Source organism: Paenibacillus ihbetae (assembly GCF_002741055.1).
Taxonomy (GTDB): domain Bacteria; phylum Bacillota; class Bacilli; order Paenibacillales; family Paenibacillaceae; genus Paenibacillus_AQ; species Paenibacillus_AQ ihbetae.
Genome location: NZ_CP016809.1, coordinates 57,672 through 173,014, shown reverse-complemented (window position 1 = coordinate 173,014; position 115,343 = coordinate 57,672). Strand labels below are relative to the sequence as shown.

Annotated in this window: 104 protein-coding genes and 1 pseudogene (2 of these 105 cut by a window edge); 78 read left to right on the top strand and 27 right to left on the bottom strand. The window is 51.6% G+C overall.

All coding sequences use genetic code 11. The features are described from left to right. A protein-coding gene (locus BBD41_RS00750) for a phytanoyl-CoA dioxygenase family protein (RefSeq protein WP_077566135.1) crosses the window boundary here: on the bottom strand, positions 1–156 show its 5' portion. It extends 648 nt beyond the left edge of the window; only the first 156 of its 804 coding nucleotides appear in the window; it begins with the start codon at positions 154–156; its stop codon lies off the left edge, out of view. A gap of 178 nt (positions 157–334) precedes the next feature. On the opposite strand from BBD41_RS00750, the gene BBD41_RS00745 reads away from it, so the two are divergent. The 13 genes from BBD41_RS00745 to BBD41_RS00685 all read left to right on the top strand — a co-directional run bounded on the left by BBD41_RS00745 (position 335) and on the right by BBD41_RS00685 (position 15,226). Next, entirely contained in the window at positions 335–1,135 is an 801-nt protein-coding gene (locus BBD41_RS00745; RefSeq protein WP_099476384.1) for a helix-turn-helix domain-containing protein, read from the top strand. A gap of 107 nt (positions 1,136–1,242) precedes the next feature. Next, on the top strand, positions 1,243–3,750 hold the full coding sequence (locus BBD41_RS00740) for a WG repeat-containing protein (protein WP_099476383.1): 2,508 nt from the start codon (positions 1,243–1,245) through the stop codon (positions 3,748–3,750). A gap of 462 nt (positions 3,751–4,212) precedes the next feature. Continuing rightward, complete coding sequence (locus BBD41_RS00735) at positions 4,213–5,172, top strand: AAA family ATPase (protein WP_099476382.1); 960 nt, start codon at positions 4,213–4,215, stop codon at positions 5,170–5,172. A 10-nt stretch (positions 5,173–5,182) separates the two neighbouring features. Further along, positions 5,183–5,815, top strand: coding sequence for an RNA ligase family protein (locus BBD41_RS00730; RefSeq protein WP_099476381.1), 633 nt, complete (start codon positions 5,183–5,185; stop codon positions 5,813–5,815). Between the two features lie 474 nt (positions 5,816–6,289). Next, a complete protein-coding gene (locus BBD41_RS00725; RefSeq protein WP_077566141.1) occupies positions 6,290–7,351 on the top strand; it encodes a suppressor of fused domain protein in 1,062 nt (353 codons plus the stop codon). A 27-nt stretch (positions 7,352–7,378) separates the two neighbouring features. Then, positions 7,379–8,233: a metallophosphoesterase family protein gene (locus tag BBD41_RS00720; protein ID WP_077566143.1), complete on the top strand. Its 855-nt coding sequence runs from the start codon at positions 7,379–7,381 to the stop codon at positions 8,231–8,233. A gap of 89 nt (positions 8,234–8,322) precedes the next feature. Next, positions 8,323–8,772, top strand: a complete 450-nt coding sequence (locus BBD41_RS00715; RefSeq protein WP_077566145.1) for an alpha/beta fold hydrolase — start codon at positions 8,323–8,325, stop codon at positions 8,770–8,772. Positions 8,773–8,991: 219 nt separating this feature from the next. Beyond that, positions 8,992–9,906: a helix-turn-helix transcriptional regulator gene (locus BBD41_RS00710; protein WP_099476380.1), complete on the top strand. Its 915-nt coding sequence runs from the start codon at positions 8,992–8,994 to the stop codon at positions 9,904–9,906. Then, positions 9,903–10,730: an NAD(P)H-binding protein gene (locus tag BBD41_RS00705; RefSeq protein WP_077566149.1), complete on the top strand. Its 828-nt coding sequence runs from the start codon at positions 9,903–9,905 to the stop codon at positions 10,728–10,730. The genes BBD41_RS00710 and BBD41_RS00705 overlap by 4 nt, the downstream gene beginning before the upstream one ends. 19 nt (positions 10,731–10,749) lie before the next feature. After that, entirely contained in the window at positions 10,750–11,700 is a 951-nt protein-coding gene (locus BBD41_RS00700; protein ID WP_077566150.1) for an ATP-binding cassette domain-containing protein, read from the top strand. Next, on the top strand, positions 11,697–12,509 hold the full coding sequence (locus tag BBD41_RS00695; protein WP_077566152.1) for an ABC transporter permease: 813 nt from the start codon (positions 11,697–11,699) through the stop codon (positions 12,507–12,509). Before BBD41_RS00700 ends, BBD41_RS00695 begins: the two co-directional genes overlap by 4 nt. Before the next feature lie 233 nt (positions 12,510–12,742). Then, on the top strand, positions 12,743–13,414 hold the full coding sequence (locus BBD41_RS00690) for an HAD family hydrolase (RefSeq protein WP_237086984.1): 672 nt from the start codon (positions 12,743–12,745) through the stop codon (positions 13,412–13,414). A 228-nt stretch (positions 13,415–13,642) separates the two neighbouring features. Further along, complete coding sequence (locus BBD41_RS00685) at positions 13,643–15,226, top strand: bifunctional metallophosphatase/5'-nucleotidase (RefSeq protein WP_099476378.1); 1,584 nt, start codon at positions 13,643–13,645, stop codon at positions 15,224–15,226. Between the two features lie 147 nt (positions 15,227–15,373). Here the strand turns inward: BBD41_RS00685 and phnE (BBD41_RS00680) are convergent, their stop codons facing one another. The 4 genes from phnE (BBD41_RS00680) to BBD41_RS00665 all read right to left on the bottom strand — a co-directional run bounded on the left by phnE (BBD41_RS00680) (position 15,374) and on the right by BBD41_RS00665 (position 19,014). Continuing rightward, a complete protein-coding gene (gene phnE, locus BBD41_RS00680; protein ID WP_099476377.1) occupies positions 15,374–16,180 on the bottom strand; it encodes a phosphonate ABC transporter, permease protein PhnE in 807 nt (268 codons plus the stop codon). Positions 16,181–16,193: 13 nt separating this feature from the next. Continuing rightward, a complete protein-coding gene (phnE, locus tag BBD41_RS00675) occupies positions 16,194–17,009 on the bottom strand; it encodes a phosphonate ABC transporter, permease protein PhnE (RefSeq protein WP_077566157.1) in 816 nt (271 codons plus the stop codon). Between the two features lie 4 nt (positions 17,010–17,013). After that, positions 17,014–17,784, bottom strand: coding sequence for a phosphonate ABC transporter ATP-binding protein (gene phnC, locus BBD41_RS00670; RefSeq protein ID WP_099476376.1), 771 nt, complete (start codon positions 17,782–17,784; stop codon positions 17,014–17,016). A 120-nt stretch (positions 17,785–17,904) separates the two neighbouring features. Beyond that, positions 17,905–19,014 carry a phosphate/phosphite/phosphonate ABC transporter substrate-binding protein gene (locus tag BBD41_RS00665; RefSeq protein ID WP_099476375.1) on the bottom strand — a complete coding sequence of 370 codons (1,110 nt, stop codon included), beginning with the start codon at positions 19,012–19,014 and terminating at the stop codon, positions 17,905–17,907. Positions 19,015–19,308: 294 nt separating this feature from the next. Here BBD41_RS00665 and BBD41_RS00660 point away from each other — a divergent pair, with 294 nt between their 5' ends. The 20 genes from BBD41_RS00660 to BBD41_RS00565 all read left to right on the top strand — a co-directional run bounded on the left by BBD41_RS00660 (position 19,309) and on the right by BBD41_RS00565 (position 41,484). Next, positions 19,309–21,156, top strand: a complete 1,848-nt coding sequence (locus tag BBD41_RS00660; RefSeq protein WP_099476374.1) for an AraC family transcriptional regulator — start codon at positions 19,309–19,311, stop codon at positions 21,154–21,156. A 164-nt stretch (positions 21,157–21,320) separates the two neighbouring features. Next, positions 21,321–22,172, top strand: coding sequence for an IucA/IucC family C-terminal-domain containing protein (locus tag BBD41_RS00655; RefSeq protein WP_099476373.1), 852 nt, complete (start codon positions 21,321–21,323; stop codon positions 22,170–22,172). Positions 22,173–22,313: 141 nt separating this feature from the next. Next, on the top strand, positions 22,314–23,345 hold the full coding sequence (locus BBD41_RS00650; RefSeq protein ID WP_189636012.1) for an ABC transporter substrate-binding protein: 1,032 nt from the start codon (positions 22,314–22,316) through the stop codon (positions 23,343–23,345). A gap of 145 nt (positions 23,346–23,490) precedes the next feature. Further along, positions 23,491–24,516 carry a FecCD family ABC transporter permease gene (locus BBD41_RS00645; protein ID WP_099476372.1) on the top strand — a complete coding sequence of 342 codons (1,026 nt, stop codon included), beginning with the start codon at positions 23,491–23,493 and terminating at the stop codon, positions 24,514–24,516. Further along, on the top strand, positions 24,513–25,556 hold the full coding sequence (locus BBD41_RS00640; RefSeq protein ID WP_099476371.1) for a FecCD family ABC transporter permease: 1,044 nt from the start codon (positions 24,513–24,515) through the stop codon (positions 25,554–25,556). Before BBD41_RS00645 ends, BBD41_RS00640 begins: the two co-directional genes overlap by 4 nt. A 174-nt stretch (positions 25,557–25,730) precedes the next feature. Further along, positions 25,731–26,222: a NisI/SpaI family lantibiotic immunity lipoprotein gene (locus BBD41_RS00635; RefSeq protein ID WP_099476370.1), complete on the top strand. Its 492-nt coding sequence runs from the start codon at positions 25,731–25,733 to the stop codon at positions 26,220–26,222. A gap of 42 nt (positions 26,223–26,264) precedes the next feature. Then, positions 26,265–26,993 (top strand): lantibiotic protection ABC transporter ATP-binding protein, encoded by a 729-nt coding sequence (locus tag BBD41_RS00630; RefSeq protein WP_077566169.1) that lies wholly within the window; start codon positions 26,265–26,267, stop codon positions 26,991–26,993. Next, positions 26,990–27,736 (top strand): lantibiotic immunity ABC transporter MutE/EpiE family permease subunit, encoded by a 747-nt coding sequence (locus BBD41_RS00625; RefSeq protein ID WP_099476369.1) that lies wholly within the window; start codon positions 26,990–26,992, stop codon positions 27,734–27,736. Before BBD41_RS00630 ends, BBD41_RS00625 begins: the two co-directional genes overlap by 4 nt. Positions 27,737–27,742: 6 nt before the next feature. Then, on the top strand, positions 27,743–28,510 hold the full coding sequence (locus BBD41_RS00620) for a lantibiotic immunity ABC transporter MutG family permease subunit (protein WP_099476368.1): 768 nt from the start codon (positions 27,743–27,745) through the stop codon (positions 28,508–28,510). A 29-nt stretch (positions 28,511–28,539) separates the two neighbouring features. Then, positions 28,540–29,208 (top strand): response regulator transcription factor, encoded by a 669-nt coding sequence (locus BBD41_RS00615; protein ID WP_099476367.1) that lies wholly within the window; start codon positions 28,540–28,542, stop codon positions 29,206–29,208. Further along, on the top strand, positions 29,193–30,569 hold the full coding sequence (locus BBD41_RS00610) for a sensor histidine kinase (protein WP_099476366.1): 1,377 nt from the start codon (positions 29,193–29,195) through the stop codon (positions 30,567–30,569). Before BBD41_RS00615 ends, BBD41_RS00610 begins: the two co-directional genes overlap by 16 nt. Before the next feature lie 211 nt (positions 30,570–30,780). Then, on the top strand, positions 30,781–31,686 hold the full coding sequence (locus tag BBD41_RS00605) for an NAD(P)-dependent oxidoreductase (protein ID WP_099476365.1): 906 nt from the start codon (positions 30,781–30,783) through the stop codon (positions 31,684–31,686). A gap of 74 nt (positions 31,687–31,760) precedes the next feature. After that, positions 31,761–32,678, top strand: coding sequence for an NAD(P)-dependent oxidoreductase (locus BBD41_RS00600; protein ID WP_099476364.1), 918 nt, complete (start codon positions 31,761–31,763; stop codon positions 32,676–32,678). Positions 32,679–33,339: 661 nt separating this feature from the next. Further along, positions 33,340–34,029 (top strand): CPBP family intramembrane glutamic endopeptidase, encoded by a 690-nt coding sequence (locus BBD41_RS00595; RefSeq protein WP_237086983.1) that lies wholly within the window; start codon positions 33,340–33,342, stop codon positions 34,027–34,029. A 431-nt stretch (positions 34,030–34,460) separates the two neighbouring features. Next, positions 34,461–35,825, top strand: a complete 1,365-nt coding sequence (locus tag BBD41_RS00590; protein ID WP_099476362.1) for a cytochrome ubiquinol oxidase subunit I — start codon at positions 34,461–34,463, stop codon at positions 35,823–35,825. Next, positions 35,822–36,838: a cytochrome d ubiquinol oxidase subunit II gene (locus BBD41_RS00585; protein WP_099476361.1), complete on the top strand. Its 1,017-nt coding sequence runs from the start codon at positions 35,822–35,824 to the stop codon at positions 36,836–36,838. The genes BBD41_RS00590 and BBD41_RS00585 overlap by 4 nt, the downstream gene beginning before the upstream one ends. A 66-nt stretch (positions 36,839–36,904) precedes the next feature. Next, positions 36,905–38,725: a thiol reductant ABC exporter subunit CydD gene (gene cydD / locus BBD41_RS00580; protein ID WP_099476360.1), complete on the top strand. Its 1,821-nt coding sequence runs from the start codon at positions 36,905–36,907 to the stop codon at positions 38,723–38,725. Then, a complete protein-coding gene (gene cydC / locus BBD41_RS00575) occupies positions 38,722–40,443 on the top strand; it encodes a thiol reductant ABC exporter subunit CydC (protein ID WP_077566185.1) in 1,722 nt (573 codons plus the stop codon). Before cydD ends, cydC begins: the two co-directional genes overlap by 4 nt. A 248-nt stretch (positions 40,444–40,691) precedes the next feature. Then, positions 40,692–41,015, top strand: a complete 324-nt coding sequence (locus BBD41_RS00570) for a c-type cytochrome (protein WP_077566186.1) — start codon at positions 40,692–40,694, stop codon at positions 41,013–41,015. Between the two features lie 22 nt (positions 41,016–41,037). Beyond that, positions 41,038–41,484 (top strand): disulfide oxidoreductase, encoded by a 447-nt coding sequence (locus BBD41_RS00565; RefSeq protein ID WP_099476359.1) that lies wholly within the window; start codon positions 41,038–41,040, stop codon positions 41,482–41,484. Between the two features lie 103 nt (positions 41,485–41,587). Here the strand turns inward: BBD41_RS00565 and BBD41_RS00560 are convergent, their stop codons facing one another. After that, complete coding sequence (locus BBD41_RS00560) at positions 41,588–42,220, bottom strand: SCO family protein (protein WP_099476358.1); 633 nt, start codon at positions 42,218–42,220, stop codon at positions 41,588–41,590. Between the two features lie 239 nt (positions 42,221–42,459). On the opposite strand from BBD41_RS00560, the gene BBD41_RS00555 reads away from it, so the two are divergent. The 9 genes from BBD41_RS00555 (at position 42,460) to BBD41_RS00515 (ending at position 49,489) form a co-directional block, all read left to right on the top strand. Further along, positions 42,460–42,831, top strand: coding sequence for a hypothetical protein (locus BBD41_RS00555; protein WP_099476357.1), 372 nt, complete (start codon positions 42,460–42,462; stop codon positions 42,829–42,831). A 95-nt stretch (positions 42,832–42,926) separates the two neighbouring features. Next, complete coding sequence (locus tag BBD41_RS00550) at positions 42,927–44,156, top strand: right-handed parallel beta-helix repeat-containing protein (protein ID WP_237086982.1); 1,230 nt, start codon at positions 42,927–42,929, stop codon at positions 44,154–44,156. Further along, positions 44,153–44,758 carry a nitrous oxide reductase accessory protein NosL gene (locus BBD41_RS00545; RefSeq protein WP_099476355.1) on the top strand — a complete coding sequence of 202 codons (606 nt, stop codon included), beginning with the start codon at positions 44,153–44,155 and terminating at the stop codon, positions 44,756–44,758. The genes BBD41_RS00550 and BBD41_RS00545 overlap by 4 nt, the downstream gene beginning before the upstream one ends. After that, positions 44,755–45,576, top strand: a complete 822-nt coding sequence (locus BBD41_RS00540; RefSeq protein ID WP_099476354.1) for an ABC transporter permease — start codon at positions 44,755–44,757, stop codon at positions 45,574–45,576. The genes BBD41_RS00545 and BBD41_RS00540 overlap by 4 nt, the downstream gene beginning before the upstream one ends. After that, the gene (ccmA, locus tag BBD41_RS00535) at positions 45,569–46,303 is read left to right on the top strand and encodes a heme ABC exporter ATP-binding protein CcmA (RefSeq protein WP_077566199.1); all 735 of its coding nucleotides are present in this window, start codon (positions 45,569–45,571) and stop codon (positions 46,301–46,303) included. The genes BBD41_RS00540 and ccmA overlap by 8 nt, the downstream gene beginning before the upstream one ends. 149 nt (positions 46,304–46,452) lie before the next feature. Beyond that, positions 46,453–46,971 carry a redoxin domain-containing protein gene (locus tag BBD41_RS00530; RefSeq protein ID WP_099476353.1) on the top strand — a complete coding sequence of 173 codons (519 nt, stop codon included), beginning with the start codon at positions 46,453–46,455 and terminating at the stop codon, positions 46,969–46,971. Between the two features lie 63 nt (positions 46,972–47,034). Further along, positions 47,035–47,865, top strand: coding sequence for a sensor histidine kinase (locus BBD41_RS00525; RefSeq protein WP_077566203.1), 831 nt, complete (start codon positions 47,035–47,037; stop codon positions 47,863–47,865). 1 nt (position 47,866) lies between these two features. After that, positions 47,867–48,514, top strand: coding sequence for a response regulator (locus BBD41_RS00520; protein WP_077566205.1), 648 nt, complete (start codon positions 47,867–47,869; stop codon positions 48,512–48,514). Between the two features lie 336 nt (positions 48,515–48,850). Then, positions 48,851–49,489 (top strand): sulfite exporter TauE/SafE family protein, encoded by a 639-nt coding sequence (locus tag BBD41_RS00515; RefSeq protein ID WP_418304264.1) that lies wholly within the window; start codon positions 48,851–48,853, stop codon positions 49,487–49,489. Positions 49,490–49,505: 16 nt separating this feature from the next. Here BBD41_RS00515 and BBD41_RS00510 read toward each other — a convergent pair whose 3' ends face one another. Then, positions 49,506–49,910 (bottom strand): FixH family protein, encoded by a 405-nt coding sequence (locus BBD41_RS00510; protein WP_077566207.1) that lies wholly within the window; start codon positions 49,908–49,910, stop codon positions 49,506–49,508. 237 nt (positions 49,911–50,147) lie between these two features. On the opposite strand from BBD41_RS00510, the gene BBD41_RS30165 reads away from it, so the two are divergent. The 9 genes from BBD41_RS30165 (at position 50,148) to BBD41_RS00470 (ending at position 58,239) form a co-directional block, all read left to right on the top strand. Continuing rightward, entirely contained in the window at positions 50,148–50,252 is a 105-nt protein-coding gene (locus BBD41_RS30165) for a DUF6254 family protein (protein WP_222119631.1), read from the top strand. 1 nt (position 50,253) lies between these two features. Next, on the top strand, positions 50,254–50,574 hold the full coding sequence (locus BBD41_RS00505; protein WP_099476351.1) for a hypothetical protein: 321 nt from the start codon (positions 50,254–50,256) through the stop codon (positions 50,572–50,574). 58 nt (positions 50,575–50,632) lie between these two features. After that, on the top strand, positions 50,633–51,673 hold the full coding sequence (locus BBD41_RS00500) for a nucleotidyltransferase family protein (protein WP_099476350.1): 1,041 nt from the start codon (positions 50,633–50,635) through the stop codon (positions 51,671–51,673). After that, a complete protein-coding gene (locus BBD41_RS00495) occupies positions 51,670–52,830 on the top strand; it encodes a glycosyltransferase family 4 protein (RefSeq protein ID WP_099476349.1) in 1,161 nt (386 codons plus the stop codon). The genes BBD41_RS00500 and BBD41_RS00495 overlap by 4 nt, the downstream gene beginning before the upstream one ends. Then, positions 52,805–53,869 carry a glycosyl transferase gene (locus BBD41_RS00490; RefSeq protein WP_077566215.1) on the top strand — a complete coding sequence of 355 codons (1,065 nt, stop codon included), beginning with the start codon at positions 52,805–52,807 and terminating at the stop codon, positions 53,867–53,869. The genes BBD41_RS00495 and BBD41_RS00490 overlap by 26 nt, the downstream gene beginning before the upstream one ends. Positions 53,870–53,897: 28 nt before the next feature. Beyond that, on the top strand, positions 53,898–55,349 hold the full coding sequence (locus BBD41_RS00485) for a phosphomannomutase/phosphoglucomutase (protein ID WP_099476348.1): 1,452 nt from the start codon (positions 53,898–53,900) through the stop codon (positions 55,347–55,349). 299 nt (positions 55,350–55,648) lie between these two features. Beyond that, complete coding sequence (locus BBD41_RS00480; RefSeq protein ID WP_099476347.1) at positions 55,649–56,710, top strand: AraC family transcriptional regulator; 1,062 nt, start codon at positions 55,649–55,651, stop codon at positions 56,708–56,710. Positions 56,711–56,791: 81 nt separating this feature from the next. Further along, the gene (locus BBD41_RS00475) at positions 56,792–57,586 is read left to right on the top strand and encodes an SDR family NAD(P)-dependent oxidoreductase (protein ID WP_099476346.1); all 795 of its coding nucleotides are present in this window, start codon (positions 56,792–56,794) and stop codon (positions 57,584–57,586) included. Positions 57,587–57,891: 305 nt separating this feature from the next. Then, a complete protein-coding gene (locus tag BBD41_RS00470; protein WP_077566221.1) occupies positions 57,892–58,239 on the top strand; it encodes a hypothetical protein in 348 nt (115 codons plus the stop codon). A 45-nt stretch (positions 58,240–58,284) separates the two neighbouring features. On the opposite strand, the gene BBD41_RS00465 is transcribed toward BBD41_RS00470, so the two are convergent. From BBD41_RS00465 to BBD41_RS00450, 4 genes are all read right to left on the bottom strand, one after another. Beyond that, a complete protein-coding gene (locus tag BBD41_RS00465) occupies positions 58,285–59,376 on the bottom strand; it encodes a hypothetical protein (protein WP_099476345.1) in 1,092 nt (363 codons plus the stop codon). A gap of 81 nt (positions 59,377–59,457) precedes the next feature. Beyond that, positions 59,458–60,525 carry a sensor histidine kinase gene (locus BBD41_RS00460; RefSeq protein ID WP_099476344.1) on the bottom strand — a complete coding sequence of 356 codons (1,068 nt, stop codon included), beginning with the start codon at positions 60,523–60,525 and terminating at the stop codon, positions 59,458–59,460. A 4-nt stretch (positions 60,526–60,529) separates the two neighbouring features. After that, entirely contained in the window at positions 60,530–61,240 is a 711-nt protein-coding gene (locus tag BBD41_RS00455; RefSeq protein ID WP_099476343.1) for a response regulator transcription factor, read from the bottom strand. A gap of 114 nt (positions 61,241–61,354) precedes the next feature. Next, positions 61,355–61,741: a hypothetical protein gene (locus BBD41_RS00450; RefSeq protein WP_077566223.1), complete on the bottom strand. Its 387-nt coding sequence runs from the start codon at positions 61,739–61,741 to the stop codon at positions 61,355–61,357. A 248-nt stretch (positions 61,742–61,989) separates the two neighbouring features. On the opposite strand from BBD41_RS00450, the gene BBD41_RS00445 reads away from it, so the two are divergent. The 3 genes from BBD41_RS00445 (at position 61,990) to BBD41_RS00435 (ending at position 63,953) form a co-directional block, all read left to right on the top strand. Further along, the gene (locus BBD41_RS00445) at positions 61,990–62,475 is read left to right on the top strand and encodes a MarR family winged helix-turn-helix transcriptional regulator (protein WP_223260451.1); all 486 of its coding nucleotides are present in this window, start codon (positions 61,990–61,992) and stop codon (positions 62,473–62,475) included. Between the two features lie 65 nt (positions 62,476–62,540). Further along, a complete protein-coding gene (locus tag BBD41_RS00440; RefSeq protein ID WP_099476342.1) occupies positions 62,541–63,731 on the top strand; it encodes an ArsA family ATPase in 1,191 nt (396 codons plus the stop codon). A 33-nt stretch (positions 63,732–63,764) separates the two neighbouring features. Further along, positions 63,765–63,953: a hypothetical protein gene (locus BBD41_RS00435; RefSeq protein WP_077566227.1), complete on the top strand. Its 189-nt coding sequence runs from the start codon at positions 63,765–63,767 to the stop codon at positions 63,951–63,953. Positions 63,954–64,033: 80 nt separating this feature from the next. Here BBD41_RS00435 and BBD41_RS00430 read toward each other — a convergent pair whose 3' ends face one another. Beyond that, on the bottom strand, positions 64,034–64,957 hold the full coding sequence (locus BBD41_RS00430; protein ID WP_335582729.1) for an NADP-dependent oxidoreductase: 924 nt from the start codon (positions 64,955–64,957) through the stop codon (positions 64,034–64,036). Between the two features lie 194 nt (positions 64,958–65,151). Here BBD41_RS00430 and BBD41_RS00425 point away from each other — a divergent pair, with 194 nt between their 5' ends. Beyond that, positions 65,152–65,979 carry a GNAT family N-acetyltransferase gene (locus tag BBD41_RS00425; RefSeq protein WP_077566230.1) on the top strand — a complete coding sequence of 276 codons (828 nt, stop codon included), beginning with the start codon at positions 65,152–65,154 and terminating at the stop codon, positions 65,977–65,979. A 132-nt stretch (positions 65,980–66,111) separates the two neighbouring features. On the opposite strand, the gene ilvN is transcribed toward BBD41_RS00425, so the two are convergent. Together ilvN and ilvB are read right to left on the bottom strand one after the other, a co-directional pair. Further along, positions 66,112–66,588 (bottom strand): acetolactate synthase small subunit, encoded by a 477-nt coding sequence (ilvN, locus tag BBD41_RS00420; RefSeq protein ID WP_099476341.1) that lies wholly within the window; start codon positions 66,586–66,588, stop codon positions 66,112–66,114. Continuing rightward, positions 66,581–68,326: a biosynthetic-type acetolactate synthase large subunit gene (gene ilvB / locus BBD41_RS00415; RefSeq protein ID WP_099476340.1), complete on the bottom strand. Its 1,746-nt coding sequence runs from the start codon at positions 68,324–68,326 to the stop codon at positions 66,581–66,583. Before ilvB ends, ilvN begins: the two co-directional genes overlap by 8 nt. 115 nt (positions 68,327–68,441) lie before the next feature. On the opposite strand from ilvB, the gene BBD41_RS29700 reads away from it, so the two are divergent. After that, the gene (locus BBD41_RS29700; RefSeq protein ID WP_157929246.1) at positions 68,442–70,505 is read left to right on the top strand and encodes a LuxR C-terminal-related transcriptional regulator; all 2,064 of its coding nucleotides are present in this window, start codon (positions 68,442–68,444) and stop codon (positions 70,503–70,505) included. A 225-nt stretch (positions 70,506–70,730) separates the two neighbouring features. Here BBD41_RS29700 and BBD41_RS00405 read toward each other — a convergent pair whose 3' ends face one another. Beyond that, positions 70,731–71,921 (bottom strand): ROK family protein, encoded by a 1,191-nt coding sequence (locus BBD41_RS00405; protein WP_099476339.1) that lies wholly within the window; start codon positions 71,919–71,921, stop codon positions 70,731–70,733. A 259-nt stretch (positions 71,922–72,180) separates the two neighbouring features. Between BBD41_RS00405 and BBD41_RS00400 the strand changes: the two genes are divergently transcribed. Both BBD41_RS00400 and BBD41_RS00395 read left to right on the top strand, forming a co-directional pair. Continuing rightward, positions 72,181–72,816, top strand: a complete 636-nt coding sequence (locus BBD41_RS00400; protein WP_167392950.1) for a chromate transporter — start codon at positions 72,181–72,183, stop codon at positions 72,814–72,816. A gap of 12 nt (positions 72,817–72,828) precedes the next feature. Further along, positions 72,829–73,362 carry a chromate transporter gene (locus tag BBD41_RS00395; protein ID WP_099476338.1) on the top strand — a complete coding sequence of 178 codons (534 nt, stop codon included), beginning with the start codon at positions 72,829–72,831 and terminating at the stop codon, positions 73,360–73,362. 146 nt (positions 73,363–73,508) lie between these two features. Here the strand turns inward: BBD41_RS00395 and BBD41_RS00390 are convergent, their stop codons facing one another. Then, positions 73,509–75,047, bottom strand: coding sequence for a sulfatase family protein (locus BBD41_RS00390; protein ID WP_099476337.1), 1,539 nt, complete (start codon positions 75,045–75,047; stop codon positions 73,509–73,511). Between the two features lie 126 nt (positions 75,048–75,173). Between BBD41_RS00390 and BBD41_RS00385 the strand changes: the two genes are divergently transcribed. Continuing rightward, positions 75,174–76,034 (top strand): AraC family transcriptional regulator, encoded by an 861-nt coding sequence (locus BBD41_RS00385; protein ID WP_335582728.1) that lies wholly within the window; start codon positions 75,174–75,176, stop codon positions 76,032–76,034. Between the two features lie 379 nt (positions 76,035–76,413). On the opposite strand, the gene BBD41_RS00380 is transcribed toward BBD41_RS00385, so the two are convergent. Beyond that, positions 76,414–78,459, bottom strand: coding sequence for an RICIN domain-containing protein (locus BBD41_RS00380; RefSeq protein WP_099476336.1), 2,046 nt, complete (start codon positions 78,457–78,459; stop codon positions 76,414–76,416). A gap of 126 nt (positions 78,460–78,585) precedes the next feature. Here BBD41_RS00380 and BBD41_RS00375 point away from each other — a divergent pair, with 126 nt between their 5' ends. The 6 genes and pseudogenes from BBD41_RS00375 (at position 78,586) to BBD41_RS00355 (ending at position 84,050) form a co-directional block, all read left to right on the top strand. After that, positions 78,586–79,653 (top strand): GntR family transcriptional regulator, encoded by a 1,068-nt coding sequence (locus BBD41_RS00375; protein ID WP_077566240.1) that lies wholly within the window; start codon positions 78,586–78,588, stop codon positions 79,651–79,653. Between the two features lie 201 nt (positions 79,654–79,854). Next, a pseudogene (locus BBD41_RS00370) lies at positions 79,855–80,412 on the top strand (GNAT family N-acetyltransferase). Between the two features lie 103 nt (positions 80,413–80,515). Further along, positions 80,516–80,749 carry an NUDIX hydrolase gene (locus BBD41_RS30445; RefSeq protein ID WP_250645311.1) on the top strand — a complete coding sequence of 78 codons (234 nt, stop codon included), beginning with the start codon at positions 80,516–80,518 and terminating at the stop codon, positions 80,747–80,749. Further along, the gene (locus BBD41_RS00365) at positions 80,676–81,026 is read left to right on the top strand and encodes an NUDIX hydrolase (protein WP_250645310.1); all 351 of its coding nucleotides are present in this window, start codon (positions 80,676–80,678) and stop codon (positions 81,024–81,026) included. The genes BBD41_RS30445 and BBD41_RS00365 overlap by 74 nt, the downstream gene beginning before the upstream one ends. A 72-nt stretch (positions 81,027–81,098) precedes the next feature. After that, positions 81,099–82,910: a DUF3658 domain-containing protein gene (locus tag BBD41_RS00360; RefSeq protein WP_077566244.1), complete on the top strand. Its 1,812-nt coding sequence runs from the start codon at positions 81,099–81,101 to the stop codon at positions 82,908–82,910. Between the two features lie 66 nt (positions 82,911–82,976). Continuing rightward, positions 82,977–84,050: an acyl-CoA dehydrogenase family protein gene (locus BBD41_RS00355; protein WP_099476335.1), complete on the top strand. Its 1,074-nt coding sequence runs from the start codon at positions 82,977–82,979 to the stop codon at positions 84,048–84,050. 198 nt (positions 84,051–84,248) lie between these two features. On the opposite strand, the gene BBD41_RS00350 is transcribed toward BBD41_RS00355, so the two are convergent. Genes BBD41_RS00350 through BBD41_RS00340 form a run of 3 tightly spaced genes read right to left on the bottom strand, consistent with a single transcriptional unit; the run spans position 84,249 to position 87,971 of the window. After that, entirely contained in the window at positions 84,249–85,361 is a 1,113-nt protein-coding gene (locus tag BBD41_RS00350; RefSeq protein WP_223260452.1) for a Ger(x)C family spore germination protein, read from the bottom strand. A 3-nt stretch (positions 85,362–85,364) separates the two neighbouring features. Further along, complete coding sequence (locus BBD41_RS00345; RefSeq protein WP_237086981.1) at positions 85,365–86,444, bottom strand: GerAB/ArcD/ProY family transporter; 1,080 nt, start codon at positions 86,442–86,444, stop codon at positions 85,365–85,367. A 3-nt stretch (positions 86,445–86,447) separates the two neighbouring features. Next, on the bottom strand, positions 86,448–87,971 hold the full coding sequence (locus BBD41_RS00340; protein ID WP_099476334.1) for a spore germination protein: 1,524 nt from the start codon (positions 87,969–87,971) through the stop codon (positions 86,448–86,450). A 178-nt stretch (positions 87,972–88,149) separates the two neighbouring features. On the opposite strand from BBD41_RS00340, the gene BBD41_RS00335 reads away from it, so the two are divergent. The 3 genes from BBD41_RS00335 (at position 88,150) to BBD41_RS00325 (ending at position 91,746) form a co-directional block, all read left to right on the top strand. After that, the gene (locus BBD41_RS00335; RefSeq protein WP_237086980.1) at positions 88,150–88,926 is read left to right on the top strand and encodes a DUF3889 domain-containing protein; all 777 of its coding nucleotides are present in this window, start codon (positions 88,150–88,152) and stop codon (positions 88,924–88,926) included. Between the two features lie 180 nt (positions 88,927–89,106). Continuing rightward, positions 89,107–90,672, top strand: coding sequence for an ATP-binding protein (locus tag BBD41_RS00330; protein ID WP_099476333.1), 1,566 nt, complete (start codon positions 89,107–89,109; stop codon positions 90,670–90,672). 141 nt (positions 90,673–90,813) lie between these two features. After that, a complete protein-coding gene (locus BBD41_RS00325; RefSeq protein ID WP_099476332.1) occupies positions 90,814–91,746 on the top strand; it encodes a VanW family protein in 933 nt (310 codons plus the stop codon). On the opposite strand, the gene BBD41_RS00320 is transcribed toward BBD41_RS00325, so the two are convergent. The 3 genes from BBD41_RS00320 to BBD41_RS00310 form a co-directional block, all read right to left on the bottom strand. Beyond that, entirely contained in the window at positions 91,743–92,603 is an 861-nt protein-coding gene (locus BBD41_RS00320) for a cytochrome c oxidase assembly protein (RefSeq protein WP_099476331.1), read from the bottom strand. The two genes, BBD41_RS00325 and BBD41_RS00320, sit on opposite strands and share 4 nt — an antisense overlap. Next, the gene (locus tag BBD41_RS00315; RefSeq protein WP_099476330.1) at positions 92,600–93,100 is read right to left on the bottom strand and encodes a DUF2243 domain-containing protein; all 501 of its coding nucleotides are present in this window, start codon (positions 93,098–93,100) and stop codon (positions 92,600–92,602) included. The genes BBD41_RS00320 and BBD41_RS00315 overlap by 4 nt, the downstream gene beginning before the upstream one ends. Before the next feature lie 91 nt (positions 93,101–93,191). Then, positions 93,192–94,187 carry a quinone oxidoreductase family protein gene (locus tag BBD41_RS00310; protein ID WP_099476329.1) on the bottom strand — a complete coding sequence of 332 codons (996 nt, stop codon included), beginning with the start codon at positions 94,185–94,187 and terminating at the stop codon, positions 93,192–93,194. Positions 94,188–94,543: 356 nt separating this feature from the next. On the opposite strand from BBD41_RS00310, the gene BBD41_RS00305 reads away from it, so the two are divergent. The 7 genes from BBD41_RS00305 (at position 94,544) to BBD41_RS00275 (ending at position 103,171) form a co-directional block, all read left to right on the top strand. Continuing rightward, a complete protein-coding gene (locus tag BBD41_RS00305) occupies positions 94,544–96,874 on the top strand; it encodes a helix-turn-helix domain-containing protein (protein WP_099476328.1) in 2,331 nt (776 codons plus the stop codon). A 138-nt stretch (positions 96,875–97,012) separates the two neighbouring features. Further along, positions 97,013–97,924: an ABC transporter permease gene (locus tag BBD41_RS00300; protein ID WP_223260455.1), complete on the top strand. Its 912-nt coding sequence runs from the start codon at positions 97,013–97,015 to the stop codon at positions 97,922–97,924. 14 nt (positions 97,925–97,938) lie between these two features. Beyond that, on the top strand, positions 97,939–98,835 hold the full coding sequence (locus BBD41_RS00295) for a carbohydrate ABC transporter permease (protein WP_077566260.1): 897 nt from the start codon (positions 97,939–97,941) through the stop codon (positions 98,833–98,835). Positions 98,836–98,866: 31 nt separating this feature from the next. Beyond that, positions 98,867–100,534 (top strand): ABC transporter substrate-binding protein, encoded by a 1,668-nt coding sequence (locus BBD41_RS00290; RefSeq protein ID WP_099476327.1) that lies wholly within the window; start codon positions 98,867–98,869, stop codon positions 100,532–100,534. 13 nt (positions 100,535–100,547) lie between these two features. Further along, positions 100,548–101,420, top strand: a complete 873-nt coding sequence (locus BBD41_RS00285) for a sugar phosphate isomerase/epimerase family protein (protein WP_099476326.1) — start codon at positions 100,548–100,550, stop codon at positions 101,418–101,420. Between the two features lie 249 nt (positions 101,421–101,669). Then, positions 101,670–102,152 carry an RrF2 family transcriptional regulator gene (locus BBD41_RS00280; protein ID WP_077566266.1) on the top strand — a complete coding sequence of 161 codons (483 nt, stop codon included), beginning with the start codon at positions 101,670–101,672 and terminating at the stop codon, positions 102,150–102,152. A 23-nt stretch (positions 102,153–102,175) separates the two neighbouring features. Beyond that, the gene (locus tag BBD41_RS00275) at positions 102,176–103,171 is read left to right on the top strand and encodes an MsnO8 family LLM class oxidoreductase (protein WP_099476325.1); all 996 of its coding nucleotides are present in this window, start codon (positions 102,176–102,178) and stop codon (positions 103,169–103,171) included. A 274-nt stretch (positions 103,172–103,445) separates the two neighbouring features. Here BBD41_RS00275 and BBD41_RS00270 read toward each other — a convergent pair whose 3' ends face one another. The 4 genes from BBD41_RS00270 to BBD41_RS00255 form a co-directional block, all read right to left on the bottom strand. After that, positions 103,446–104,600, bottom strand: coding sequence for a Ger(x)C family spore germination protein (locus tag BBD41_RS00270; RefSeq protein ID WP_099476324.1), 1,155 nt, complete (start codon positions 104,598–104,600; stop codon positions 103,446–103,448). Position 104,601: 1 nt separating this feature from the next. Next, entirely contained in the window at positions 104,602–106,119 is a 1,518-nt protein-coding gene (locus tag BBD41_RS00265; RefSeq protein WP_418304263.1) for a spore germination protein, read from the bottom strand. A gap of 4 nt (positions 106,120–106,123) precedes the next feature. Further along, complete coding sequence (locus BBD41_RS00260) at positions 106,124–107,230, bottom strand: GerAB/ArcD/ProY family transporter (protein ID WP_099476323.1); 1,107 nt, start codon at positions 107,228–107,230, stop codon at positions 106,124–106,126. Positions 107,231–107,892: 662 nt separating this feature from the next. Then, on the bottom strand, positions 107,893–109,947 hold the full coding sequence (locus BBD41_RS00255) for a GxGYxYP domain-containing protein (RefSeq protein ID WP_099476322.1): 2,055 nt from the start codon (positions 109,945–109,947) through the stop codon (positions 107,893–107,895). Positions 109,948–110,263: 316 nt separating this feature from the next. On the opposite strand from BBD41_RS00255, the gene BBD41_RS00250 reads away from it, so the two are divergent. From BBD41_RS00250 to BBD41_RS00240, 3 genes are all read left to right on the top strand, one after another. Further along, positions 110,264–111,412 (top strand): GntR family transcriptional regulator, encoded by a 1,149-nt coding sequence (locus tag BBD41_RS00250; protein WP_099476321.1) that lies wholly within the window; start codon positions 110,264–110,266, stop codon positions 111,410–111,412. 292 nt (positions 111,413–111,704) lie between these two features. Beyond that, complete coding sequence (locus BBD41_RS00245) at positions 111,705–113,927, top strand: hypothetical protein (protein WP_099480375.1); 2,223 nt, start codon at positions 111,705–111,707, stop codon at positions 113,925–113,927. A 30-nt stretch (positions 113,928–113,957) separates the two neighbouring features. After that, on the top strand, positions 113,958–115,343 hold the 5' end (the start) of the coding sequence (locus BBD41_RS00240; RefSeq protein WP_099476320.1) for an alpha-mannosidase. The gene runs 1,713 nt beyond the window's last position; 1,386 of the gene's 3,099 nt are visible here — the first part of the coding sequence; the start codon lies at positions 113,958–113,960; the stop codon falls past the right edge of the window.

Sequence of the window (115,343 nt, the reverse complement as noted above, 5' to 3'; positions counted from 1 at the left end):
GAAAAAACCCGGGATCGTTGTTTGTCCGATCTCATCGAAAGTCATGCGGATCTCCTCAACCTCCTCCGGATGAAAAACCTCTTTTACAATCAGATAACCTTCGGTTTCAAATTGCTTCATTTGCTCTGTGGACAACGCTTTGAACACCTGCGACATATCAAATGCTCCTCTCCGTGATGAATTATCTACAGTTTAATGGAAGGGGGCGAAGCCTTGAAGTCGCATTCATGCTCATAACTGGCTGGATTCTGCTATGCTGCTGGACATAATGGGCAGAACCCCTTATTTTAACAGGAGAAGGAGTCAAGGGATATGATTATAGGAGGAAAGCGCATTGGTTGATAACCTTAAGCAGCATGGAGCCCAAGACAGAGGCGTATTGATCGGACATTTTCGGGAGAACGAAAACTACGCGATGACGCGCCCTAACGGAATCGATGACTGGCTGATCTTTTACACGATCGAAGGAGGCGGATATTTGCGAACCCCCGCGGGTGAGAAAACCTGCGGTCCAGGTGATGTCGCAGTCATACGGAGAGGGGTGCCCCACACGTACGGGACGATCGCGGGCGGGGTATGGCATTTCATGTGGGCGCACTTTCAGCGGCTGCCGGAAACTACGCTGATGCCCGACGACGAAGCATGGGTTTGCAAAATGCCGAACGGGACCATACAGCGACGCGTGCTGCGGATATTCCGGACGCTGCTGCATGATTTCCGCGATCGCGGGAAGCTGTGGCAGGAGCTGTGCGAGAATCAGCTGAGCAGCTTGCTCCTGCTTGTCGCCGAGCAGCTTGCAGACCGACATGACCCTAGGGTTAGCCAGGTGCTGCGCATTCTATCCGTGCGGATGCAGGAGCCTCTGACCATCGATGAGCTCGCAGCTGCGGTGAGGCTCTCGGCTTCTAGACTTTCTCACTTGTTCAAAGCAGAGACCGGACAGACGATCCTGGAAACGTTGAATGGCATGCGTCTTGAGCAAGCTGCGCTGCTCATGACCCACGCCGGCCGCACGGCAAGTGAGGCCGCAGTCGATGTTGGCTTTCAGAGTTACAATCATTTTGCCGCACTGTTCCGCAAACGTTACGGCGTCGGCCCGGCGAACTTCCGCAGAAAAGGAACGGCTGCAAACTAAGAAAGAACTGGGACATGCTCACTTCTCCCTTGCTCCATGAGGGCATATTTGACCATCGTCAGCATACGATTAGGCGAGACTGCTTCTGAGCAAGGGAGGATACCCAAATGACCGTTAACGATCAGCAGCTGGCGCAAATCGCTAAAGCCTATCTGCCCCACGGTGCTGAGCTTGTCACCATTGGTAAGCCCATGGATCATGCGGCAGTTATCGCTGCCGACATCACGGGAGATCGGATTCCCGAAATAGCCGGTGTATACCGACTGAATGATGAGCTTTATCTGTTTGTGCTAAATGACCGCAATGGCAGCTATGAGGTCATTGCCAATATCATGGGACAGGGATATGCGGTCACTTTATTAGGTGCGGTTCCTGTGATGGCTCCCGGCAAGAACCAAATTATCGTTGGTTGGCAGGTTGGGTCCATCTGGTCCAAATTGTCAATTTACGACTGGACATCGGAGGGACTTAAGGATATCGCACCTCCTGAAATGAGTTACAGCTATATCGATGTGTTGGATATCCCGGGGGTTTCGGGACCGGATGGCCAAGCTGAAATTGTGTTATGGATACACGATACGGGCGAAGCCTATCGAGTCGAAGTCGTCAGGTGGAGCCAAGGGAGGTTTGTGACCGCGCCGGATGTTTACCCTCGTTACTTTCCTGTCGTCGTAAAATACTACGAGAGGCTGACGCAAAAACATCCGGATTATTCCTTCTATTGGTATTACCTGGCGGATGCGCAATACCGGGCTGGAATGCCGGAGGCGGCTCTGGCGTCGGTTCGCATGGCACTCCGTTTCCGGGAGCCTTACCCTGCACGCGAAACGCTGTTAGAGCTTGAGAGCCGGATCAAGCGAATGCTGGCCAGCAGGTGGGAGCCCCGGCAGCCGGTCGGATTATTTCCGGCTTCCGTAAAGACCACGAATAGAACCAAGTGGGGATATATTGATCGCAGCGGAAAATTAATCATACAACCAAAGTATGAAGATGCACAGGATTTTCAGGATAATGGCCTTGCCATTGTAGGGATGCGCGGCAATTATGGTCTTATTGACAGATCTGAACGTTATGTAGTAGCGCCCATATATCAGTCCATCAGTCCGTTCTCGGAGCATCAGGCGATTGTGATCGATCATCAGGGATTTAAAATGATTGACGAACATGGAAATGTGCTGACGCGACGAGCATATCCGTACATTTCGGCACTTAAGGAAGGCAGGGCGGTTTATTATGTAACCGATCAGGGCAGCGGTAATGGAGCGGCCAGCCGATACGGATATCTTGATGCAGAAGGCCGGGAGGTGATTCCTGCCCAATTCGAGGAAGCGAATGATTTTGCCGATGGGAAAGCCGTTGTGAAGATAAAAAACAACCATTACGCTCTCATAGATTCCCATGGCCGGCGATTGGCCGACTATCCATTTGCCTATGTCGGACCGCTTGGCGATGGGCTGTTGGCTTTTCAGCAGGATCCAAACGGTAAATATGGTTACATCAACGAGCAGGGGAATATCGTTATATCGCCGACGTACACCTCGGCATTTCCGTTTCATCAAGGCAGAGCGATCGTGAACACGGCGGAGGATTACAGGTGGAAGTACGGGGTCATTGATTCACAAGGTAAATGGATCATCCAGCCGGAGTATAACGATATTCGGGATATGAATGAAGAACGGTTTGCGCTTGGGCGTGCAGTTGATCCCGACCAGCCATATATTGGCTCGATCTATGCCATTGCCGATTGGGGAGGGAAGAGACTTACTGAATTTATGTATCGTGATGTCTCCGACTACCAGCACGGCTTGGCTTCGGTTTATGACGGGAAGCAGACGTATTTCATTGACCGTACAGGACATCCCGCCCCAGGATATCCCCGAGTGGACGGCAGCGGTTCGCTCACGCTGGAACCCGGAGGGCTAATTAAAGCATTGGTCGATCAGCGCTTGTCTTACCTTGACCGGTCAGGCCACGTCATATGGAGGCAAAACACGGTTATTCCGCTGAACCCGCCCTATCAGGTCATCGAAGAGAAGTATAAACCCAATCCGGATTACTTAGTTTATTATCCACAGCTCGCGGGAATGAGGGATCAAGCAGCTCAGCAAACGTTGAATGCGAAGCTTAGGGAAATGTCGCAGGTCAAATCTATTCCTCCGAACCAACAGCTGGATTACTCGTATACGGGTGATTTTGACGTTATTTTCTACAAGCAGCAGCTCCTTGAACTGGAGCTCACCGGATATAACTATCCCTTTGGTGCCGCGCATGGCATGCCTACCAAAGTGTATGCCGTGATCAATCTTGACAAGGGGACGATGTATGAATTGAAGGATTTGTTTAAGCCGGGCAGTGATTATGTGAAGGAGCTCAGCCGTATCGTCGGCAAGCAGATTCAAGAGGATCCGCACTATTCGTATGTATTTCCGGATAGCTATAAGGGAATCTCTGCCAATCAGCCCTTTTACGTAACCGAGGACGCGCTGCATCTGGTGTTTGCCCCCTATGAGATCGCTCCTTATGCTGCTGGTTTTCCGACATTCACAATTCCATTCACTCAGATCATGAACATCCTAAATACCGAGGGGGAGTTCTGGAAGGCATTTCATTCATAGGACTTTATGCTCATATATCAATTGGGTGCGCCGTGTTAAGTGCATTTTCCAGATGGAGGATTGGAGGAGGGATTGTTAGAGTCCAGTCATAAAAACACAAGGGATTCCCCTCAGGCGCTGACTTGCCCGATCGACCCATTCCTTCTCCGCTCATGCGTATGTAGGACCACCCGCCATTCTGAATACTTTGTACCTACCGCTTCCTTGCTTTTCCAGTGTATCATGTAAAGATGGTCATAATGCTGCGGCGATAACGATAAGTTAATGAAAAGCTGCATCCTTGCAGAAAGAAAAGACACGTAGATTTTGCGGAATAGCAAGTCCCATACTCTTGTTCAATCGGCGAATGAATGTGTTTATCCTTTCGTTCGCCGATTTTTTTTGTTTTCATTGGGTTGTCTGTTTATTGAGCGGAGACGGTTGATTTACTGTCATTTAGCGCACGGAAAGGAGGTGATGAAGATGAACACCATTCATATGCTGGCCGGCATTCCCGGCAGCGGTAAGAGCGAATACGCAAAAGAGTGCTGCAAACGGGAAAGAGCCGTGCTTGTGGCGACGGATGCCATCCGGGAAAGATTGTTCGGGAGCGAGTCGCGTCAGAAAAACACCTACCGGATTTTTGATGAAGCTTTTGCCGAGATTGAGCAGGCGCTGGGGTCGGGAAGAAACGTCGTATTTGATGCGACCAATGTTGCCCGCGACCGAAGGATACAATTCCTGAAGCGGTTTAGCTCGTTTCCGGTGGAATGCCATGTCTGTATCACGCCCTACGAATTGGCCAGAGAACGGGTACAGGCGAGAAAGCGTAAAATCGAGGAAAAGGTGCTTGAGAAATATGCCAAAAACTTCGAGTTTCCCTTGCTTGCCGAAGGCTTCAATAAGCTGCATATCGTCCATACGCCGGCAGATGCCGGTATAGAGCGGGCCGCACTAGAGCGGCTTCTTGAACGGAACCCGGGTCATGACGAGCTGTTCGCTTACCTGCGGCGCTCTCCATATTTTAGCGTGATGCTGGGATATGACCAGGAAAATCCCCATCATTCCAAAACGCTGTCCGAGCATACGCATGCCGTTTTGGAGTATGTCCATACGTTTTACGAAGGGGAGCATCTGTTCGAAATGCAGCTGGCAGCCTTGTTTCATGATACTGGCAAGCCGCTGTGCAAGGTATGGAAGCCGAACCGGGGGTATTACTCCTACTTTGGACATGAGCATGTATCGGCCATTATCGTCTGCCATGTTTTGAAGGAACTGGGGTATGGCGATGATTTTATTTTGCATGTAGTGAACATGGTGAGCTTCCATATGGAGATTCTGCACGGCGGTGATGCCGGTGCTTCCAAGATCTATCATTTGCTTGGCGACCGGATGCTGGCAGAGCTGTATTTCTTCGCGGAAGCGGACACGTTTGCCAAATAGAGGTGATGAGATGAATAAAGTGAAATATCCGAAAACGATGCACTTGCCCTGGTCCAGAAGCTATACGGACGATGATAAAATTTTGCGAAACACGGACCATTTTGCAGGACAAGAGGTTGTGATTACCGAGAAAATGGATGGAGAGAACACAACGATGTACTCGAACTTCATTCACGCCAGGTCGCTCGACAGTAAAGATCACTCTTCCCGGCACTATGTGAAGACGCTGCACGGAGGAATCCGGTATATGATTCCGGAAGGGTACCGGCTTTGCGGAGAGAATGTATATGCCAAGCATTCGCTGCTGTATACCTCCTTGCCCGGCTATTTCATGCTGTTCTCGGTCTGGAACGACCGCAATATCTGCCTGTCTTGGGATGAAACTGAGGCGTGGGCGGAGAAATTAGGAATTCCGCTTGTTCCGGTTCTGTACCGCGGGGTGTGGAGCGAAGAAGCTGCAAAGCAGTGCTACACGAAGCAGTCCCGTTGCGGCGGAGAGCAGGAGGGGTACGTTGTGCGGCTCGCCTCCGAATTTCCTTATGAGGACTTTAAGCGCTCGGTCGCCAAGTTTGTCCGGAAAAATCATGTGCAAACCGACGAGCACTGGCTCAGTAAACCGGTTGAACCCAATGGCTTGGCCTAGGGTGTAAACGAAAGAGCTTAAGCTCGAATACAGCAAAAAAACACAAACGGTGAGGAGGGGTTATCATGTAATTCGCCCGGAAGTCCCTAAGATCATTGGATCATGCATCAACATAATTATTACCGACATACATAAAAATTGGGGTTATTGCCTCTTTTCCACGATTACCGGATGAAAGCTCTGGGCTCCATTTCCTTATGTCATATAGAGCCTTAGAACGTATTACATACTACATAACTTTAACAATTGCGGTATATATGCAGGTGGCATCCTTGAGTTCTGGCATCGTGATTTACGATACGGAGAAAATAACCGCGCCCAAGTCATTCAAGCTCGAGTTGTCTTTTTTTGAGGCAATCGACGTCAGTGTGACCTTTGCCGCGTATTATAGACTTTCAAGCAAAGGTGATCAACGAAAGCTGCCTTTGCCCGCATTGGGGCTAATACGAAATAAACAAAGTTGGAGGGAACAAGATGAACGAAGAAGCAGTTACAACCGGTTGGGATGCAATTGAAGAGCAAATGAAAAAGCTATATGGGGCCCAGGAGCCTAAGCATTACGGTACGGTTCTACCTTACATGCTTGGGGGCAAGGACCCGCTGGACGGTCTGAGTGCCTATAAAGCGGAGAAGCCGCTGCCGCATTGGCATATCGTGACGTTCGGATTCTCCGAGCTGTATGAGAAGGAATCGGAAAATACGGAGTACAGCGGTTATGGATTTGAACTTACGTTTCGAGTGGCGCGCACGGAAGATGAGGAGGAGCCGCCAATGTGGGCGCTGAACCTGCTCCAGAACATGGGACGCTATGTTTTTGGCAGCGGGAACGTTTTCGCTTCCGGCGATTATTTGGACGCAAATGGTCCGATTTGTTTAGGGGCTGATACGCAGTTAACCGCGCTCGCCTTCGTAGAAGATCCCGAGCTCCCTGGTGTCGGCACGCCCAATGGAAAAGTTGAATTTCTGCAAATGGTCGGGATTACGGAGGATGAGCTGGAGGCGATGAAAACATGGAGCACTTCGGGCGTATTGGAAGCCAGCCAAGCGGACCTTCCCGGCTATATCACCGATTTGTCCCGAGATTCGCTCCTGCGGATTCCTGCGATAGCGGAGACCGTCCAGAACGGCATGGAGCGGGACGGTTCGAATACCGGTTTCTTATTTGTGGATCAATTGGCTTGGGAGCCCGGCAGAAACCGTCTATTTAGCAAGACGCCGGCCGTGCTCACCTTGGGGGCAAAGCAGGCAGGAACGGTCGGCAAGCTGCTTCGCGGCCGGCTGCTGAAAGGGAAGGACTTGATGTTGGCAAGCCAAGATTTAAGGGTTGTATTGGAGCCTGGGGCGGAAACCGGATACGAAGCGGGGGAGCAAGGCGTTCTACTCAGGCTGGATGAGGCGACCGCGGACGAGCTTTCGCGAAAATTGCTGCCGAAGGAAGATAGAATCGAGTTGGCGGGTTATCAAGGATTTACCATTCAAGTCGTTAAAACTCATATCAAGGACCAAGACGGCAATGTTGTATCCACCATTGGGTAAAGCGTGCAATCAGGAGTTGAGGTTGTAATGAAATCACGTCGCAAAGGGGAAGCCCGGCTGAAAGTAGTCAGCATCGCGGAGGAACCGGTCGAGCAGCTGCCTTATACGGCAGCCGCTCCGGGGAGCAGGGGGGTCAACTATGAATATCTACCGATATACTTCGGAGAGATGGTTGGGCTTCCGGATGAAGTAGACGCACTAATCCTGGCTTCCGATCTGCAAGGCGCAGCAGGGCATGGAGCCATTGATGGAGAGCAGCGAGTGAGGCAGATTGGGGAGGAGCTTCCTGAATTTCTGGCCTTACTGCTCGATAGCTATGGTGCCCGGTTTGATCCGGAACGTGTCGTCGTGCTCTTGTGCGGTGATCTGTACGGAGACCCGGCTCATAGAGGTTCAAGCGGCGATCCGCTTCCCGTGTGGGAAGCCTTCCGCTCGCATTTCGGCACCGTGCTGGGCGTAGCGGGAAATCACGATATGGTTACGTCCGCAGGGAAAGCGAGGCTTGAGGCCGCCCCGGGCGTTGATTTTTATGACGAGCCTAGAATGACGCTGCACAGCGGGCTGAATATTGCCGGACTGGGCGGGATAACAGGAAGAGCGGACAAGCCGAATCGGATGCCGGAGGAAGATTATTTGCGTGCTCTGCAAAAACTGCTGCGGCGCAATCCAGATGTGCTCATGCTGCATCAAGGTCCAGATGTGCCTGCATGTGGGCTTCCCGGCCATGCCGGGATCCGGCGAGAGCTTATCGCCGGGCCTCCGTTGCTTGTTTGCTGCGGACACGTTCATTGGGACCGGCCATTGGCGGAGCTGGACAACGGCACGCAGGTGATCAATGCCGATGGGAGAGTGCTGGTGTTTGCCGCTGCAGGGGTGGATTAAACCGAAAATGCTGGTACTCAAGCGGTTCTCGAGATTTATCCACGCGCAAAGCTGCAAGCCTGTATGAAAGTATTGGCGATGCTGAAAAAATGGCAGCCTGTATCGACATCGCCAACGGAGGTCAATCGCCGCCGGAAATCTTGGATGCTTTTATTGAGCTAGGTCAGGGACTGGGAGATTTAAGAATGAAGGTTTATACTCCGAACGTTGGCAGCAACTACACCAAGATGACATATTCGGAACGTGAGCTGGAGGAGTTTGGAAGAAGAACGAATCTTCATGTTTCAAAAATTTTCGCGGAAGGGTGCATTTTCGATTCATTACTTCCTAAACTTAAAGAACTGACAATGCCTGTACTTTTGATCAAAGGCCGGCATGACCCCATTATTTGCGAAGAGCAGACGTATTCATTCGTAAATGACGTTAGAACAGGGCAATTGAAGGTATATGAAGAAAGTGGTCATATGCCTCATTTTGAGGAACCGGAAAGATTTGCGACGGACGTGATCCATTTCGTACTAGAACACAATCATAGCTAGTTATATACCGCAGCGGCAGTCTTAAGGAAATGACTGCCGCTGTTCAACTTTTACCTGCGGTACTCGTTTGTTAGAGAGGAAGAACTGTTCAATGGGTGCCGCTTGAAGTGAAAATAATTTCTGCCGATTTAATCCTGACAACCATGTTGTCAGAATTCGCCATGTAGGATTGAAGGCAGATGATCCGATAGAGATTCATCGACAGAGGAGAGGATACCCGTGAGACTGGAGCGTTTGCTTGGAATGACGCTTGAGCTGATGGCCAAAAAAAGAGTGACCGCAACGGAATTAGCAGCCAAGTTTGAAGTATCGGTGCGCACGGTCTATCGTGATGTCGAGTTAATTAATATGGCTGGTATTCCGGTTGCATCGTTCACCGGCGCAGACGGCGGATTCGAGCTGATGGACGGCTATTTTCTGACACGGCAGCATTTCTCAGTCGACGACTTGTCAGTCATCTACACGCTTTTGAAGGCGATGGAAGGTTCGATGGGAGGCGCTGTTGCGCCCGCGATGCGGAAGCTGGTCAGCCTGCACCCGGGACTGGCAAGCGAAGGCAGCCGTGAGGCAGTCATTTTGAGCATGAGCGCGGCGGAAAGCGAACGTGATAGGATTCGGCGGCTGTTTCAGGCCATACGGCAATCGCGCATCGTTCGGCTGGCGTACACGAGCGCATCCGGCACACCGTCCGAGCGCAGTGTGGAGCCGGGAAATTTGCTCTGGGAGAAAGGTGTCTGGTACCTGGAGGGGTACTGCAGGTCACGCCGTGGGAAACGGTATTTTCGCATCTCGCGGATTACGGAACTCGAGGTAATGGAGGAAACGTTTATACCGCAGCCCCTGCTAGATGAGCCGGAACAGGAAGAAGTGCAAGGAATTCAGGCGCATCTTCGTTTCGACCTGTCGGTACGTACTCGCGTACTGGAGCAATTCCCGGGGGAATGCACATATCAGGGCGATTGCGTTGAAGTTCGCACGACCTTTTATAAAAAAGAGTATGCATTATCGGTCATCACGAGCTACGGGACGAACGTTGAAATTATATCGCCGGACGACCTTCAGCGCGACGTCATCGCGCATATCGAAGCCATTCGCCAACATTACGCGAAACCACGAGGAGGAGATCGGAAATGACAATTCTGGTAACTGGAGCAACAGGTACGGTTGGGCAGCATGTGACGGATCTGCTGTTGAAGCAAGGCGCTTCCGTGCGCGCATTAACGAGAAATGCGGAGCGGGCGAGAAAGAAATTGCCGGACGGCGTGCAGATCGCCGAAGGCGATTTGATGAAGCCGGATACGCTGAAGGATGCATTGCTAGGGGTAGACGCAATGTTCCTGATCACTTCAAGTGACGAACCGAACGCGGATCTGAATACGAACCCGGGAGTGATTGGGGTTGCTAATGAAGCAGGCGTTAAACGCATAGTCGTTCTGGTAGGCTATGAAGAGGGGCCGGTCGAGGCAGCGCTTAGAACAAGCGGCATGCACTGGACGCTGGTGAAGCCTGCAGAATTTATGGCCAATGCCTTGGTGGATTGGCGCGATACGATCCGTTCGGAAGGCGTTGTACGGGAATTCTATGGAGACGCTTTGAGCGCGCGGGTACACGAAGGGGACATCGCAGAGGTTGCAGTCCTGGCCCTGCTGGAGGATGAACATCATGGGCGCAGTTATGCGTTGACCGGACCCGAAGCGCTTACACGCAAGGAGGCCGTACGGACCATCGCTGCAGCGATTGGCAAGGAAATCCCGTTCGTCGAACTGACAGAGGAAGATGCAAGGCAGCAGTGGCGGCAGCAGGGGTATGACGAGGAGAGCGTCGAATTTTTCGTGCAGATTGCGAAAAATCCGCCGGAGGCAGGATATACGGTGCTGCCGTCTGTCCAGCAGGTGCTCGGGCGGCCGGCGCGTACGTTCGCCGATTGGGCAGACGAGCATAAACGGGAGTTTCTATAATAGATTGGAGGAAGGGCCCATGACGTACGCCATTGAAGCGAAAGGCTTGCGCAAATCCTTCCGGGGGCATGAGGCTGTGCGCGGGGTGGATTTGGCGATTCGGCACGGAGAGCTGTTCGCGCTTCTTGGGCCAAACGGAGCAGGGAAGACAACAACGCTGCACCTGTTAACCACCCTGCTGCGTCCGGATGGGGGAACCGCGTACATCTGCGGCAGCGATGTTGTCGCCGAAGCAGCCGATGTACGCAGGCGAATCAGCGTAACCGGCCAATATGCGGCGCTGGATGAATCGCTGACCGGCCGGCAAAACTTGAGGCTGTTCGCCGGGCTCCACGGCTATTCGCATAAAGAAGCCGGCGCGCTGGCATGTGAGCTGCTGGAAGCATTCGGGCTGGGGGATGCAGGCGATCGAACCGTCGGAACCTACTCCGGCGGCATGCGCCGGCGCCTGGACCTTGCCGCCGGCATTCTCTCGCAGCCCGAGGTGATGTTCCTCGACGAGCCAACCACCGGACTCGATCCGCAGAGCCGGCGCGAGCTGTGGGAGGCGGTTCGCCGGCTGGTGAAGACGGGGACAACCGTGCTGTTAACGACGCAGTATCTGGAAGAGGCAGACCAGTTGGCCGATCGGATCGGCTTCATCGCAGACGGAAGGGTAATCGCAACCGGCACGCCGAAGCAGCTCAAAGCATCGACCGGCGGCAAAACACTGACGATCCGCATATCGGCAGAAACCGATCCGGATGGGGTCTGTCGCCTGTTATCTAACGAACATGGACTTAGTGCCCATACGGGTGAAGACGGGGTAATCGTTAAAACGGCCATTCGGGAAGCTTCGCTGGCACACGCTGCGATCGGTACGCTTATGGAACACCAGACGGCGATCGAGGATTTCGCCTTGAGTGATCCAAGCCTTGACGACGTATTCTTCGCTTTGGCCGCCACACCCGGAAAGGAGGCGACGCAATGAGCTCCATGTTAGCAACCCGTGCGCGAAAGCCTGGCCAGAGCCCTGGCGGCTTGAGAGCGACAGGTCTGTTCATGCGGCGAACGCTGTATCACATACGTAATAACAGCTTCGGGCTTGCCGTTGAAGCCGTGCTGTCGCCAATCATCATGCTGCTTATTTTCACCTTCCTGTTCGGCGGAGCGATTGCCGGCTCCGTCCGGGGCTATATTCAGTATGTGCTGCCGGGCATCCTGGTGCTGACGGTGGTACCCATGACAGTGTACAGCGGAACAACGATATGCACGGATATCGCCAAAGGCGTCTACCACAGGTTTCGCACGATGCCGTTCTGGCAGCCTGCCGCCATTGTCGGCTCGATCATCGCCGATAGCTTGCGTTATGCAGCGGCACTTCTCGTTGTCTTGGCAATGGGGTTGGCGCTCGGATTTCGTCCGGAGGTTGGTATCGGGGGCACTTTGGCAGCAGCATTTTATGTCCTCTTCTTCGCCCTGGGCGTCAGTTGGGTATTTGCGTTCATCGGCAATGTGGCCAAGCGCCCGGAGACCGTGTCGGGGACAAGCATGATGATGGTGTACCCGCTCCTATTTGCCAGCAACGTGCTTGTCGACACTTCCACCATGCCGCGTCTTTTGCAGGTGGCAATCGACGTGAATCCGATCAGCATTGCCGTTACCCTCACGCGAGGACTGCTGGACGGAACGGTGGATGCCGCTCAACTGGCGGCTGGCATCGGTGTTGTGCTGCTGTTGATCGCGATTTTCTCTCCGTTGACGATAAGCGCTTACCTGAGGAGGCAGATACGAGGGTAGAGGCTACAAAAAATATCAAAGAAAAAAACAAGAGCATGCCCATCCAAAAAGGCAAAGTCATGAATATCAAGGCTATCATCGTTTCCATTCATAAGGCCAGCCAGAATCTTCTGGTTGGCTTTATTTAGGTCGTTACCGCCTCTAACCCGGCCGGACCTTGGATCGAGCCGGCCAGCTACATATTTTTTATAGCGATGAACGTAGTGGTTTCCAATATGTGGTATGCTAAGCGTATGTTGAACATTATCGATACGGTTATTTTCGACCTTGACCAAACCCTGCTCAATAAGACCCAGTCACTAGTCAATTTTTCCATTTATCAATATGAGCAATATTCTTTGGACGAATTCATTCCGGATATGAACGAATTCACCCTAAAATTTTCGGAGCTTAACCTTATGATTATGCCGAAAGAAGAAGTGTACCGAAGGTTAGTCGAGTTCTTCAAGATTGACGGGAATTTATATCATGAGCTGCTTGCTGATCTAAACCAAAATTTCCATCATTATAGTGTTGGATATCCTGGGCTGCATGAGATGCTCCATTCGTTAAAGGAGGATGGGTATAAGCTGGGAATCGTCACGAACGGCCGAGATTTTTATCAACGAAACAAAATATCAGCTTTAGGCATTCGCGATTATTTCACCGGCATTGTTACTTCCGGTTCTGTGAATATCAAGAAGCCTGATCATGCCATCTTTCAAATGGCTCTGAAGCATTTGAATTCCATCGGAAGGCGTACCGTATTTGTTGGCGACAGCATCCAGGCAGATATCATCCCTGCCAAGGAGCTTGGAATGTATACGATCCTTAAAGCAAAGGAGGTTTCGTCGGAGCTGCCCGATGCCATTTGCGATGAATTAATTGAAATTCCGAGCATCATTAAATCGCTAGAATCAAACTAACCTATATGGAAAAAGATGAATGGTTCCTGGAAAATGATCCGTTGGTATGAGGAGAAGGGAAAAGCGATGCTCACCGAATAGCACTTTTAGTGCGGAGCCTCCGTCGGTAAATGAGATCATTTTCATTTTTACCCCCTTATCATGTTGTTTTATATATCCATAATACTCCACCCGTATAATAGAAAGACTGTAATGTCTGAAAGATAAGACGATAGGAGGACACGCGGAGTGGAGTCGAAAGAAAAAGTAGTCGTAACGATATTGGAAACCAGCGATATTCATGGCCATATTTATCCGACGGACTATCGGGGGCCCGGGGACAAGCCCATTGGGCTCGCCAAGCTGGCTGAGATCATTCACAGAGAACGGCTGGAAGCCCCGCAACTTATACTGCTGGACAACGGGGACCTTCTTCAAGGTACGCCGTTTATGTATCATTACGCCAAGTACGACAGAACCGGCATGCACCCCGCGGCAAGCGCGCTGAACGCACTCCAGTACGATGCGGCGGTGATCGGCAATCATGAGTTCAATTACGGGCAGGAGCTGTTGAATCAAGCGATCGAGGACGCTGCCTGTCCCTATCTGTGCGCGAATATTATGAACGAACAAGGCGGTCGTCCGGCATTCGGGCAGCCTTACCGGATTTTTGAGATGAAGGAGGGGATTCGGGTAGCGGTGCTCGGCGTCACGACCCATTATATTCCCCACTGGGAAGAGCCTAAGCACATTTCCGGCTTAATGTTTGAGGATGCCCTGGAGTCCGCCCAGCGGTGGATCAACCATATTCGAGACAGCGAGCGTCCCGACGCGGTTATCATATGCTACCATGGCGGTTTCGAGCGGGATCCTGCTACCGGAGCCCCTACTGAGCCGCTGACGGGGGAAAATCAGGGCTACGCGATGTGCATGCATCTCCAAGGCCTAGAAGTGCTGCTGACCGGGCATCAGCACCGGATGCTCGCCGGGGAGCTGAACGGCGTTCTATTCGCTCAGCCCGGTTTCGCCGGACAGGCGATCGCCAAGGTTCAACTGACGTTCGAGCGGGAGCAGGAGGGGGGATGGTCGATCGGCGGCAAAAGCGTGCGGCTGCTGCATGCGGAGCAAGCCGAGGCGGATCGTGTCATGCTTGCCATGTTTGCCGAGCAAGAACGGAAAACGCAGGCCTGGCTGGATCAGCCGATCGGCAGGGCCGAGGGCGATCTGTCCATCATGGACCCCTTCAAGGCAAGACTCGGGGATCACGCGTTCACGGAGTTCGTCAATCGGGTGCAAATGGAGGTTACGGGAGCAAGTATATCCTGCGCCGCGATCTTTACGAATGAAGCCCGGGGCTTCGCTGGGGAAATTACCATGCGGGATGTGGTGTCCAACTATATCTATCCCAATACGTTGAAAGTGATCCTGCTGACCGGAAGGGATATCCGGGACGCGCTGGAGCAGAACGCCCGTTATTTTACCCTGGACGAGATGGGGCAATTACAGGTGTCAGAGAGCTATCTGGAGCCGAAGCCCCAGCATTTCAACTACGACATGTGGGAGGGGATTGACTATGAGCTTGACATTTCAAGACCCGAAGGCAAACGGGTTATTAAGCTGCAGCGGGACGGACGTCCCTTGGATCTCGACGCCACGTTCGAAGTGGTGATGAACAGCTATCGGGCGGGAGGCGGCGGAAACTTCCGGATGTTGATGAACAAGCCTGTCGTCAGGGAGATTCCGACGGACATGACGGAGATTTTGGCCGATTATATTTTGAAGCACCAGGTCATCCATGCCGTCTGCGATCATAACTGGAAGGTCGTCTACTAAATAGATTCGCACAAAACAAAACCAACCATCGTATGACAGTATGACATCCTATGAAAAAATCCTCCCATCCTATGCTGCATCAGGGTCGGAGGATTTTGCGTTTCCGGATGACCGGAGTGTTATGCTAGGACCGCCAGATGAGCTTTGTTATCCTTGGACCAGCTTGGATCGAAGCTTGTTCGAGAACCATTCGATAACAAGGATAAGGATGACCAAGCCGATTAAGATGGAGCCGACCTGATTCCACTTATAGCTGTTCATAGCGAAGATCAGCGGCGCTCCGATCCCGCCGGCTCCAACGAGTCCAAGAATTGAAGCCTCGCGCATGTTCATGTCGAACCGATAAATGGTAACGGACAGGAACAGCGAGAACAACTGCGGAATAATTCCATAGCGGATTTTCTCAAAGGTGGTACAGCCGATGGATGTCATCGACTCCAGGACTTTCTTGTCCAGCTCCTCGATCGCATCCACGTAAAGCTTGGACAGCATACCGATCGAGGTCAGCCCGATCGTGAGCACCCCGGCAAACGGTCCCGGACCTGATACCCGGATGAACATCAGCCCATAGACGAGGGCAGGGATCGTTCGGATCAGAATAAGCAGCATTCTTGTAAGCCAAGCGATCGGCTTCGGCACGATATTGGAGGCAGCCAAAAAGGCAAGCGGAACAGACAGCACGGCACCCACCAGCGTACCCAGAAATGCAATGGCCGTCGTTTGAACGAGCAGGTAAAGCACACTCTGCTTCGAGACGCTGAACAGCAGGTCCAAATCCGGATGGACAATGCCTTTCAATATGTTAAGGGCGATTGCCAGTCCGCTTTGATTCACGTCTTTAAAGCTTACCGCGCTTAATGACCAGGCGAACAAAATCAGAACGATTGCCGCCACGGTCAGCAAATAGCGATGATTGCGGGGGGAAGCAAGCAGCTGCTTCTCAATTGTCGTCATAGCATGGATCTCCTCAAGTTAACTTTTTTCGAAAATGCTCGCTGATCGTTTCAATCACGTATACGGTGACCACCAGCGACAAAATGATCATACCTACGCGCGGATAGTCGCGCCATCCGAGATTTTCGTTGATCAAGAGTCCGATTCCGCCTGCCCCTACATAACCGAGAATGGCTGCATAGCGCACGTTCCCCTCGAAGCAAAACAAAGTGGTGGACAGATAGCGCGGGAGCACTTCCGGAAAAATAGCATAGCGAAAGGCTTGAACACGGGTCATGCCAATCGACTCCATGGCTTCGAAGGAGCCCATGTCGACGTTTTCGATCTGCTCGTACAGCAGCTTCCCGACGTACGATAGGGTAAAGAGCAGGATGGCCACCAGGCCCGCCGTCGGTCCCAATCCGAAAACGAAGGTGGCAATCAGCGCCGTCACCAGCGTCGGCAATGTTCGGAGCAGGCTAAGCATAACTTTAAAAATAGTCACGACCGCTTTGTTGCGAATGACGTTGGACGAAGCAAGCAGGGCGAACGGTAGAGCCAGAAGGGCGCCGATCATCGACCCAAGCACGGACATCTGCAGCGTATCCAGCAAGGCTCCCCACAGCTGTGGCGTATAACTCCATTTGGGGGGGATCATCTCGCCTAGAATGATAAAAAACTGACGGATCCTCGAGAACAGAACATGCAGGCTGAACCCCGTCAAATTGACGGATAACGCGGTTGCGGCTGCGAGCGTGAGCAAGATAAGGGGAAGCCGCGATCTTTTTTCCAGGACGATTTTACCGTTTGGCAGAACCATTTTTTTGGGAGGAAACCATTTATCAAACATGCGCCTATTTCGCCTCCGCCAAATATCGAGTTTCATTGGACTTGCTGCCGTAAATGTTATCGAGGATTTCCTTGGTCACCTGATCGGCTGCCCCGTCGAAGACGATTTCGCCTTCGCGGACTCCGATGATGCGATCGGCATACTCCAGCGCGATCTCCACATGATGAATGTTCATGATCACAGAAATCTTCATGGTCTGATTGATGGTTTTGAAATCGTCCATAACCAATTTCGACGTTACCGGGTCCAGTGAAGCAATCGGCTCGTCCGCCAACAGGATATCCGGATTCTGGGCGAGTGTTCGCGCCAGCGCTACACGCTGCTGCTGCCCGCCCGAGAGCTGGTCTACTCGCACGTATGCTTTATCCAGAATGCCGACTTTATCGAGAGCCTCCAATGCTTTGAGCTTATGTTCCTTGGTAAATACACCGGTCAGCTTGCGCCACATCGGAAGGTCAGGCACGAAGGAAACCAGAACATTCTTGATGACGCTCATTCGAGTGACCAAATTGAAGGACTGGAAGATCATCCCGATCCGTCTTCGGAAGCGGCGAATTTGTTTTCCTTTCAATTTGGACACATCGACATGATTCACGTAAAGCTGGCCGCTGGTAATATCGTGCATGCGATTAATGCAGCGGATCAGCGTCGACTTGCCTGCACCGGATAAACCGATTACGGCCACAAACTCTCCTTGTTCGATCTTCAGATTAATATTTTTGAGCGCATTCGTGCCGTTGTGATACGTCTTGTTTACATGGTTAAACTCAATCATGGCTAAACCCCAATCCTCGCATATTCAGCTGCTGAACAGAAAAAAAGGAGAACATCGGTTAAAGGCTTGATGCTCTCACATTTAACAAAAGATAAGTCGTTGACGATGATGCGGCGTTTATTATTTTTTCAAGTTTTTAATAATCTCCTGCGCTTTGCGCTCGCCGTCGTAATCGGATGGCTGGGCTTCCTTGTAGCCTTCGTGGCTGTATACCGCGATTACGTTCTTCCCCTCCTCCGTCTGGGCGATGGCGATAAAGGCTTCTTGAAGCGCGGCCTTCAGCTCGTCGTTCATGGTTGGGCTGTTCTTGCTGACGCTAATGGTGTCATTGTAAATTCCTTGAGTGACCCCGATAATATTCGTTTCGTCCCAAATCGATTGTTTACGGCCGAATTCATTTGTCCATTGCTCTTCATAGTCGCGTCTTGCGTCCGCGAATGCAACGATAATGTCGACTTGTCCGGCCGCCAATCGGGCGAAGGAGCTGCCGTAAGAGTCGGATGTTACGATATGGGAAAGGTCGGTAATGCTTTTGTTATAGTTGTCTTGCATCCACAGCGTAGGGTAAATGTATCCCGCGGAGGAAGAGGTGGACATCACAGCCCAGTTCGCATCGTTCAACTCTTCCCATGTCAGTTTTTCTCCGTTGTTGATTTTGGCAGCCAATGCTTGACCTTTATCGGATGGACCTGCAATGAACAGAGCTCGATAATACGTTGCCTGATCGCTTGTCGGCTGGGTCGGCTTATTATCGTTCCAGTCCTTGGCCTGGTCGGAGTCATTGGATAATCCGGCCCGGGTGGCGGTCAAAATGACTTCGGCTCCGTCATCGTACAGAGCATATGTGCCGCCAGGTATAAAACCGACATCTGTTGTACCGGCGGTCAGTGCTTCGCCGACGGCTTCATAGGTGGTTCCTACATCAATGCTGACTTTTCCGACATTAAATCCCTCGGATGCCAGCTGGCTCTTCAGCAATTCCTTGAGCGGATCCGTTGCCGTAACGATTTGATCCGGGTCCTTGGACGGGACGAAGCTGATTTTCAGCTCTTCGATTGTCTGAGCCGCTGTGCCCGAACCGCCTGAATCGTCTGTGGATTCGGAAGTCGAAGTCGGCGATGATGGGGCATCAGGCGTTGAATTGCCCGAGCCGGAGCTGGAGCCGCAGCCGACAAGCAGCGCGATAACCAAAGCGAATACGGATACGAGCGTCATTTTTTTCTTCAACATAAGTCCCCCTGATTATAATAGTGAATTCGAAGGCACGGGCTTGCCTGGGCCTTGAAAGCCAAACCCATTGTATAACCGCTTTATTATCGATGGATTAACCTAGTGTTAAAACAGTTATAAATATGCAGGATTTTCCATAATGTCATAATATATATTATGTAAACCAATAAACTCGATTCCCAACACTTATCCAATATCATCCATGGGTAACGGCTGAATATAATTGATAATCATTCTCAATAAATCTATAATAGGATCAAATCCAATTTATGAGCTCGGGAGGATCAAACCAGCATGTCGATAAGGGATCAAATACTGCTCTGGAATAGTGCTTCCTTACATATTACCGATATCCGCCGGAGGCGTTTACTGCCGCACGAGCAGCTTGAATATGGTGCGCCCTCTAATTTGTTCCTTATCTTGGTCAACGGGAACGCCCGGCTTGAGACGGAAGAATCTAACTTTCATTCGCAGGACGCGCCGGTCATCCATGTAGGCAAGGGAGGGCGTTTGCGCATCGGATCTGCCACGTCAGGCTTCGAATTTCTGATCATCCTTTACAAAGCGAAGTTTCCACAGCAGCTTCCCGGGGAGATCAGTCAGCCACTGCATGCGATCAAGCAATTTTATTCCTCTTATTGCGTTCCGGCTGGAATGGAAGCGTCATACCGCAGCATGGCAAACGAGATGGATAATTTGTGGGGGCAGGACCATCCGATGTATCGACTGGAAGTGAAGCGGCAGTTTTACGCTTTCGTCCAGTTATTGCTATCGGAAATGGAGCGGCGGGAGGAAGCAGGGGGAGGGCCTGAGGAAGGGATCGTAACAGCGGCTGTCCGCCATATGCAAGCCCATTATCGTGAACCCTGGACATTATCATCTTTAGCCGGGCGGCTCGGGACGAGCACCCGCCAGCTGCAAAGAGGATTCAAAGCCCGGTTCGGCCACAGCCCGTTGGAACACTTGATCGGAATCCGTATGGAGCAGGCGAAGATACTGCTGGAAAAGAGCGAATATCCAATCTCAAAAATCGCTGAAGCGATTGGGTATGCCGACAGCTATTATTTCAGTCGATTATTCAAAAAATACAACGGCATGTCGCCAACAACTTACAGGCAGTGCCGGATGCAAAACGGTCTGGAAAGAAGCACGGCGTGTCGGATTTCTCCATCTCAGCCGTCGCATTCGATCATTGTCCCTTTCAGCGAGAATGGTTATCATCATAAAGAGAGCGCTACACAGGCGTTTCGTGCTTTGATGGCGCTGACCTTGATGTGCACCGCCGGTATCGCTCATGCGGAAGGGAAAATAAACGTTCCCCATGTGCGGGGCATGCTTGTACTTGAGGAAAAGCCCCAGCGGATTGCCGTGCTCGACTATCAATATGTCGACCAGTTGCTGGCGCTTGGAATACGGCCCGTAGGCAGCGTTACCTGTAAAGTGACGGCAGCCGGCCTTCCGCCAGAGCTTGCTGCTCCCTTAAGCGGAATGGTCCGTTTAGGCACCAAAGAGATGCCCGATTTGCAGGCACTGAAGGAGCTCAAGCCGGACGTTATTCTTTGCACCGCCTTCCAAGACTTTTGCTATGAAGAGCTTTCGGCCATCGCGCCGACCATCATGCTGGATCGCAACGAAGACTGGCGGCAGACATTGCTGCGGCTTGGTATACTCTTCGGGCGCCACTGGCAAGCGCTGCGTGCGCTGGATGACTACAACGCCAAGCTGGATCAATTGCGACACAAGCTGGCGGCACACGGAACTGCACAGACGGTTGCCCTTATCCGGCCGCGCGACGGAAGCATTCGTCTGCATAGCGAAAAGCACCGTACAGCCCGTCTGCTGTACGATGATCTCGGCCTCGCCGCTCCACCGCTTGCAAGGATGCAGCAGGGCACCAGCACGATGATACCGCTGGAGGCGCTTCCGGCACTGAGAGCTGACCGGCTGTTCGTGCTGACCGATGATACGAACCGGGAACAAACGCGGCTTTACCAGCAGAGCCCTGTGTGGAAAGAAATGAACGCGGTCAGGAAAGGTCAGGTCCGTCATTGCCATACCGCTCTATGGATCGGCTATTACGGCCCGCTGGCAATGAGCCGTATCGTCGACGAGATTGCCGAGACGCTGCTAACACCGATTTGATACGGGCGGGCGTTACTAAGAAAGAGCGGCCGCAAAAAACAGGTTGTCATCGGCTCCTTCATTGATAATGATTATCGTTACCATTGGAGCTGGAATGGAATTCACATCGGAGGAGATATGCCTATGTTGATGTCAAATGTCAAGCATATTCAGGTCGAGCTGCCATGAATCGGCCGCACCCCCTGAATGCGGATGAAGCTGCAACGCTGCAGGCTCAATACCGTGTGCAGGCAACTGTGTCGCCCATCGACGGTTACGATGCCTTATCAGCTTCAAGGCTGGTCCGCGCCTCGGCGCTGCTGGAGTCCGACGGCTGTGACGCATTCCTGGACGACCTGGCAATCCGCCTGGGTACCGATTCACGCCCGATTGCGGCTTCGATGCTGGCCAAACGCTACGCGGCCGTCGTTGCGGTGCCGTTCTTTCATGCGCTTACTTGCTTTGACAAAGAGCTGGACCTGCCGCTTGGGAGCGTGCTGCTGCGGAGCGGCGAAGAGCCCGGCGGTCATTGGCTGGAAGGGATGACAGTGGATGGCCTGCTCCGTGCTCGTGCTGTGACCTGCGCCGAATCCAGGGAATCCTGGCGGCTCCGGGCAGCGGAGAACTTTGTTCGCTTCCATTTAACGCTGCTGTGGCAATCGCTCTCGCGAAGCTCGGGATTGCCCGCCATGATTTTATGGGAGAACACGGCGGTGAGGCTCTTCTCGCTCTACGAAAAAAAATTACCGAAATTAAACGCGGTGCCTGCAGCAAAAATCGAGGACGATCTGCGATTTTTGCTGCACACGCTGCCGGCAGAGGCGTTTGGTCAGCGGCAGCAGCCGTTCGCACGTTTTTACAGCGGCAGCGATGTATTTCAAGCTTTTCAAGAGCAGAAGCCAGGGATATCTCGTACCAGACTGACCTGCTGTTTATACTACCGGGTGCCTCGCGAAGGGGGATACTGCGAGGCCTGCCCGAAGGCTGTTCGCCAATCACGGAGCAAGGCGGTCGACCCGGAAAGGAAGCAAAACTGATGGATTGTTCCACAGCTGATGAATTTGGAGTGGATGTCGGATATGTCCGGATCATTGTTCATTTTCATGAAAACCGGTTCATGCAATAATGAGAATCAATATCAATTAGAGTCATAGATCAATAAGGGAGGGTCCTATTTCATGTTTCACAATTTTACAAATATCCGTCGCAGTAGTATCGGAATGTTGCTGCTTTCGGCATGGCTGGCTGTATTGACGCTGCTGGCCGGATGCGGTCAGACCGGGGGAGAAGGCAGTGCTTCTTCAACCCGGCAGCCACAAAACGCATCAACATCCTCAGGCGAGAAAACTTCTTCGGCCGTGGCGGATGAAGGCAAACGAACGATCAAGCATGCGATGGGCGAGACGGTTGTCGAAGGAACGCCGCAGAAGGTCGTGACGCTGTTCCAAGGAGCGACGGATTCAGCGCTGGCTTTAGGCGTTAAGCCGGCAGGCGCGGTGGAGGCATGGATTGAACAGCCTTGGTACAATTATATCCGCGTGCAAATGGACGGTGTCGTGAATCTTGGCTCGGAGAACCAGCCCAATCTGGAGAAGATCGCCGCGCTGAAGCCGGATGTCATTATCGCATCCAAAACAAGGCACGAGGAAATCTACACACAACTCAGCGGAATTGCCCCAACCGTCATGACGGAAGAAGTACATATCTGGAAGGGTTCGCTTGCACTGACAGCGGAGGCTTTGAACAAGCAGGAGGAGGAAACAGCTTTTCTCGAGCGCTGGGAAAACGAGGCTGCTGATTTCAAAGCGAAAATGGGAGATAAGCTGAAACTCGAAGCCGGCATTGTTGATTTCCGCGCCGACCATGCGCGCATCGTATACACAGGCTTCTCCGCCCTTGTATTGGATGAACTCGGCATAGCGCGTCCGACGGAGCAGAAGGGCGAGGACTGGGGCGTTAAACTCGTCTCGAAGGAGAACATCCCGCAGATGGATGCGGACATTCTGTTCGATCAGACAAGCGCTACAAGAGACGACGGACGGCTGGACCTGCGCAAAGAATGGACGGAACATCCGTTATGGAAGAACCTCAGGGCGGTACAGAACAATCGGGTGTATGAGGTCGACACGGCGGTCTGGAATAACGGCTCCGGTCCGCTAGCGGCTGAAGAAATGCTGAAGGATCTCAAAGAATTTTACGATTTGGACTAAAGCGGTTTATGGGGGGCGTCACTAGCGGTGTGAATCCGATGCCGGCACGGTACAGACGGCTATTAGCCCGCGCTGGATGCCGCTCCATTACGGATGCCGCCATGCCGCCAAGCCGCCAAAACAGACAACAAGAGGGGGATTACGGGTGAAGCCTCTATTTCAACATAACGGCAGCAAGCTGCTGGGGTTGGCGGGTGCGCTGCTGCTGTTGGGGATCGCGTTCGTGGCCAGCATCGCGATCGGTACGACGCAGATCGATCCGGCCACCACAGTGGATGCCCTGATCCGCTACAATCCGGCGGATAACGAGCATGTCATCATCGTCACGACGAGAGCTCCGCGTGCAGCGTTCGCACTTGCGGTCGGGGCGTCGCTGGCCATGGCGGGGGCGTTGATGCAGGCTTTAACACGCAATCCGCTTGCCTCGCCCGGGCTGTTCGGCATCAATTCCGGTGCCGTGCTTGCAGTGGTTCTTGCGCTGACGCTGCTGCCGCTTACCTCGCTGTCCCAGCTGGTTTGGGCAGCTTTTGCCGGCGCCGCAGCAGCTGCGCTGCTGGTATATGGCTTGGCCTCCCTTGCCGGCGGAGGCATGACGCCGGTTCGCTTAGTCTTGGCCGGGTCGGCGCTGAGTGCGCTCTTCGGCGCATTGACCCAGGGTGTGCTGGCATTGGACGAGTCCGGCCTGCAAAATGTGCTGTTCTGGCTGGCAGGCTCGGTTGCCGGAAAAGAAATGTCCACACTCCAGCAAGTGCTGCCTTATATGGTGCTGGGCGGAACGACGGCACTGACTTTGTCCTATCCGCTAACCATTCTCGGCTCAGGAGAAGAGGTCGCCAAAGGACTCGGACAGCGTACCGGCCTGGTGAAGTCGATGACCGCCGCCGCGGTGGTGCTGCTCGCCGGAAGCGCGGTTGCGGCTGCAGGCGCGATTGGCTTCGTCGGCCTGGTCATGCCGCATTTCGCCCGTTATTTGGCTGGCACGGACTATCGCTGGATCGTCCCGTACAGCGCCGTGCTTGGCGCGATACTTCTGCTCCTGGCCGATCTCGTCGCCCGCTTTCCGGTGCAGCCCGGGGAGCTTCCGCTCGGCGTTGTCACCGGCTTGATCGGCATTCCGTTTTTCATTTATATCGCTCGCAGCGGGCTTGGCGCGAAGGAGGCAGCAGGATGAACCGAATGGCTCCGTTAAATAGCCGCAAACCGCGCTCCTCCATACGATCTGACAAACGGCCTATGCTAACGCTGTTACTTCTGTTGGCGGCGCTGATAGCGTCATTTATCCTTGGAGCCTGCTTAGGCAGCACATGGGAATCACCGCTGGAAGTTATCCGAACGATAGCCGGCGCGGGCGGCGATTCAGCTTTTGTTATCGGCATGCTGCGGCTGCCCCGCCTGGTACTGGCCGGATTGGCGGGAGCAGGACTCAGCATTGCCGGCGCGATCCTCCAGGGCCTTATTCGGAACCCGCTCGCCGCGCCGGATGTGCTCGGTATGACCGGCGGCGCTTCGGTTGCCGCCGTCGCGTTCATCGCCTTCGCGGGAGGGGGACTCGGGATCGGCTGGCTGCCGGTTGCCGCGATGGGAGGCGCTCTGGTTGTTTCAGGACTGGTCTACATTCTGGCCTGGAAGAACGGGGTTTCGCCGATCCGGCTGGTGCTGATCGGGGTAGGCATTTCCGCAGGGGCAAGCTCGCTAACGATGCTGCTCCTCGCATTCAGTTCGATCACATCCGCCGGGAAAGCCTATATTTGGCTGACCGGCAGCGTTTATGGCGCGACATGGGAGCAGGTGCTAACCCTGCTTCCCTGGACGCTGCTGTTCGGTGGAATTGCATGGGCGAACGCCCGGCACTTGAATGTTCATGGACTGGGCGAGCAGCTTGCGACCGGCATTGGAGCAGCCGTTCAGCGGCAGCGACTGTGGCTGCTTCTCGTTACCGTTGCGCTTGCAGGCTCCTCGGTCGCGCTGGTCGGCGCCGTCGGTTTCATCGGCTTGATCGGGCCTCATATCGCCCGCAGGCTTGTCGGACCTTCCTACGGCGTTCTGCTGCCGGCGGCAGCTTTAATCGGTGCGCTGCTCCTGCTGCTAGCCGATATGGCCGGCCGAACGATGTTTCAACCGCTCGACGTTCCAGCCGGCGTGTTCACGGCAGCTATCGGCGCTCCTTTCTTCATCTTGCTGCTTGCACGCCATCGTCGCCATGAAATCTGACCTGGACAAATCCCAAAAAATGGATTTGATTCTTTAGAAGTCGCCTTGCAGGCGGCTCTTTTTTTTTGCATGGCAGAAATGGAATCTTCGAATCCTGATGGTTCTCTGATATTTTCCGATTAAGGTTATTTCACGACATCATATTTGACATGAAGCGTAGAAGGAGGTTTTTACATGAAGAAAACGCCCCGAGGCTGGATCCTCATTACGGTTAGCGCGCTGCTCCTGTTAACAGGATGCGAAAGGCTGGACCACTTCACCCAAAAGGTGGTTGAGGAGACGCAAAAAACAGCCCACTATACATTGGAGCTCGATAAGGAAACGGACCTAACGATCGAGGAGCTGATCGACGAAGGACGGCTGGACAGGGTAGTGTTCGACGGAAGACTGTATGAGCTGCAAGGGGAGGCTGATCCAAAGTCTAAAGGAGGCCATATCGGCTTTATCGGTGAGACGTATTATGTGGATCAGAAGGGGAAGAGGTGGACCGAGGACGAACTGAAGAAGCCTTATCTGTACCTTGATTCCGATGAAATCCGGGAGAAGAATCCTATGACGTACGGTTCCGTCTATCGGCATAAAGGTGAGCCCAAGGGAAGCTCCGAACGGATCATTATCGAACTTAATCGGAAGCTTCTGGAGGCAGAGCTGATACGCGAAGAGTAAAAGAATCCCATCAATTTAAACATATTTCACTGAGGAATAGGAATGATGACATTGGTTAACGGCCCATTATTAGAAATGCAGAAGGTTTCCAAGCGCTTTGGCAAGGAAAACGTCGTTAAAGAGCTCTCCTTGCAGGTTCCTGCAAACTGTGTTTATGGACTTCTCGGCCCTAACGGAGCAGGAAAGTCCACGACGCTGAAAATGCTGACCGGCATCATCGCACCGACCTCCGGCAGCATCTGGTTTGACGGTCATCGCTGGAGCAGGCAGGATTTGAAGCAAATCGGAGCGCTGATCGAATCTCCGCCGATATACGGAAATTTAACGGCATTCGAAAACCTGAAGACTCGCAGTCTATTGCTTGGACTGCCGGATTCCCGAATTCATGAAGTCTTGGATATGGTGAAGTTGTCAACGGCCGGCAAAAAAACGGCAAGGAATTTTTCAATGGGCATGAAGCAACGGCTTGGTATTGCGATTGCACTACTCAACCGCCCCCGATTGCTCATCCTTGATGAGCCTACGAACGGGCTGGATCCGGTCGGGATTCATGAGCTTCGTGAGCTGATTCGGTCTCTACCCCGTCAAGGGGTGACCGTCATCCTTTCCAGTCATTTGTTGTCCGAGGTGGAACAAACAGCCGATCGAATCGGCATCATTAACCATGGAGAACTGTTATATGAAGGGGAAATTCAATCCGGACAAAATTTGGAGCAGTTGTTTATGGATGTCGCCTCGACCCCTGATCGACGAAAGGAGGGGTACAGATGATTCCTTATCTTCGATCGGAGCGCCTAAAGCTCAAGCGCACGTTTTCAGCCAAGCTTATCTTCTTGGTGCCCATCGCGAATGTGGCGTTTTCGTTGCTTATGAATCCGATGTATTTCGTATCCAATACCGTCAATTGGTGGTCCATTCTGTTCCTGCCGCTGATGCTCGCTCTATGGGGCAGCCTGACACACCAGAAGGAGCAGCTTGCTTCGAGTTATCAAGGAATCTATCTGCTTCCGGTTTCGCTTCGAAATATCTGGCTAGCCAAGCTGGTCGTGATGGGGGGGTATTCGCTTGCAGCCTTCGGGGTGTATCTTCTCGTGATGGGGACCGTCGGCATGCTCTTTACGGGTGAGAATATCCTGACAATGGTTACGCTTATGTCCGCCTTGGTACTGTGGATAACAACCCTCTGGGAAATTCCTTTGTTTCTGTGGATCGCAAAAAAATGGGGGGCAGCCGCAGCGATCGGAATCAACATCGTATGTGCCATGGGATTGGGGATTCCGTGCTCCACGCGGACGTTCTGGTGGGCTTGCCCATGGAGCTGGTCCATCCGCCTGATGGCTCCGATGGCCGGGGTTCACCCGAATGGGACATTGCTTGCCCCGGGGCATGCACTGCTGGATATGAGGGTTTTGCCGGTAGGGATTGGATTGTCATTGTTACTTACGGTGGCACTCAGCATGTTAACGATGCAGCGCTTTGGTCCGCAGATTCGAAGCGGCGAAGGGGGGCGCTGACAGGGAATGAACCTATGGAGATGTTTAAGAGCCGATCTGCTGAAGCTCAAGCGAACCAAGCTGATGTGGGTTCTCGCGGCCATTCCCGTCGCTTACGCAGCCCTTTTTCTGGCGTATTTTACTGGCAGGTCAGAATCTTCCTCACAGATGTATTTGTTCTACACGGAGAGTATGGGCATTGCGCTGCCCTTTTTCATAGGACTTGCGGCTGGCTTCATGATTGACCAGGAAAGACAAGCCGGCCATTTCCAAGGTTTGCTCGGGGGAACGGCATCCAGGATTAGCGGATATATGAGCAAGCTGCTTTTGTTGTTGGTGCTGCTTGGAGCCATGATACTCTTTGCCGTTATCCTTTGGATCGGGGGTATGAAATGGGGAATGGGCTTGACCGATATTCCTATTTGGAGTTACGTTTGTGGATGGTTCTTGCTTACTTGTTCCAATTTCATGCTGCTGATGATGCATTTATTTATTGCGTTTGTGTTCGGGATGGGCGCATCGATCCTTATGGGAGGAGTCGGATTGCTGATGGCTGCGCTCATGGCGACCGGGCTGGGCGACCAGGCATGGATGTATGTGCCGTGGGCTTGGGGAGTTAGATTCAGTGGTTTAACCGGCATTGCACGGGACGAATCCTTGCCGGCGGAAATGGTGAACTACGTGCAGCACGAGCTGGCGCTGGGCGTAGGGGTTGCGGTATCGTTGACTGCACTCTGTTATGCGATAAGCATCGCCTGGTTTTGCCGATGGGAAGGAAAGACGGCGCATGAATAAGGCGCTTGTACATAGAAAGAGGTGTAAGGATGGCAAAAATACTGGCAATCGACGACGAAGAGGACATTTTGGCTTTGATAGCAAATATTTTGCGACGTGACCGGCATGAGGTGATCACCCGATCCGAAGTAACGGAGATCCGTCCGGAAGCATTCCAAGGCTATGATCTGATCCTGTTGGACGTCATGATGCCTCACGTGGACGGCTTCGAATTATGCAGGAAGATTCGCGGATATGTCAGCTGTCCGATTCTGTTTCTCACAGCCAAGTCGGATGAGGAGGATGTCGTGAACGGGCTGATGCATGGAGGAGACGATTACATCGCAAAGCCGTTTGGCGTTAAAGAGCTCAGTGCCAGGGTGAATGCGCATTTGCGCAGAGAAACACGGGAGAAAAGCTTGTCCAGGCTTACCGTATCGGGTATCAGCTTTGATTTTGACCTGAAGGAGGTATGGGTAGGCGACCAGCCGGTGCGGCTGACTCCGAATGAATACAAAATCTGTGAGCTGCTCGTTCGGCGAAGAGAGCGGGTATTCACCCGGGAGGAAATCCATGAGGAGATTTACGGAATCGATGGAGAAGCCTTATTTACGACGATCACGGAATTCATCCGGTCGATTCGCAGCAAGTTCAAGGCATATGGGGTCTCTCCCATTTCAACGGTGTGGGGAGTAGGCTACCGATGGGACAACGATTAAGACAATCCAGCCTCAGGCGAGAGCTGCTGCATTATGTCATCCTCTTATCCGTTTGTCTCATTGCCATGGTTCTGTTGGGAGTTCTCCTTAACAGGCTGGCCATAAATGCAGGTCTTGTCGTCCACGCCAATTATGACGAACGGCGGGTACTGGATGCCGAGCCGGGTATCCAGAACGCAAGCACGTTTTCACCTGAGCTGATACCCGAAGATATTCCTTATGCCGTGGTGGATAAAGACACGCTTCGGGTGGTTGAAGGCACGCTGGATCCTTCCCGGGAGGCGGCGGCCGTTCGAGCGATTCAGAACAGGTCATCCTATCAGGGGCAGGCTGTTTACCGTGTGGTCGAAAGAGAGCAAGAATATGTGGTGCTGCACTATAAGGTGCGTTCGCGCTTTACATTGCCTTGGTTAAGAGCGCATTTTCCGGATTATGAGGTAACGACGCTTATCATCGGGATAATATCCATTATTAGTATCGTATTAGCGGTGACCACGATCTTTGCCAGGCGATTACAGCGGCAATTTGATCGCATTCAGAAGCTGACCGTGCGGATTCGGAACCGGGATCTAAGTATGGAGGAGGAGCGGTCGCCGATAAAGGAATTCGATGATGTTCTGGCCTCTCTTCAGGAAATGGCCAAAGCGCTGGAGGAATCGCTTCAAGCTCAATGGAGAACGGAAACCCGAAAACGGGAACAGATTAGCGCGCTGGCTCATGACATCAAGATCCCCGTAACCATTATTAGAGGAAACGCCGAGCTGCTGAGCCTTGACGATCAAAGCGAAGAGCATGCCGGATACACCGAATATATCTTAAATGCCACAAGCAGGATCGAGGAATATGTTAGCCTGCTCATCCATATCTCGAAGACGGAACAGGACATGGCCATTGCGCTCAAGCCCACCAGCCTGAGGGATTTTGCGGCTGAGCTGATCCAAGACGTTTCGGGTTATGTCGGGCAGCGCAGGCTCGAGATTGTGCTAGACCAGGAAGAGACAGTGACGCTGGAGCCGGCTTTTGATCGTGAACTGCTTCTCCGTGCGATTATGAATATTTTGACGAATGCGGCGGATCATACGCCGGACGGCGGGGAAATTCGCTTGGCGGTCTCCGCTTCGAACCGGATCGTGTCATTTCGAGTGACAGACAGCGGGCCCGGTTTTACGAGGGAAGGATTGGAGCAGGCTACCCAGCTGTTCTATATGGGGGACAAAAGCCGTTCAGCTAAAGGACACTACGGCATCGGGTTAACATTTGCCCATAACGTAGCCAGGCTCCATCAGGGCTCCTTACGGCTTGCCAATCGGCCGCAAGGCGGGGCGGAGGTCACGCTTGAGATTCCCGCCCGGCAGAATTAAAAATCCCGCTACTCTAAAAAATATTTTATAATATCATCGCTTTGCCCATATATCTCAGTTCTACAAAGCCACTGATCAAGCTCAGTGGTTTTTTTTGTTTGACCTTGACACTAGTGTCAAGGTCTAGAATAAAGGTCGAACGCGGCCAACAGGTAGCGGTTCTATATGGTTCGATATTTCTTTCGACAAGGGAAAGGGGAAATCTAATAAGATGAATACCGATCAAAGCAAGAGAAATGCCCTCTCTCCAGTGACCATCATCGGTCTTGGCGAGATGGGGCAGGCATTAGCAAATGTATTTTTGCAAAACGGTTATCCTACGACGGTTTGGAACCGGACGGCAGCGAAAGCAGAAGCTTTGGTGAAGCAAGGAGCTGTGCTTGCTGCCACACCTTATGAAGCCATACAGGCTAGTCCAGTCGTGATCCTGTGCGTTCTGGATTACGATGCCGTACATGAAATCCTTGATCCGCTCGGTGATGCACTTAAGGGTCGTGTGCTGTTCAACCTAACGAACGGAACTCCAAAGCAGGCACGTGATACCGCCCAGTGGGCTAAGGATCTAGGTTACGATTATATGGATGCCGGTATCATGGCCGTTCCGCAAATCATCGGAACCGAGGCTGCTTTCATTCTCTACAGTGGAGGAAACAAGGAATCCTTCAATTCCAATAAGGAATTGTTGGATGTCATGGGCGCGTCCACCTACTTAGGCGAAGATGCCGGTTTAGCATCCTTGCTGGATCTAGCGATGAATGGAGCGATGTATGGGATGCTCGCCGGTGCCATGCACGCTATCTCGGTAGTTGCCACAGAAAGGATCAAGGCACAGGATTTCTCGTCAGAACTCTTGATTCCCTACCTCACTGCAATTACCGGCATCATACCTAATCTAGCCCGCCAGTTTGACACGAAAGAATTTACGGTTGGCGTGTCGGCCAAACTTGCCATGCAGCAGGTTGGTTTCAGAAATATCCGGCAGGCCAGCAAGGACCAAGGGATTAGCACCGAGCTGCTCGATCCCATCCAATCCCTAATGGATCGACGTGTCGCTGCCGGGTTCCCCGATGACGACTTCTCGGCCGTTACCGAGCTATTTAAAACACCTAAGCAATAACACAATACATTGGTTACTCGTTAATTTTTAGTCCCGTTCTGTTTAGTGACAATCCCATTAAAGGAGTTATTCCAATGAAAAGTGATCATATTGAAAACATAAACAAGACTGTCAGTCAGGGAACTGAAAAAGTGGGGAGTCATTTATCGGTTACGGTTATCGGTCTAGGGCCTATGGGGAAAGCGATCGTCAGTGCTTTCTTGGATAAGGGCTATGGGGTGACTGTGTGGAATCGGACTTTAAGCAAAGCCGATGATTTGATGGCTAAAGGTGCGATGAAGGCATCCACGGTCAGCGAAGCAATTACGTCCAACGATTTGATCATTCTCAGCTTAACGGATTACCGTGCGATGTACGCTATTTTCGAACCGATCTCGGAGCAATTAACCGGAAAAGTTATCGTAAACCTGAGCTCGGATACCCCTGAAAAAGTCCGAGAAGCGTCAGAATGGTTAGGCGAACGCAACGCCGTACAGCTCACCGGCGGAGTATTGGCCTCGCCTCCGGGCATCGGTAAAAAAGAATCCGTCACTCTATATAGCGGCCCTAGGAAAACCTTCGACGATTACCAAAATATCCTGGAGGCGCTGACCAGTGCACGCTATAAGGGCGAGGATCCAGGGCTTGCCATGTTGTACTACCAATTACAAATCGATGTCTTCTGGACCGCTATGGTCAGCTACCTGCATGCAGTTGCAGTGGCAAGAGCTAACGGAATAACGGCTGAACAGCTCCTGCCCTATGTCTCGGATATCCTATCCACTATGCCGCAGTTGTTGGAGTTCTATGCCCCGAGGATTGACGACGGCACACATACCGGCGATGTGGAAAATCTTTCAATGGGACTGGCGAGCGTCGAACACGTCGTTCAAACGTCAAACGAAGCAGGTATCGATACTTCTTTGCCGGCCGCTGTCCTGGATGTCCTCAAGCGCGGTGTTGCCAGAGGACGTGCCGGCGATAGCTTCTCGAGCCTGATTGACATGTTCTAAAAACACTAGGATAATCAGTTCGGTTTGCTTGCCTCGTGGTCGAATACTTTTTGTGCTGCGGATGGAAGGATTAAGAAGATCGGCATGATTGCCCAACAGGCTCGTATGCGTCAGCACGGCATTACAGTGTTGAACGATTGACTGGTGCAATCAGAACGTGCACAACTTCTCAATTGAAAATGGTTTAATAACGCATTGTCTAGACAATGCGTTTTTGTGTGCTTATCATTCGGATTCGTTACATTCCTTGATGAATGAAGGGCAAAGATCCAGGCCGGTGACCGAATCCTCCGCCAAGTCGATAAACAAGCTGGAACAGGTGATGATCAGTGGAGGCTATGCATTTTGTGCACCCCTGCAAAATTGTTCGGCAAAGCTATGTAATTTCTAAGGCTGCACCATCTTTTCCACCACTCTATTTTTAGAGTTCATCACAAAACTGTTTCTCTAGACCCACCAGTTTTTTACATTGTATGATGGGAACGGTTGCGAATAGGTGAGAGCCCGGCATCGGTAAGGGGGGAGCAGCGCAATTCATATTGGATTGAATCCTAATCCTGATTGAGACACTCGTTTCATAAAAAATCATACAGAAAGGAAGTTGTCCAGCTTGTTGGAACCATTCTTGGACTATTCATTTCGAATCATGCCGGGGCTCCTGTTGTTAATCCTGGCGTATTTGTTGCTGCCAAAGCAGACAGTAGAGGCACGGCTTTTCATTCTCGTGTTGGGATTCATTTTAATCCGAGATGCCATGACTCCTCTCGGCTTTTGGAAACTGGGGGCTGCAGGGCAAACCGTATGGCTCCGATTCCCTGACGACGGATGGTTGCTCGTTACGCTTGGCGTGATGTCGCTCATTCTTACTTTCGGGATCGTTTTAGCGAACAAGCGTTTATTAAATCTCCTGTTCTGGTGCGGCAAAGGCAGGACGGCTTCTGCTATTGCCGGTTTGCTGGGTGCTCTGGTTGTCGTCGTGCCTTGTGCTTTGATCTATTCCTTCATCGATATGGAAGCGCGGGGAGGGGCAGTTCCTGCTTATGTTTTGCTTCCGTTACTCTTTATGGCATTGGCCGGCAACTTCATGGAAGAGGTGCTGTTTCGGGGTTATTTACAGGGGTATTTCGAACGAATTAGCGGCCCCCTGAAGGCAGCCCTCATTTCAGCAATTCTCTTTGCATCCGGCCACATCTTTTTGGCGCTGACAGTAACGGATATTGGGGCACCGATTTTAATATTTACGTTGTACGAAGGGATCGTCTGTGCTTATGTCCGCATGAAATACGGTATCCTTCCATCGACATTGACACACGGGCTCGCTATATTCACTTTATCCTCCGGACTAATATAGCGCGGCGTTTAGGGGCATTGACAAGATACCGGTTATAACAAGGGGGACAGCACTCACAATATTAAACTTATCTGAACGATTAGCATAGCGGATATAAAAATTAATCCTGGTGAAATGGCAACCGTGGGAGCAGTGCCATCAATACGACGTATCGAACGGCAAGCATCGTTACATAATTAGCCATAAACTTTCCGCTGGGAACTGCAAGGCGCAAATACCACACATCGGCTAAAGCATCAATGGCTCGATGGAGTGGTTTTTTTGTTGTTCACCGAGTTGTCGAAAAGATTCGATGCTTTCATGAACGAGACGCTTTCGTGATTCATTTGAGAGATTGCTTCGTTATAATATCGTTTAAATATCGGGTAGGTATTGGTTAGGGTCTATCCCGATCAACGAAAGTGCAGGGTTTTGAAAGGAGGCAGTTTATTTTGGTTATAGATACCGTGCTTTGGAGCAAATGGCTAACCGGGCTGACGCTTGCGTTTCATGCGATCTTCGCAACGGTTGGCGTCGGGGTGCCGCTCATGATCGCCATTGCCGAATTCGTTGGAATTCGCAAGAAGGATCCGCATTACCTGCTCATGGCCAAAAGGTGGACGCGGGGCTTTGTCATTTCCGTGGCAGTGGGCGTGGTGACCGGAACGGCGATTGCATTGCAGCTTGCGCTCGTGTGGCCGAACTTTATGCGTCTGGCAGGGAATGTTATCGCGCTTCCTTTGTTTATGGAGGTTTTTGCATTCTTTTTTGAGGCCATCTTCCTCGGGATCTATATGTACACGTGGGACCGGTTTCGCAATCCGTATATCCATTGGCTGCTGACGATTCCGATCGTAGCGGGGGCCGGCATGTCCGCATTTTTTATCACGTCGGTGAATGGATTCATGAATCAGCCCGAAGGCTTTGTCATGGAGGCTGGCCACTTTACGGCCGTCGATCCCGTGCAAGCGATGCTGAATACAGCCACTCCTTCAAAAGTGTTCCACGTCCTAACCTCGGCCTATTTGACAGGAGCCGCACTCCTGGCGGGAATTGCAGCCTACATTATTCTGAAGAAAGGGGCTTCGGCCTATTACAAAAAAGCTCTGAAGCTCATGATGGCGGTTGTTCTGGTGTTCAGCGTGCTGACCACCTTAGCCGGGGATCTGTCCGCCAAATTCCTGGCGGAGCATCAACCGGAGAAGCTGGCCGCCGCGGAATGGCATTTTGAAACGGAGCACGGTGCGGATTTGATTTTATTGGGCTGGCTGAATGCGGAGCAGAAGATCGTGGGTGCGCTCCACATTCCGAAAGCGCTCAGCTTCCTCGCCTTCGGAGACTTTGATGCCGAAGTGAAGGGGCTGGAGGAGTTTCCCCCAAGTGAACGGCCGCCGCTGCTCGTGCACTATTTGTTTGATTTCATGGCCATGATCGGTTTTGTAATGCTGGCCGTCGCGATTTTGTTTTTCTTATTCTTGCTCTGGAAAAAACGCAATGCCTTCAACAAGTGGCTGCTTCGGGTTATCGTCACGAGTTTGCCGCTTTCGTTTCTGGGCGTTGAGCTAGGCTGGTTCTATGCGGAGCTGGGGCGGCAGCCGTGGATTATTCGCGGATATATGCGCGTAGAGGAGGCCGCTACGACATCACCGAATGTAAGGATGCTCTTTTTCCTGTTCCTGCTGCTGTATATCGTACTCGGAACGATGAGTGTCTTGGTCTTGAGACGCTTGTTCCGTAACAAACCGGCAGAGGCCGAACTCGAAACGTTAAGGCAAGAGAAGCTTATTCAATCCATGGAAAAGGGTGAGCCGGTATGATCAGTTACGAGTTGATAGGGATCTCCGTGCTTTGGCTGTTTTTGTACGGCTACTTAATTGTAGCTTCCATTGATTACGGCGCGGGCTTTTTTGCCTTCTACGCCCGTCTGACCAAACAGGATCATCTGATCAATCGATTGATCTCCCGCTATCTATCCCCGGTCTGGGAGATTACCAATGTGTTTTTTGTCTTTTTCTTTGTCGGCATCGTCGGTTTCTTTCCCGATACGGCCTATTATTATGGCTCTTCGCTGCTTGTGCCCGGGAGCATTGCCGTAATTTTGCTGGCCGTTCGCGGCTCCTTTTACGCGTTCGAGAATTACGGCTCCAAAGAAAACATCGTCTATCTGTTTTTGTATGGGGCTACAGGCTTGTTAATACCGGCTTCCTTGTCGGTGGCGCTGACGCTTTCCGAAGGCGGTTTTATCTCGGAGGCAGCAGGCGCGGTTACGCTGGATTATTGGGCGCTGATGACAAGCCCGCTGTCATGGAGCATTGTGGCGTTGGCCATCGTATCGGTGCTGTTTATCAGTGGTACGTTCCTGGCCTTTTACGCCTCCCGGGCAGGTGATCAGCCAGCCCTAAAGCTGATGCGGACCTATGCCATGTTTTGGAGCACGCCAACGATAATAGCCGCGTTTACGGCATTCATATATCTCAGCCAGCATAATGAGCGGCATTTTCAGAACATGATGGATTTATGGTGGCTGCTCGCGCTTTCCGTTGGTTTTTTCATGATCGCCCTGTGGCTGCTGTACAACGGACGCCGCTATGGTCTGGCGTTCATTTGCGTCATGCTGCAATTTTTCTGCGCGTTCTTCGCATACGGCATCGGGCAATATCCTTATATATTGGATCCATACATTACCATTCAGAGCGGAGCTACGCATGAGTCGATGGGAGCTGCGCTTGTCGCGGCCTTTATCGGGGGACTCTGCCTGCTGATCCCGTCCCTGATTCTGGTCTTCCGGCTCTTTCTGTTTGATGCGGATTATGTTAAAGGGAAAAAATAAGATGGGCGCTTGTCCCGCTTCTAATCATTGTCTTGGAAGGAGTGCGTATGAAGGAGGTGGACGTTCTTGAAAAGAAAAAGCAGTCTGTTGTCTGAACAAATGTCAGCGCAGAGGAAACGTCTTATCCTCATAGGGTTCACGTCGCTTGCGCTCGGTGCAGCCATCACAGGCCAGGCGGTGCTGCTCGCCGAAGCAGTCGAGAGGATTTTTGTTCAGAGGTCGTCCTTGGCGTCGGTTTCGGGTATTCTTAGCGCATTGCTTGGCGTGATGGCAGCACGGACACTGCTAGCGTATGGAAACGGGCGCATCGGCTTGCAAATGGCTTCCAGCGCCAAAACGAGCATGCGAGCGGAAGTGCTTCGCAAGCTGTCCAATGCTTCGATGCAGATGTCCCTTCGTGGGCAAACGGGCGGAAAGGTGAGCGTGGCGCTGGATGCCGTGGACGAGGCGGACGGTTATTTCAGCCAGTATATGCCGCGAATGATGGAAGCAGCCATCATCCCTGTTCTCATCTTAATCATGGTTTTTACCCAGCATATGAATTCCGGCTGGATTATGCTTGTGACGGCGCCATTCATTCCGATATTTATGATTCTGGTAGGGCTGCAGACGAAGAATAAATCGGAGGAGAAATACGCGCAGCTGGCCGAATTATCCGGCACGTTTCTAGACTCGCTTCAAGGGCTGGTCTCGCTCAAGCTGTTCGGACGGGCCCGTCGCCAGCAGCAGGAAATTGAACGCAGCAGCTTAGGCTATCGCGATGCCACGATGGGGATTCTGCGGATTGCGTTTACCAACACCTTCATGCTGGAGTCCATCGTCATGCTGAGCATAGGCATTGTCGCGCTTGAGCTGGCCCTGCAGCTGCTTGTTTTCAAATCGCTGTCCTTTCACAAGGCGTTCTTGATCCTGCTGTTGGTGCCTGAGTTTTACAGCCTGTTAAAAAACACCGGAACGGCTTTTCACGGCGGGCGTACAAGCATGGGGGCCATCCGCAAAGTAGAGGAGCTGCTTGCGGATTCAAGCGAAGCTGTAGCTTTAACTTATGGGCAAGCTGGCCGCGGAAATACGGACAAAATGCAGCAGTCGGAGCAGACGGATTCTGCTGATCGTCCAGGATCTGCCGACTGGAGGACGATTCGGACGCCGCCATCCATCGAGCTGAGAGATGTCCGATTTCGATATGCACCGGATTCGTTCAAGCTTGCAGTGGGCTCCATTTCGTTCGGGGCCGGAGAGCAGATCGCCATTGTAGGTAGAAGCGGGTCCGGCAAGACCACCTTGCTGCATCTTCTTGCCGGGCTGCTGAAGCCGACGTCGGGGGAAGTGCTGATCAACGGACGCCCGCGTGCGCAAATCGACGAAGCAGCCTGGTTTGATCACGTTAGCTATATTACGCAGCATCCCTATATTTTTGCCGGTACGTTTGCCGAGAACATTGCAATCGGCGCAGGCTGGGAAGTTTCACGGGGCGAAGTCGTGGAAGCGGCTCAAGCCGCCGGGCTTGCGGCAGTTGCAGACGAACTGGAGTTGGGCTATGACACCCCCGTCGGCGAAGGAGGCCGGGGATTATCAGGCGGCGAGAAGCAAAGGCTGGCGCTGGCGCGCGCTTTTTTAAAGCGGCCCGCGGTTATTTTGTTCGACGAGCCTACGGTGGGACTGGATTTGCACACCGAACGCGTGCTGCAGCGGTCCATTGCCGAGCTGGCAAGCAGCGCAACCATGATTACCGTAGCCCACCGATTGTACACGATCCGGCATGCTGACCGGATATTGTATATGGACGACGGAGTGCTTCTGGACAGCGGGAGCCATGAGGAGCTGCTTGCGCGATTGCCCAAGTATGTTGAAATGGTCAATGCGCAGCGGAAAGGGGGATATGCATGAAGGAGCTGGCGATTCTAACCAAAGCCATGATTCAGGAGCGGAAGGACATTGCCATCGCAATCGTCGGCGGATTTATTGCCGGCATCGCGGGGGTGAGCCTCTTTTCCGCAAGCGGATATTTGATCTCCCAGACCGTATTTGCCCCGCCGCTCTATACCTTGATCGTCCTGACCTCTCTCGTGAAGATCCTTGGATTGCTGCGGGCGGCAAGCCGCTACGCCGAGCGCTTGTATTCCCACCGCGCGACATTCTCGCTGCTCAGCCGACTGCGCACCTCATTTTTTGCCAAGCTGATTCCTTTAACTCCCGGCATTTTGGGCAGAAACCGCAGCGGAGACCTGCTTGCACGAATCGTCGGGGATGTAGAAAGCTTGCAGCACTATTTTTTACGCGTCGCCTATCCTCCGGTCATTGTTGTCCTGGTGTTTCTGGCTACGGTAATATTCACCTCCGTCTTTTCGATCTGGATTGCCTGTTTGTTCGTGCTCGGCATGCTGATTACGGCTTTTGTGGTACCTGGAATCGTGCTGCTGGGGCAGCGCAGAAGACAGGGGCGCGTACGCGAGAAAAGGGCCGAGCTGTCCACGGAAATGGCCGAAATGCTGTACGGTTACCGCGATCTAAAAGTATACGGGCAAATGAAAAAGCGCGAGCAGCTGCTGCAGGATGCCTCCGCCGCATTGGCGGCCGAACAGGAGGCGGCAGCGCGGCACTTGCTGCTCGGTCAATCGCTGCATGCTTTCGTGGCCTATCTCATTTCCTGGGGAGTGCTGATCCTTGGAGCGGTATTCATCGTGAACGGTTCGCTTGCCGGCGTATTTCTCGCTATGCTAGTCATGGCTTCGCTGACTGTATTTGAAGAGGCGGCTCCTATGGCCGTGCTGCCTGCCTATAAACAGGATAGCGAGCATGCGGCCAAAAGGCTGGCGGAAACGGTTCTTGATGCTGATCGCAGCGAGTCCCAGCCTAGCACGGCTTTATCCACCGATAAAGCCGTATCAGTCGAGCTGTGCGGTGTTTCGTTTCAGTATGAAGATGAATGGCGTCCTGCGCTGAAAGACATCACCCTGTCTATTCCGCCGGGATCTAAGACCGCGATTGTCGGTCCGAGCGGCTCAGGGAAATCAACCCTCATCGAATTGCTGCTCAAGCTGCGCGTGCCAACAAGCGGCCTGATCCGCTTGAACGATGTATCCGTTCGAGAACTGAATGAAGCGAGCATCTGGCAGGCTTCGAATGTGGTGCTGCAGCACAGCCATTTTTTCCGGGGCACCATTCGGGACAATCTGCTGCTGAACGAGGAACGATATACAGACGAAGAATTGTCGGCAGTATTGGAGAAAGCGCAGCTTCGGAATAAGTCTCTTGAGGACCCGGTATATGAAAAAGGAGAGAATTTGTCAGATGGGGAGAAGCAGCGTCTGGCCCTGGCCAGAGTGATGCTGCGCAAGGGACGTTTATGGCTTCTGGACGAACCGACGTCGGCCCTGGATTACGTGACGGAGCAGCGCGTTCTCTCGCATTTGTTGACGGAAGCCGCAGATGATACCCTGCTGCTAATTTGCCACCGGCTGACCGGCTTGGAGGATATGGACCGGATCGTTGTCCTGGACCAAGGAAGGGTTATCGAAGCGGGAACGTATACGGAGCTGATGGAACAAAAGGGATATTTTTACGAGATGAAGCTCATTGAGCGGCAAATGATTGACGAGGCGTAATGATAGAATAAGACGAATCACCAAGCGTACAACGCTGATTTGTTCAGGCCCTGGCTGTCAAGAAAGTCTCGGCAGCCATTTTTTTGTCTGGCTGGCCATTTTTTCTTCAATCGCAAAATTCACAAAAGCGACTCCAATGCAGGCTAGCATCCTCAAACCATAGCCCGAAGGAGCCATTTAAAACGATAACCAATCGAGAGACAATGAGAAGGTTAATGCAACGGATTAAAGTTGAAGGGAGGGGCGTCATGACAAGAAGCGGTATTAGACTCATATTGACATTGGTGATCGTAGGATGGTTGACAGCCTGCAGCGGTCAGAAGAGCGGCGAAGTGGCGGAAAACACGGAAAGTTCGATCCCGGCTGTCTATAAACAGCGCTGCTTGTCCTGCCACGGGGATCAGCTCGAGGGAAGAGTCGGTCCGAACTTGCAAGCCGTGGGAAGCCGTCTTACCGAGGAAGAGATCGCCGCGATTATTTCCGAGGGAAAAGGCGGCATGCCGGCTTTCGGAAAACGGCTGAGTGAGAAGGAGCTTGCATCCATTTCCGCATGGCTGGCCGAACATCAATAGAAGGGAGGAGACACGTAAACCAATGAATAAGTCGGGAGCATGGTTATTATTCGCATGGCTGGTTGCGGCCGTCGCCACAAGCGGCAGTTTATTTCTAAGCGAAGTATGGCATTTCACGCCATGCGTCTTATGCTGGTATCAAAGAATTTTCATGTATCCATTGGTTGTCCTCTTGGGCATCGCAGCTTACAGGCAGCAGACATTTATAGTTCCCTACATCCTTCCCCTGATAGTCATTGGCGGAGGCATATCGACTTATCATATCATCATTCAAAAGCTTCCCCGCTCGTCAGATGCGGCCTCATGCGGGCCGGTGTCTTGCCTGAACGATTACTTGAATTGGTTCGGGTGGCTGACCATTCCGATGCTGGCACTTGCAGCATTCCTGCTGATCGCAGCAGCTCTTTGGCTCGCCCGGCGCGCGCAAAAACAAGAACAGGCTAATGAAGTAGGGGCCGTGCATGCCTAGGGTCTTTTGATATATCATCCTCCTTAAGAGGAGCCTACGATACATGGATTAGTGGACGTAAACAATGCGACATGATGTGAAAGGAACAAGAACAGCAGCCGGATTAGGATTTCCGCTGCTGTTCTTTTAATAAGGTCTGGATATCGGCCAAAATCTGATCATTGTCCATATCCTCGCCCATCCGGTAAATACGGCGCACTCGCTGCTGGCCGTCAATCAATAGGAGTGATGTGACGGAGTGCGCAAACAAGCCGTCATCCAGGCGTACGATGGAAAAATTATATTGGGAAGCAAGCTCCTTCACCTTCGCTTCTTCTCCCCGAAGCAATGTCCAGCCGCTCTGATCGATTCCCATTCGTTCCGCATATTGGTGCAGCACCTCAGGCGTATCATTATCCGGATCGAACGTGATCGACACAAACTCAACGCCGTTTCCAAACCGCCCCAGTTCTTGAAGCTCAGCCTGAAGAGCAACCATATTCGCGGTTGTCGCGGGACAAATGTCCGGACATCGTGTGAAGATAAATGAGGTTAGGCGGATCTTCCCGTCGAAATCGTTGTCCGTTACGGTATCACCTTCAAGATCAGTGAACGCGAATGACGGGGATTCCATTTTGACCGGCAGCGAATCCGGACGGAACAAGGATTGCAGCACCAAGTAACCAGCTGCAGCGATGCAGAAAATAACGATTGCCATGACATATCTGCGCATTGAAGTTTTGCGAGCATGAGTCATTCCGTTTATCCTCCCAATGGTTTGGTAAATAACGTTTTCATTGTACTGGTCATAATGCTGCCTTGCCATGACTCCTTAGAGCTATGAATTAACCTCCGGAGGATAGCTCGTTCCTTTCCCGACACAAATATGTCGATGTTCCATGTAGAAATAGCTCTTATGAGTTATAGGAGCGAACGATTGAACTTGCTACAATCTGGGATATTACATCGGCACAGGAGAGGGAGGGAAGTAAGCGTATGAAGCAAAGGATCGTTACGCTCGTGTTGGTTTTATCGCTTATCGGAACGATGATGGCTTGTTCGAGCGAAGAACCGGTTGATCTGGAAGCTGTTCAAGCGGAGCTGACGACAAATCCGGAGACCGTCATTGCAGGAAGCGAGGCGGATATGAAAGTAACGGTTACGGGAATGAAGGTATCGGACACGGCACGGGCAACTTTCGATGTGCGGATTGGAGATGAGCCGGTGCTTATGGATGCCATTCATGAAGGGGATGGCGTATTCAGCGGAGCATTCACTTTCCCGGGCAAGGGCGTTTATACCGTCTATATTCACTTGTACGAGGACGATATCCATATCACGAAGAAGAAGCAGGTCGATGTCCAATGACAAGCTCAATCGCGAAACGGGTCTTACTCGCACTAATAGTTGTACTAGCGATGTTGCACGAAAGTCCGGTCAGGGCGGAGGAGGTGCTAACGAGCTTGCAAGCGATCGTGGACCAGGCCGTACCAGGGGACACGCTAGTGCTGAAGCCTGGCACATACCAGGGACCAGTTGCCGTTAACAAGCCGTTAACGATACGGACGGAGGGTGAAGGGAACGTCGAATTAATGAATACAAGTCGCCTTCCTGCCTTAACGATCGATGCCGACGGCATAACGGTTACAGGACTGCACATTACCGACGAGATGGTTAAGGAAACGCCAACGGTGCTCGTCAGAGGTCATCGGTCTGTTCTGAATGGCCTGTACATTCGAACCGGCGGCGATGGCATTGCGATCCGCGATGCGAATGAAGGAATGGTGACGGATACCAGAATCGAATGGATCGCAGACGGTGTACGGCTTGCGGACAAAGGGAACGGCGTGGATGTGTTCAATGGGCATCGCTGGAGCTTCATCGGCAATACGATTCGCAATGTCCATGACGGCATCTATATGGAAAACAGCGATGATACGCGTGTCACCGGAAACCGGATTGAACGTTCCCGGTATGGAATCCACTGCATGTACACGAATCGAACGGTCATCGAACGAAACGAAGGCAGCTTGAATGTGACCGGTGCCATGGTGATGACGGCCAGGCAAGTATCCGTTATCGGGAACTCGTTCTCCAAGCAAAGCGAAAACGTGAATTCACAAGGGATCTTGCTGTATGACGCGCATGATTCGATTCTGGCAGACAATACGGTTGATGGTAATCGGGTCGGCCTGTATGTTGAGCTGTCGACGGGCAACCGATTGGAGAATAACGAGGTTCGTTACAATTTTGTGGGGATCCAGCTTCTGGACTCCAGCTCCAATTCCATCGCCCGCAACCGGTTTACCGGCAATGTTGCGGACGCCCAGGCACGGAGCAGCGAGGACAATCGGATCTCCGGAAACTATTGGGACCAATTCCGAGGCATCGATGCAAATGGAGACGGGACAAGCGATATATCCTATGCGATTAACCCGCTGTTTCAGGGACTTACGAAAAAGCGCCCTGCTTTTCAATTGTTCTTCCAATCGCCCGGGATGGTATTTCTCGAAGGGCTCTATCAAAGCGACAGGGATCGCTGGACTACGGATTCGGCTCCGTTAATGGCGCCTCCGATGAGTGAAAACCAGATCGAGGATGCGGAAGGGAGAACCCTGACAGGGATAGCCGGACTTGTGTTATTAGGATGTACCGGGACACTATTTTTTTGGATGAGGAGACGAATGTCATGAGCAAAGGAATGAAACTGACCCCAATCTTCTTAGCATTGCTGCTGCTTCTGTCCGCATGCGGGGGAGAAGCCTATGAGCCGCAAGCTATAAACGAGGAGACGGATGTATGCGTGATCTGCAAGATGGCGGTTAAAGACGATCAATTTGCAACACAAATCATAACCAAAGACGGTCAATCGCTTAAATTTGATGATATCGGCTGTTTGAACACATGGAAGACCGAGAATGGAACCGATACGATCGGAGCCGCCTTCGTCCGGGATTACAACAGCAAGCAATGGCTTCGTTACGAGAAAGCTTTCTATGCTTATGATCCATCCTATAAGACGCCGATGGCATACGGAATCTTGTCATTTGAGAAGGAAGAGGACGCCAAAGCATTTATAGAAAAACAAGGAACGGGAACGCTGATGACGGCCGATGAGCTCCGTGATCATTCGTGGGAGGTCAATCGCGACATGATGGATATGGAAGGGGCGCATGATCATGTTCACCCGCCTGTTGAGGGGCAAAATGAAACCGTTGATCATGATCCTCCAGCGCATCAAGAGGGGCATTCGACAACTCCGGAACATCCCGCATCCGGAGGTCATGGCTCATGAAAGACATGGGGTACGTGGCCATACGGGAGATGAACATCGGGCTTCGCAACCCATGGGCATATTCATTCATGGCTCTTTTCACGGTATTCATGCTCAGTTTGCTAATCATACATACCCAAGGAGTGGTGAACGGATTTTCCGGCACCAGCGGAACCATGTTAAACCTGGCGTTGTACTTGCTCCCGTTGATGGCCCTGATGCTGGGATCATTCTCCTTGACCGGCGAGAAGGAAGAGGGCAACTGGGACCTGCTGTCGACGTATCCGCTTGGCACTTGGCCGTTTCTGGCAGGAAAATATATCGGGCTGTCTGCAGTGCTGATGTCCATCGTCGCCTTCGGATTCGGGCTGTCCGGGGCGGCAGGCTGGCTGCTCGGCAGCGGATTTGATTTTATAACGTACGGACAGCTGCTGGTTTTCTCAATCGGGTTATCCGTTTTATATCTCGGCATCGCCATGTTGATCGGTACGCTCGCCAGCAACCGGTGGCAAGCGCTAACGATCTCGGTAGGCGTCTGGTTCTTCACCGTCATCGCATGGCCATCGATCCTTATAGCGATCCTGGGCATGATGCCGTATCTCTGGATTAAGCCGGCGATAACGACACTTACATTTCTGAATCCAGCAGAATTGACGCGATTGTTTACCGTCGTCAAGTTAGGTGGCGGCTCAACGCTGGGACCGGAATATTACAAATGGATGATTTGGATCCGATCTCCCTGGGGCACGCCTGCTTTTGCGGGTGTGATGCTCGTATGGATCGGTGCTGCTCTTACCCTTGCTTATGGTATATGGGAAAGGGGGAGAGCTCGTGGGTGATCAACTCGTACGGTTCGAAGCGGTTCATAAGGCATTCAAGGGGAAGGTCGTTATTGACCAATTGGATTTGAAGGTCGCTCACGGCGAAGCGGTCGCTTTGTGCGGAGGCAACGGAGCTGGAAAAAGCACCTTGCTGCGGATGTTGGCGGGAATCTTGCACCCGACGAAGGGTGTTATCACCGTCAACGGGCAAACATACCGGGACAATCGGCGGGAATATGCCCGGCACATCGGTTATATGCCGGATGATTATCGCTTTAGTCCAGGATTAACGGCACTGGAGACCATGCTGTTCTGGGCCCGGCTTCGCGGACTCGGGCAAGCCCGTGCACGGGAAGCGTTATCGATGGTTGGTCTCTCGGATACCGGCAGCAAACCCGTGGCCTCCTTCTCTAAGGGCATGAGACAGCGGGTTATGTTTGCGCAAGCGATAATGGCACGGCCGCCGATCGTCATAATGGATGAACCGACGAATGGCCTTGATCCTTACTGGATGGATACGTTCGTCATGCTCGTTCGACAGGCAGTCGCCGAAGGCCAGACGATCCTCTTCTCCACGCACCAATTGGAGATCGCCGAAGCTTTGGCAGATCGGATCGTTTTTTTACGTGATGGGAATGTGGTGCTGGACGGGAATACGGGAGAGCTTCGACAAACATATGGAGCTGAGGGGATGCGCAGAGCATTCCGGGAGTTGTTTGGGATAAACGGAGGAAGCCCGAAATAGCGAAGCAGGCAGCGAGTCCGCAGGCGAACCGCTGTCTTGTTTCACTTTACGTGAGGCGATGGCCGGCGTTCAAGCCGCCCGTAAGGCTATCATTTAAGAGCTAAACGGCCAACATGTATGTCTAATTTGTGAGCAAGGAGATGAACAGGGTGATCCGCAGAATGATTCAGTATATGCTATTGATAGTTGTTCTTGCCGGAGGCGTGTATGCCGTGTCACGGTTTTTGGAAGCGCCGCATGAGGTTCCTGCAATTCCAGGGAAAGCTGCGCCAACATTTTCAGCCAAGGATCTGGAGGGAACGGAAATCCGCCTTGCTGATTACAAAGGGAAGGGCGTAGTTCTGAATTTCTGGGCCTCCTGGTGCAATCCGTGCGTCAACGAACTGCCGCTTCTTAACGAGGCGCATAAGTTAACAGGCGTGGACATGCTGGCGATCAATGTGGGGGAGCTCAAAGAAACGGTGCAGCATTTCGTTGACCGGTATGACCTCGAATTTCCGATCGTATTGGACTCCGACCTGAACATTAAACAAAGGTATCAATTGGTCGGAATGCCCCTTACCGTCATCATTGATGCGGACGGGACTTTGGTGGAACGTCACGAAGGGGAGCTGACAGAGATGGGGGACATCCTATCCCTGATGAATCGGATCAAACGCGACGATTAACATTCGCTAAAGGTTCCCGATGCAATATAATGGATCCATACATCCATCAGCTAGAAGGGGGAAATGATTGTGACCTATAAACAAAACAAATGGCTGATTCTTACGATACCTACCTTGACCATCGGGGTCTGGGAGTATGTCCGGCATGAGTTTCTGCTGCCGTATATTTCGATGGAGCTTGGAAACTGGCTTGCCCCGGTCATTGTGCTGCTCGTATCCTTGCTGTTTTTGACCAAATTATTTGCCATGATCGAACATAATCAGGAGGAGCTTAATCGTGCAAAAGCGATCCGCGCCGTGCTGGAGGAACGAGAGAAAATCGCACGGGAGCTGCATGACGGCATCGCGCAATCCCTCTTCTTTTTGAACGCGCAGATCTCGCAAATGGACCGCATGAATCAATCAAACGGACTTCCGCTTCATAAATTGAAGGAAAGTGTTCATCGCACCAATGATTACGTCAGACAAGCCATCGCCAATTTGAGGCATGAAGCCGATGCGGATAAAAATCCGTGGCTGCAAGGCATTGAGAGCTTGATCGATGAGCTGCAGCAGGAAACCGTTCTTGAAATTGAGACGAATTGGCGCATTCCGGAAACGATGCTGTCTTCCAAAGAGCGAGTGGAGTTATTCGCAATCATCCGCGAAGCGCTGCTCAACATTCATAAGCATGCGGAGGCGAAGCAAGTCCGAATCGAAGCGCGACCAACAGAAACGGGCTGGATATGCCAGGTCGCGGATGACGGCAAAGGCTTTAGCCCGGATGATATGAGGACCCGTAATCGATACGGTATCCAAATGATGCGTGACCGAGCCAAGGCGATGTCCTGGCACTTCAGCCTGGAACGTAAAGATGGGGACACGCTGGTAATCGTCCGAAAGGGGGCATATTGAAATGTCAAAATTCCGGGTGTTAATTATCGATGATAACGAGATGGCCAGAGAAGGGATCCGAATGATCCTGGAAAGCGATCCTGTCTTTGAAATCGTGGCGGAGGGAAGCAGCGGCGAAGAAGCCATAGCCTTAAGTGAATATTGGATGCCGGACCTGGTGCTGATGGATATTCAAATGCCGGGAATGGGCGGCTTGGAAGCAACCAAGAAGCTTAAAGAAGCCTTCCCCTACATCAAGGTCGTTATGGTTACCGTATCCGACGATATTGCGCATTTATTCGATGCGCTTAAGAAGGGCGCCCAGGGCTATCTGTTGAAAAATATGGAGCCTGAAGCGTGGCACGAATATTTAAAAGCAGTCGCCATCGATGAGGCGCCGGTGACGCGCGAGCTGGCGTTTCGAATCCTGAAGGAAATGTCCCCGAAGCGTGCGGACGAGGTCCAAGATCATCCTTTAACTGAACGGGAGCATGAAATTCTAGTGCTCGTCGCCGAGGGAATGAGCAATAAGGAAATTTCAAGCGATCTGGGCATCTCCGAGCATACCGTGAAAAATCACCTGAAGAATATCCTTCAAAAGCTGCACTTGGCCAATCGGGTTCAGATTGCGCGATATGCTTATGAACAAGGCTTGGTAGGCAAGAAATAGCAATGAAGGAGCAACGAAGTAGCAATGAAGTGCAAGTTTACAATGAAGTGGCAAGTTAGTAATGAAGCAGCAAAGATGTAGCAGGCTTTGATGGAATAACGAATGGTGATAGGCTGCTATGATTGCGCTGCAGCTTTCTAACCTAATACATTCTTATCCTTCTAAAGGCTTCATATAATGAACAGGTAACTCCCATCAATGCGGGCTTATCCGATTAGGTCTTTATGTGACGATGGACGGTACCAGTAACTTGAAGCATGAGGCAGTTCTTAGAAGGGAGTAATCGTCTTGGATACAGCAGGAAACAGCTTGGCGCTCGTTGCCCTTACCGGATTGATGGGTGCACCGCATTGTTTCGCGATGTGCGGAGGCATCGTGTCGTCGGTTGCACTTCGCGCACAAGGCTCGCCAATGGCTTTGATACTCGCATATAACGCAGGCAGAGTAGCAACTTACGCGGCAATCGGCGCTTTTATGGGGTTGGTCGGCTCCTTTCTGGATACTGCAGCCGGATTCGTCGGGCTCCAATCTGCGGCCAGCATCATTGGCGGTTTGCTGATCTTGTTATGGACCTTTCGTCGGTACACGGTCCCGCTGTTTCGCACGCATCCGTATAAAAGTTCTCGCGTTCAGTCGAAGCTGCAGCGGCTCGGGCAACGTTATGAAATCCTTGCAACCTTTTTGACAGGAATCCTGCTGGGCTTTTTGCCATGCGGATTGACTTATGCGATGCACATGAATGCTGCCGCCTCGGGCAACGCTGCAGAAGGTTCGCTGATTATGCTGGTGTTCGGTTTATCGACGTTTCCGATCTTGCTTCTGACGGCGATGTCTGCAGGAAGCCTTACGAAAAGATGGCGCAGGGCGATGCGCAGAATCGGCGGATATCTGGCCGTCTTGGTGGGGATGCTGTGTATCCTAAAAGGTCTAAGTGCGAATGGATGGATTCCTTCCATACACCCCTGGTTGTGGTGATGGCAGGTTTTTCATTTTAATGAACCGCAAAAACGGTGCTCACTTTGACATACCGCTCCTTCCACTGTAATTCGGCTTCGGCTTGCCATTTCCCGCGCATGACGGGCACTACCGTCGCATGATATACCCCGGGTCGAATCTCCTCAATGGAAGCAGGAAAAACCCCGCATAACATATCCGGCATGGTAATGTTTAATTCGAAATCCGCGCCGGTTACGGGTATTCCGGATAACTCGTCAATTTGCAGCTCAAAGGTGGTCTCCTGCATTGATGCTGCCGATAAGTCTATCGGCGTTATTTCCATACGTATTTGATCATCGATATAAAGTGCCTCTGCTGATGGACGGTCTTCCACAATATGAAACAAGGTGAACAAGAGCGCAAAACCGAACAACAGCAGGATGAGCCATCTCGCCTTCATGCTTCGCCTTCTTCCTGTAATTCATAACGTTAATTACTGATGTTATATGTAGCTGAACTGCAGAAAATGCCGGAATATGTGCTGTAGTGCAGCTAAAGCTTACATAAGAACACAGAAGCAAAAGGGATTTTCTCATCATCTATGCTCTTGTCCCTAGGCGCATGAATGAACAAGGCTTAATATTGAAATCCTATGGAAGTGGTATACATTCTCGATTTCCGAAGGAGGAAGACTGACATGGCTCACCAGAAAAGAAGGAAAGAAGCTGCCTGGAAGTCGCGTAAGCAAGCACAGCACCCCCATGGAAAAATCAGATCGCTCAAGGAATTGTCCGGCGAATAGGATGAGACGTATACTGCTTGGAAGTAAAGGACTGTCGGTTCGTTTTAACTTACCGGCAGTCTCTTTTTTTTATAAAAACGGGCAGTCCCGTGACTATATTTTTGATCAATTCATGGCAAAAAACGAAGAAATCATGAGATTTCAAAAGAAATCAGAAGATTTTATGCATGGATTTCTAGCGGAATGCGAGACATTATGTCCTGATCAACTTGAAGATTCAAAGAACTATTCCATAAAATACTATATTATCAGCACTCGACCTAATAGAGTGCTAACAAATGAAGCTGAAGGAGGGAAGAGAAGGAACTATCAGCGTCAGTGACTAAGCTGGCGTAAGTTTGTTTGTCGAATCATTTTTTGGGAACAGGAGGATTTCGAAGATGAATGTACTGTTACTTGCCGGTGGATTGGGAACCCGACTTAGACCGATGACGGAGAACATGCCGAAGCCGATGGCACCGATTCTGAATCGTCCCTGGCTGGAACATCTCATTCTTCATCTGAAGGAACAAGGCGTTCACCGTTTCGTTATCGCCCTTAAGCATCATCCCGAAAAAATAAAAAACCATTTCGGCGACGGCCGCCGGCTGGGCGTGTCGATCCAGTATGCGCTTGAAGATAAGCTGCTGGGGACAGCCGGGGCGATCAAGAATGCCGAGGCTTTACTCGATGAACAATTTATTGCCATGAATGCGGATATCGTCCACGATATTGAACTGAAACCGCTGCTGGATTTCCATCGATCTCACGGAGGAGAGGTAACGATCGGTCTGACGGAGGTTGAGGATCCTAGCGCGTACGGGGTGATTGAGCAGGACGATACGGGGCGCATCTTGCGTTTTGTGGAGAAGCCCCGCTTGGACGAGGCCCCTTCGAGGCGGATCAACGCAGGTATTTACATCATGGATAAAAGCGTGCTCGCAGCGATTCCGTCCGATCGGGAGGTCTCCATTGAACGCGAAACGTTTCCACATCTCATCCGCGAAAATATGGGAGTCTTCGGTACGACGATTCAAGGCTATTGGGCGGATATGGGCACCAAAGACAGATACCGCAAAATTCACTGGGATCTCTTAACGGGACAGAGCCGGATCCAAATTCCCGGACACGTCCAGGATCAAGGCATCTGGATCGGCAAGGGCTCTAAAATCGGGGCCGGCGTCCTCCTCGTTCCGCCGGTATTGATCGAAGATCACGTACGAATCGGAGCGCGGGCCGTCATCGGGCCTCATGTGGTGCTCGGCAACAAGTGCACGATCGGCCCGAACGTCCGGCTATCGGAAACGATCCTGTGGGACGGCTGCCGTGTAAACGAGGGAGCGTACTTAAACAACTGCATATTCGGTTACAATCTCGAGCTCGGCTCAAGACATATTTTGCATGAAGCCGTAATGAACAGACTGGGAGTGATGCAAGCATGACCCGGGTGGCTTATATCAGTACTTACGTTCCGAAGAAATGCGGCCTGGCCACGTTCACGTTTCATTTGCGCCAGGCGGTCCATGCAGTGAAGGAGTGGAAAGCGAAGGACCCTGTCATCGTGCTTCACGACGGGGAAACGGACGGCTCGCAGGATCCGCTGCTGTGGCTGCTGCGTCGCGATTGCGAGAACGATTATGAGAAGATGGCGAACAGAATCAACCAGTCCGAAACCGAGGTCGTCTCTCTCCAGCACGAGTTCGGGATATTTGGCGGCGAGGCCGGCCGGCACATCTTGCGTTTCATCCGCAATCTGAAAAAACCGCTGGTGACTACGTTTCATACGGTATTTGAGCAGCCCCGTGAACCGTACGCAAGCATTCAGCGGGAAATCGCCGAGCGAAGCGACCGGATCGTCGTAATGAACCGCAAAGCGATATCTTATTTAAACCGCTCGTTCGGCATTCCGGAGGAGAAAATCGTCTTTATACCGCACGGTACGCCAGAGCCCGATTCGGAGCGGCGGCAGGCATTCCGCGAGCAGCTGGATTGGACCGATCGCAAGGTGTTGATGACGTTCGGTCTGCTGAGCCGCGGAAAAGGGATCGAATTGATCCTGAGAATTTTGCCTGACATTGTTAAAAGGGTGCCTCAAGTGCTGTATGCCATCGTCGGGCAAACACACCCGGAGGTCAAGAAATGGGAAGGAGAGAAGTACCGCGAAGAGCTGAAGGCCATGATCGCTGACAGCGGGATCGGTGACAATGTCGTCATGATCGACCGTTACATGGAGGAGAATGATCTGGTGCGCCATATTACGGCATGCGACGTCTACGTGACACCGTATCCGGGCATGGAGCAGATCACCAGCGGAACGCTGGCCTATGCGGTCGGCTTGGGACGTCCGGTGGTTTCGACTCCATACTGCTACGCACAGGATTTGCTCGCCGATGAGCCTGAGCTGCTGATTCCGGCTAATGACGAGGCGTTATGGCGGGAACGGATCGTGTCGCTGCTGACCAACGACGTGATGCTTCAAGATGTCGTCCGGAAAATGAAGCGGCTGGGGCAAACGATGCATTGGCCAAGCGTCGGGAATGAGTACAACCTTCTGTTTACCGAGGTGGGGAGACATGGAAAGGCGATCCGTTCGGTTTGACCATCTGATCAAGATGACCGACGATGCCGGCATACTCGAGCACGGGTTCGGGACGATCCCCCGCCGCAACGAAGGATACAGCACGGACGACCAGGCCCGGGCGCTATGGGTTTGTCTCGAATGGATCAAGCATTGCAATCCTGAAAACCAGCAACAGCTCGAGCGGTTAGCCGAGGTCTACATCGCTTTTTTGCTGTGGGCGCAAAAGGCAGACGGGCATTTTCATAACAATTTTGCCTATGACCGCAGCAAGGAGCCGGAAATGCCTTCCGACGATTGCCTTGGACGCTGCCTATGGGCTTGTGCGAAGGCGATGACAGCAGCACCCGCACCCTCGTTTGCGATGGTCGCTGAATCGATCTTTCATAAAGCGCTCCCGCAGGTTGACCATTTGCGGTATCCGCGCGGATGGGCTTACAGCATTGCCGCGTTCGGCGAGCTGCACCGTGCCGGATATGATATTGATCTGACCGCCCGTATTCAAGATCTTGCCGAACGGCTGTCCGCGCTCTATCGCAGAAATTCCGCTCCAGGCTGGTCTTGGTTTGAATCGGAGATCACTTACAGCAATGCCGTGCTGCCATGGGGGATGCTGTGGGCTCATGAAATGTTGAAACGGACGGACTTGCTTGACATCGCCTTGAATTCTCTTGATTTTCTTATTGGATTGTCGCAAAACGAAGCGGGACAGATCCGGCCGGTAGGCAGCCAAGGGTGGTGCCGTCCGGGTTATCGGGCTTTGTGGGACCAGCAGCCGATCGATGTGATGAAGCTGGCGTTAGCGTCTGCCAAGGCCTATGAGCTGACGAACATGCACAAATATAAATCGACCGTCAAGAAGTGCCGCGATTGGTTTTACGGCGGCAACGATCTCGGAGTCCCCATGGTTAACGAGCGGGATGGCAGCTGCTGCGACGGCTTGAGCGCCGATGGGCCGAACAAAAACTGCGGGGCGGAAGCCGTCATCTCTTACTTGATGACCGAAGCTATTTATGAAGAATGGATACAACATGAAGCGCAACTCGTCATTATCCAATAGACATCATACAAAAAGAGGTGGATCAACGATGCCTTTGACCAAAGAACTGCAAGAGCAGCGGATACCAAGCCGGGAAGGGAGAGCTTCCGTCCCCTCCCATGTATTCCGTGAATACGATATTCGCGGCAAAGCGTATGAAGACATTGACCTCCCTTTTTGCTATTGGCTGGGGAGAGCTTTCGGCGAAACCTTGAAGACGGCCGGCCTGGATACGGCCATTGTCGGCCATGACAATCGTAAATCATCCCCGGATTTTCACCGGGCCCTGATTGCCGGATTGCAGCATTCCGGATGCGAAGCGGTTGATATCGGCGAAGTGACAACACCGATGTTCTACTATGCGATGCATCACTATAAAGAGCCAAGCGGCGTCATGATTACGGCGAGCCATAACCCCGGCGACGAAAACGGCTTTAAAATCGCCATGGACTATACGACGATTTACGGAGAAGAAATCCAGAAGCTTCGCAGTCGCGTGCTTGGCTTGGCAGCCGAAGGCAAGCTGCCGTCCCGGTTCGATTATGTCGAAGCAGGTCTGCGCCGCGAAAGCGTCGAGGAGCCTTATTTGGACATGCTGGCAGACAAAATCCGGCTGAACGGCCGGAAGCTTAAAGTCGTGGTCGATTGCGGGAACGGAACGCCTTCGCCATTTGCTCCCAAGGCGCTCCGCCGCTGGGGCTGCGATGTGGTAGAGCTGTACTGCAAGTCGGATCCGGATTTCCCGAACCATCATCCCGATCCGGTGGAGCCGAAAAACTTGCAGGACCTGATCAATGTCGTGAAGAAAGAAAGAGCCGACATCGGCATCGCCTTCGACGGTGACGGAGACCGCGTTGGAGTGGTGGACGAACAGGGCGGCATTTTATGGGGCGATCAGCTGATGATCCAGTTCTGGCGTGAAATTCTGCCGAAATATCCGGGCTGCAAAGCGCTGGTGGAAGTCAAATGCTCGAAAGCGCTGGTCGAAGAGATTGAGAAGCTGGGCGGCGAGCCGGTATTCCATCGCACAGGCCACTCCCACATTAAAGCGAGCATGCGCAAATTGGATGTGCCGTTTACGGGCGAAATGTCGGGGCATTTATTCTTCCGCGATGAATACTACGGCTTTGACGACGGGCTGTATGCCGCTGGACGTCTGCTGCGCATCTTGAGCCGGGATTCGCGCCCTCTGTCCGAGCTATTCTCCGACTTGCCAAGATATTGCGCGACCCCTGAAACGAGAGTCCCATGTGACGACGATGCGAAACAAGAGATCATTCATAAGCTGAAGAACTATTTTGACGGGAAGCACGAGCTAATTGACGTGGACGGCGTACGCGTGCTGTTCCCGAACGGCTGGGGACTGGTTCGCAGCTCGAACACCCAGCCGATCCTGGTGCTTCGAGCGGAGGCTGATAACGAGACAGACTTGCAGGAAGTCAAAGCCCATATGGAGCAAGCGCTCCATGAGGCTGCGCCGGGATTGCAAATTCAATGGTAAGCACGAGAAGCTCCTGCGGCGACCATGCCGGGGAGCTTCTTTTTTTAATAAGGAAGGGGCTCTTTTGGGGACTAGATGGAGTATAGCAGCGCCATTCAAAGGAAGCGACATGAATTTTATTATTGCAAGATAACGTGTTCTTGTTGGATGTTATTCAAAGCTATGGCCGTATTTGATGATTCAATGTAAGTTTCTGCTAGTTACATCGCAAGATTCGGGAGGTACTATATTAAGTAACGCTTTGTCAGACATCAGACCAATAATAATCATTGTATTGTATTAAAGGAGGCTACCTGTGTATGAAGTCTCATCCCTCCGACCGCATTAAAATGCCGCCAGGCTTTTGGTCCGGCATTCGTCAATTAGGGCTCGCTGACCAAGACATCGTCGGAAAAGCGGGACTCCCGCTCACGATCATAAATGATTCAGAGGTAACGGCAGCTCAATATTATTCAATCTGGCAGGCGTATACCGATCTTATAGGTGATCCCGCACTAGGAATCATCAAGCTGGCGACGGTCTTTGAAACGGCGAAGTACCCGCCCACCGTCTTAGCGACCTACCATGCCCGTGATTACAGGGACGCTCTTACCCGAATGATCCGGTACAAACCATTGTGCCCTCCTGGAAGTTTGAGCATAATCGAGGATGGCGGGCAATGCACGATTGAACTGGATTGGCTGCACACCGAGGAGCCTGGCCCGCCGATTCTGCTTGGCATCACGCTGGCATGCCTGCTCGAATTGGGCCGCAGGGGAACAGGGCGTCCGTTGTCGGCACAAGCTGTTGAATTTTCGTTTTCGGATGCCGTTGGCGATGCTGAGGCCCTCGAGGCATACTTTGGCTGCCATATCCGGTTTGGAGGCGAGCGCAACCTCTTGACGCTGCATCGAAGGGACCTGGATCTTCCGTTCATCTCGTTCAATGAAGAATTGCTTGAGATCCTGACTCCCGTTCTGGACCATTCGATCCATGAACGGCAGTTAAACCTGTCGATAGCCGATAAAGTCAAATGGATCATGAAACGAAGCCTGGCAGGAGGGCGGCCAGATATTCTGGCTATCGCCAGGGAGCTCGGAATGAGCGGCCGTACCCTGCAGCGCAGGCTCGCCGAAGAGAATACAAGCTTCAAACAGCTGTTGACAGAGGTTAGACATGTGCAAGCATGCGAATACTTGACGGATTCTTCGCTGGACTTGAAAGAAATTGCTTTTTTGCTTGGATATGAGGATCTGAATTCGTTCTACCGGGCTTTCCGTCAATGGGAGGGGGATACCCCGACGAATTGGCGCTCTGTACATTCTGCTTCCTGGGCATCATCATTTGGCGTGTCGTGCAAGAATATTGGCACCTTAAACTAGTTACCGAATGCGCAAAACAAGGTATCCTAACTCTATCCTCAGTGCTACCATAGTCTAGCAAAACGTAAGGAGAAATGAAGGATGGAAATGGGATTAACCAATAAAACGGCTCTAGTCACGGGATCCAGCAAAGGAATTGGCAAAGCCATTGCCTTTGAGCTTGCCAAGGAAGGGGTTCATGTGCTCGTTAATGGCAGAAAGGCCGAAGACGTAGAACGAACGGTCCATGAAATAAAATCGGTATACCCGGAGACCTCGCCTCAAAATGCGGCAGCCGATCTGGTGGATCGGTCACAACGCGAAGCATTATTCGAAAAATTCCCGAACGTGGATATTTTAGTAAACAGCATGGGAATATACGAAATCATGCAATACGAAGACATTGATGACGCGGTTTGGGATAAATACATTTCCACGAATGTGCTTGCAGCAAATGCCCTGACGAAATTCTATATGCCCAGCATGCTGGAGAATCAGTATGGCCGCATTATTTTCGTTGCGAGTGAAGAGGCCGTTATGCCTTCGGGTCAAATGCCGCAGTATGCCGTGACAAAATCGATGCTGCTGTCCTTATCCAAAAGCTTGTCGAAATTAACCAAGGGAACGGAGGTTACCGTTAATACGATTATGCCCGGACCGACACTCTCTGAAAATGTACAGCAGATCATTGAGGGCATGTACGATGATGAAAATATGCCCTTCTCGGAAAAAGAGAAAGCCTTTATGGCATCAAACTTGCCTCAATCTGAAATTCAGCGCTTTATCAGGCCATTTGAAATTGGCCGGTTAACAGCATTTATCTGCAGCCCTTATGCTTCGGCGTTTAAGGGTTCACCCATACGGATCGATGGGGGAATGGTGCCGACGATCTTTTAACGCTACCTGCGTATCAACGAACAAACATGACATGTAGTTGTCCCAAATTTGAGAAAATGATGTTATACTATTAGATGCATGCCCGATAACCCTCCATTCACATGATGGAGGGTTTTTCATTTGGCGTATTCTCCTAACCGAGACATTCGCATACACGATGCGGGGGAAGTCGAGTTTTTTTACAGTATCCATGGGAATCCCAATTCCAGGTTAACCTCGAATTCACCATATTTTACAAAAATCTGCACTTTTATTATCATTCGACTGGTATACTATTTTAAATATCGCTCGAAAGGTGAAGATGCATGCAATATCTTGTCAGTTTCATTATCGCCGTGTTACTTACGTCCATATCCTATTTCCTCGGCAGCCGTTTGGTTACGAAGGGCATACATCTCTGGCAAGCTGTAGCCATCGGTGCATCCGTAGTTTCTGTGGGTGCTATTGCAGAAGCAATTGGACTTCCGATCTGGTTGATTGTGCTTTTACCCTTCCCGGTCGGCATGCTGTTGTTGTTTCTATTTTTGAAACAGCCGTTACGGATATGGTTCGCCACGTATTTGACCATTTTAGCTCTATATACGCTGATTCACGTCATAGTCAGTTACTTCTTCCAATTCCATTCGCTGATCCCAGCCTGGAAGTTATCGTAGCAGGAGAAGTGCCGATCGAGCAGCCAAAATTACGTGAACCCCGTATCATGTGCATTGACGGCATTGCTCTTGCCTCCGGTAGTAGTAGCAAATGGCTGCTGTCCCCAGAGCAATCCCCCAAATTGGCATAAGCAGAAGCGGCGTTGTGCCTCCCCAATTTTGAAAATCACCACTCATCGTAAACTCAAGAATGACTTGAATGCCGGTAACCGTTAAGAGGATTGCCACGAATCCGGCAGGAATGACGGCTAAGGCAGGAGGCACGCGTCGACCACCCAAGATTGGGAACCAACGGGGGAAGCTTTCCCCCCAAGGCTTGATAAGTCCATGCGTGAGAAAGGCACCTCCGATCGAGACCAAGGCAAGTCCGGCACCGGCCCAATCTGCGCCTGAAGCTTGCAGGCTGTACAGCATTTCATCGGTGATTCCAAAAGGAATACCGAACAGCCAGGCTATGCGAGTGATATCATAATAAAGTGGGGCAAGGATCGCTGCAAAGGTGGCCCATCTTCCCAAACGATTCACTGCGTTCATCCGCCGTAACGTATGCTCCTTGCTTCGTCCGCAATACCTGCAAGCATCGCGGGCGTGGCGCTGGTAGATCAAAGCCGATGCGGCCCATAACACCCCGCCGATCAAACAGATATATTGGTTCACGACCGGCCATATGAAGAAATCGAGATAGTGTAATGACTGTCCGAATACGGCTCCGATTAAAGATACTGGGGCATAAGCCAACCCTATCAGGGCGCGGGGATCAGGGATCGCAAAGCAAAGGACCATGGCTCCGCTCCAAGCGTATAGCAGCATGATTGCTCGGGTGATCCCGCGGGCTTTCCGATTTAATAAGAGCAGGGCCAATGCTCCCAGTAAACACAGGCAAGCGATAACAAGCCCGCCGTTAGCGGCTGCTGCATGCCGAAACAGAGAGTGGGCCGCACCTGGATCATTAACCAAGCCTAGCGGGAAGCCCGGGCCACCTGCCCACCAGTATAGTCCAAGCGCGCCGTAGGTGAGCGTCCAAATGATCGTCGCGTAAGGGACCCACTCCGGCCAGCGTCTCCACCAATGCAGCGCTGAGGTTTTCGGTTGATCCGGCAAGGCGGAGGATACATTCTTTTCATGTGCGGGATTCATTGATCACGCCTCCTTATACATCGTTACGATAAGTATAAGAAGCCTGGGTAAACACGAGGTAAACGGGAACAAAACTTCACCCTAAATGTGCTCTGCCTGCAGCCTGATCAATATTGAAGTCCCTTCACCAAGAGAGCTTTGGACAATGATGTTTCCACCGTTCGCCTCGATGAATTTCTTTGCAATGGATAATCCAAGCCCTGCATGTTCGTTTGTCGGTTGAATCGAATTTCGCTCCGTAAGCTGGCTGAATCCGACCCCGTTATCTTTGATTCGAATCTCCGCAATGCGATGATGTAGCAGTTTAATCCGAACCTCGATCTGGGTATTCTCCGGATTATGGACGACGGCATTGACGAGCAAATTCCGAATAGCACGTGTCATGAGTTTCGGGTCGCAGCTGATCGATAATTGTTCCGGCTCCGAATCCATGACAAATGCGTACCTGGCAGCCCAAGGAGCACTGCTGACATCCGCTACCGTTCTGCGCACGAGTTCAACGATATCCGTGTTCTCGGCATTTAGAGGAATCGGACCATTAACCGTTTCATTAAGATCCTCAACCAGTTCTTGCAGGTGCGCGGCCTTCTGCTGAATGACCGAAAGAAAATCGCTTTTCTCCGTTTCGCTCCACCGATAATCAGGGTGAACCAACATCGCGGAATAACCGGAAATATAGGTTAACGGTGTTTTTAGATCGTGAGAGATCCCTCGAATCCATTCCTTTTTCGATTGTTCCGCTTCACGCAGCGCCTTCTCGTTGTTTTGGAGCGTGCTGCCAAGCATTCGCAAGTGCTCGAACACTTCCTTGTAAATCGCATACGGAATTTTCAGCCTGTCTTTGTGATGGGAGCGAAGATTGTTCCAGGCCGTTGGCGGATCGAACCGCCCGCTAGCCAGCCGCCTGATCCAGACAATCATGATGTAGAGCGGCTTTCCCAGATACCATCCGATCACAAGCAAAGTAACAACAAAGAGAACGCTGCACAAGACGACCACGAAGATTTCGTAATGATTCGAAGTGTTACCGGTCCGAATCAGCTCCGGCCAGAATAACCAGGCAACCCCGATGATGATCACTTGAATACAAATCAATAGAAAAACGAAAGCCGCCAGCAACTGAAGAGCGATGCGAAGCATAAAGTTCATGGTGTTAGCCTCCCGACGGCGGAACGAACTTGTATCCGATTCCTCTTAACGTAACGATGATCTTAGGATTAGCCGGATCGACTTCCAGCTTCTTGCGTAACCTTGAAATATGAATGACGACCGTCTTCTCATCACCATGAACCATCATGCCCCATATTTGCTCGTATAGCTGCTGGGCTGTAAATACCCGGTTGGGGTGCTTGCAGAAATAGAGGAGAAGTTCAAATTCCTTAGCCGGACATGGCGTATCCTTTTGATTGATAATGAGTTGGCCCGTTGACCGGTTGACGGTAAATGTCTTGAATTGATAAAGTTCTTCGGCGTATTTATGATGGGATTCAACGATCATGCTCCGCCTCAAATGTGCCTGAATCCGCGCGATAACTTCTAAAGGGTTAAATGGTTTGGTTACATAATCATCCGCGCCCAAGAACAGCCCACGAAGCTTATCCAGGTCGCTGGAACGGGCAGTCAGAAACAAAACCGGAGTCGTGATGGTTTTGCGCATTTCCGTGCAGAGCGAAAATCCATCCATGTCCGGCAGCATGACGTCAAGAACGATCATGTCGAAACGTCTTGCTTGCACGGCATTGAGTGCTTCAACTGCAGAACCGGCTTTGACGATATCGATAAATCCTTCTTTTCGAAGCAAATTTTCAAGCATGACCAAAATACCTTCCTCATCATCCACTAACAATATGGCTTCGCTCCGCATGACTAAGGTCTCCTTTTTGAACAGGGATGCTGTTTGATTAACAATCCGATTTATATTTAAGTACGGCAATCCAGATAAATCTCCTGCATGCTCGGAATAGTGCCTTGCCTCTTTCTAGCCCGCGGTAAGCCCCAAGACGATCAGAATGCACGCCGCGCTCATTAAGATCCCCCCAGGATGAGCGCGGCGAATTGACCAAAACGCAATGATCGCACCATACAGAAAAGAACTGCAGGCAAGCAGACCGACCACAAGTCTTACGTCGTGCTCGAACCAGATGGCTGCCGCAATTAAGGCGATTCCGCTCAGAAGCCAGTTAAAAGTGCTAACATGCAATAGCAGTGCTATGAGCTTTTGCAGCGTTCCGGAGATCCGCCCATTCGCCGCAAAATCTGCCTCAATCGGCCTGATGATGATCCGCTGCATCACAACGCCGTGAATGACCGCCGTACCGCCGCCAATGACTCCCGCTGCCGTCAATGCAATGCTGTTCCAATCCATTTTCAAGCACCTCCATTATTTTTAATACGATTTCGTAGTAAATGATGGATCCAATGTATCATTGTGCGCGAAAACGTGTCAACGAGTAATTTTCGACGCCAGCTTTAATCGTGAAAGTGCCTGATTGGCTTGGTCTCCGCCCATTGCTGGATATGGTTACAAGAAAAATCGGAGGAGCTGTTGAAATTATTACGATATCGTATTAAAATAGGCGCAAGACATAATGATGTGAAGTCGAACCTAAAGGAGTGACCGGTATAAAACATCTATACGATCTCTTCCTGAAGACCGGTCTGCGTCCGTTCCCTTTTATGACCGATACGCTTCAGCTCGAACAAAAGGTGACCCGCTCAGATATGTCGACGCTGCTTATTTTGCTCCTGCGCGGAGATTTGACCATGTCGGAGCTGGCTGCGGAGATGGGGGCACCATTAAGTTCGATGACCAGCATTGCTAAGCGGCTTGAACGCAAGGGCTTGATCGCACGAGCTACATCTGCGCAAGACCAACGGGTGAAGCTCGTCACGCTGACGCAGGAAGGGCTGCAGCTGGCGAAAGAATGGGAACAAATCATGATGGCGCTGCTTGGCAGATTGGAGGAGGCATTTACGCCGGAAGAATTGGAACAACTCACGTCACTTCTGTTCAAGGCCGCTAAAGTCTTCCAGGATGGAGGACCTGTTACACCTCAAGAAGTAAAGCGCCAGCCAATAAAGATTCAGATTGAGGAATAACCGGTTAAATACCGGATTTTTCCGATCAATTACTACGAAATCGTACTAAAAAGGAGCGGGTTGACTTGAGGATCATCATCTACACGGGCAAAGGCGGAGTCGGCAAGACCAGCATCGCGGCGGCAACGGCAGTGAAAATGGCCGGGCAAGGCAAGCGAACCATGATTCTAAGCACAGATGCAGCGCACAGTTTAGCGGATTCCCTGGCAGTACCGATCGGTCCCGATCCGGTGCAAATCAGCGATAACTTGTGGGGGCAGGAGGTGAACGCGATCCGCGAGACGGAGCGCAATTGGGGAACCGTGCAGGTCTGGCTCACCCAATTACTCGACAAAGCGCAGCTTAAAGATGTCACGACGGAAGAAATGCTGGTTTTCCCCGGCATGGAGGAGCTGTTCAGTTTGCTGAAAATCAAGGAGCACGCTGAAAGCGGGAAGTTTGATGTCCTGGTGGTGGATTGCGCCCCGACCGGAGAGACGCTGCGGCTGCTAAGCTATCCAAACGTATTGAATTGGTGGCTGGAGAAAATCTTCCCGACCGAACGCAAACTGATCAAAATCGTGAGGCCGGTTGCCAAAATTGTTAAGGATATCGATCTTCCATCGGATGACGTGCTGGACAGCATCGAGCGATTGGCGCGGGGATTGGAAGAAATGCAGCGGCTCGTCCTGGATTCGGACACCACGTCGGTCAGGATCGTGCTCAATCCCGAGAAGATGGTGCTGGCCGAAGCGAAGCGCTCCTTTACCTATTTGAATCTGTTCGGGTTCAATACGGATGCCATTATCGTCAATCGGGTGCTGCCGGATGAGGCAGGAGAAGGATTCTTCGCGCATTGGCGGGACATTCAAAAGAAATATGAGGAAGAAATCGTCTCGAACTTCCAGCCTCTTCCGATTCTGAAGGCCCCTATGATGCAAAAGGAAATCATCGGCATCCCCGTTCTTAGAGAATTAGCAGATATCGTCTATGCAGACCGGGATCCATCCGCTATGTTTTACCACGGCAGAACGGAGTCGATTCGGGAGGAGGACGGAGAAATGCTCTTGGAGCTTGCGATACCTTTCATCGATAAGGCCAATCTGAATTTGACGCAGACGGGCGACGAATTGACGGTAGATGCCGGTGCTTATAAACGCAAGGTCATCCTGCCAAGAACGTTGATGAACCGCCAAGTGGCAGGTGCAAGATATGCGGAGGACCGGCTTGTTATCCGTTTTGGCAAACGGGATCTCGAGAAGCGTATGCAGGATTAATAAGAAGCGGGAGCGCAAAGGAGGAAACGAGTCATGGAAAAAATGCTTCGATTGGAGCTGTTGTTGGCAAACCTGGAGCGGCATCAAACGAAGGAGCATGTGAAAAACGCCGTCAAGGAGTGGCTGCTTGCTTCGCGATCCGTGATCGACAGCGTCATCGATACGATCGAGGAGGAAAGAGAAGCCCCTGTCGCCCGCAAAATCAATATTACGGACGAATAGGGAATCACTCGGGAGCATGAAGCTGTTCCCGCTGAAGGCTATTCCTTCCGGGATAGCCTTCAGTGATTATTCACCTTATTTCAATAACAATTTTTCCTTTCGCGATGACTTTCGCTAATGGCATGGGCCTCTCTGATCCCTTCCTCGGATAATGGGAATCGGTGCCCAATGATAACCTTAAGTTTGTTTCGTTCTAAAAGCTCAGCCATCCTTGCTAATTGCGAGCCATTCGGTTTCAGCCAGACATTGCCTGATTTTATGTTTTTCTGCGCCGCCTTTTCTGGATCAGGCTCAGACACGATCGATGCCAGTTTGCCGCCGTTTTTCAAGACGGTAAAGCTCTTCTCTTGGTTTTCGCCTCCCAGCGAATCAAGGACAAAATCATATTCGCGGAGAACCTTCTCAAAGTCTTGTTTTTTGTAGTCGATCACTTCGTCGGCACCCAGCGACTTTAATAAATCCACATTATGGGTTCCCGCTGTGGCTGCTACATAAGCCCCAGCCTCCTTGGCGAGCTGGATGGCGAATGTGCCGACGCCTCCTGCTCCGGCATGAATCAGAACCTTTTGGCCTTTTTGAATATTACCAAAGTCGAATACGCACTGCCATGCCGTTAAACCGGCCAACGGGACGCAGGCTGCCTCTTCAAAGGATAAATTCTCAGGTATTTTGGCGAGCAAATGAGCATCTACGGCAGTATATTCCGCATAGGTTCCCCGGTTCGTTGTTTCAGGACGGGCAAAGACCCGGTCACCAGCCTTAAATTTCGTCACTTGTGCGCCGACTTCATCGACGACACCAGCAGCGTCCCATCCTAGAATAATCGGGAAATCAAACGGCATCATGGTCTTGAGATACCCTTCACGAAGCTTCCAGTCGATCGGATTGATCGAAGTGGCATGAAGCTTTACGATGACTTGATGCTCTCCTGGAGCAGGCTTTGGAACATCCGCTTCTTTTAACTGTTCTTTTCCGCCATATTGTTCAATTATGATAGCTTTCATATCCATTCACACCTCGATTGTTGGGCAACAAGCACGGGCTTGAGCATATTTTTATAATTATGGGCAACTGCGATCCGGTTGATACCCTGATGCTAAACGGTGAAGCCCTGTCCTGTTGCTGGATAACAATTCATATCCCTGAACAGATAAACCCGATATAATTGAAATCAGACGATTTCGCGAGGGGAGAAAACATGTTAACTACACAACAATTAGTGGACATCGAGCAATTGCAAAAAGAGTGTGAAAGCCATGATCATGTACAGCTGAAGCTGAATTGGGAAATGCTCAGAGAGCGCACAGCCGACCCGTTGGATTATTTGCAGTATGAACAAGGCGAGCTTGTAGCGTTTCTAGGTTTGTATGCTTTTGGTTCCACCGTCGAGGTTTGCGGCATGGTAAAACCATGCGAGCGGCGTAAGGGATATTTCCAGCGATTGTTTGATCGCGCCATGGAGCACATCAAACTAAGCGGATACAAGAAAATTTTGTTGAATGCACCTTCAGGATCGGATGCGGCAAAATCCTTTTTGAAGAAACAAGGCGCTAAGTATGCGTTCTCGGAGCATCAAATGAAATGGCAGGAATGTCACCTCGAGGAAACGGGCGGCCTTGTTTTGCGGCAGGCTGCGATCGACGACTACGAAACGAGCGTACAAATATCCGTTCAAGCGTTCGGCATGGACGAAGCAGACGCCAGAGCGATGGAAAATAAAACATTCGCGGATCATACGGACATGCGCATGATTGTTGTGAATGAAGAAACCGTTGGTAAGCTGCGGGTAAGCCGGGAAGAAGAGGGGCAGGCTTGGATATATGGATTCGCGGTCCTGCCGGCATATCAAGGCAAGGGAATCGGGAGACAGGCATTGCGCCAAGTCATTAAAGAACTAAGCGCTGCCGGATATTCGGTACACCTAGAAGTCGAAACGAAGAACGAGCATGCGTTAGGGTTATATGAATCCGTTGGTTTCAAAGCCGTACATACACAAGATTACTATAGCTATCCGGGAAGGGAATAGCGGATGCTCATTTATTGTAACCATGTCTTAAACAATCGGACTGGCTTAAATATCAAGTTGTCTTTATCATTAAAAAAAGGAAAGAGGCAGCCAAGGTGAAATTTCGCCTTTGGCTGCCTTTTCTCTTATTCGCTATGGGCGGCTCATGGCGGTTTCGCCGGTTCGCGTCAACTCAAGCAGGCCATACGGCTTCAGGAGCTGAAGGAGGGCATTGTTTTGAGCAGTCTTGCCGACCACCTGTACGATGAGCGCCTCCATTCCTACATCGGCGATGGTGCAGTGAAAAGTCTCTGCAATAGAAATAATCTCCTGTCTCTGCCCAGGTGTCGCCCTCAGCTTCATGAGCATTAATTCCCGAGAGAGCTTGGGCGCGGCATCAAGCGGAGTGACTTGGATGACATCGATAAGCTTGTTTAACTGCAGGATCAGCTGATCACGCATTTGACGGTTGCCCGCAGCGACGATTATCATCCGTGACAAATTCTCGATTTCACAGCCGCCTACCGTGATGCTCTCGATGTTATAGCCTCGGCGGCTGAATAGATTGGCGACCCGCTGCAGTACGCCGGGATGATCGTTCGTCAATACAGAAATGGTATGCCTATCCATTCGTTATCGTTTCCCCCGTTATCATATCGCTAAGTGCCATCCCCTGCGGCACCATTGGGTATACCAGCTCATCCGGATCGACCACAAAATCGATCAGAACGGGCCCTGGCGTTTTCATGGCAAGCGCCCATGCCCGCTGGGCTTCTTCCGGTGTATGCGCCCGCAGTCCCGTTATGCCATAAGCTTCCGCAAGTTTGACAAAGTCCGGACTGCCCGACAAATCGATATGACTGTGGCGCCCCTCGTAAACAAGCTCTTGCCATTGTTTGATCATGCCCAGCGTGCGGTTGTTGATCACCACGATCTTCACGGGGATGTGATGGATGGCGCACACCGCCAGCTCCTGTGCACACATCTGCATCCCGCCGTCACCGTTGATCGATATGACCGTGCGTCCGGGATTGCCGATCTGTGCGCCGATGGCAGCAGGAAAACCGAAGCCCATCGTACCGAGGCCGCCTGATGTGATCAGGGTCCGGGGATGATTGAATCGGCCGTACTGTGCGGTCCACATTTGATGCTGCCCGACATCGGTCGTGATAATGGCTTCACCTCCGGTGGTGGCGGCAATCATCTCAATCACGTATTGCGGCTTGAGTTCCTGTCCATCTTGACGGTAGCGGAGAGGGTAATCCCTACTGAGCTGGTTTAATTCGGCAAGCCATGGACTGGTATGGTTAAAGCTGTGCGGTCCTGGATCCGTCCCCAGCACATCAAGCAGTGCACGGAGTACCGTGCCGGCATCCCCGTTAACGGAGATGGACGAAGTCACCAGCTTGCCGATTTCGGCAGGATCAATATCAATGTGTGCTATGACCGCCTGTGGTGCGAATCCGTCAAGCCGCATGGTCACCCGGTCATCAAATCGGGAGCCGACCGAGACGAGCAAATCGCACGCCAACAGCGCCCGGTTGGCGGCGTAAGTTCCATGCATGCCTGCCATGCCGAGCGATAGGGGATCATCGGATGGAAAACCCCCGATTCCCAGCAGCGTAGTCGTCACTGGAATGCCGAAGCGATGAGCCAGCTCAACCAGCGCGTGCTCGGCACCGGCATGGATAACCCCTGCTCCCGCGAGAAGGAGAGGTTTCTTCGCAGCCCGGAGTGCGGCCGCCAGCTTTGCGACCTGGTCCGGGCAAACATCGGGAACCGGATTGTAACCCCTTATGGAGATTTCTTCAGGGTACAGGAACACAGTCGTTTCAGCGGACACATCCTTCGGGATATCAACCAATACCGGTCCTTTACGTCCGGAATTCGCCAAATAAAAAGCTTCACGAAGTACCCGGGGCAGCTCTTGTGCAGATCGCACCAAATAACTGTGTTTGGTCACTGGTTGGGTCATGCCGACGATATCAGCTTCTTGGAATGCGTCTGTGCCAAGCAGTGTGGTAGCCACATTGCCGGTGATAACGACCAGCGGAACGCTGTCCATATGAGCGGTAGCAATCCCAGTGATCAGATTGGTTGCGCCTGGTCCCGATGTGGCCAGGCAAACGCCGGTCCTGCCTGTGGCGCGGGCATACCCATCTGCGGCGTGAATGGCTCCTTGTTCATGCCGGGTCAGAATATGCTTGAAGTCCGGATTACCGTGCATCGCATCGTATATATACAACACGGCACCCCCAGGGTAACCAAAGACGCATTCCACCCCTTCAAGCAGCAGGGTCCGCAGCAGGATTTCCGATCCGCTGATTCGATCCCTTTGTAACAATCGTTTACGATCCGTTGGATTCATGGCTGTTCACTCCCTTCAACTACACGGTAACATGCAGGTGCTGAAGCGAGTACTACCCATCCTGTTACTTTAATAGTATACTTTTGGCTAAGAATTTACCGGGAGCGGACCGAAGATGGAAACGATAAGAGATGTCATGATCAGGCTAGGCGCCGAGGAATTTACGGGAAGAAGCTTTGAATGCCGGTATTTTAGCAGAATGCTGGAGGCCGGGACCGAAGGAACGGCACGGATTTTAAATGTGCACGGTACAGGCGGAATTGGCAAAACGACGCTGTTGACGCATTTCAGACGTTTGGCGGAGACTGCAGGGGCGGGGTTTGCGCTGATGGACATGCGCGATTATATGGGTAACCCGGAGCTGTTTTTGAAAGACTTAGCATCCAGCTTGGGCGGGGAATTTGAAATAAGCACCGTGGATGCAGCTCGGTCTACAATGCTTGCGGAACAGATAATCGAGCATTTGAACAGCCTTACACAGGGGAGACGGATCGTATTGGCCATGGACCAATACGAAGAAGCAGGAAGTATTGATCCATGGCTTCGCGAAACCTTATTACCCCGTCTCGGGGCCAATCAGCTGATTGTCATTGCAGGGAGGTATCCGCTCGGCAGCCCCTGGAAGCTGTCTTCCTTATGGAGGAGATTGATCATCGACCTCCCGATCAGCGAATTTCAGTATGAGGAGGCAAAAATCTATCTCCAGCGACAAGGAGTTACGGACGACGCTCTGATCGACCGGCTGTGGCTGATCTCGTCAGGGCATCCGCTATCCTTGTCTCTGCTCGCCGTTAACGCGGGAAGCGGCCAATTCCACTACAGCGATAAAAAAGAAATGCATGCGGAACTGCTTCCATACTGGCTAGAGGAGGTACCTGACGAAACGCTCCGAGCTTTGGTATACGCGGCATCCATTCCCCGAAGCTTCGATCTCGAAATGCTGCAGCGGGTGATGGAAGCACCGCTTTCTGGCGATGTATTCGAGCGATTGATCAAGCTTTCCTTTGTCCGAAGCTCTTCCCGGGGGTGGCAGCTTCACGATCTGGTTCGGGACGCTGCGCGGCAAACGTTTCGGAAACGGCAGCCGGATACGTTCAAGCTGTATCTTGAGCGATTGACTGCTGTTCTTAACGAACGCGTTCGTTTAAAAATGGCGGAAGGATCGGCCGCAGCTCCGGACATATACGAGCTGATCAGCCATTCAGGCCATCCGATTCTACGCGCGCATTTTCGGCATAATCGCAGCTCGGCAAATTATTGGGAGCCGGTGACGGATCAAACCTTTCTGGAGATGGAGAACTATATCGAGCAGCGGAAAGCGGCGGCCAAGTCAGCGAGAATTATTTGCTCCGATCCGGACAGCGATCAGTGGTTTCGTTATGAGTTAACAGCACATGAGAGACTGCTTCGGCTAACCGGATGGGACACTGCCGAATTGGCCGCATTTGGGCTGGATTCGTTCCGTCTGCTTCGGGGACCGGACGGTGAAGTGCTCGGGATAGCGGCAATGCCGCCCGTTCGGCCTGAAACGCTGCCCTATTTACTTCGGAACCCGATTTCGGGCCCTTATTTCCGGAAGTTGACGGGGGAGCATCATCTGCAGGAAAGTGGGTTATGCAAGTTTATATTTGCCGTAGATGTGATCGACCCCGAAAGCCGCGATTTGCGCTCGGACAGTGTGAATCTGATTATGGAACTCGTTTTATCGGGAGCTTTGCTTATTGCCTGCCCCCCGGAGCTTCCTTTTTACCAGGATTCCCATATCAGCATGGGGTTTGAACCCGTAATCGGGATTGAGGATCCTTATATCTATAGCTGCGGCATTCAGGCATCAGCGTATCGTTTGGATACTCGCGGAAGCAGATTGGATGCGTTTCTTAAGAAGACGGCGAATTTAAGAGAAAAGATTGTCGCCATAGGAGAACAGCATCCTATGAATCAGCAAGCAGTGGGGGACTCACTGCTGAATCAGTTGACCCCGAGAGAGCTTGAAGTGGCCGAACATATTGCTTTGGGGGCCACCAACAAGGAAATTGCCAGCGCATTGTTTATTAGCGAGGCGGCGGTCAAGAAGCATCTGAATGCCATGCTGTACAAGACTGGGCTGAAGAACCGTACGCAAATTGCTGCGGAACTGCTGCGGTCGCGAACAGAATCGGGCCCTACCCGCCAACCTTAGAAGGAACCGCGAGATTAGTTAACCGAAGGTTTTATTTATATTGGATAGACAGGTATATATCAGAGGGGCTGACGAAAGACAAGGCGTTTTGTGAGTGCTCTCCATTTACGGGAGGAATACCGTTAGATTGCCTGCAGAATCGTTATTTTTGGAAAAGGGTGAAGGTTTATTGAAGAAGGCGCTGCATTCGCAGCGCCTTCTTTGTGCGGCTGGGGAGCTCCCCGCTCATTCGCCATCCCACGCTTGAAGGACCATAATCGCTGCACCGGTAGCGACAGCTTCATCGGTTAGAATCCCGGGTGTGAAGACCGGATTGTATTCAGGATAATGGTAAGTGTTCTTCTTGGCGATTTCCACGGCGTTGTCGAACACGATCCGGTGCGCGGTCATCAGCGGCCCGCCTAAAATAACGTATTCGGGATGAAGCGCATTGATCAGATTGGCCAGCCCGATCCCCAAGTATGCGGCGGTTTCCGAGAATTGCTCGGTTACGAGCGGATCCCCGCTCCTAAGAGCGTCGATCAGCGCAGAGAAGTTCACTTGCTCCGGCGGCATGCCGGACAGTATGCTGTAACGCCCGATTTTGAGTTGGGTACGGACGCGCTCTTCCAGCGCGGGAACCGAGACGAAGGCCTCCAAAGCGCCATAGTTGCCTTTATCGCGCAGGCGATGGCCGTTGGCCTGGATGATCATTTGCCCGACAGCCCCCTCGGTGTCAACGGCCCCGCGTAGAACTTGACCGCCCGACATGGCGGCGGACCGGATATTAACGCCGGCGTGCACGTAAAGGGCATGCTGTATGTTGTGGGCTCGAAGCGCCCAATGCTCGCCAATCAATGCGGTATTGGCACCGTTGTCGAGCAAGGCGGGAATCCCAAGTCTTGTCTGAAGCAGGTCGCAAATCGGAACGTTCTTCCACCTGGAAGCCGGGAAGAACTCCGGCTCGAGTATCAAGCCTTGGCTCTGATCCAGCGGACCGACCGCCCCGATCCCGATTCCGAGGACATCTTCTGCCGATATTCCGCGGGCGGCGAGGACCTTCCCGGCTTCTAATGCGACCAGGTCGACCAAGCGCTCCGGCGTCATGTGGTCGTCCATTTTCCAGCGTGTCACATTCAAGGTGTTTAGGTGCATGTCATATAGTCCGAGCGCGGAATGAATACGGGAAATATCGAGACCTAGCAAATACCGGTATGTCGGATTGGTTTGAAACAGGAGCGGCTTTCTGCCGCCGGTAGAGCTCCCGAGACCGGAGACGACGATCAGGCCCTGGGAAGTCATCTCTTCAAGCAGACGCGTCATGCTGCTGCTGGTAATTGAAAAATGATGCATCAAATCGACTTTCGAGGCAGTCCCGAGGTAGGATATACGATCGTAAACCTGCTTCTTAAGCGGAGGATTGGAATGAACCACCATAAGTATCGTTCTCCATTTCCAAGTTCATTAGTCGGGTATATCAAGTATAGCGGCATCGTCGTATTATTTCCAGACAAGACATCGGATTAATCGACTTTACATCATTTTGATATTATTACACAAGAGTTTCATATGATTTTTGATTCTATCATGATGATTGGCCAACATATTCCTCACTAAAAATAAAACTTAATACCAAAATGGAATTAATGTGCTATAATTCTAATATGACAAACTAAAGCATAAAGGGTGAGGCCGGATGAACGATGCGCAAATCCGAAGGTTTAAGCTGTTGGGGCAATTGTTCGGCGTTTTTATAAGAATCGGACCTTCCACGTTCGGTGGAGGTTATTCGATGATCACGATGATCGAGGAGGAAATCGTTCATAAAAAAGGGTGGATGAACGAGGAAGAGATGGGGGAGATGGTGACCATTGCCGGCTCCGCTCCGGGTGGGGTTGCCGTTAATTCCTCTGCCTTTATCGGCTATCGGCTTGCCGGGATCCTAGGGGCGGTTACGGCAGTCTTTGCAATCACGCTGCCCACGTTCATGATCGTATTTCTTCTGAGTCTCCTCAGCACGATTTTTAAGGATAACGAGAAAATGACAGCTGCGCTCCAAGGCATTCATGCTTCGATAGTGGCTCTGATTATCGTTGCTGCCTGTAAAATGTGGAAGTCCTCCATCCTGGATACCGCCACGCTGTTGATCGCGGCGTCTGCGGTGTTTCTCTTATTATTTACGGATATCCATTCGCTTTACCTCATCCTTGGCGGCCCGTTAGCGGGAATAGCGGTGATCTTGTGCAAACGCCAGCTAGGAATGGCCGTTCGAACGGAGAAGCCGCCTTCTGAAGATAAGCGGGAATTGCATTATCCGGAATATTATATTTGAAGGAGGACCCTTATGCTATGGCAGCTATTCATCGTCTTTCTTAAAGTCGGCCTCGTCTCGTTCGGCGGGGGATATGCTGTGCTCACGCTGATCCAGCGGGAGGCGGGAGGCAGGGGATGGACGGATCTCGAGGAATTCCAGGAAGTCGTAGCCATGGCCGGCATGGCGCCGGGTTCCATTGCGACCAATGCTGCGACATTGATCGGTTATTCGGAGGCCGGTATTCTGGGGGCTATCATAGCCACGGTCGGCATCATTTTGCCGTCGCTCATCCTCGTCATTCTAATTTCGTCATTCTTTTTGAGGCTGCACAACAACGCGTGGATCAAATCATCGTTTTACGGCTTGCGTCCGATCGTTACCGGCCTGATCATTTACGCCGCCGTCCATTTCGGATTCGGAAGACTCGGCGATGCGGCGCTGAGCTGGACTATGGTCGGAATGCTGCTGATCTGCGCGGGCAGTCTTGCTTTGGTGACGAAGTATAAAGTACACCCCTTTGCGGTGATTTTACTGTCCGCTGTTGCGGGCATAGTATTATTTTGACATCGGACTCGGCAGGTAAGGATAGCCCATAACGCGATTTAATAAAAAGATTGGGGGCAGCTCGAAGGCAAACCAGTCATAGCGAACAGCCCCCTGTTTAGTTTCCAAGGCATAAGCCAAGAGATTGCATTTAGTATAGAAGCGGTTTAGGCATGATGGATTCTTGGCATCGGCATCGGCTCTTTCCCGAGCTCAGCCCACACATATTTGAGCAGAAGCTCCGATTTCAGCCCTTCGTACCCCGGTTCGCTCCATAAGTTGCGAAGCTCCCCCGGATCCTCCTTCAGGTCGAATATTTCCCCATACGTTTGATTGTAATAGACTGTGATTTTATAGCGATCATCTACGTACGTTTTCTGATGAATCGTTGTCGGCTCGTGCCGGAACTCGCAGATCGCGTGGTCCCTCGCGCTTTCCCGGGAGCCAAGCCAAACTTCCTTCTGATCGACGCCGGCCATGGACGGTGGTATCGGCAGTCCGCAGATGGAGAGGAAGGTGGGGGCAAGATCAACCAGGGATTGGATGGCGCTCGATCTTCTCCCGGCGGGAACCCGGCCGGGATACCGCACGATGAACGGAAGCTTGATCAAATCCTCATAATGAAAACCTCCCTTGGCCTGCAGGCCATGTTGGCCGAAGAAATGACCGTGATCCGTCGTAAATACGACCAAGGTATTCTCGGCTAGACCCAGTTCGTCCAGCTTATCCAGAATGCTGCCGATATATTTGTCCATCAAGCTGATCATGCCGTAATAAACGGCGACCAGCTTCTTCTTGTCATATTCCGTCAGCCGTTCTTTGCCCCCGTATTCATAGTAATGATGGGAACGATAACCGTGGATGCCGAATCCCGTCTCCATCCATTCGGAGAAGTCGGGATTTTCCTCCTGGGTCATGCCGAAATGCGGTGGATTGCGGTCATGCTCACCAGGCACAAGCGCGGGGATCGTAAGCTTTTCCGGATCGTACATCGTATCCCATGGCTCCGGAGCCAAATATTCCGGGTGCGGATCGAAGAAACTCGCCCATAGGAAGAATGGGTCTCCGGTTTTGTTGTGCTCCTCGAGACGGGTGTTCGTACGCTCGGCAATCCACGCGTTGTAGTGGTATCGTTCCGGAATCGGCCACTTGTACGTTTGCTTGGGATTCATTGTGCCGGTAGGAGGAAGGAAGTGCTGGCGCCAGTTAGTACATCCATTCTCTTCCAGCCACAGTGCATAATGCTGTCCGACATGTGCCTCGTTCGTATGGTTGCGTGCTAGCTCGACGTGGTCGAAGCCATAGAACGGTCCATGGAACTTCCGCCAATATTCCAAGTCCTGCAAGACCGGGTAAGCTTCTTTCGACTCGTACTCCGGCGTCGATTTCAAGGGCTGAAAATGAGCTTTGCCGATCAACGTGGTTTTGTATCCTGCCGCACTGAAATCTTCCCCGACCGTATGGCGGTCCTCCAGCAATTTCGTTCCCAATGTCCATGCGCCGTGTTGGCTTGGGTACATGCCAGTAATGATGGAGGCTCGACTGGGCGTACAAGTAGGATTCGGACAATAGGCCCGCTCGAACGTCGTCCCTTCCCGTACCAGCCGATCCAAATTCGGAGTCGAAATTTCCGGTTGAAAGGCACCGATCGTATTCCAATGCTGTTGATCACTTGTGATCAGTAAAATGTTAGGTTGACTAGACAAAATTTATCCCCTCCCATTATGATAATATTGAATTATCAATGGTTTAGGAATATCGTTATGTTGTCTACATATTGTCATTTTGTTATCTAGATGATTTCATCAATACTTTCAGGAGGGTGGCAATCGATGATGCAGGAATATGATCACGAGTTTGCCGAGTTTATTTATTACACGCCCGGCTACCTCGATAAGGAGGCGCAGTTATGGCCAGTCCGGGGCGGCCGAAGCATTGCCAAGGCCCATTACAAGGTAGGACCGAAACGAATTGATTGTTACAGTCTTCATCTCGTTCTAGAGGGTAGGGTATGCCTTGATTTCGGCGACAAAAGGGTGGAACTCAGCAAGAACGATCTGTTTTGCCTGTTCCCGGGCAGAACCTATGATTATTACGCGCTTGCATCCGATGCGCCTCTGCAAATGAATTGGCTTGCCGTGGACGGCACCCGGGTCAAAGGGCTGCTGGGGCTTGCCGGGATCACGCCGGATCGACCATACGGGAAACAAATGCTTACTTCACCGGTCAAGGAAGCGGCGGCAAAAACGCTTGATAAGATGGCTGGCACCGAGCGCTGGCATCCGGCCGTCTCTTTGGCGCTTCAAGGGATGGTATGCGAGCTGATGTCGCTGCTCATTCCCGAGACAGAGCCGGTCCACTCAAGCGAACCCTCGCGGTGGATCCGTGCGTGTATGGATTTTATGGATCTTCACGCGACGGAAGGGATCACGGTGCAGCAAGTGGCCGCTTTTGCAGGCGTGCACCGCTCGTATTTCTCCAACGTGTTTGCCGGCCAAGTCGGGGTGTCCCCGCAGAAATATCTTCAGAACATCCGCATGGAAAAGGCGAAGCGCCTGCTTACCGAGACGGACGCATCCGTTACCGAGATCGCATTGTCCCTCGGTTATCCGAACCTCTACACGTTCACCCGAGCCTTCAAAATGTATTACAATATGCCTCCGCTGGCCATGCGAACCGGTGCGAAAGGTTAGCCGGAGCTTGTTTTTATTGCAAGCGCTAACGACCCATCTTGTTTTAATCATTCCAGCCGTATATTGGATGAATTAACCGTAAAAGAATGCGTTGCGGGGTTGGATTTACCGGGAGGTATCACGCTGAGGCGAAAATGATGCTGCAGAAACCAAGTCATAGCCTGCTAGTGTCAGTTTTCAGCAACTGAATCAACGAGGAACCTGGAGGCTCGAAAGGATTCATTGGAGCAGGATAAGAAGGCCGGACACCCCTCTCGGGACTGTCCGGCCTTCTCCGTCCTTATTCCAATCTTAAATCATCCTTACGCCCAATACCGACGAACGGAGCGCAAACGAGTATCCCACGATGACCCCGTTCGTGAATAGATCTTGCGGAACGCTACGAGTTCAACTGCACCAGCTTCCATTGCTGTGCGGCATTATTCAGGTCCTGCCAGATTTGCACGTTCGTCCCGTTGGCCGTGCCGCTGCCGCTAACGTCCAGTGCTTTCCCGCTATGGACGTTAATCAGTTTATAGAGACCGCCACCTTTATCGACGATCCGCCACAGCTGGTTCGCTCCGCCATGATTGTCCCAAATGGTCACATTCGAGCCGTTGTCCGTTCCCCATGCGTCGACTTCAAGCGCTTTGCCGCTATGGATGTTGATCAGGCTGTAATTCCCCCCGGAAGTCTCCGTGATTCGCCATTGCTGGTTCGCCCCGCCATGGTCGTCCCACAGGATCACATTCGAACCGTTCTCGGTTCTCCAGCCGTCAACCTCCAGCACTTTCTCGCTGTTCGGGTTCATGAGACGGTACGTTTGGCCAGAGGCTACCGTGATTTGTTCCCGAACGAACTCAACCCGATCCAGATCCGCCCACTGGGAAGAGGATGAATTCGACACGTAAAATCCGATCGTTGCCTTGCCGTTTGTCACTTGAATGTTCGATATCGTCACCGGCGTCCATGATGTTGTGACAGGACAGCCGGCTTGAAGCATGCTGCCGCCATAATCCTTCACTTCCATGACGCAGCTGTTCTGGCTCCCGCTGCTTCGCATGTGGGCACGCATCGTGTAGGTGCCGTTATCAAGGCCGGTTATCGTCTGACCGATATATGCAGTCGATGGCCCGGTTGTCCCCGCGAGCCCAACGAAGTAAGATCCTTCTGCTGCGGGCAGCCCGACACTGTCATTCACGCCGTGGATATGAATCCGGTTGGGGTAATCGTCGCCGTACGTGGTCCAGCCGGTTACATTAGCCGTTTCAAAGCCGGGATTGTTGACGAGATTCGTCTGCGCCGGTGTCACGGTATGACCAAAGCGCATATAGATGCCGTTTGCAGGGTACGTTGCGCTGGTGACTGCTGCGACGCGTGTGGAATCAATGGTCATGAGGGCGTTCCAATTGGAAGACTTCGTATCGGACACCGGAAAAACGTTGGTTTTATACTGCCATGTCGCACCGTTATCGGAGCTGATCATCGTATGCATCGAGGTGTAGGGATCTCCCGTATTGGCGCTGCTCTCATCGGTCTGGAATGCCGCCATCAGGTGGCCGTCGGCGAGCTTTACGACGAACGGGGCGCCCGCCTTTTTGCCGCTGCCGCTTGGCACGTACATCGTCTGGCGGGGGACTGACCAATTGAAGCCGTCCGGGGAAATTTTAAATTTGATAACAAAAGAATGGCCGGGAACGTCGGAGGCTTCGAATACGGTCATATATCGGCCGTCGTTCATTCGCGTGATGACCGGCATGCCGTCGCGGGAGCCGGCTGCAACTCCGTCGCTGACGGTGATGCGATTGCCCCAGCCGCTGCCGCTCCACGTTTTCATATATAAATTTTGCAAGCCGGTCGTTCCGACGGCCGCCGGGCTGTCATCCGCGTATAGCACGGCAATCGTGCCGTTGATCATTTCCAAGTGCGGCTCCCACAAACCTTTAAAGCCGGAGGCGGTTGAACTGCCGATCAATCCGCCGGGCAAATCGCTCCAGGTATATCCGCTGTCAACGCTCCGCCGGACGTTTAGCTGGGTCTCATAGGTCGAGCCGTTCTGCACGACGAGCCGGTAAGCCAGCCATATTTCTCCGCTCGGCAGCCTCAGCATTTGACCGTTCCCCACATTGCCGGCGGCGCTGGAGACAGCTGTGATCGGAGCACTCCATGTCTTGCCGGCGTCCTGTGTCCTGGAGACAACGATGCGCGTGTTGCCTCCACCGGCGTTAGTGTCGAAGGATACAAGCCATTCGCTTGGCGACAGCTTGAGGAGCCTTGGATACCATACGCCTCCAGAAGGCGGAGTATAAATGGCAGTCTGCTGCGAAGCCCATGCCATGCCGGTAGAAGCTGCATGGACCGGCGATAACGGAAATGCCGTTAAAGCAAGCGCAAAGATAACGATGAAGGCAAGCGATTTCTTCCATAAGCTTTGGTTCTGATTCATTGGCAAACCTCCCAATCCATTATAGAAAGCGCTTTCTAAAATGGATTGTATCGCAGTTAATATAAATTAAGATATACTAAATATATATTATTTTCACTTGGGACCGACGTAAAAGCGAGGTATAACATGGAGCATCCGTTATATAAACAAATTCAAAACGACATCCGCGGCCGCATTCGGAGTGGCGAGCTACAGGCAGGTGCCCTTGTTCCTTCGGAGAAGGAGCTTGCTCAGCAATACGGCGTAAGCCAAATCACATCCAAAAATGCACTGAACGGATTGGTGGAGGAAGGCTTGCTCGTGCGGTTTCGGGGGAAAGGCACCTTCGTGCGGGAGCATGGTTCTCAGGAAGGGCCGGAGCATGGGGCGGATACGAAGCGGACGATCGCGATTATTTTGCCTACAATGAAAACCAAGATTGATCAGCAGCTGCTCGACGGGCTGGAGCGATATTGTGCCGACAGAGGATATGACCTGTTGTTCCGCATTACGCGGGAGTCACCGGAGGAAGAGTCAACAGCGATTGAGCAGTTCAGGAAACGGGGAGTTGACGGGTTTATTATTTTTCCGGTGGAGCAGGAAAGCTACAATACCGCGATATTGCGCTTGTCGCTTGACCAAGTTCCATTGGTGCTTGTCGACCGCTTCTTGAAGGAGATCAAGACCTACAGCGTGAGCTCCGACAATTACGGCGGCGTTCGAGAAGCTGTATCCGGGTTGCTTGCGGCTGGACACACGCGCATTGCCTATTTGTCTCCGGAAATTACGAATTCGGTTACGGACGATAGAGCTAAAGGATTTGAGGCCGCCTTCATGGAGCAGGGCTTGCCCATAGACAAGACGCTGTGGTGCATGCTGGACCTGGAAACGATCGGAGAAGGGCGCGGCCAACAGGAAATCGAGCGTTTTCTGCGGGTACGGAGCGATGTCACGGCTGTCTTTGCCGTTAACGCGGAGCTGGCACGCTACGCCTATAACGCGATTCGCGAAATTTGGCAGGGAACGGGGAGCGCGCCCCTGCTGGCTGCCTTTGATGATCCGGATCTCGAAGGTATACCTTATGTCCATCAGCGATTGGATGACGTATGCCGGATTGCCGTCGATTTGCTCTCAGAACAGCTTAGCGGGACCTATGAGCCACGGCGTGAAGTCGTTCCCGTCCAATGGACGGACACGATGATTCCCAGACCTTGAGGGAAGGAACAACCAATCCAATCCATTAGCCCCTTACGATAACAAGAAGTCTGCGCCGGATCGGGTGCAGGCTTCTTGTTTCACGGGAACAGGTGAAGGGAATTTGAAAATGGTACAATGGCTGTAACGGTATTGGTAAAGGAATACATAAGGGGATAGTAAGGACCTGGTAATAGGTGATATAGGGGAGGATGGGATATGATGCGGCTTGAGACGAAACGATTGATCATTCGGGAGTTTACGATGACGGATATGGCGGATGTGCACCGCTATGCATCCGATCCCATGGTCACCGAGCACACGATGTGGGGACCGAATACGGAAGAAGACACGCTGCAATATCTTCGCATGGTTATTCAATACAGCGAACAGACGCCGAGGAACAATTATGAGCTCGCGATCACGTTGAAAGACGGTGGCGCCCTAATCGGTGGATGTGGCATTTATCGCATGGATACCAATGCCGAGATGGGATATTGCTTGAACCGGGATTATTGGCGGCAGGGTTATACTTTGGAAGCGGCCGAGGCTATATGCCGTTTCGGTTTCGAGACGCTCGGGGTACATCGAGTTTACGCTACCTGCCGGCCAGGAAACGCCGGATAGGCCGGCGTACTTCGCCGCATCGGCATGAAACAGGAGGGCCATTTGCGTCAGCATCTATGGTTCAAGGAACGGTTTCACGATTCGTATCTCTTCTCGATTCTGAAAGATGAATTCGCCCGATCCCAAAAGGAACAGTGGAGCGATAAGCGCTGATGTTAGGGGAGGACGGAAGCGGTGCAGTGTGCGGCGGGAACGAATGAGTGCTGTAGGATGGCGAGAGCGGGAGTGACGAACGTTGAACGGAGGAGGAAGCGATGTGAATGCCAAACATTTAGTGGCAAGTCGAAACGGCGTCTCCGTTTATTCGGACGGACATGGTAAAGTATATTTTACGAAGGACCACCCCGAATCGGTCGTCGTGCTGGCCAAGCAGGAGGATGAGTTTCTGCTGATCCAACAGCAGCGTAACCCGGTTAATGAGCTGGTCATCCAGCTCCCTGGCGGAGGCGTTCATCAAGGCGAGGATCCAGAAAGTCGCTGCGAGGCGTGAACTGCTTGAAGAGACCGGATACGAATGCGGGCGACTTCATTACTTTGGACGGATGTATCCCGCTTCTTGGCGCTGCAACGAGGTCGCGCATGTCTACTATACAGAAGAGCTTCTGGTTCGAGGAGAAGCCCGGCCGGAAGATCACGAGAGCATTCAAGTGATCCGAATCCCGGTTGAGGAGTGTCTTCACCGGGTTCAGCAGAACGAGATTCAGGATTCGGAGCTGGTATTTGCCGTTTTGCAATGCTTGCTCCGTGGAATGATCCGTCTTTATTGATGGGGTGATGTACTAGTTCATTGGGATCGAATTCTTGTTGGTTGATAAGAAAATATAAGGGAGATGCCGGAGATGGAAGCGGAGAAAGGCCATATTCTGCGTCAGGCCGAAGATTTTGCCCGCTCGGTGCATGAGAACGATGCAAGCGGTCATGACTGGTGGCATGTCAAACGAGTAAGCCGTCTTGCACGGATGCTGGCGGTTTTTGAGGGTGCAAATGCCTACTTATGCGAGTTGGCTGCACTTCTCCATGATTTAGTGGACGAGAAATTGAACGACTCGAAAGAAAATGCCATCGCCAGGCTTGAGCGGTGGATGAAGCAGGCAGGCGTAGATCGTGATGACCAAGCGCATATCCTTTCGATCATCGTGAATATGTCTTATGCCGGAGGAACGGGCGCCGAGATGACCACCTTGGAGGCGAAAATCGTTCAGGATGCTGATCGTCTGGACGCTCTGGGTGCCATTGGCATTGCTCGAACCTTTGCTTACTCCGGGTGGAAGGGCCAGAAAATTTACGACCCTTCAATCATGCCCCGTGAGCAGATGACTCGGGATGAATACCGGAAGGGCGAAAGTACCGCAATCAATCATTTCGACGAGAAGCTGTTTAAGCTTAAGGATCTGATGAATACGGATGCTGCCCGGCTCCTGGCCGAAGGAAGGCACCAAGGCATGCAATATTTCCGGAAGGCGTTCGACACCGAATGGGAGCTCGGAAACGAAGCTTATCTGAGGGAGTCGCCCATCTACAGAGGAAAAGTCTCGCGTGTTCATGTAGCGTTTGATGCGTCCACAGCCGGCTCGTTAAGGATTATTCTTCGTTCGCGGCCCGATGAGCTTGTCATTGTCCTGGACGACAATTTGATGGTCGGACCAATGCCGGACGATGAGCGCCTTTATGAAACCTTTTCGGAACGGACACGGTGGTTTTCAGAGCGTTATCGTGGATTAAGCTCGGACGAGTGGAAGCTGATTCAACTCGAGGCAGCTATCCGCTGGAAGGCATGGCCTGAGCAATTAACTTCCGTGCCGTGCCTAATTTGGGCCGGCGATTCCGCGAAAGAACTGCTCGGTCTGCGGCGATTGCTGTCACGTCTTTCCGGCCATCCCGAGCTTTACCGCGTAAATGCGACGAAAGTGCTTCAGGAACAAAATCCGGATATCCGATATAAAAATACGGGAGAGATAACGCCCTGCCAACTTAAGAATGCGCTGGATCTGCCTGATGGCATCGTGAGACTATCCGCGGAAGATCAGGAGCACGATCGGCAGGATTGGCTTCGGCTACTGGGCGAGAACGGCACGCTTCGCATTCTCCACAACGGGGAGCTTGTTACGGTTCCGGAGTCTTATTATGATGAAGAGATATTGAAGGCCGTTTACCGCGTGGAGGCCCGGTGCGGGTACTTTAGGAAATCAGCACGAGTTGTAGGTGAAGTGATCGGATCGGCAGAGATTGATACCGGCGATTCGTTTATCGAATATCGGGTACGCCATCTGATTAAGGAAGGGGTCTTGCTCTATGAAGGCAGCCTTGATGCGATGCGCAATTACAGCGTATCGCTGGTTGAGTCCGGCCCTCCCGAACAGCAAACGGAAAGCTATCGGCATCTTGCAAGGATCGTTAAGCTGAGAACGCTGCTTGGCGAACTGGCCGAAATTAAACTCCGCGAAAAGGGGATCGTCGAGCAGCTTAAGGGGATCGATTGGCAGGATCTCGGACTATCGGATTTGCCGGCTGATTCTGCCGACGCTGGGTTACCCGCCTTGGTTCAACAGCTGATGGACACCCAGCAGCCGCATGACCGGAACCGGGGTCAGCTTATCGAGAAACTCGCGCAAGCGATGCAGGCAATGATTGAAGAGATTGAAGATAAATAGATCACCAACAAGTATAGTCAACGAGCAAGGCACCTTTAAAGGAATCGGAATAACGGAGGAATCATCATGCTTTATACTCAACAAGTGATCGACGCAGTAAGACAGCATTCCCTTGAGATGGACAAGCACAGGAGTATCCCGAAGGAGGTGCTTGATTTTATTTACGATGAGCGTCTGTTCCATCTCTTCGTGCCCGATGAGCTGGAGGGAAGGATGACGGATCTGCCGGAGGCAGCACGTGTGTTCCAGTCATGTTCCCGGATCGATGGCAACCTGGGCTGGATGGTTACCATCGGTGCAGGCGGCGGTTTTTTCGCGGCTCTGCTGGAGCAAGGCGTCAGCAGGGAAATATTCGGGAAGCGAGATGCGGTGATCGCAGGAAGCGGGATGCCGACCGGAACGGCAAGACGGGTCGAAGGAGGGTATCGGGTCAGCGGAAAGTGGAAGTATTGCAGCGGCTCTACCTACGCGACCATGTTCACGGCCAATGCCGTCATCGAGTCCGAAAATGAAACGGCCAAAGCAAGTGAATCAGCTATAGCGGCAGAGGCTCAAGAGATTCGTGCCTTTGCATTTCAGCCGGAGCAGATCCGCATTCTTCCGGACTGGAACGCCTTCGGTCTTCGGGCGACGGCAAGCCACACGATGGTCGCCGAGGACATCTTCGTCCCGGATAACCGAACTTTCCTGTTCCACGAGATGAAGAGTTATGAACAGGAGGCAATCTACCGGTATCCGTTTCTGCCATTCGCCCAGGTATCTTTCGCTGCGGTTGCGCTCGGAATTGCCGAGCATTTCCTGGAAGCCGCCGAAGCCCTTGCTAATGCAAAGGGAAGCGAAACCTATGTGATGAACAAGCTGAAAGAGCACTCCGGCTTCCTTCGGGACAGTGAAGGCAATTTTTACGCAACGGTTGAGGATTCTTGGCAGGAGCTTCTGCAGGAAGGAGAATTATCGGGTGAGGCCGAAGCTGCCGTAACCGCCGCCAGCATCCGCGCAGTCAACACCGCGCGAGCCTGCGGTCAAACGCTGTTTCCGCTGCTTGGTTTAGCTGCAGCTATGGAAGACAGTGAAGTGAACCGGTGCTGGAGGGATCTTCAGACTGCATGCTCCCATTCGCTGCTTCGGAGCTATTCCTAATCTGCTATTTCTTCTGATTCATGCTTGCTAAACTAAAGCCTCTTTCATTAGCTCAACCTGTACAACAGAATCTCGGTTATTAAAGGATGATCCTGAGCTGCCAGCTCAGGGTCAGATTTTTATTCAAGGATATCTATTCATAGAGAGTGTATTCAAAGAATTGTATCCGCGGAAAAAGACCCGTAGACGGGTCTTCCGTTATCGAAACTTGCCGTAATCCTTGATTTTCACATGGATCGAGCATTCTATCTCAAGCTTCGGAATTTCCTCCCGCCACTTCATCTGCTGCCACTGCTTGAAGCCAACCCGGTTCCGGACATATCTCCCGATCCCCAGGTTATCCAGTTTATGCTCTTTCATAAGACTGACGATCGTATCTGCCCGCTTGCTAATATAGTGACTGACTTTATCCTCGAGCAGCCTTCGCTCCCGTTCGTTGCTAAGCTTCAGATCACCCAGGTACTCCAGCACAGATCCGGTTATATCCACTTCGATTTTGATTTTCTTTGCTCCGTCGGTTCCGGGGGCCACTTTGATTTTTCTCGAGCTCGTGATCGAGCTGAACATGACGACCTCCTTGGATGCCCCCGGAGCGGTCAGGTCGATGCTGATCTCACCTTCCCTGAATTTGCCTTTCAAAAAGGCAAACACCAACGAATCCTTTGGCTCGATCCTTGCGACATGCTTGTCGTCCCTGAATAGGGCGATGCCGTTGGTTGTTATGAAGCTGCTGTCTTGCTTTCGGATCATCGGCGCGATCGGGTCAACACCTTCGTCGAAGTAATCCCGTTGGAAGTTAAAGAGCGTCACCTTAGGTATCGTCTGCCCCTGGGATTCCTTCTCGAGCAGCATATCGATATATCTCCCGGTTCTTGGATGCTGTTCATAATTATCCCGCAGCAGCTCGCCTGCATTGCCGTCTACGACGCTAATTTTGATTTGGGAAGAGATGGATGGATCCCGGATCAACGCGTCCAGATGACCCTTGAGCCCGCTGCGGGCCAGCGACTCTCCAAACAGAACGTTTCGAATCTGTCCGCTGACGAGGAGCATGCCGGTCTTTCTCGACATGATCATTTTCGCTTCTTTGCTGCTGTTGGCTGCTGCTGACAACACTTCCCGGTCCGAGGAGGTTTCGGGGTCGGCTTGAGGGATCGATACTGAAATATCCAGCTGACCGCTCGGCAGCAAATCATAGCTAACGGTTTGGATAAGTCCCAGGTCCTCTAATACTCGCTGATCGCCGCAGGCATTTAGAGAAAGCATGATCAGCAGCAAGGGCATGAAGTACGGCATTTTTTTGCGTTTCAAGCGTTACACCGCCTTTTTCCGACGCTGCACCAGCAGCAGGATGATTAAAAGCAGCGGCATCGCATAAGCGAATCCGATCTGAATATAGCCGAGGATCATAATCCAATCGCGAATCGTATCCAGAACTTTCGGGATGAAGGAGACGATGAACGCAATGAGGGTTATTAAGAAATAATGTACATTGATTTTGATTCTCGGAAAAACGCGACGGGTGCTCTCCCCGGCGGCCCAAAAGTACATAACCAGCGTAATGATCGTTGTGAATAGAAAAAATCCGTAAAACAGGTTTTCGATCCGTTCGATGAATGGAAGCTTGATATACGCCAGCAAATCCAACAAAGGAAACAGCATTTGCTTAAGCAGCTCATGCCCGATGACCCCGAACGATACCAAGCTCATGATGACATATGATGCGGTGCGGATGAAATGGCCGTAGAGCGCTGCTTTCATCAATTTTGTCTTTTTATCGGCAAAGGGAAAGAGAAGCATACACAGCTCATATCCGAGAAAGGCGAGATAGATTTGGAAGAAGCCTTCGACCATATTTCCTCCATCTTGGAACATATAGGGGGTCAGCCGTTCGAGCTCAAATTCCCCGAAATAATACAGCATCAGCAGGTTCAACCATATCGTGGACCAAAAGAATACCGTGGATGCTTTGGAGATGTTGTAAAGACCTTTGGTTAACAGCAAAAATGCGAGAACGTCAATAAAGAACTTAAACACCATGGGATTGGTCGTCGGAAATGCAAACATCTGAAATATCAGCACGTACTGCTTGGCAACGAGGCACCCGATAAGGGACCATACGAAGCTGATTGCTAAATAGAAGGGAACGAGAATGAATTTCGGAATGCTTTGCTCCAAAATTTCAAAGATGGATCTCCCTTGACCGAGCCGGTAGACGAGGGAGATCAAATAGAGGTTCAAGCAGACCAGGATGGAGATCGGTATGACGCTGAGCCAGCCGTTGGTCCCGAAAAATTGAGCTTCGTCCCGAGCGATGCTGAATACATACACCCCGGTCTGAATCATATAGATCAGGATCATCGTATGGAACTGGGACAATTTTTCTCTCAACATGCGTCACCTTCTCATTTTTAATTTGACCTTATTCTTGGATCTTGCCTGCGACGGGCGTCTGCCAAGCATGCTAAAGGGCATTCTCAAAAAGACATCCCGCCAATCGTATGGCTCGAAGGGAGCAACCGGCGACAAATAGGAGGTTCCGATGCTCGTTAATCCGCTAAGATGGATTACGATCCAAGCCATGCCGATTGCCAATCCCAGGTTCCCCCATAATCCGGCCAAAATGATTAATAGAAACCGGAGAAGCCGGAAAGAAGCGCTCATCACATAATTGGGGATCACGAAGGAGGCGATTGCGGACGAAGCGACTGCAATAATGAGAATGTTGCTGGTCAGACCTGCTTGCACTGCTGCCTGGCCGATAACGATACCACCTACGATGCCGATGGTCTGGCCGATTTTGGTTGGGAGCCGCGCCCCGGCTTCCCTTAGTAACTCAATCGTCGTCTCCATCAATAAGGCCTCGAAGATCGGTGGGAACGGTACCTTGCTCCTTGACTCGGTCAGGGTGAGAATCAAATTCTCCGGAATCATTTCATAGTGGAACGAGGTCACAGAGACATAGAGTGCCGTTAACACCAGCGTTATAATGAGAGCCTGAAATCGGAGAAGCAGCGTCGCTGTTCCGATGCTCCAGCGCTGATAATAATCATCGGAGGAGGAGAAGAATTCGAAAAAGCTGGACGGGGCGCTGAAGGCGGTTGGACTTCCGTCCATCAAGCAAACAATACGTCCGGATACGAGCTTGGATGCGATGGTATCCGGACGTTCCGTGGTAAGGAACTGCGAGAACACCGAACGCGGGTGGTCATCAATACACTGGATCAGCATGTTGGTATCATGGATCGCATCAATTTCGACATCCTGGATGCGTTTGATCACATCCTTGGTAAATTTCGGATTGGCGATGTCTTTGATATACAGCACATAGACATCGGATTTGGTGACTTCGCCGACAGCCAGCTTGATCACCTTTAAGTGCGAGCTTTGCACTCTCTTGCGAATCAGGGATAAGTTGGTGTAAGCCTGTTCGGTAAATGCTTCATGAGGGCCGATAATCACTGTTTCCGTCTCCGATTCCGCAACGGTTCGGGAGGCGGGATAGATGACATCAAGCAGGAAGGCATGGTGATCAAATATAATGGCAGCCATACCAGATAAAATTCCTTCGACGCATTGCTTCGGTGCGGACACAGGCTTGTACATCGATTGGGCTTCCAGATGCTTCAGCGGATTTTCCGATTGAATCAGCGGCGGCAGGCAATCCCGCTCCAAGCGGTCTTCATTTACCAGATGGCTGAAGTACATGACATGCATCCGGTCCCCAAGGTAAGCGTTATGGACGAAATCCGCCGAATCATCGAACTGGTCAAGGATGTGCTGAAGGGTAAGAGGCTGCTGCTCTACAGATTGAAGCGTGTTGGGTGAATCCGTCTCCGAATCTTTCTCCGAATCATTGATCGATGTCAGGGGATCCTCCTCAATGAATATCGACTTCAGTCTTTCCTTCCATTTCCCCATAGGATCGTTCGCCTCCGCATCTTCTTACAATTTCTGTCCACAGTTTGTGTACCCGGACCGCTTTTTATCCAGGAGAGATCAATTGCTTGTATAAGATGAAGTTTCACGGGAATGTTAGGCATATGCCGTTGCTTCAAAGAGCCTATTTGCCATCATAGAGAAGGGAGGGGGAGGAGCAATGCTAGATCGAGTGATGATGGCCGTACTGCTGCTGCTCAGCTTAGAGCCAAGCGACGGGACGGATACGGGAGTCATGGAGCGATATCAGAACCAGGTGCTGGAATCGGGAGCACATAGTATCGTGGATGCAGTGAATGCTTGCCAGGAGCATTTCGGAGCAGGCCAAATCCCGCTGCCGATCGAGCTGCCTCCGGTTGAATTTACGCACCAATATGGCCGATGCCTCGATACCGGCAGCGTGGAGCCGCACCTGGACATCCAATACATCCATTCGTTGAAGCCGGAGAATGAGTACCGTTTGGAGGTCTATCCTGCAGGTAGCGGTCCGAAGCGAGCTTACTTGTCTTTCCGCGAGGTCCCGCTTGACGAAGACACCCGGGGGCGTTACTATCAAGGGCCTGTTCAATCCCTTCAATTACTGACATACACAAAAGGAAATTGGCAGTTTCTATTGAGCAGCTCATATAGGCCAGATTCGAAAGTTCAAGAAAAGCATTTAACTTCGATAGCAAGATCCCACATCCGTTACGTAAAGCGGACAGACCCTGCATATGCGCAGTGGGGAGCCGTTGCCATCAGGGAAACCGGGAAGAAATACGGAGCGGATGTGGTGGACTATCTTTATATGGGACGCAGGAGGCTGTCACGTGACTTGGCCGAAGAGAAATTCAAGCTGTGGCTCCGAAAAGAGAATCGGGAGTTCGGGGTGTATGTTACGGTCCGGTATCATCCTATAACAAGGCAGCTCGTTTCTATTGATTATGAAGAGGCGTGATGTCTTGAAACCGCGCAGTCATTGGACTGCGTTTTTTTATGCTGGGTGCAGGGAGATTGTTTTTTCTTCTGTTCATATGCGGATTAATGTTGTACCATATTTGGTGATAGTTTCCTCCGGGTCATCGTTCTTATTTGACATTTTATTTGCCAAGTACATCGTGTTTTAGGAGTGATCGACGTGCCGCTTATTGTTGTTCTTAAGCTCCTATTTATCCCTATCATCTCTCTATTGATCATGCTGTCTTCTGTTCTGATGGACTTCTCCGATCGGATCGGATGGATGATAACGATGGCGGTTATGCTATACGGATCTGTTATATTCGATCGAAAATTCGAATGGCTCCGCTTCATCCAGCCGCTGTTCCTCGGTGCCTTTCACCTTGCAACCCAATTGAACTGGTGTATTCTGCTCTACTACATACTGATGATTAATTTGATTCATAAGAAGAAGCATTTTAAGGAGATGGTCCCGGTCTGCCTTTTGATGCTTATTCAATATAGCGCGATTCGCTTGACGTATATGCCTTTTACTCAATACAACCTGCTTGTTTCCATCTTTGACGGGCTTGCGTCGTTTGTGATCGTCATCTCCTTCCATTTGGTAAACTCACTGGAGTCCGAGAAGAAACAGCTGCATTTGCATAACGATTATCTTACCTACCATGATCCCCTTACCGGCCTCTTGAATTATGACGGCTATCTGCACAAGGTTCAGCATACCATTGAGGCAAAAAAGCCGTTCCAACTCGTCCTTCTCGACATTAACAATTTCCAATCGCTGAATGCCCAGGACATCGCTACCGCGAATGAAATTCTAATTAGTCTTTCGTGCGAAATTCGTGCCCTGTTTGCAGGGAACATGCTCGCAGCCTCCCGTTATGCGGGTGACCGCTTCGCCATCTTGCTGCCGGAGGATGTCCAAATCGACAGGAGTCTGTTTAAATTTGATAACATCGGAATCAAGGTAACCTATAGCATTACTTGCTATCCTCATGAAGCGGAGACGTTTCAGGAATTGGTGAGCAAGGCGGAAGAACGTGTTTTTCAAATGCGGCGAAACTCTTGGTTAAGAAGCCAAGAGGAGCTGCTTCGTACCGAGAAGATGAAGACGGTCGGCGAACTTGCTGCCGGCATGGCTCATGAAATCCGGAATCCGTTAACCGCCATAAAGGGATTCATTCAGCTGTCGAAAACTCAAAATTATAATATCCAGCCCTGGTATGAAGTCATTATGGGCGAGATTACAAGGGTGGGGGAATTGACGGCGGAGTTCCTGCATTTTTCCAAGCCGCATGCAAGCAATATTAAGACTGAATCGCTGACGGAATGCCTGACACGCGTCTTCTCCTTGTGCGAATCGGAGGCGGTTTCACGCGGTCATGTCCTTACGATGAATTTACCGGATCAAGCGATCTCGATTCAGATGGATCGCGACAAAATCATTCAAGTTCTGATCAATCTGATTCGAAATGCATTCCAAGCTATGGATCAAGCCGGCGTGGTGAAGCTCTCTTTGATCGCAGCAGGCGGGAAGGCGATCATCGAGGTGGAGGATACGGGGAAGGGGATCGCTTCGGAAGATCTCCCCAAGATCTACGATCCGTTCTATACGACTAAAGAGGAGGGCACGGGATTGGGCTTGTCCCTCTGCCAAAAAATCGTGGAGGATCATGGGGGCAAGATTATGGTGCATAGTCAGTTGAATGTTGGAACAATATTCACCCTCACGTTTCCAATATCCTGAGGGGGATGTTTGGAACTTTATGCATCTGAATGAATTAGAGGCATTGCATTCATAATACATAGGTGAAGCAGAATAAACGGATGCATGCCAAGGAGATGCAGGAAGGATGAGTGACTTGATAAGAAGCGCGTGGGATGAATCTTGAAGTGGCTATCGATCGCTGCGATATTTCTGCTGCTGCAGGGCGGCCAGGATACAGATCAATTGACGATTATGAATGACGGGAATGTGGTATCGACTGTCAGTCGGGAAGAGCATGCGCTTGATGTGTTTCCGCTGATGGACATGGAGAAGTACGAAGCCTGGGTCGAACAAGTCGATCGGAAAATCTATCATGAAGCACAAAACGCCAGGATCGGCAGCAGCGGACAAATTATCCCGGGACAGAACGGGTACAGGCTCCACCGTGGAAAATTGCTGGAGCAGTATCAGGCTTATCGTTATGGCACTGGGCCTGTGACAATCGAAGCACCCAGACTTCCGATTTACCCCAAGGTGGACAGCGAGGTTCTGGCCTCCATCCGCGTCAAGCCGATCGGGTATTATGTGACCTATTATAACTCCCGCAATAAGAATCGTACCCATAATATCAACCTTGCGTCCCGTGCGATTGACAGCTTCGTCGTGTTTCCCGGCGAAGTCTTCTCGTTCAACCAGGTTGTCGGGATCAGAACGCCGGGCAGGGGGTATTTGCCTGCACCGGTCATCGTTCGAGGGGAACTATCGGAAGGGGTGGGCGGCGGGATCTGCCAGGTGTCCTCCACCTTGTTCAATGCCATTGATCGTGCCGGTCTGAAGATCGTACAGCGGTATTCCCACAGCCGTAACGTGCCTTATGTGCCTCCCGGCAGGGACGCAACGGTCAGCTGGGGCGGACCGGATTTTGTGTTTGAGAACGCGTACAACGAGCCCGTCCTGATTCGCGCTTTCTCCGGCGGAGGAAAGATGACCGTGTCGGTGTATTCCTCCGAGCACATCGAATACAAGCCAAGAGAGGTTCCGAGCATATCGCGGCGTTTGCCGGAAGAAACAAAGGATGAGCCTCAAGACCATGACCCTGTAAGCCGGGATTAAGTGATGTCGGAACGAGGGAGGACCTTCTTGGATCGGGGGGATGGGGAAGCGGATCTGAACCATTGGGCGCATAATGCGAACATCAGGACAAGCTCGACGGCCCCGCCCCCATAATACATAAGCATGCCGCCCTGCTCCGCCGCTTCGCGGGGCACTCCTGCCGGCGGATAGGCATAGATGGCTTTCGATAAGATTGAGTGCCCGGCTGCTGCGATTATTAAAGTAACCGCCCTGTTGCGGAAGCTGTGGCGCCGTGATGTCAGATCGATATAGAGGATGGATATCGTGAACAGATATCCGGCTGCGAATAGATGGAAATGGAAGACCGCGTACAGGAGCCGGTATTGGTGCATCAAATGGAATAAATCTGTCGTATAAAGAAGCCACATCCCGCCGATATTCCATATGGCTGCAAGCCATGGGTGGACGAACGCATGCACCACTTTGCTTCTGAGCAAGCGGGATAGCTTTCGTGCAGACGTCACCGGCAGCGTGCGAAGCAGCAGCGTTACAGGTTTAGCGTAAGCAATCAATATGGGGGCCAGCATGCCGAGCAGCAGATGGACCAGCATATGGCTTTGAAAAGATAGATGAGAGCTTCGGGCAAGTGGGCCCGTGACCGAAAGCATCACGCATAGAACGCCGGCGGTCCAGCTTAAATACCGATGCAGCGGCCACGTCCGGTGTTGGCGACTGGTTATGAGAGCGGCAGCAGTGTATACGCCAATGCATGCCAAGATAATGAGAAGCCAAGCCCAATCTACTGCAAAGCTGAAAAAAGCCGTATCGGATCGTGCTCCATGGTTATGTTGAGTGTTAAACGATCCTATACCGCCCGTAGGATAAGGGACCATCATGAATCAGCTCCTTCGGCATGCGTGCGGACATGGCGCGTCCTTAGGATCAGGATCAGACCGGCCACGATCATCAAGGCAGCTATCACATTCCACGCCCAGTCATAAGGGCGGATATCGACGTTATAGCGAATCTGATGCAGACGCATCAGCTTATGCTGGATAATGCCGTCGTAGAGCTGGAATACGCCGCCGCCAAGCAGAATGCCTCCCAGCCATTGTGACAGCCAAAAGGCATGCCGCCCATGAAGATCAGCCAGCATAAAGGAAGAGGCGATGGTCGCAAACCAGCTGAATGCATGGAATAAGCCGTCCGATACGAGGCCGATATCCTTGGTCGATTTGTCATAGAAATGATGCCAGTGCAGCAGCTGGTGAAATACGACTTCGTCAATAAAAGCGACCAGCCCCAGGCCAAACAGGATTCCTGTCCATAAATTGCGCGAAGCGTATTTTTCGCGTTCTTTTCGATTACCACGAGCAGATTCGATTGGCTTCATCCTTGTTTCCCTCATTCGCATTTGATATGTTCCATAGATTAAGAGTTTAGGAGACCTCGTCTATTTCAAGTTTAACCCGATTTTGAATCGGTTAATCCATGGAGGCCGATGCAGTCTCTTTCACTTTTAGACAAATCTTACCCACATAATGTTGATGGAGGGCTGCATGAGCCCAATTGGCCTCCTTCAGAGCAAAAACGTGACTGATATGAACGGTTAACTTATATTGAGTGATATAACGTTGAAGACGGGCAATAATCTCAGGGTCGGGTTCTCCGTTATAACCTGCAGCTTTGATTCCTGGGGGTATCCTCAGCTCAGGGCTTATCCCGTGAGGGAATACGAGTCGTCCGCCTTTACGGAGACAGCTGACGGCAGCATCAGCAGCCTCTCCGCCTGCGGTAAACATGGCGGTATCGAATCCGGACGGCGCAAATCTCCTTGCTATCGAGGAGATATCCCTATCTCTGCCGTTCACAACAGCATCGCAGCCAAGCTTCTTCATCAATTCTACCCCGTCTTCTCCCGAAGCAACCGCGAACACACGGGCTCCCAGAGCCTTCGCAATCTGCACAGCGATATGACCGACCCCGCCGCTTGCTCCGAAGATTAGGATCGATTCTCCACGTTGAAGCTGCAGTACATCCTCCAGCCCGCGCAATGCGGTAATTCCGACTCCGGAAATAACCGCCGCCTCCTGCATGGTTAATCCATCCGGAATACGGGACACATACTTAGCATCAACGGCTGCATATTCCGCATAGAAACCGCCATGGGGATTCAGAAAGGCTGGAGCATAGACTTGATCTCCCAAATCAAGACTAGACACCTTGTCCCCCCGCGCAATCACGATTCCTGAACCTTCAGAACCGAGAATATAAGGGAACGCAGGATCCATGTTTAGCATTTCGGCATATCCGCCTTGTCGTTCAAAAGCATCCCACTCTCCAATACCGGCATAAGCCACACCAATCAGTACATCTCGAGGACCGATCTCAGGCACATCCATCTCCTGATGGATCAACTCTTCCGGATCGCCAAACCTATGAATTACTGCAGCTCTCATTGTTTTAGGATGGGTATTCATGGTTATCCCTCCAATAATAAAATTCTTCTTGCAATGAACTTATCACAAAAACATGTCAACAGCTGGCATGTTATTGTCAAAGGTGACTTTGTAATAACCATCTCCTGAATCTACCTAAATTTTGGGGGAAGTGGCGAGTTGTAAAAAATGGTTTACATAATATATTTTATGTATATTTTAATTCGGGTCTGAGAAATCTAGCTAGCTAGCCTTCATGGTTGCGAAGACATTTTCTAATTCCCGACCCCCTATGACGGATCAGCCAGGCAGGTCTGCCCACGGTCTTTTGGTCTACTGACTCTGCGCTTTACCTTTGCTATATTGGTGATATCTTTAGAGGAAAGGGGAGCATTGTGATGAGAAACGTTTCCGGAGATCATGCTGCACTGCTGTTTCGCTTTTTTATCCCGTATGCCTTGATTTTGCTCGGATCTCTATGGGCCTTGTGGTTCGCATATGGCAAAACCTCCGCTGTGGTCGAGAATGAGTCGGTCAAAAGCACCCTGGCAGCACTGATCCAAATCCAGGAGGCGTTTGACGGACGTCTCGCCGAGATTGAGACCATTGCAAGGCAGTTGTCAAGCGAATCAAAAATTCAGGCGTTTCAATTCGTGAATGAGCCGTTTGGCGGAACCAGTCCCTATAAGCTGTGGGATTTAGAGAAAAGCTTGTTCAATTACCGGCTGGTGAATCATTTTATCGTGGATTATTACGTTGGTTACAAGAACAGCGGCATGATCCTCTCTCCGCGAAAGGTATACGCTGACCAGCAATATTACAACCTGATGATGCATTATGAAGGAATGAAGTATGAGGATTGGAGAGATCAATTGTTCGGCGAATATCATTATAAAACGTACATACCGGGGCGGAGCGTCAAGTATGAAGGAAATACGTATTCCGTGGTCACCTACATGCAGTCTTTTGGCGTGAAGGGCGGCGGAGGAGTTATCACCATGATGCTTGATAATAAGCAGATTCAAAATATGCTGCGGAAGCTTACGCCAGGACAAGGAGGATTCGCCTATATTGCAGACCCGGACGGGAGGATGATCAGCTCAATCGGTCTGGATCAAAGACCGGAAGTTTTGAAAGCGCTTCCTTTTGGAGGCGGTGAGGATGCTCATATTCGGCTGATGGGCCAGGATTTGTTAGTCACCAGAGCCGTCTCCCCGGCCAGTGGCTGGAGTTTTGTGTCCGCACAGCCGAAGCAGCTCGTGTTAGAGAAGGTCTACGAAATCAAACGGGTAACGATGACCGTATTCCTCTCAACCTTGCTGCTAGGGCTCGCGTTGGCTATTTATTTCGCTGACCGGAGCAGCAGGCCGATTGTGCGTTTATTGCGTCTCTTACCGAAGTCCCCCGCCGATTCCAAACGGTCTGCATCACAACACGCCGTGGAGTTTATCGGCTCAACGGTATCGGCCCTTGTCGCGAATCATGATTCACTGAAGCAGAGGCTTGCGGAGCAGGTTCCGCTTTTGCGCAGCGTGTTCATGGACAGGCTTTTGAAGGGCAGCTACCCATCGCAGAGGGAGATCGATGCGGCAATGGAGCATTCCCAGCTGACTCTTCGAGGGCCTCAATACACAGTTGCTTTGATACGAATACGGGGTTATGAAGGCCCGTTTGTGAAAGACATGCTAAGGGAGCTTGACATTGTAAAAATAAAGCTGCACGACTGCCTTCATGGGTCGTACGGAGATGAGGTCCTAACGCATGACCTTGGGGAGAACCGTATGGCTTTGGTATTTGGCGGTTCGGCCGAGGCTGGTGCCCATTCCGGCTTTGAGCCATCCTTACGAGCATGGATTCAGGAAGTATATGAGCGTCTGATCGAACTGACGGACACGGGGGTATGTATTGCGGTAGGAGGGAGCCAATCTCAAGTGACGGAGCTCTATCGTTCGTATGGAGAAGCACAGTTTGTCCTTCATCATGCCGAGTGGAGCGGTCATCGTCCTATTCAATACTACGATGATATGGAGTCCTCGTCGTTCTCTTATTACTTTCCTGCCGACGAGGAGCTACGTTTGATTCAGCTTGTGAAGTCCGGCAATTTGAACGAAACCCGGCAGCTTCTGGAGGAGATCAAGGAGAAGAATGGAGGGGAGCACCGGCTGCCGTTAGCAGTGGAACGGCTTCTGGCCCACGAGCTATGCGGAACCCTGATGAAATGCTGTCAGCACCAGCGAACGGATTATGGCCGATCAGAAGTGATGGAGGCTGTACATCAGGCCCTGGATCCTCAATCATCGCCTTCACAGGCCCTGGATGCCGTATGCCGTGCAATCATTCTTGTATGCATGAATTTTGAGGAGAGCAAGAAAAGTCGAAATGATCGATTGAGCCAATTCATGCTCGATTATATCGAAGAGCACTTTCGGGAATTCGATTTGAGTTTATCGTTGCTGGCCCGAGAAGCACAAACCTCGGAAGCGTACGCATCTTATTTTTTCAAGGAACAAACGGGCTGGACCTTCTCGGATTATGTGGAACACCTCCGGATGAATGAAGCGAAGCAGCAGTTGTCTTCAACGGATCTGCCGGTTAGCGATATTGCAGCAGCTGTCGGATATCTCTCCTTAAATACGTTCAGCAGGGCGTTCAAGAGAGCGAACGGCATCAGCGCGACGGAGTACAGACGGATATCCCGGGCTGGATCCGACGCCGATCTAAAGAAATGACGAGTCCTTGATTGGTGCAAAATATCGATTCTAAAAGGATGCACATCGCCTGAAAGATGAAGATTTACCGGACTCTACGCATTTATATATACTCCAATCACGGACCGGGCCGAATTCTTATATGGATGGGAGTGATTGGTGCTGACTGGTTGGAAAAGGCTGCTTCGAAGCTGGCAGCTCTATGCGCTGTTTTTGCCGCCGCTGTTGTATATTATCATCTTTAAGTATGTTCCGATGTATGGGGCTCAGATTGCTTTTAAAGAATTTAGTGTCACAAAAGGGATTAGCGGGAGTCCATGGGCAGGTTTCGATCAATTCGAGCGCTTCTTCCGCTCCCATGAATTTTGGCGGCTGCTGAGGAACACATTCTCCATTAGCTTATACACCCTCATCGCCAGTTTTCCGTTTCCGATCATGCTTGCGCTTGGCTTGAACTACGTAAAGAACCGCCGGTTCAAGAATACGGTTCAGATGGTTACATATGCGCCATATTTCATCTCTCTGGTCGTTCTTGTCGGCTTGATGCTGCAATTTTTGGATCCCAGGACCGGACTGATCAATTCGATATTAGGCTGGTTTGGATTGGGGCCGTACCACTTCATGGCGGAAGCCTCATGGTTTCAGTCGATCTATGTCTGGTCGCATATTTGGCAGAACGTCGGTTTTTCTTGCATTATTTTTTTGGCTGCGCTTTCAAGCATCGATCCGGCCCTCCACGAGGCCGCGGTTATGGATGGGGCTACGAAGGTCCAGCGTATGCGGCATATCGATATTCCGGGAATCAAGCCCATTGCCGTCATTTTGCTTATTTTGAACACCGGGCAACTGCTGGAAACCGGCTTTGAGAAAATATTGCTGATGCAGAACGCGCTGAATTTGCGTTCTTCTGAGGTCATCGATACGTACGTATACAAGGTCGGTCTGGTCTCTCAGGCGATGAACTTTTCATATGCCACCGCGATCGGATTGTTCAAGGCAGTGATCGGTTTCGTCCTGCTGCTCATCGTTAATCAATTGGCCAAGAAGCTGAAGCAGGAAAGTTTATGGTGAGGGGAGACGAAGGCATGCGTAAATCGGCTATGAAGGAATCCGGCGCCGATCGTGCATTTACGATTGTAAACTATGTTCTATTGTCCGTATTTCTAATTATGGTGCTGTATCCGCTGATTTATGTGGTCAGCGCTTCGTTCAGCTCCAGCAGCGCAGTGGTTTCCGGCAAGGTATGGCTGTGGCCGGTGGAGCCTACCCTCGAAGGGTACCGGGCTGTATTTAAAAATGCCATGGTTGCAAAGGGCTTTATGAATACGCTGCTGTATACGGTTGCCGGGACGGCCATCAACCTGGTTTTGTCCATCATGGCGGCATATCCCTTGTCTCGCAAGGATTTTCGAGGACGGGGCGTATTCATGCTCCTCTTCGTATTCACCATGCTGTTTAACGGAGGGCTCATCCCGACGTATCTGTTGGTCAAAGATCTAGGGATGATGGATACCGTCTGGTCCATGCTGATCCCCGGGGCGCTGTCCGTCTGGAATGTCATTATTATGCGAACCTATTTCCAGACCACGATCCCGAATGAGCTGCTGGAGGCTTCACAGCTGGACGGCTGCTCGGATATAAGGTTTCTGCGGAGTGTCGTTATGCCCTTATCGGGCCCGATTCTGGCGGTCATTGCGCTGTTTTATGCCGTTGGGCATTGGAATCAGTATTTCAACGCCATGATTTATTTAAAAAGCTCCAATTTATATCCGCTGCAGCTGGTGCTTCGCGATATTCTCGTTCAGAACGAGGTCAACATCGAAATGCTTGGCGATGCCAAGACTGCGGCCGCCAGACAAGGGCTGCGCGAGCTGCTTAAATATTCGCTGATCGTGGTTACATCCGTTCCGTTGTTAATTGTGTATCCGTTTGTTCAGAAATTTTTCGTCAAAGGGGTCATGATCGGTTCGTTGAAAGGCTAGTTCATCCCAATTATCATGGAGGTTGGTCAATATGGGCAAACGAGCAAGAATTATCATGAGCGCACTCGCTGCAATATGCGTTCTACTTGCAGGTTGTGCAGGCTCACCGAATCCAAAGGGAGCTGATGCGGATCAGGAACGCGCAGCCGAGCAAATTGAATTGACGGAGCCAGGCACCTATCCGCTGGTTAAAGAGAAAACGACGCTCAAGGTTATGGTGCGGGGAAATCCGCTTGTTGAAAATTTCGAAACAAATGAATTTACGAAGTGGTACGAAGAAAAGACCAATGTTCATATCGAATGGGAAATCGTCCCCGAGCAAAGCATGCAGGAAAAGCTGAATCTGGTGCTCGCCAGCGAGGATTATCCGGACGTGATCCTTGGGCTTAACATTTCGCCCGCGCAGCAAATGATCTACGGGTCCCAAGGTGCATTTCTGCCGCTCAATGATCTCATCGAGAAGCAGGGAACCCAGACGAAAAAAATGTTCGAGGACAACCCGAGCATTAAGTCGATCATTACGGCGCTGGACGGAAATATCTATGCGCTTCCGGAAGTGAATGAGTGCTATCATTGCTCGATGAGCCAGAAGCTGTGGATCTATGAACCGTGGCTCAAAAAGCTGAACCTCGACATGCCGGAAACGACGGAAGAATTCTACGAAGTGTTGAAAGCGTTTAAAGAACAGGACCCGAACGGAAACGGCATTGCCGATGAAATTCCGTTATCGATATCGCCGAAGTCATGGAGCTCCTCCATCGATGCGTTCCTGCTTAACGCATTCGTGTACAATCCGGTTTTTAGTTCCAATTATAAGCATATATTCGTAAAAGACGGCAAGCTCGACGTCGCCTATAACAAGCCGGAGTGGAGGGAAGGGCTCCGATTTATGAACAGGCTGTATGCCGAAGGGCTGCTCGCACCGGAATCGTTCACGCAAGACGACAACCAGTTGATTCAGATCGGCGAGAACCCCGATACCGTTATTCTGGGGGCGTCGACGGGAGGCCATCAGGGCGTATTCACCCAGCTTCTTGGCGAGAGCGGGCGATGGAAGGAATACAAGACGGTTCCTCCATTAAAAGGTCCGGGGGGTGTTCGTTATGCTGCTTTTGATTCAACCGGTTTGAATCCGGGAGCGTTTGTCATCACAAAAAAGGCAAAGCATCCCGAGCTGGCTTTACGCTGGGCCGACGGCTTGTACGAACGTGAGCATACGCTGCGCAGTGTTTATGGACGGCCGGATCAGGAATGGCGCGAAGCGAAGGAAGGCGAAATCGGAATCAACGGGGAGCCGGCCGATTGGTCCGAATTGAAATCGTACGGCACCGTGCAAAACGTGGCTTGGATCCAGACCGGCCCGAGCCTCCGTACGAACGAGTTCCGATTGAGCGCGGTAGCCAAGGGCGAGGATGATCTGGAGGTTATTCTATATAATGAAACGAAAAAAAATTACGAGCCGCATAAACCGACAGACGTGAGCACGGTTCCTCCATTATTCTTGAGTAATGAGCAGGCGTCCGAGGCAGCGGACCTGTCCAAGACGATTAACGATTATGTAGACGAAATGATGGCGCGCTTTATTATCGGGGATGCCAGCCTGGACAAAGACTGGGATGGCTACGTGCAGCAGTTGGAGGCGATGAATGTGTCCCGGCTGTTGGAGATTTACCAGCAGGCATTTGACGGAAGAAGTTAATAGGAGGGATAGCATGAGGGTTGGAGTCAGCACGTACAGTTTGCTCCCGGCCATCCGTTCGGGTGAGATGACGATACTGGATGTTATCGACTGGATCGCCGACAACGGCGGGAAGCATATGGAAATTGTTCCGTACGGTTTTACGCTGGAGGACAATGAGGAACTAGCGGATGCGGTACGTAAGCGGGCTGAAGCGGCCGGGATCCAATTGTCGAACTATTCCATGCCGGCGAACTTCGTTCAGGAGTCGGATGAGGCATTTGAGGCTGAGGTGAACCGGATCAAAAGCCATGTGGATACGGTGCACCGGTTGGGCATGAAGCATATGCGACATGACGTTACGGCCTTTACGCTGCCGCCGGAGAAGACGGGCATCGATTATGTCGAGGGTCATTTAGGGCAAATCGTGAATGGATGCCGCCAGATCGCAGATTACGCTGCCCGCTATGGAATTACGACGACAATCGAAAACCATGGCGTAAGCGTGCAGGCAAGCGACCGCGTCCAGCGGGTGCTCCAGGCAGTGGACCGGACGAATTTCAAAACGACCTTGGATATCGGGAACTTCCTGTGCGTGGATGAACAGCCGCTCGTCGGCGTGAAGCGAAATTTGCCGTATGCTTCGCTTATTCATGTTAAAGATTTTTATTATCGTCCTTATGACCAGGACCCAGGAGGAGGCCGATGGTTTCGGACGTCCCACGGCAATTATTTGCGGGGAGCGATCTTCGGCCAAGGGGACTTGGATGTCCGCCGCATTCTTCGGCTGATCAAGGAGTCCGGGTATGACGGATGGATTACACTGGAATTTGAAGGAATGGAGGACTGCCGGGAGGGAACCCGAATCGGCCTGGAGAATTTAAAAAGATTATGGGATGAAATCTAATCACGTGCTTGTCGGTATCAGATCCTTAATCTGATGAACTTCCTGCACTTCAGCTAATTCAAAATCGCCTGTTCACAGGGCCAGTCGGGAGATATCTCCGGCTGGCCCTTTGCATGGACTCGTGAATGAGCATTTACAGATGATTGAAAATAGGATACCATATATAACGTGGATAATTATTATCCGGTTTAGTCTTGGAATGCGAATAGAAGATAGATTTAGTAATATCAGCCAAGCGAGGTGATGTTCATGCATATGAAGACCGGCGTGGAACAATCGGTGTACGCGCTTCTTCTCCTTAATATGCTGCCCGACAAGGCTGTGCTTCCCGGCGAAGCGATCAGCCAGCAGCTCGGCGTATCGGCAACATATTTTCAGAAGCTGCTAAGAAAGCTGGTGTCGGCCGACATCGTCACATCCGTTCCCGGCATTAAAGGCGGCTTCAAATTAAAGAAGAAAGCCGAAGAGATTCGGGTATACGACGTCTATTTGGCGGTGGAAGGGCAGCAATCGTTATATTCCTCCCATGGCATCCTGGTGGACATGCTCGACTTGGAGAAAGAGGAAAGCTGTTGTTTGCTTTCGGATCTGATGGAAGAAGCCGAAGCCTCGTGGAAGGCAGTTCTGAAGCGTGAAACGATTGCTTCCTTGGCGGACGAGATGTGCGGCGAACGCTTTAAGGATAAAGTGTCCGCGTTGGAACGATGGATTCTGGACAAGATGGTTATATGATCGTGGAGAAGGGAAGGAAACCTATGAAATTGGGCGTACTGGACCAGGCACCTGTCACTAGCGGGAATACAGCGGCAGGAGCGCTGAAGAAAGCCGAGGAGCTGGCTATTCTAGCAGATGAGCTCGGCTATAGCCGGATGTGGATGGCGGAGCACCATGGCGGGCATGCCTTCGCAAGTTCTGCACCTGAGGTGACGGCAGCACGCTTGGCTGCCAAAACAGATCGGATCCGCATCGGCACCGGCGGCGTGATGATGATGCATTATTCGCCGCTAAAGCTGGCGGAAGTGTTCAAGACATTAAGCGCCTTTTCCCCGGGCCGCATCGATTTTGGGGTAGGGCGTGCACCCGGTGGCGACACCAGTGCCATGTATGCTTTATCGGAGGGCCGCCAGCTGATGCTGCATAATATGTTCGACAAGCTGGAGATCGCCATGCAATTGATGAATGATGAGGTGCCGGAGGATGAACTGTATGCCAAAAATGCTGCCGCGCCAACAGGAGTTGCCCTGCCCGAGGTATGGCTTCTGGGCTCCAGCGGCAACAGCGCACTAAAAGCTGCAGAGATGGGTGTCGGATACTCCTTTGCTCAGTTTTTTAACGGAGCGATGAGCCGGGAAATTCTCGATCAATACCGGAATCACTATCAGCCTTCTGTCTTCATGGAGAAGCCGTTAATCAGCGTGTCCTATATGGTCACGACAGCGGAAACCAAAGAGGAGGCCGAATACGAGGCACTCCCGCAGGATATTTTCCGGCTGATGATGAGCAAGGGGCGGATTGTCCCGTTGATGACGCCGGAGGAGGCGCATCAGATGCCGCTGACCGAAATCGACCGCATGGCCATTCAGGAAGGCCGGAAGATTCATTTGGTTGGCGCGGTGAAGGATATCGCAGCACGTTTGAAGGAAGAGCAGGAACACTACGGATTCCATGAAGCGATGATCTGCAGCATCCCGCATTCGCAGGAGAAACGGCTGGAGGTATACCGCTTGCTTGCTCGTGAGCTTCTGTCCTAGGGGAAAGCATGGTGCACGGACATAGGCTCCGCTTCATGCTAAAAATTTATGATGCGCTGCATAAAATAAATAAAGACAGATGTGGATTGATTCCACAACGTTATATTCGGACAGGCATGAGCCTGTCTTTTTACAAACAGCGAAGGCAGCAGCTATGGGGGACGATAGCCGCTGCCTTTTATATGCCATGGATCATGCATCCCGTGCTCGCTAGAGCATCACGTATGATCGTTAATCATGTTAAGCTCGCACGTAAAATTTCCGCTGCATCCGCTCAGTCTTTACGCGGGAGCCGCTTCATACCCGTGTGCTCCAAGTGTACATCGACCATGACGGATTCGAGGGACTGTTTGTTGATGATCGTGCCGGAATCCTGCTTCAACCTCTTCCAGGCAGCCGGGTCCTGCTTGAACACAAGGTGCTCAAGACTATATACGTCGGAACGCGTATCGATTCCTTTGTAGAAGGTAGCAAGGATCTCTTCCTTTACGGCGTTTGCCGCGCTTTTTTCCAGCTCGGTCTTGGATATATCTTGGCTGACTTCAACCACATTCCCGTGTAATTTAACGTGAATACGGAATTTCGGTTCACCTTGAACAAAGCTAAGCTTGGTCCGAATTTTTGGTGTAGAGAGTGCGACTACCGCTTGGATACCGCCGTCTGTTACGAGGAGCGGGGAACGTTTGGTCTCTTTCTGCATCCAGCGCAATCCGTCGAGGTCTGTGACGGTAAGAAAACCGCTTAATTTCTCGTTATAGAGGCAAAAACCACCGTTAATTGACATTTTCGGATCTCTTTTCTTCTGCGTGGACCATGTCTCGGTGTCGATCGACAAGCTTGGAAGCATTTCGGTGTAGCCCGGCTCGGTTAAATCCGCCAGAAAGTCGAAATAGCGGATCGGCGCAATAACCGACCGTTGGTTAAATTGATCGATTGGCTCATGCAGAATTGTAAATAAGGGGGACATGTTGAAGAATGCGGGGGTGTTAAAGAGCTCCTCAATGGAATGGCTGGTTCCGAACACCCAAGGCGTCATCCTTACTTCCTGGTACCGCCCGATCGAATCGAGCTTCGGCAGGACGGCGGTTTTCATGACCTTATCGCTGATGACGATACTTGAAATATGACTCCAGACAGTTCGTCTTTGCGAGGAATTGTACACTTGATCAACGGCCCAATTGATCGTCTTGCCTTTGGTTTTGGATACCCACACTTGCGCAGGTTTGTCTGATTTTCCGGATTCCGTTTTAGCGACTGTTGTAAAGTCTAACATTTGAGTATAAACGACATACTGACCATCCTCGTAATCGAGGCCAATCGCTGTAACATAATTCATGTCCTGAACTTCTTTTATATCCCAGCATCCCGTTACCGGGAGGATAAGTAAACAAACAGCGATGAGCTTGAGCACATAGCGGTAAGATTGCATTTTATTCCCGTTCCTTTGCTTGCATTGTCGAATCGGTCGTTTTCAGCATTTCCGGTCGCTGCTTGTTAAAGGTCCACGGCAATTTGATCAGCGCATTCGTGACATCCTTTAATCTCAGCGGCGAGATCGGAGCCAGGTAAGGGAGCCCGAAGGACTCCAGCACGGATAGATACGCGATAACGCTCATCAGGCCGATGAAAAACCCGAGCATGCCGAGAACGGACGACCATATCAAGATATATAGGCGGATCAGGCTGACCGTACCGCTTAATGTCTGATTGACTAAAGTAAAGGTCGCCACCGCAGTCGTGGCGGATACGACCAGCATCGTGGGGGACGTCAATCCTGCCCGAATCGCAGCGTCACCGATAATGAGTCCGCCCAATACGGCAATCGTCTGCCCAACGGCCTTCGGCAGGCGGATGCCGGCCTCCCGGAACAGCTCGAACATGCCAAGCATCAATAAAATCTCCATAGGGCCGGATAAGGGAAGCCCGAAGCGGGCTACCGTAACCGTTGCCAGCAGCGGGAAGGGAATCTGGTCTAAGTTGTAGCTGCTGAGCGCAACCCAAAATCCCGGAAGCAAAATCGCAATCAAAAGGCCAACCAGGCGAAGAAAACGCTCAAAAATGACAAAATGATAGGGAAAATAAGAATCCTCCGGCGATTTAAGGATCTCGAACAGATTGCATGGCCCGATAATCGCCATGGGAGATCCGTCCGTTAAAATAACGAAACGACCGCGAAGCAAACTTTGAACGACAAAATCCGGTCGGCCGATATAATCAAGAAGCGGGAAGAGTGCCAGGGAGGAATCGCCAAGGGCTTCTTCCAGCTCCCCTGTGCTGACCAGGGCATCCACATGGAGATTTTGCAGCCGATTCCTGGCCTCTTGGACAAGCGACGGACGGGTAATGTCCTCGATGTAGAGCAGCGATACAAGGGTTTGCGTTCGGTTGCCGATCACAAACTTCTCATTTTGCAAGGTGGTGGACGGCAATCTCTTGCGTACCAGGGCGATATTGGTGTTGAGATCCTCGGTAAAGCCGTCCCGTGCGCCTTTAATAGCCACTTCCGTGTTGGATTCCTCCGGCTGCCTCTTCGGAATCTGCGCAATATCAATGGAATACATGCACCTCTGATTGGTGAAAGACATGATCAATCGGCCGGTAAACAGAAGCTTCCCCATTTCTTCCTTCGCCTGGATTTTCGTCCATTCCATAGAGTTTTCCAGTTTTTCTATTATTTGATCCCAGGATTCAGCGTTCTCCAATTTACGCTCCAGATCCGGAATGACAAATTGCGTCATTAAAGCGGTATCGATCATCCCTTCACTGAACAACAGGAGTACCGGAAACGCATCCGCCCGCTTGTGTGGAAAGGAGCGGATCACGACATCCGCCGACGAGCCGAATATGGATCGGAGCTCCTGTTCGCTTGGCATATCGTCAGACATCGGTTGCTTCGTTTGATTCGGAGCCTCAGCTTGGGAGGAGGGGTTCTTCCTGCGGCGAAACATCTGGTTACGAGGCTTTTTTTGATTCACTGGAGCATTCCACCTTCGTTTTCGGCTTGAATGACACGGCGAGCGCAACAGCTAACGTAAATATCGTGAGAAACGAAAGAAAAGCTGCCGAGTATCTTCCAAACACGAATTGTTCAATCTGTTTATCGATCATTGGAATGAGTGTCAATGCTGATAGTGCAATCCCGAATATGAACAGGAACCAGCAGCGGTGTTTCGCTTTTTGGAAGGCCATTCCCTCGGCAATGATCCAAAAGAAGAGGGAAATGCGGATTAACGTTCCGGATATCCACTGGTAAAGCGCAAGGAAGTCAACGTGTGTAATGTACTTCGTAATGGTGACGAGCATCCATTGTTCATATGCGGGATATCTGGATTGCATGGCCGGGAAAGGACCGAAGGCGGCAATTGCTCCCATTAAAGGGCCCAAGGTCAGACCTCCCAGCAGTAATGCCAGGATGGCGATACTCAGATAATTCATCCGGCGCTTCATATGATGGGTTAAGTAGATCAATACGAACAGTTCCATAAAACCGCCGGCAGCCACAATCATACCGCGCAGCATCGGTTCAACCCCCTCGACAAATAAAGGGGTTAGCAAAGAGTAGTCCTTGTATTGCAAATTGGAGATTGCGACGAAATGGCCAAGCAGCCAGACGACCGGAAGCAGAATGCCGGATATGATGGCAATGGAGCGAATGCCGTTATTGGCGACGATAGCGCAGAGAAGGACGATAATCATGGATACGACGAGTTTAGGTGTTTGAGGTAAATACGTTACCTGAATCCAGGTGGTGGTTTCTCTTAAAATCACCATGGACATCCACATGAAATAGAGCGCCGTAATGGATGCGAACACGCCTCCTCCGAATTTGCCGAACCGCTCCCTAAACCGGTCGAAGATCGACTGCTGCCCGGTCCGTTTCATGATGTAGTAGACGATGTAAACCCAACCGACATGCAGAATCATGGTTAACAAGGTGCCAAACCATGCATCCCGACTCGAGAGTTGCAGGATCAAAGGGATCAGGATGACGTGATTGGTGATCCCAAGCGAAAGAAGCATGATGAAATATACGTTGATCAAGGAAATTTTCTTATTCATAGGTCTCAAAAAGTCTCCATCTGTACGGAATGCATGCTAATCCATTACAGTGAGTATTCACCAATCGGACCGTATTTTATGTACAGCTCAGCTGCCGGGGGAGAGGCTTACCTTCAGTTAATCACATCGAAAGTATGCACTGATGGCAACCGACCTTTCGACCATAAATATCAACTGATTATTTCTTGGGTAATCGCAAAAACTTCATGCATTCGACACAGCCTCTAGCGTTCCGCTCTTCATCTACGTGGGACCCCGTATGATGGGGCAATCCAAAGATACGTTGCTGTCATGGTCGGTTCCTCGGTAAAGAGATCGTGCAGCGACCTTGCAGAAGCTAGAGAGGGAAGAGGCATGGATAAGATAGAGGGAGACGGGCGCAGCTGACAGACGGTGGACAAAAACGATTGTATCTCTCATGGATCTACAAAAAGGTACCTATTCGAAAATCACCAAACAATTAACCCCATGAATTATTATTAGTTCATGTAATTAACTAATATATTTCATAGCATGAATTAAAGGAATGATTAACTGCATTAATAATATCAGATCGAGATAAACAGCCTTATTCTCTACGCTGGACGTTCATTGAAAACGGAAAAAGAAGCAGCGGTTAACGTTGATGCTGAGAACCGCTGCTCCGTATGGGTTTTCTTTATTTATTTACTTTTCTTCAACCCGTAGCTTTCGCGGATCAGGGAGAAGTAATGGTCCGCACGGACAACCTCGAATTCGTCACCTAAAGCTTCCGTCAACTTGACCGCATCGGACGGTGTCATACTCCAGGCGAGCAGACCGAGGGATACGAACAGTGGTGATTTGCCGTCCCAATTGGCTTTAGCCTCCTGGAGCACCTGCAGACCGTCTTGCGCCGTGCTGATGCCGCGAATGGTCGAAACCGGGAGACTGTCGTTCACGATTTCTACGCCAAATTTATCTTCGTAGCTGATAAAGAGGCCCGGAACATCGTATTCTTTCTCATAGGCGGAAGCCTTGAACGGCGTGAGCGGCACATTCTGGCTATCCAACCGGTTCAGCACATAAGGGATCGTCATGCCCGTCTTCTTAAGATACTGCTGCGTCTGGTTCAGAAAATCGACGAAGCTGTCGTCCGGCCATGCACTCGGATAGAAGTATCCTGCTCCGGAAGGTCCGGCTATCAACAGGTCGTTCTCCGTTGCGGTGTTCATATAGTAATTCAGAATCGCGGGCGCTCCTTCATGTAGAAGGGGGCTGGAGGTCCAGTTGATCGGAACCTTGCCCCGTGCCGGATCATCCCACATCACGCGCATCCGATGCTGGTTGTACTGGAAGTTGTCACCTTCCGTAAAGGTGTAGGTTACATAGATTTTGTTCTCAAGGGCCGGGCGAGGCGACTTCTTGGCGGGCGCATATTTTGGCTTCGTGCCCGAGAAAACAGTCAGGTTGCTGAACCAATCTGCCGCCAGCACGTAGACACCGTAACGGGATGCGATTTCCACGGAGCTGAACTCGCCTTCCACGTCATTGCTGAACCAGCCCAGATAAGGCGTCCCTGGTTCAACGTCGGACATGATCTTCTCGAACAGAGCGAGCTGCTCAGGCACGTTGGAGTCAAGCCAGAATACCATCGCTCGATTCGCAACGGCGTAATCTCTCAAGTAGGCATACGGCTCCCGCTGCTCTGCCGACAGCGGCTTAATGTTGCCCGCCGAGACTTTATATTGGTTCCACATATCAACCTCTGCGGTCAGCTGCTTCGTACCGGTTGGCGGTGTAAATTCATACACGAAATAGTTTCCGTTATCGGCAAAGCGATGTCCGCCTTGACCTTCCAAAAACTTTGAGTTTTGCCGATCATAGAGGTAGGATTCTTCTTCGGAACTGCCAGCAATGAAGCTGGCGATCGTCTGCCCGTCTGCCTTCACCGTCACTTCGTGAATGGCCGGGCCCCAGCCGTCCTGCGGAAAGGCGTCGTCGAAGCGGAGATAAACCGCCGATTTACCGAGCAGGGGGGTAAGGTTCAGGCTGTATACATCCCGATTGCTTGCGTCACGGATCTGCTCATTCTCCTCGGCAATCGTAACGAAGGATTCAGGGAGACCTGGAGGGATGCGGATCGCTGTATCGGGCGCTAATCCCACTAGCATCTGATGCGTCGTTTGATCCCACAGATGCTCATACTGCCAGTTATAGGCCTCGATCCGGCTGTTGAATTTGCCTCGCAGATCCTCAAGAATATTCATATGGTATGGTGCGGCGGACAATTTCTCGGCCAGCTCCGGACTAGCAACGACAGCATCCTTGAGTCCGGCGAGCGTTGTGGCCACATTGATGGTATCCGGAACGTCAGGATCATAAACGATCAAGCCGGCTGCCTCGCTGCGATAACGATCGAATATCTCCCAGTAGTTCTCGTGGAGCGTATAAGGCACTGCCAGATCTTTGAGCCAGGTCGTTTTCCCTTCCTCATCGGACTCAAGCAAATAAATTCGGGGAAGCTCACGGTTTACAAGTCCTTGAAGTGTTCCTAGCAGCAGCTTCACGTCTCCCGGAGCATCGTAAATATCGGCAGCGTCCAAATGCTTTGGTTTCTTGAAGCTTGGAAGCTCGCGATGTTTCGTGATTCCCGGTTTGGCTGCCTGCACTTTGGATTCCGATGCGAATGCGAATCCGGATGTTAGGGTGAATGAGCAAATAATCGCTAGACAAATAATCGAGAATTTACGGGCCATAGGTTTCACTCCTTGTCATTCATTTTTGGGGATCAGAGTGCGTGTGTCGGATCGTCATCATATCCCTCCTTTGCCATTAGCTCTCCATGTATTTTGACACATCACCACCCAACATATATTTAATATATACAACAATATTTTTACAAGAGGTTCGACAAAACTTCCTGAAATTCTTGCGGATTAGCCACTGAATTCGGTGATTATTATGGCTGCGATAAGGATGGGGCGCTCGACAAACGCTTGTTTATTGCGCATGGTTGTGTAAGGATATATTATATATTACAAATATCATGAATGAATTGGTGATGTGATTAGAATGAGTGTAAACGATCGTATTCCGCTATACCAGCAAATCCAGGATTACATTAAACAGGTCATCGCAACCGAAAATATGAAGCCCGGAGACCGCATTCCGACCGAGAAGGAGCTGATGGATCAGTTTCGGGTCAGCAAAATTACGGTAGCCAATGCTTTGACCGGCTTAGCAAACGAGAAGATTATCTCAAGGGTACCGGGCAAGGGAAGCTTTGTAGCCAAGGAAGCAGATGCGGTCCTCGCGCCGTCTGCCGGGGAACCGGCGGCGAGGTTAAACGGGATTTCGGAGGCTGCGGGCTTAATCGGCGTCATTATGCCCAGCATCCATGATTATTTTGCGATTCGGCTCGTCGAAGGGATCGAGCGCGCATTGATGAATGAAGGATACCGCAGCATGATCATATTGACCCACGGCAAGCTGGACAAAGAACAGGAAGCGATCAAAGAGCTGAAGTCGCTCGGGGCCGAGGGGCTGCTGATTTTCCCGATCGATGAGGAAAATTACAACGAGGAAATCCTTGGGATGAAGCTGGCGGGTTTCCCGTTCGTTCTGATCGACCGGTACCTGCCAGGGGTGGAAACCCACTATATCGCCGCGGATGGCCGGAAGGGAACACAGCTTGCCGTGGAGCATTTATGGGAGCTCGGTCATCGCGATATCGCGATCTGCTCGGATTCGCCGCTTCAAACGGTTACAGTCCAGGAGCGCATAGAAGGGTATATCGATGCTTTGAAGAACAAGGGCGCGCTGATTAATCCGGCGCATATGATCACTGATTTCAAGCCGCTCAGCGTGCTGAAAGACGCCGAGGCCCACCCGCTTTACCGGTATATCCGGAACCGGATGGTTACCGCGTATATTTCGCTGAACGGAAGACTGGGTGTGCAAATTTACCAGATGGCCCGGCAGGCAGGCCTTCGGGTGCCTGAGGATGTATCGATCGTAAGCTTTGACGATCCCACGTCCATCGTGGATGAGTTCAGCATATTCACGCATGTGAAACAGTTCGAGCGGGATATGGGCTATCGGGCGGCTATGAAACTGCTCGATGTGGTCCGCAACCGCGAAGAAGTAAAGCACTACAGCAAAATGCTCATCGAGCCCGAGCTTGTCGTCCGGCAAACCTCGGGCCCTGTTCCGCGTACGTAGCCGAACGCAGCCCGGATAGAAAGAAAGCCTTCTCCCAATATAAGGGGGGGAGGCATTTTTTTCGTTTTCTTGCGGCGACATGTTCTGCGTAAACCAGATAAGGCATGAAGACTAATTGAATAGACCTTGAACCGACAGAATATAGCCGTTGACTTTGAGAACATGAAAGATTATTCAACAAAAACATATTGAATATATTTATATTATATATTATATTCTAGAAAAAGATGTAAACGAAGTTTTGATCTAAGACGATAAGCGGACTATTAGAATGGCGAGGAGGGAAATGCTCGTGCAGAGAGACCGATCGCAAGAACGTACCGGATTTCAAGAATCAGCGCCGTATCATCCCGATTATGATCTGCAGACGGACTTTGTCATGGTATACGGTATTGACGATACGATGCCGGAGCGAATCAGGCAGTGGAAAGAGCAGGGTTATATCGTACACCTGATGACAGGAGTGGCTTGGGGGGATTACAACAGATATCTGGACGGCGAGGTGGACGGCGAACCTCATTGGGATGAAGCCCAGACGGATCGCAGCGGAAAGATGATCCTCCACGGGACGAAGCCCGTTATTCCTTATATGGTGCCGACCATATCTTTTGGCCGGTATCTTGCGGAGCGTATCCGTATCGCCGTGGACGCCGGTGTGGAGGCGATTCATCTAGAGGAGCCGGAATTTTGGGTGAATGGGGGGTACTCGGAGGCATTTAAGCGGGAGTGGCAGCTGTATTACAAGGAGCCGTGGATCCCGCCGCATACTTCCGCCGATGCGCAATTCCGGGCCTCCAAATTGAAAGCATTCTTATATACGCGGATGCTGGACCGATTATGCGGCGAGATGAAGGAATACGCATTGAAGCGATATGGCCGCGTGCTTCGCTTCTATGTTCCGACGCACAGCCTGATCAACTACACGCAGTGGCGGATCGTCAGTCCGCAATCTCGGTTAATCGAGCTCCCGGCCGTTGATGGTTATATCGCTCAAATCTGGACCGGAACTTCCCGAACGCCGAACGTGTATGAAGGGGTGCGAAAGGAACGTACGTTTGAAACCGCTTACCTGGAGTATGGCATGATGCAGGAGCTCGTAAGGGGAACGGACCGAAGAATGTGGTTCCTGCACGATCCGATCGAAGATAACCCGAACCATACTTGGGCGGATTATAAACAGAACTATTTGAAGACTGTAACCGCCTCGCTGCTGCATCCCGGCATTTCTCATTATGAGGTTGCTCCGTGGCCGCGGAGAATCTTTAAAGGGATCTATCCCGCCGAAGACGGGTCCGGCAAAGAATCGATCCCGCCGACGTACGCGACCACACTTCTCAATGTCATGCACACGCTTGGAAATATGGCGCACGAGGTGAATGAGACCGAGGGAGAGCCGCTTCAAGTCGGCGTTCTGATTGCGGATTCAGCGATGTTCCAGCGTATGAGACCGGAGGAAGGGGCACCGGATGCCGGAAAATATGACGGTACGGATCCCGATGGCTTTCAGCAGGAAGGGGATACCGAGCTGCTCGATTTTTCCCCCTTCTACGGCCTCGCGCTCCCGCTGCTGAAGCATGGTATACCGGTTCGGCCGGTACAGCTGGACAACGTAAGGCGATATCCGGAGTATTTGGCGCCATATCGGGTGCTAGTGCTGAGCTACGAATTCATGAAACCGGAATATCCGGATATCCACCATGCAATCGCCCAGTGGGTTCAGGAAGGAGGGGCTCTGATCTATGTTGGGGACGATTCCGATCCATATCACCGCATCTGGCATTGGTGGAATGATGGTGGTGATTATGGGCGCACCTACGGTTCTCCACGTGAACATCTGTTTGAACAGCTGGGACTGGTTGATTCAGGGCAATTGGAGTCGGGTGAAGACATCAGGCAGATGGGAAAAGGAGTGTTCGGGTGGCTGCAGAAGAACCCCTCCAGCCTAGCCCGGAGTAAAACCGGTGCGGGTATGCTTCGCCAGTCCGTCCAGAAGGCGATTACGCTGCTATCGGGGGATGGATCCGATTGGAAGCCGAAACATTACTACAAGATTAGACGGGGCCCTTACTGGGTTGCTGCCGTACTGGAGGAATCCATCAGCTCTGATCCGCTCGTGATCCGGGGGCCGGTGGTCGACGTATTCGATCCTCAGCTCGGCGTTCTGACAGAGGTCCGCCTGAATCCGGGTCAGCAAGCCCTGCTATATGATGTGGAAGCCGGACGGCCGTCCGAAGACGGAGTTGCTGTCATCTCCGCTTCCTCCCGAGTGGAAGATCTGACCCGGATGTCCAGCGGTTTTCGCTTTATTGCTCGGGGGCCGGCCAAATTGAAGGCGACCGCCAGAATATACTGCCCGGTCAAACCAGTGTCTGCAACGCAAGACAGGACGGCTTCCGTTGCCTGGGAATGGGATTCGGCCACGCGAACCGTGCTCCTGCGTTACGAGCACGGCAAGGGAAACCGCTCCGAGATTCAGGTTAATTGGGAGGCGCAAGAGCAGGGCACAAGCCAATGACGCTGCAGATCAGAGAGGAGAAGTGGGAGCATGCCATACGAACCGATAAGGCTGGAGCGGTTAAAGCACGTGCTAAACAAGCTCCGGGAAGCTATCTATGAGCCGGTTGCAGAATTGGAAATCACAGCTTGGGCGACAGCGGAGCCTGTACGTTATGAGGAGCGAATGACGGGGAGGCCGATGAAGCTGGCGCGCGGAGAACGTTGGGGTGAGCTGTGGGATTGTGCCTGGTTCCGATTTACGGGCCGGATTCCGTCCCGGACATTCGAAGCGAAGGAGAAGCTCGTGCTTCTGATTGACGTAAACGGGGAGCTCTGCCTGGTAGACCGGGAAGGATCGCCTTATCAAGGATTGACCACCGTCAACTCGGAATTTGATTTCACGCTCGGCCTTCCGGGCAAACGGGTTGTCGAACTCGGAGAGACGTTCGTTCAAGGCGATCAGATCGAAGTGTGGGCCGATGCCGGCAATAACGACCTGTTCGGAAAATATCGGGGCGGTACGGTCAAGGAAGCGCTCCTTGCCATCTGCCATGAAGAGGTACGGAGCTTGTATTACGACACCGAAGTGCTGCTGGAAACCGCGGAGCATCTACCGAGCGGCAGCGCACGCAGGGAACGGATTCTCCAAGCGCTGTATGATGCATCATTGCAGCTTTCCTTGATGACGCCGGAGCGCATTCAGCATGCGCGTCGTCTTCTCGAAGAACAGCTGATGCTGCGCGGGGGGGATTCGGTGCTGACGATCAGCGCCGTCGGGCATGCGCATATCGACCTGGCTTGGCTGTGGCCGATCCGTGAAACGATCCGCAAGGGAGCCAGAACCTTCTCCACGGCGCTCCGCATGCTTGAGCGGTATCCCGATTACGTGTTCGGCGCCAGCCAGCCGCAGCTGTACGAATGGATGAAGCAGCATTATCCGAAGCTGTACGAACAGATTAAGTTGAAAGTCAGCGAAGGCCGATGGGAGCCACAAGGAGCCATGTGGGTCGAATCCGACACCAATGTGCCGGGAGGCGAATCGCTCGTTCGGCAGCTTCTGTACGGCAAACGATATTTTATGCAGGAATTCGGGCTGGAGATGAAATCGCTGTGGATGCCTGATGTGTTCGGTTATACAGCAAGCCTGCCGCAGCTGCTTCGCAAAGCCGGCGTCGAGTACATGATGACCCAGAAGCTGTCCTGGAGCGAATATAACCGCCATCCGCACCATTCCTTCTTATGGGAGGGCATCGACGGATCGAGGGTGTTGATGCATATGCCGCCGGAGGATACGTACAATAGCCCGGCCGCTCCCCGGTCCATCGCCAAGATAGAACGGGAATATCTCGACAAGAACGTATCCGGCCATGCCCTGATGCTGTTCGGCATTGGCGACGGCGGGGGCGGTCCGGGAGAAGAGCATCTCGAACGGCTG

What these genes read in the sequence shown, in the direction of transcription:
- BBD41_RS00705 (WP_077566149.1), top strand. Translation starts at nt 9,903, where the DNA reads ATGACAATTCTGGTAACTGGAGCAACAGGTACGGTTGGGCAGCATGTG.
- BBD41_RS00425 (WP_077566230.1), top strand. Translation starts at nt 65,152, where the DNA reads ATGTTAACTACACAACAATTAGTGGACATCGAGCAATTGCAAAAAGAG.
- BBD41_RS00625 (WP_099476369.1), top strand. Translation starts at nt 26,990, where the DNA reads ATGATTCCTTATCTTCGATCGGAGCGCCTAAAGCTCAAGCGCACGTTT.
- BBD41_RS00660 (WP_099476374.1), top strand. Translation starts at nt 19,309, where the DNA reads ATGTCGATAAGGGATCAAATACTGCTCTGGAATAGTGCTTCCTTACAT.
- BBD41_RS00635 (WP_099476370.1), top strand. Translation starts at nt 25,731, where the DNA reads ATGAAGAAAACGCCCCGAGGCTGGATCCTCATTACGGTTAGCGCGCTG.
- BBD41_RS00700 (WP_077566150.1), top strand. Translation starts at nt 10,750, where the DNA reads ATGACGTACGCCATTGAAGCGAAAGGCTTGCGCAAATCCTTCCGGGGG.
- BBD41_RS00255 (WP_099476322.1), bottom strand. Translation starts at nt 109,947, where the DNA reads ATGGCCCGTAAATTCTCGATTATTTGTCTAGCGATTATTTGCTCATTC.
- BBD41_RS00465 (WP_099476345.1), bottom strand. Translation starts at nt 59,376, where the DNA reads ATGAATCCCGCACATGAAAAGAATGTATCCTCCGCCTTGCCGGATCAA.
- BBD41_RS00310 (WP_099476329.1), bottom strand. Translation starts at nt 94,187, where the DNA reads ATGAATACCCATCCTAAAACAATGAGAGCTGCAGTAATTCATAGGTTT.
- BBD41_RS00510 (WP_077566207.1), bottom strand. Translation starts at nt 49,910, where the DNA reads ATGAAGGCGAGATGGCTCATCCTGCTGTTGTTCGGTTTTGCGCTCTTG.
- BBD41_RS00360 (WP_077566244.1), top strand. Translation starts at nt 81,099, where the DNA reads ATGGAAGCGGAGAAAGGCCATATTCTGCGTCAGGCCGAAGATTTTGCC.
- BBD41_RS00725 (WP_077566141.1), top strand. Translation starts at nt 6,290, where the DNA reads ATGAACGAAGAAGCAGTTACAACCGGTTGGGATGCAATTGAAGAGCAA.
- BBD41_RS00540 (WP_099476354.1), top strand. Translation starts at nt 44,755, where the DNA reads ATGAAAGACATGGGGTACGTGGCCATACGGGAGATGAACATCGGGCTT.
- BBD41_RS00400 (WP_167392950.1), top strand. Translation starts at nt 72,181, where the DNA reads ATGAACGATGCGCAAATCCGAAGGTTTAAGCTGTTGGGGCAATTGTTC.
- BBD41_RS00475 (WP_099476346.1), top strand. Translation starts at nt 56,792, where the DNA reads ATGGAAATGGGATTAACCAATAAAACGGCTCTAGTCACGGGATCCAGC.
- BBD41_RS00525 (WP_077566203.1), top strand. Translation starts at nt 47,035, where the DNA reads ATGATTGTGACCTATAAACAAAACAAATGGCTGATTCTTACGATACCT.
- BBD41_RS00695 (WP_077566152.1), top strand. Translation starts at nt 11,697, where the DNA reads ATGAGCTCCATGTTAGCAACCCGTGCGCGAAAGCCTGGCCAGAGCCCT.
- BBD41_RS00315 (WP_099476330.1), bottom strand. Translation starts at nt 93,100, where the DNA reads ATGAAGCCAATCGAATCTGCTCGTGGTAATCGAAAAGAACGCGAAAAA.
- BBD41_RS00545 (WP_099476355.1), top strand. Translation starts at nt 44,153, where the DNA reads ATGAGCAAAGGAATGAAACTGACCCCAATCTTCTTAGCATTGCTGCTG.
- BBD41_RS00305 (WP_099476328.1), top strand. Translation starts at nt 94,544, where the DNA reads ATGAGAAACGTTTCCGGAGATCATGCTGCACTGCTGTTTCGCTTTTTT.
- BBD41_RS29700 (WP_157929246.1), top strand. Translation starts at nt 68,442, where the DNA reads ATGGAAACGATAAGAGATGTCATGATCAGGCTAGGCGCCGAGGAATTT.
- BBD41_RS00455 (WP_099476343.1), bottom strand. Translation starts at nt 61,240, where the DNA reads ATGCGGAGCGAAGCCATATTGTTAGTGGATGATGAGGAAGGTATTTTG.
- BBD41_RS00610 (WP_099476366.1), top strand. Translation starts at nt 29,193, where the DNA reads ATGGGACAACGATTAAGACAATCCAGCCTCAGGCGAGAGCTGCTGCAT.
- BBD41_RS00250 (WP_099476321.1), top strand. Translation starts at nt 110,264, where the DNA reads ATGAGTGTAAACGATCGTATTCCGCTATACCAGCAAATCCAGGATTAC.
- BBD41_RS00320 (WP_099476331.1), bottom strand. Translation starts at nt 92,603, where the DNA reads ATGATGGTCCCTTATCCTACGGGCGGTATAGGATCGTTTAACACTCAA.
- BBD41_RS00620 (WP_099476368.1), top strand. Translation starts at nt 27,743, where the DNA reads ATGAACCTATGGAGATGTTTAAGAGCCGATCTGCTGAAGCTCAAGCGA.
- ilvB (WP_099476340.1), bottom strand. Translation starts at nt 68,326, where the DNA reads ATGAATCCAACGGATCGTAAACGATTGTTACAAAGGGATCGAATCAGC.
- BBD41_RS00280 (WP_077566266.1), top strand. Translation starts at nt 101,670, where the DNA reads ATGCATATGAAGACCGGCGTGGAACAATCGGTGTACGCGCTTCTTCTC.
- BBD41_RS00365 (WP_250645310.1), top strand. Translation starts at nt 80,676, where the DNA reads ATGAGCTGGTCATCCAGCTCCCTGGCGGAGGCGTTCATCAAGGCGAGG.
- BBD41_RS00505 (WP_099476351.1), top strand. Translation starts at nt 50,254, where the DNA reads ATGAGACGTATACTGCTTGGAAGTAAAGGACTGTCGGTTCGTTTTAAC.
- BBD41_RS00740 (WP_099476383.1), top strand. Translation starts at nt 1,243, where the DNA reads ATGACCGTTAACGATCAGCAGCTGGCGCAAATCGCTAAAGCCTATCTG.
- BBD41_RS00460 (WP_099476344.1), bottom strand. Translation starts at nt 60,525, where the DNA reads ATGAACTTTATGCTTCGCATCGCTCTTCAGTTGCTGGCGGCTTTCGTT.
- BBD41_RS00560 (WP_099476358.1), bottom strand. Translation starts at nt 42,220, where the DNA reads ATGACTCATGCTCGCAAAACTTCAATGCGCAGATATGTCATGGCAATC.
- BBD41_RS00345 (WP_237086981.1), bottom strand. Translation starts at nt 86,444, where the DNA reads ATGTTGAGAGAAAAATTGTCCCAGTTCCATACGATGATCCTGATCTAT.
- BBD41_RS00355 (WP_099476335.1), top strand. Translation starts at nt 82,977, where the DNA reads ATGCTTTATACTCAACAAGTGATCGACGCAGTAAGACAGCATTCCCTT.
- BBD41_RS00490 (WP_077566215.1), top strand. Translation starts at nt 52,805, where the DNA reads ATGGAAAGGCGATCCGTTCGGTTTGACCATCTGATCAAGATGACCGAC.
- BBD41_RS00655 (WP_099476373.1), top strand. Translation starts at nt 21,321, where the DNA reads ATGAATCGGCCGCACCCCCTGAATGCGGATGAAGCTGCAACGCTGCAG.
- BBD41_RS00480 (WP_099476347.1), top strand. Translation starts at nt 55,649, where the DNA reads ATGAAGTCTCATCCCTCCGACCGCATTAAAATGCCGCCAGGCTTTTGG.
- ilvN (WP_099476341.1), bottom strand. Translation starts at nt 66,588, where the DNA reads ATGGATAGGCATACCATTTCTGTATTGACGAACGATCATCCCGGCGTA.
- cydC (WP_077566185.1), top strand. Translation starts at nt 38,722, where the DNA reads ATGAAGGAGCTGGCGATTCTAACCAAAGCCATGATTCAGGAGCGGAAG.
- BBD41_RS00735 (WP_099476382.1), top strand. Translation starts at nt 4,213, where the DNA reads ATGAACACCATTCATATGCTGGCCGGCATTCCCGGCAGCGGTAAGAGC.
- BBD41_RS00395 (WP_099476338.1), top strand. Translation starts at nt 72,829, where the DNA reads ATGCTATGGCAGCTATTCATCGTCTTTCTTAAAGTCGGCCTCGTCTCG.
- phnE (WP_077566157.1), bottom strand. Translation starts at nt 17,009, where the DNA reads ATGTTTGATAAATGGTTTCCTCCCAAAAAAATGGTTCTGCCAAACGGT.
- BBD41_RS00570 (WP_077566186.1), top strand. Translation starts at nt 40,692, where the DNA reads ATGACAAGAAGCGGTATTAGACTCATATTGACATTGGTGATCGTAGGA.
- BBD41_RS00495 (WP_099476349.1), top strand. Translation starts at nt 51,670, where the DNA reads ATGACCCGGGTGGCTTATATCAGTACTTACGTTCCGAAGAAATGCGGC.
- BBD41_RS00565 (WP_099476359.1), top strand. Translation starts at nt 41,038, where the DNA reads ATGAATAAGTCGGGAGCATGGTTATTATTCGCATGGCTGGTTGCGGCC.
- BBD41_RS00275 (WP_099476325.1), top strand. Translation starts at nt 102,176, where the DNA reads ATGAAATTGGGCGTACTGGACCAGGCACCTGTCACTAGCGGGAATACA.
- BBD41_RS00405 (WP_099476339.1), bottom strand. Translation starts at nt 71,921, where the DNA reads ATGGTGGTTCATTCCAATCCTCCGCTTAAGAAGCAGGTTTACGATCGT.
- BBD41_RS00730 (WP_099476381.1), top strand. Translation starts at nt 5,183, where the DNA reads ATGAATAAAGTGAAATATCCGAAAACGATGCACTTGCCCTGGTCCAGA.
- BBD41_RS00650 (WP_189636012.1), top strand. Translation starts at nt 22,314, where the DNA reads ATGTTTCACAATTTTACAAATATCCGTCGCAGTAGTATCGGAATGTTG.
- BBD41_RS00375 (WP_077566240.1), top strand. Translation starts at nt 78,586, where the DNA reads ATGGAGCATCCGTTATATAAACAAATTCAAAACGACATCCGCGGCCGC.
- BBD41_RS00435 (WP_077566227.1), top strand. Translation starts at nt 63,765, where the DNA reads ATGGAAAAAATGCTTCGATTGGAGCTGTTGTTGGCAAACCTGGAGCGG.
- BBD41_RS00615 (WP_099476367.1), top strand. Translation starts at nt 28,540, where the DNA reads ATGGCAAAAATACTGGCAATCGACGACGAAGAGGACATTTTGGCTTTG.
- BBD41_RS00715 (WP_077566145.1), top strand. Translation starts at nt 8,323, where the DNA reads ATGGCAGCCTGTATCGACATCGCCAACGGAGGTCAATCGCCGCCGGAA.
- BBD41_RS00265 (WP_418304263.1), bottom strand. Translation starts at nt 106,119, where the DNA reads ATGTTTCGCCGCAGGAAGAACCCCTCCTCCCAAGCTGAGGCTCCGAAT.
- BBD41_RS00520 (WP_077566205.1), top strand. Translation starts at nt 47,867, where the DNA reads ATGTCAAAATTCCGGGTGTTAATTATCGATGATAACGAGATGGCCAGA.
- BBD41_RS00450 (WP_077566223.1), bottom strand. Translation starts at nt 61,741, where the DNA reads ATGGATTGGAACAGCATTGCATTGACGGCAGCGGGAGTCATTGGCGGC.
- BBD41_RS00340 (WP_099476334.1), bottom strand. Translation starts at nt 87,971, where the DNA reads ATGGGGAAATGGAAGGAAAGACTGAAGTCGATATTCATTGAGGAGGAT.
- BBD41_RS00335 (WP_237086980.1), top strand. Translation starts at nt 88,150, where the DNA reads ATGCTAGATCGAGTGATGATGGCCGTACTGCTGCTGCTCAGCTTAGAG.
- phnE (WP_099476377.1), bottom strand. Translation starts at nt 16,180, where the DNA reads ATGACGACAATTGAGAAGCAGCTGCTTGCTTCCCCCCGCAATCATCGC.
- BBD41_RS00385 (WP_335582728.1), top strand. Translation starts at nt 75,174, where the DNA reads ATGATGCAGGAATATGATCACGAGTTTGCCGAGTTTATTTATTACACG.
- BBD41_RS00585 (WP_099476361.1), top strand. Translation starts at nt 35,822, where the DNA reads ATGATCAGTTACGAGTTGATAGGGATCTCCGTGCTTTGGCTGTTTTTG.
- BBD41_RS00485 (WP_099476348.1), top strand. Translation starts at nt 53,898, where the DNA reads ATGCCTTTGACCAAAGAACTGCAAGAGCAGCGGATACCAAGCCGGGAA.
- BBD41_RS00605 (WP_099476365.1), top strand. Translation starts at nt 30,781, where the DNA reads ATGAATACCGATCAAAGCAAGAGAAATGCCCTCTCTCCAGTGACCATC.
- BBD41_RS00500 (WP_099476350.1), top strand. Translation starts at nt 50,633, where the DNA reads ATGAATGTACTGTTACTTGCCGGTGGATTGGGAACCCGACTTAGACCG.
- BBD41_RS00430 (WP_335582729.1), bottom strand. Translation starts at nt 64,957, where the DNA reads ATGAAAGCTATCATAATTGAACAATATGGCGGAAAAGAACAGTTAAAA.
- BBD41_RS00285 (WP_099476326.1), top strand. Translation starts at nt 100,548, where the DNA reads ATGAGGGTTGGAGTCAGCACGTACAGTTTGCTCCCGGCCATCCGTTCG.
- BBD41_RS00720 (WP_077566143.1), top strand. Translation starts at nt 7,379, where the DNA reads ATGAAATCACGTCGCAAAGGGGAAGCCCGGCTGAAAGTAGTCAGCATC.
- phnC (WP_099476376.1), bottom strand. Translation starts at nt 17,784, where the DNA reads ATGATTGAGTTTAACCATGTAAACAAGACGTATCACAACGGCACGAAT.
- BBD41_RS30165 (WP_222119631.1), top strand. Translation starts at nt 50,148, where the DNA reads ATGGCTCACCAGAAAAGAAGGAAAGAAGCTGCCTGGAAGTCGCGTAAG.
- BBD41_RS00600 (WP_099476364.1), top strand. Translation starts at nt 31,761, where the DNA reads ATGAAAAGTGATCATATTGAAAACATAAACAAGACTGTCAGTCAGGGA.
- BBD41_RS00470 (WP_077566221.1), top strand. Translation starts at nt 57,892, where the DNA reads ATGCAATATCTTGTCAGTTTCATTATCGCCGTGTTACTTACGTCCATA.
- BBD41_RS00380 (WP_099476336.1), bottom strand. Translation starts at nt 78,459, where the DNA reads ATGAATCAGAACCAAAGCTTATGGAAGAAATCGCTTGCCTTCATCGTT.
- BBD41_RS00295 (WP_077566260.1), top strand. Translation starts at nt 97,939, where the DNA reads ATGCGTAAATCGGCTATGAAGGAATCCGGCGCCGATCGTGCATTTACG.
- BBD41_RS00630 (WP_077566169.1), top strand. Translation starts at nt 26,265, where the DNA reads ATGATGACATTGGTTAACGGCCCATTATTAGAAATGCAGAAGGTTTCC.
- BBD41_RS00260 (WP_099476323.1), bottom strand. Translation starts at nt 107,230, where the DNA reads ATGAATAAGAAAATTTCCTTGATCAACGTATATTTCATCATGCTTCTT.
- BBD41_RS00640 (WP_099476371.1), top strand. Translation starts at nt 24,513, where the DNA reads ATGAACCGAATGGCTCCGTTAAATAGCCGCAAACCGCGCTCCTCCATA.
- BBD41_RS00555 (WP_099476357.1), top strand. Translation starts at nt 42,460, where the DNA reads ATGAAGCAAAGGATCGTTACGCTCGTGTTGGTTTTATCGCTTATCGGA.
- BBD41_RS00690 (WP_237086984.1), top strand. Translation starts at nt 12,743, where the DNA reads ATGTTGAACATTATCGATACGGTTATTTTCGACCTTGACCAAACCCTG.
- BBD41_RS00515 (WP_418304264.1), top strand. Translation starts at nt 48,851, where the DNA reads ATGGGTGCACCGCATTGTTTCGCGATGTGCGGAGGCATCGTGTCGTCG.
- BBD41_RS00270 (WP_099476324.1), bottom strand. Translation starts at nt 104,600, where the DNA reads ATGCAATCTTACCGCTATGTGCTCAAGCTCATCGCTGTTTGTTTACTT.
- BBD41_RS00290 (WP_099476327.1), top strand. Translation starts at nt 98,867, where the DNA reads ATGGGCAAACGAGCAAGAATTATCATGAGCGCACTCGCTGCAATATGC.
- BBD41_RS00665 (WP_099476375.1), bottom strand. Translation starts at nt 19,014, where the DNA reads ATGTTGAAGAAAAAAATGACGCTCGTATCCGTATTCGCTTTGGTTATC.